General features: G+C 40.0%; 105 protein-coding genes and 1 other RNA gene (1 of these 106 only partly in view). 39 read left to right on the forward strand and 67 right to left on the reverse strand.

What is annotated here, in order from left to right; all coding sequences use genetic code 11:
- Positions 1-19: 19 nt before the first annotated feature.
- The 3 genes from csrA to QQK02_RS04510 form a co-directional block, all read right to left on the reverse strand.
- Positions 20-214, reverse strand: a complete 195-nt coding sequence (gene csrA, locus QQK02_RS04500) for a carbon storage regulator CsrA (protein ID WP_284206763.1) — start codon at positions 212-214, stop codon at positions 20-22.
- Between the two features lie 259 nt (positions 215-473).
- Positions 474-3,098, reverse strand: coding sequence for an alanine--tRNA ligase (gene alaS, locus QQK02_RS04505; RefSeq protein ID WP_284206764.1), 2,625 nt, complete (start codon positions 3,096-3,098; stop codon positions 474-476).
- A 20-nt stretch (positions 3,099-3,118) separates the two neighbouring features.
- Positions 3,119-3,556 (reverse strand): regulatory protein RecX, encoded by a 438-nt coding sequence (locus tag QQK02_RS04510; protein ID WP_284206765.1) that lies wholly within the window; start codon positions 3,554-3,556, stop codon positions 3,119-3,121.
- A gap of 189 nt (positions 3,557-3,745) precedes the next feature.
- Here QQK02_RS04510 and QQK02_RS04515 point away from each other — a divergent pair, with 189 nt between their 5' ends.
- Positions 3,746-5,728 carry a hypothetical protein gene (locus QQK02_RS04515; protein WP_284206766.1) on the forward strand — a complete coding sequence of 661 codons (1,983 nt, stop codon included), beginning with the start codon at positions 3,746-3,748 and terminating at the stop codon, positions 5,726-5,728.
- A gap of 491 nt (positions 5,729-6,219) precedes the next feature.
- Positions 6,220-6,936 carry a DUF642 domain-containing protein gene (locus QQK02_RS04520; protein ID WP_284206767.1) on the forward strand — a complete coding sequence of 239 codons (717 nt, stop codon included), beginning with the start codon at positions 6,220-6,222 and terminating at the stop codon, positions 6,934-6,936.
- A 41-nt stretch (positions 6,937-6,977) separates the two neighbouring features.
- On the opposite strand, the gene QQK02_RS04525 is transcribed toward QQK02_RS04520, so the two are convergent.
- A complete protein-coding gene (locus QQK02_RS04525; protein ID WP_284206768.1) occupies positions 6,978-8,129 on the reverse strand; it encodes a helix-turn-helix domain-containing protein in 1,152 nt (383 codons plus the stop codon).
- 72 nt (positions 8,130-8,201) lie between these two features.
- A complete protein-coding gene (gene ccoG, locus QQK02_RS04530) occupies positions 8,202-9,548 on the reverse strand; it encodes a cytochrome c oxidase accessory protein CcoG (protein ID WP_284206769.1) in 1,347 nt (448 codons plus the stop codon).
- A gap of 120 nt (positions 9,549-9,668) precedes the next feature.
- On the opposite strand from ccoG, the gene QQK02_RS04535 reads away from it, so the two are divergent.
- Positions 9,669-11,078, forward strand: coding sequence for an aminotransferase-like domain-containing protein (locus QQK02_RS04535; protein ID WP_284206770.1), 1,410 nt, complete (start codon positions 9,669-9,671; stop codon positions 11,076-11,078).
- Here QQK02_RS04535 and QQK02_RS04540 read toward each other — a convergent pair.
- A complete protein-coding gene (locus QQK02_RS04540) occupies positions 11,062-11,850 on the reverse strand; it encodes a hypothetical protein (RefSeq protein ID WP_284206771.1) in 789 nt (262 codons plus the stop codon). The two genes, QQK02_RS04535 and QQK02_RS04540, sit on opposite strands and share 17 nt — an antisense overlap.
- A gap of 209 nt (positions 11,851-12,059) precedes the next feature.
- Between QQK02_RS04540 and rsgA the strand changes: the two genes are divergently transcribed.
- A complete protein-coding gene (rsgA, locus tag QQK02_RS04545; protein ID WP_284206772.1) occupies positions 12,060-13,106 on the forward strand; it encodes a ribosome small subunit-dependent GTPase A in 1,047 nt (348 codons plus the stop codon).
- On the opposite strand, the gene fghA is transcribed toward rsgA, so the two are convergent.
- The 4 genes from fghA to QQK02_RS04565 all read right to left on the reverse strand — a co-directional run bounded on the left by fghA (position 13,103) and on the right by QQK02_RS04565 (position 16,935).
- Complete coding sequence (gene fghA / locus QQK02_RS04550; protein WP_284206773.1) at positions 13,103-13,939, reverse strand: S-formylglutathione hydrolase; 837 nt, start codon at positions 13,937-13,939, stop codon at positions 13,103-13,105. The two genes, rsgA and fghA, sit on opposite strands and share 4 nt — an antisense overlap.
- Complete coding sequence (locus tag QQK02_RS04555; RefSeq protein ID WP_284206774.1) at positions 13,940-15,049, reverse strand: S-(hydroxymethyl)glutathione dehydrogenase/class III alcohol dehydrogenase; 1,110 nt, start codon at positions 15,047-15,049, stop codon at positions 13,940-13,942.
- Between the two features lie 195 nt (positions 15,050-15,244).
- Positions 15,245-16,021, reverse strand: a complete 777-nt coding sequence (locus tag QQK02_RS04560) for a DUF417 family protein (protein ID WP_284206775.1) — start codon at positions 16,019-16,021, stop codon at positions 15,245-15,247.
- Positions 16,022-16,194: 173 nt separating this feature from the next.
- Complete coding sequence (locus QQK02_RS04565; protein WP_284206776.1) at positions 16,195-16,935, reverse strand: substrate-binding periplasmic protein; 741 nt, start codon at positions 16,933-16,935, stop codon at positions 16,195-16,197.
- A gap of 174 nt (positions 16,936-17,109) precedes the next feature.
- Between QQK02_RS04565 and QQK02_RS04570 the strand changes: the two genes are divergently transcribed.
- Entirely contained in the window at positions 17,110-17,796 is a 687-nt protein-coding gene (locus QQK02_RS04570) for a cupin domain-containing protein (protein WP_284206777.1), read from the forward strand.
- A gap of 14 nt (positions 17,797-17,810) precedes the next feature.
- Here the strand turns inward: QQK02_RS04570 and QQK02_RS04575 are convergent, their stop codons facing one another.
- Positions 17,811-18,152, reverse strand: coding sequence for a zinc ribbon domain-containing protein YjdM (locus QQK02_RS04575; RefSeq protein ID WP_284206778.1), 342 nt, complete (start codon positions 18,150-18,152; stop codon positions 17,811-17,813).
- Between the two features lie 383 nt (positions 18,153-18,535).
- Here QQK02_RS04575 and QQK02_RS04580 point away from each other — a divergent pair, with 383 nt between their 5' ends.
- Positions 18,536-19,840, forward strand: coding sequence for an inosine/guanosine kinase (locus tag QQK02_RS04580; RefSeq protein WP_284206780.1), 1,305 nt, complete (start codon positions 18,536-18,538; stop codon positions 19,838-19,840).
- A gap of 430 nt (positions 19,841-20,270) precedes the next feature.
- Here the strand turns inward: QQK02_RS04580 and QQK02_RS04585 are convergent, their stop codons facing one another.
- Positions 20,271-21,932: an HAD family acid phosphatase gene (locus QQK02_RS04585; protein WP_284206781.1), complete on the reverse strand. Its 1,662-nt coding sequence runs from the start codon at positions 21,930-21,932 to the stop codon at positions 20,271-20,273.
- Positions 21,933-22,223: 291 nt separating this feature from the next.
- Here QQK02_RS04585 and QQK02_RS04590 point away from each other — a divergent pair, with 291 nt between their 5' ends.
- The gene (locus tag QQK02_RS04590) at positions 22,224-22,769 is read left to right on the forward strand and encodes a YaeQ family protein (protein ID WP_284206782.1); all 546 of its coding nucleotides are present in this window, start codon (positions 22,224-22,226) and stop codon (positions 22,767-22,769) included.
- 609 nt (positions 22,770-23,378) lie between these two features.
- Positions 23,379-23,852 (forward strand): hypothetical protein, encoded by a 474-nt coding sequence (locus tag QQK02_RS04595; RefSeq protein ID WP_284206783.1) that lies wholly within the window; start codon positions 23,379-23,381, stop codon positions 23,850-23,852.
- A gap of 290 nt (positions 23,853-24,142) precedes the next feature.
- Here QQK02_RS04595 and QQK02_RS04600 read toward each other — a convergent pair whose 3' ends face one another.
- The 10 genes from QQK02_RS04600 to QQK02_RS04645 form a co-directional block, all read right to left on the reverse strand.
- Positions 24,143-24,664: a type II secretion system protein gene (locus QQK02_RS04600; RefSeq protein ID WP_284206784.1), complete on the reverse strand. Its 522-nt coding sequence runs from the start codon at positions 24,662-24,664 to the stop codon at positions 24,143-24,145.
- 743 nt (positions 24,665-25,407) lie between these two features.
- The gene (locus QQK02_RS04605) at positions 25,408-26,610 is read right to left on the reverse strand and encodes an MFS transporter (RefSeq protein ID WP_284206785.1); all 1,203 of its coding nucleotides are present in this window, start codon (positions 26,608-26,610) and stop codon (positions 25,408-25,410) included.
- A 9-nt stretch (positions 26,611-26,619) separates the two neighbouring features.
- A complete protein-coding gene (locus tag QQK02_RS04610; protein ID WP_284206786.1) occupies positions 26,620-28,314 on the reverse strand; it encodes a serine hydrolase in 1,695 nt (564 codons plus the stop codon).
- Entirely contained in the window at positions 28,305-29,918 is a 1,614-nt protein-coding gene (locus QQK02_RS04615) for a tetratricopeptide repeat-containing sulfotransferase family protein (RefSeq protein WP_284206787.1), read from the reverse strand. Before QQK02_RS04615 ends, QQK02_RS04610 begins: the two co-directional genes overlap by 10 nt.
- A gap of 112 nt (positions 29,919-30,030) precedes the next feature.
- On the reverse strand, positions 30,031-32,526 hold the full coding sequence (locus tag QQK02_RS04620; RefSeq protein ID WP_284206788.1) for a TonB-dependent receptor: 2,496 nt from the start codon (positions 32,524-32,526) through the stop codon (positions 30,031-30,033).
- Between the two features lie 111 nt (positions 32,527-32,637).
- Complete coding sequence (locus tag QQK02_RS04625; protein ID WP_284206789.1) at positions 32,638-33,495, reverse strand: carbon-nitrogen hydrolase family protein; 858 nt, start codon at positions 33,493-33,495, stop codon at positions 32,638-32,640.
- Between the two features lie 144 nt (positions 33,496-33,639).
- Positions 33,640-35,442: a MocR-like pyridoxine biosynthesis transcription factor PdxR gene (pdxR, locus tag QQK02_RS04630; RefSeq protein ID WP_284206790.1), complete on the reverse strand. Its 1,803-nt coding sequence runs from the start codon at positions 35,440-35,442 to the stop codon at positions 33,640-33,642.
- A gap of 116 nt (positions 35,443-35,558) precedes the next feature.
- Positions 35,559-35,720 carry a hypothetical protein gene (locus tag QQK02_RS04635; RefSeq protein WP_284206791.1) on the reverse strand — a complete coding sequence of 54 codons (162 nt, stop codon included), beginning with the start codon at positions 35,718-35,720 and terminating at the stop codon, positions 35,559-35,561.
- Positions 35,721-35,840: 120 nt separating this feature from the next.
- Positions 35,841-37,121 carry a 4-aminobutyrate--2-oxoglutarate transaminase gene (gene gabT / locus QQK02_RS04640; RefSeq protein ID WP_407705008.1) on the reverse strand — a complete coding sequence of 427 codons (1,281 nt, stop codon included), beginning with the start codon at positions 37,119-37,121 and terminating at the stop codon, positions 35,841-35,843.
- 61 nt (positions 37,122-37,182) lie between these two features.
- Positions 37,183-38,634 (reverse strand): NAD-dependent succinate-semialdehyde dehydrogenase, encoded by a 1,452-nt coding sequence (locus tag QQK02_RS04645; protein ID WP_284206793.1) that lies wholly within the window; start codon positions 38,632-38,634, stop codon positions 37,183-37,185.
- A gap of 107 nt (positions 38,635-38,741) precedes the next feature.
- Here QQK02_RS04645 and QQK02_RS04650 point away from each other — a divergent pair, with 107 nt between their 5' ends.
- From QQK02_RS04650 to QQK02_RS04660, 3 genes are all read left to right on the forward strand, one after another.
- Positions 38,742-39,644 (forward strand): LysR family transcriptional regulator, encoded by a 903-nt coding sequence (locus QQK02_RS04650; protein ID WP_284206794.1) that lies wholly within the window; start codon positions 38,742-38,744, stop codon positions 39,642-39,644.
- A gap of 464 nt (positions 39,645-40,108) precedes the next feature.
- Positions 40,109-40,783 (forward strand): Ig-like domain-containing protein, encoded by a 675-nt coding sequence (locus QQK02_RS04655; protein WP_284206795.1) that lies wholly within the window; start codon positions 40,109-40,111, stop codon positions 40,781-40,783.
- A gap of 48 nt (positions 40,784-40,831) precedes the next feature.
- Complete coding sequence (locus tag QQK02_RS04660; RefSeq protein ID WP_284206796.1) at positions 40,832-42,082, forward strand: hypothetical protein; 1,251 nt, start codon at positions 40,832-40,834, stop codon at positions 42,080-42,082.
- Between the two features lie 611 nt (positions 42,083-42,693).
- On the opposite strand, the gene QQK02_RS04665 is transcribed toward QQK02_RS04660, so the two are convergent.
- From QQK02_RS04665 to QQK02_RS04725, 13 genes are all read right to left on the reverse strand, one after another.
- The gene (locus QQK02_RS04665; RefSeq protein ID WP_284206797.1) at positions 42,694-43,359 is read right to left on the reverse strand and encodes a response regulator; all 666 of its coding nucleotides are present in this window, start codon (positions 43,357-43,359) and stop codon (positions 42,694-42,696) included.
- Between the two features lie 20 nt (positions 43,360-43,379).
- Positions 43,380-44,771: an ATP-binding protein gene (locus tag QQK02_RS04670; protein WP_284206798.1), complete on the reverse strand. Its 1,392-nt coding sequence runs from the start codon at positions 44,769-44,771 to the stop codon at positions 43,380-43,382.
- A gap of 36 nt (positions 44,772-44,807) precedes the next feature.
- A complete protein-coding gene (locus QQK02_RS04675; RefSeq protein WP_284206799.1) occupies positions 44,808-45,233 on the reverse strand; it encodes a Spy/CpxP family protein refolding chaperone in 426 nt (141 codons plus the stop codon).
- 326 nt (positions 45,234-45,559) lie between these two features.
- Positions 45,560-48,031 (reverse strand): TonB-dependent receptor, encoded by a 2,472-nt coding sequence (locus QQK02_RS04680; RefSeq protein WP_284206800.1) that lies wholly within the window; start codon positions 48,029-48,031, stop codon positions 45,560-45,562.
- Positions 48,032-48,197: 166 nt separating this feature from the next.
- Positions 48,198-48,608, reverse strand: coding sequence for a Spy/CpxP family protein refolding chaperone (locus QQK02_RS04685; protein ID WP_284206801.1), 411 nt, complete (start codon positions 48,606-48,608; stop codon positions 48,198-48,200).
- A gap of 490 nt (positions 48,609-49,098) precedes the next feature.
- Entirely contained in the window at positions 49,099-51,426 is a 2,328-nt protein-coding gene (locus QQK02_RS04690; protein WP_284206802.1) for an immunoglobulin-like domain-containing protein, read from the reverse strand.
- A gap of 420 nt (positions 51,427-51,846) precedes the next feature.
- Positions 51,847-52,797: an ion transporter gene (locus tag QQK02_RS04695; RefSeq protein ID WP_284206803.1), complete on the reverse strand. Its 951-nt coding sequence runs from the start codon at positions 52,795-52,797 to the stop codon at positions 51,847-51,849.
- Between the two features lie 46 nt (positions 52,798-52,843).
- On the reverse strand, positions 52,844-54,052 hold the full coding sequence (locus tag QQK02_RS04700; RefSeq protein ID WP_284206804.1) for a low temperature requirement protein A: 1,209 nt from the start codon (positions 54,050-54,052) through the stop codon (positions 52,844-52,846).
- A 1-nt stretch (position 54,053) separates the two neighbouring features.
- Entirely contained in the window at positions 54,054-54,608 is a 555-nt protein-coding gene (locus tag QQK02_RS04705) for a carboxymuconolactone decarboxylase family protein (protein WP_284206805.1), read from the reverse strand.
- Positions 54,609-54,619: 11 nt separating this feature from the next.
- The gene (locus tag QQK02_RS04710; protein ID WP_284206806.1) at positions 54,620-55,258 is read right to left on the reverse strand and encodes a DsbA family oxidoreductase; all 639 of its coding nucleotides are present in this window, start codon (positions 55,256-55,258) and stop codon (positions 54,620-54,622) included.
- 1 nt (position 55,259) lies between these two features.
- Entirely contained in the window at positions 55,260-55,631 is a 372-nt protein-coding gene (locus tag QQK02_RS04715; protein WP_284206807.1) for a cupin domain-containing protein, read from the reverse strand.
- Between the two features lie 26 nt (positions 55,632-55,657).
- Positions 55,658-56,200, reverse strand: coding sequence for a redoxin domain-containing protein (locus tag QQK02_RS04720; RefSeq protein WP_284206808.1), 543 nt, complete (start codon positions 56,198-56,200; stop codon positions 55,658-55,660).
- A gap of 12 nt (positions 56,201-56,212) precedes the next feature.
- Positions 56,213-56,809, reverse strand: coding sequence for an NAD(P)H-dependent oxidoreductase (locus QQK02_RS04725; RefSeq protein ID WP_284206809.1), 597 nt, complete (start codon positions 56,807-56,809; stop codon positions 56,213-56,215).
- 143 nt (positions 56,810-56,952) lie between these two features.
- On the opposite strand from QQK02_RS04725, the gene QQK02_RS04730 reads away from it, so the two are divergent.
- Positions 56,953-57,324 carry a winged helix-turn-helix transcriptional regulator gene (locus QQK02_RS04730; protein ID WP_284206810.1) on the forward strand — a complete coding sequence of 124 codons (372 nt, stop codon included), beginning with the start codon at positions 56,953-56,955 and terminating at the stop codon, positions 57,322-57,324.
- Here the strand turns inward: QQK02_RS04730 and QQK02_RS04735 are convergent.
- The 7 genes from QQK02_RS04735 to QQK02_RS04765 all read right to left on the reverse strand — a co-directional run bounded on the left by QQK02_RS04735 (position 57,316) and on the right by QQK02_RS04765 (position 64,799).
- Positions 57,316-57,738 carry a hypothetical protein gene (locus tag QQK02_RS04735; RefSeq protein WP_284206811.1) on the reverse strand — a complete coding sequence of 141 codons (423 nt, stop codon included), beginning with the start codon at positions 57,736-57,738 and terminating at the stop codon, positions 57,316-57,318. The two genes, QQK02_RS04730 and QQK02_RS04735, sit on opposite strands and share 9 nt — an antisense overlap.
- A gap of 167 nt (positions 57,739-57,905) precedes the next feature.
- Positions 57,906-58,589 carry a hypothetical protein gene (locus tag QQK02_RS04740; RefSeq protein ID WP_284206812.1) on the reverse strand — a complete coding sequence of 228 codons (684 nt, stop codon included), beginning with the start codon at positions 58,587-58,589 and terminating at the stop codon, positions 57,906-57,908.
- 11 nt (positions 58,590-58,600) lie between these two features.
- A complete protein-coding gene (locus tag QQK02_RS04745; RefSeq protein WP_284206813.1) occupies positions 58,601-60,904 on the reverse strand; it encodes a xanthine dehydrogenase family protein molybdopterin-binding subunit in 2,304 nt (767 codons plus the stop codon).
- A gap of 2 nt (positions 60,905-60,906) precedes the next feature.
- Complete coding sequence (locus QQK02_RS04750; RefSeq protein WP_284206814.1) at positions 60,907-61,398, reverse strand: (2Fe-2S)-binding protein; 492 nt, start codon at positions 61,396-61,398, stop codon at positions 60,907-60,909.
- A 4-nt stretch (positions 61,399-61,402) separates the two neighbouring features.
- Positions 61,403-62,428, reverse strand: a complete 1,026-nt coding sequence (locus QQK02_RS04755) for an XdhC family protein (RefSeq protein WP_284206815.1) — start codon at positions 62,426-62,428, stop codon at positions 61,403-61,405.
- 271 nt (positions 62,429-62,699) lie between these two features.
- Positions 62,700-63,470, reverse strand: coding sequence for a prolyl hydroxylase family protein (locus tag QQK02_RS04760; protein ID WP_284206816.1), 771 nt, complete (start codon positions 63,468-63,470; stop codon positions 62,700-62,702).
- 3 nt (positions 63,471-63,473) lie between these two features.
- Entirely contained in the window at positions 63,474-64,799 is a 1,326-nt protein-coding gene (locus tag QQK02_RS04765; protein ID WP_284206817.1) for an aldehyde dehydrogenase family protein, read from the reverse strand.
- A 124-nt stretch (positions 64,800-64,923) separates the two neighbouring features.
- Here QQK02_RS04765 and QQK02_RS04770 point away from each other — a divergent pair, with 124 nt between their 5' ends.
- Positions 64,924-65,805 (forward strand): LysR family transcriptional regulator, encoded by an 882-nt coding sequence (locus QQK02_RS04770; protein WP_284206818.1) that lies wholly within the window; start codon positions 64,924-64,926, stop codon positions 65,803-65,805.
- A 167-nt stretch (positions 65,806-65,972) separates the two neighbouring features.
- On the opposite strand, the gene gcvP is transcribed toward QQK02_RS04770, so the two are convergent.
- The 7 genes from gcvP to QQK02_RS04805 all read right to left on the reverse strand — a co-directional run bounded on the left by gcvP (position 65,973) and on the right by QQK02_RS04805 (position 75,420).
- On the reverse strand, positions 65,973-68,873 hold the full coding sequence (gene gcvP, locus QQK02_RS04775) for an aminomethyl-transferring glycine dehydrogenase (RefSeq protein ID WP_284206819.1): 2,901 nt from the start codon (positions 68,871-68,873) through the stop codon (positions 65,973-65,975).
- Positions 68,874-69,051: 178 nt separating this feature from the next.
- Positions 69,052-69,441, reverse strand: a complete 390-nt coding sequence (gene gcvH, locus QQK02_RS04780; RefSeq protein WP_284206820.1) for a glycine cleavage system protein GcvH — start codon at positions 69,439-69,441, stop codon at positions 69,052-69,054.
- A 270-nt stretch (positions 69,442-69,711) separates the two neighbouring features.
- Positions 69,712-70,800: a glycine cleavage system aminomethyltransferase GcvT gene (gcvT, locus tag QQK02_RS04785; RefSeq protein ID WP_284206821.1), complete on the reverse strand. Its 1,089-nt coding sequence runs from the start codon at positions 70,798-70,800 to the stop codon at positions 69,712-69,714.
- 251 nt (positions 70,801-71,051) lie between these two features.
- Complete coding sequence (locus QQK02_RS04790; protein ID WP_284206822.1) at positions 71,052-72,281, reverse strand: FAD-dependent monooxygenase; 1,230 nt, start codon at positions 72,279-72,281, stop codon at positions 71,052-71,054.
- 31 nt (positions 72,282-72,312) lie between these two features.
- Positions 72,313-73,512, reverse strand: coding sequence for a 2-octaprenyl-6-methoxyphenyl hydroxylase (gene ubiH / locus QQK02_RS04795; protein ID WP_284206823.1), 1,200 nt, complete (start codon positions 73,510-73,512; stop codon positions 72,313-72,315).
- A 3-nt stretch (positions 73,513-73,515) separates the two neighbouring features.
- Positions 73,516-74,838, reverse strand: coding sequence for a Xaa-Pro aminopeptidase (pepP, locus tag QQK02_RS04800; protein WP_284206824.1), 1,323 nt, complete (start codon positions 74,836-74,838; stop codon positions 73,516-73,518).
- Positions 74,839-74,850: 12 nt separating this feature from the next.
- Positions 74,851-75,420, reverse strand: a complete 570-nt coding sequence (locus tag QQK02_RS04805) for a UPF0149 family protein (RefSeq protein ID WP_284206825.1) — start codon at positions 75,418-75,420, stop codon at positions 74,851-74,853.
- 215 nt (positions 75,421-75,635) lie between these two features.
- On the opposite strand from QQK02_RS04805, the gene QQK02_RS04810 reads away from it, so the two are divergent.
- Positions 75,636-75,947 (forward strand): cell division protein ZapA, encoded by a 312-nt coding sequence (locus tag QQK02_RS04810; RefSeq protein ID WP_284206826.1) that lies wholly within the window; start codon positions 75,636-75,638, stop codon positions 75,945-75,947.
- A gap of 15 nt (positions 75,948-75,962) precedes the next feature.
- Here the strand turns inward: QQK02_RS04810 and QQK02_RS04815 are convergent, their stop codons facing one another.
- A complete protein-coding gene (locus QQK02_RS04815) occupies positions 75,963-76,442 on the reverse strand; it encodes a hypothetical protein (protein ID WP_284206827.1) in 480 nt (159 codons plus the stop codon).
- Between the two features lie 185 nt (positions 76,443-76,627).
- Between QQK02_RS04815 and ssrS the strand changes: the two genes are divergently transcribed.
- Positions 76,628-76,809, forward strand: a non-coding RNA gene (gene ssrS / locus QQK02_RS04820) — 6S RNA.
- A 96-nt stretch (positions 76,810-76,905) separates the two neighbouring features.
- Positions 76,906-77,730, forward strand: coding sequence for a glutamate racemase (murI, locus tag QQK02_RS04825; RefSeq protein WP_284206829.1), 825 nt, complete (start codon positions 76,906-76,908; stop codon positions 77,728-77,730).
- Here the strand turns inward: murI and QQK02_RS04830 are convergent.
- The gene (locus QQK02_RS04830; protein WP_284206830.1) at positions 77,725-78,822 is read right to left on the reverse strand and encodes a porin; all 1,098 of its coding nucleotides are present in this window, start codon (positions 78,820-78,822) and stop codon (positions 77,725-77,727) included. The genes murI and QQK02_RS04830 overlap by 6 nt on opposite strands.
- A 266-nt stretch (positions 78,823-79,088) precedes the next feature.
- Between QQK02_RS04830 and metK the strand changes: the two genes are divergently transcribed.
- Complete coding sequence (metK, locus tag QQK02_RS04835; protein WP_284206831.1) at positions 79,089-80,276, forward strand: methionine adenosyltransferase; 1,188 nt, start codon at positions 79,089-79,091, stop codon at positions 80,274-80,276.
- A 55-nt stretch (positions 80,277-80,331) separates the two neighbouring features.
- On the opposite strand, the gene QQK02_RS04840 is transcribed toward metK, so the two are convergent.
- The 3 genes from QQK02_RS04840 to QQK02_RS04850 form a co-directional block, all read right to left on the reverse strand.
- Positions 80,332-80,559 carry a hypothetical protein gene (locus QQK02_RS04840; protein ID WP_284206832.1) on the reverse strand — a complete coding sequence of 76 codons (228 nt, stop codon included), beginning with the start codon at positions 80,557-80,559 and terminating at the stop codon, positions 80,332-80,334.
- A 262-nt stretch (positions 80,560-80,821) separates the two neighbouring features.
- Positions 80,822-83,935 carry an efflux RND transporter permease subunit gene (locus QQK02_RS04845; RefSeq protein WP_284206833.1) on the reverse strand — a complete coding sequence of 1,038 codons (3,114 nt, stop codon included), beginning with the start codon at positions 83,933-83,935 and terminating at the stop codon, positions 80,822-80,824.
- 10 nt (positions 83,936-83,945) lie between these two features.
- Positions 83,946-85,142, reverse strand: a complete 1,197-nt coding sequence (locus QQK02_RS04850; RefSeq protein ID WP_284206834.1) for an efflux RND transporter periplasmic adaptor subunit — start codon at positions 85,140-85,142, stop codon at positions 83,946-83,948.
- 227 nt (positions 85,143-85,369) lie between these two features.
- Between QQK02_RS04850 and rsmE the strand changes: the two genes are divergently transcribed.
- The 5 genes from rsmE to QQK02_RS04875 are packed head-to-tail and all read left to right on the forward strand — an operon-like array spanning position 85,370 to position 89,033.
- Positions 85,370-86,104: a 16S rRNA (uracil(1498)-N(3))-methyltransferase gene (gene rsmE / locus QQK02_RS04855; RefSeq protein WP_284206835.1), complete on the forward strand. Its 735-nt coding sequence runs from the start codon at positions 85,370-85,372 to the stop codon at positions 86,102-86,104.
- 16 nt (positions 86,105-86,120) lie between these two features.
- Positions 86,121-87,074 (forward strand): glutathione synthase, encoded by a 954-nt coding sequence (gene gshB, locus QQK02_RS04860; protein WP_284206836.1) that lies wholly within the window; start codon positions 86,121-86,123, stop codon positions 87,072-87,074.
- Positions 87,075-87,089: 15 nt separating this feature from the next.
- On the forward strand, positions 87,090-87,644 hold the full coding sequence (locus QQK02_RS04865) for a YqgE/AlgH family protein (protein WP_284206837.1): 555 nt from the start codon (positions 87,090-87,092) through the stop codon (positions 87,642-87,644).
- The gene (ruvX, locus tag QQK02_RS04870) at positions 87,644-88,075 is read left to right on the forward strand and encodes a Holliday junction resolvase RuvX (RefSeq protein ID WP_284206838.1); all 432 of its coding nucleotides are present in this window, start codon (positions 87,644-87,646) and stop codon (positions 88,073-88,075) included. The genes QQK02_RS04865 and ruvX overlap by 1 nt, the downstream gene beginning before the upstream one ends.
- Positions 88,076-88,100: 25 nt before the next feature.
- Positions 88,101-89,033, forward strand: coding sequence for an AEC family transporter (locus tag QQK02_RS04875; protein ID WP_284206839.1), 933 nt, complete (start codon positions 88,101-88,103; stop codon positions 89,031-89,033).
- Positions 89,034-89,108: 75 nt separating this feature from the next.
- On the opposite strand, the gene QQK02_RS04880 is transcribed toward QQK02_RS04875, so the two are convergent.
- Positions 89,109-90,023: a permease gene (locus QQK02_RS04880; RefSeq protein ID WP_407705009.1), complete on the reverse strand. Its 915-nt coding sequence runs from the start codon at positions 90,021-90,023 to the stop codon at positions 89,109-89,111.
- A 116-nt stretch (positions 90,024-90,139) separates the two neighbouring features.
- Between QQK02_RS04880 and QQK02_RS04885 the strand changes: the two genes are divergently transcribed.
- A complete protein-coding gene (locus QQK02_RS04885; RefSeq protein WP_284206841.1) occupies positions 90,140-90,436 on the forward strand; it encodes an ArsR/SmtB family transcription factor in 297 nt (98 codons plus the stop codon).
- 135 nt (positions 90,437-90,571) lie between these two features.
- Positions 90,572-91,258: a helix-turn-helix domain-containing protein gene (locus tag QQK02_RS04890; protein WP_284206842.1), complete on the forward strand. Its 687-nt coding sequence runs from the start codon at positions 90,572-90,574 to the stop codon at positions 91,256-91,258.
- 60 nt (positions 91,259-91,318) lie between these two features.
- On the opposite strand, the gene QQK02_RS04895 is transcribed toward QQK02_RS04890, so the two are convergent.
- Positions 91,319-91,804, reverse strand: coding sequence for a VOC family protein (locus QQK02_RS04895; RefSeq protein ID WP_284206843.1), 486 nt, complete (start codon positions 91,802-91,804; stop codon positions 91,319-91,321).
- 131 nt (positions 91,805-91,935) lie between these two features.
- On the opposite strand from QQK02_RS04895, the gene QQK02_RS04900 reads away from it, so the two are divergent.
- A complete protein-coding gene (locus QQK02_RS04900; protein WP_284206844.1) occupies positions 91,936-92,820 on the forward strand; it encodes a LysR family transcriptional regulator in 885 nt (294 codons plus the stop codon).
- Positions 92,821-92,839: 19 nt separating this feature from the next.
- On the opposite strand, the gene QQK02_RS04905 is transcribed toward QQK02_RS04900, so the two are convergent.
- From QQK02_RS04905 to QQK02_RS04915, 3 genes are all read right to left on the reverse strand, one after another.
- Entirely contained in the window at positions 92,840-93,391 is a 552-nt protein-coding gene (locus QQK02_RS04905) for a sugar O-acetyltransferase (protein ID WP_284206845.1), read from the reverse strand.
- 68 nt (positions 93,392-93,459) lie between these two features.
- Entirely contained in the window at positions 93,460-94,593 is a 1,134-nt protein-coding gene (locus tag QQK02_RS04910; protein ID WP_284206846.1) for a PilT/PilU family type 4a pilus ATPase, read from the reverse strand.
- 9 nt (positions 94,594-94,602) lie between these two features.
- A complete protein-coding gene (locus QQK02_RS04915) occupies positions 94,603-95,646 on the reverse strand; it encodes a type IV pilus twitching motility protein PilT (RefSeq protein ID WP_284206847.1) in 1,044 nt (347 codons plus the stop codon).
- 33 nt (positions 95,647-95,679) lie between these two features.
- On the opposite strand from QQK02_RS04915, the gene QQK02_RS04920 reads away from it, so the two are divergent.
- From QQK02_RS04920 to QQK02_RS04935, 4 genes are read left to right on the forward strand one after another with little or no spacing between them, the layout of a single operon-like run.
- Positions 95,680-96,354, forward strand: a complete 675-nt coding sequence (locus QQK02_RS04920; RefSeq protein ID WP_284206848.1) for a YggS family pyridoxal phosphate-dependent enzyme — start codon at positions 95,680-95,682, stop codon at positions 96,352-96,354.
- A gap of 23 nt (positions 96,355-96,377) precedes the next feature.
- Positions 96,378-97,190, forward strand: a complete 813-nt coding sequence (gene proC / locus QQK02_RS04925; protein ID WP_284206849.1) for a pyrroline-5-carboxylate reductase — start codon at positions 96,378-96,380, stop codon at positions 97,188-97,190.
- A gap of 46 nt (positions 97,191-97,236) precedes the next feature.
- On the forward strand, positions 97,237-97,785 hold the full coding sequence (locus tag QQK02_RS04930; RefSeq protein ID WP_284206850.1) for a YggT family protein: 549 nt from the start codon (positions 97,237-97,239) through the stop codon (positions 97,783-97,785).
- 17 nt (positions 97,786-97,802) lie between these two features.
- Complete coding sequence (locus QQK02_RS04935) at positions 97,803-98,243, forward strand: DUF4426 domain-containing protein (RefSeq protein ID WP_284206851.1); 441 nt, start codon at positions 97,803-97,805, stop codon at positions 98,241-98,243.
- 36 nt (positions 98,244-98,279) lie between these two features.
- On the opposite strand, the gene QQK02_RS04940 is transcribed toward QQK02_RS04935, so the two are convergent.
- The gene (locus QQK02_RS04940; RefSeq protein WP_284206852.1) at positions 98,280-98,528 is read right to left on the reverse strand and encodes a hypothetical protein; all 249 of its coding nucleotides are present in this window, start codon (positions 98,526-98,528) and stop codon (positions 98,280-98,282) included.
- Positions 98,529-98,673: 145 nt separating this feature from the next.
- Between QQK02_RS04940 and QQK02_RS04945 the strand changes: the two genes are divergently transcribed.
- From QQK02_RS04945 to tadA, 3 genes are read left to right on the forward strand one after another with little or no spacing between them, the layout of a single operon-like run.
- Complete coding sequence (locus QQK02_RS04945; RefSeq protein WP_284206853.1) at positions 98,674-99,273, forward strand: XTP/dITP diphosphatase; 600 nt, start codon at positions 98,674-98,676, stop codon at positions 99,271-99,273.
- Positions 99,274-99,277: 4 nt separating this feature from the next.
- Positions 99,278-100,432 carry a radical SAM family heme chaperone HemW gene (gene hemW, locus QQK02_RS04950; protein ID WP_284206854.1) on the forward strand — a complete coding sequence of 385 codons (1,155 nt, stop codon included), beginning with the start codon at positions 99,278-99,280 and terminating at the stop codon, positions 100,430-100,432.
- On the forward strand, positions 100,429-100,950 hold the full coding sequence (gene tadA, locus QQK02_RS04955; RefSeq protein WP_284206855.1) for a tRNA adenosine(34) deaminase TadA: 522 nt from the start codon (positions 100,429-100,431) through the stop codon (positions 100,948-100,950). Before hemW ends, tadA begins: the two co-directional genes overlap by 4 nt.
- On the opposite strand, the gene QQK02_RS04960 is transcribed toward tadA, so the two are convergent.
- The gene (locus QQK02_RS04960) at positions 100,943-101,089 is read right to left on the reverse strand and encodes a hypothetical protein (RefSeq protein ID WP_284206856.1); all 147 of its coding nucleotides are present in this window, start codon (positions 101,087-101,089) and stop codon (positions 100,943-100,945) included. The two genes, tadA and QQK02_RS04960, sit on opposite strands and share 8 nt — an antisense overlap.
- A 104-nt stretch (positions 101,090-101,193) precedes the next feature.
- A complete protein-coding gene (mltF, locus tag QQK02_RS04965; protein ID WP_284206857.1) occupies positions 101,194-102,624 on the reverse strand; it encodes a membrane-bound lytic murein transglycosylase MltF in 1,431 nt (476 codons plus the stop codon).
- A 389-nt stretch (positions 102,625-103,013) separates the two neighbouring features.
- Here mltF and purL point away from each other — a divergent pair, with 389 nt between their 5' ends.
- From purL to QQK02_RS04980, 3 genes are all read left to right on the forward strand, one after another.
- Positions 103,014-106,940 carry a phosphoribosylformylglycinamidine synthase gene (purL, locus tag QQK02_RS04970; RefSeq protein WP_407705010.1) on the forward strand — a complete coding sequence of 1,309 codons (3,927 nt, stop codon included), beginning with the start codon at positions 103,014-103,016 and terminating at the stop codon, positions 106,938-106,940.
- 526 nt (positions 106,941-107,466) lie between these two features.
- Complete coding sequence (locus QQK02_RS04975) at positions 107,467-108,012, forward strand: hypothetical protein (protein ID WP_284206858.1); 546 nt, start codon at positions 107,467-107,469, stop codon at positions 108,010-108,012.
- 93 nt (positions 108,013-108,105) lie between these two features.
- Complete coding sequence (locus QQK02_RS04980; protein ID WP_284206859.1) at positions 108,106-108,780, forward strand: nitroreductase family protein; 675 nt, start codon at positions 108,106-108,108, stop codon at positions 108,778-108,780.
- A gap of 49 nt (positions 108,781-108,829) precedes the next feature.
- Here the strand turns inward: QQK02_RS04980 and QQK02_RS04985 are convergent, their stop codons facing one another.
- Both QQK02_RS04985 and QQK02_RS04990 read right to left on the reverse strand, forming a co-directional pair.
- Entirely contained in the window at positions 108,830-109,042 is a 213-nt protein-coding gene (locus QQK02_RS04985; RefSeq protein ID WP_284206860.1) for a hypothetical protein, read from the reverse strand.
- 12 nt (positions 109,043-109,054) lie between these two features.
- Positions 109,055-109,411, reverse strand: coding sequence for a ribonuclease E inhibitor RraB (locus QQK02_RS04990; protein WP_284206861.1), 357 nt, complete (start codon positions 109,409-109,411; stop codon positions 109,055-109,057).
- A 115-nt stretch (positions 109,412-109,526) separates the two neighbouring features.
- Here QQK02_RS04990 and QQK02_RS04995 point away from each other — a divergent pair, with 115 nt between their 5' ends.
- Entirely contained in the window at positions 109,527-110,369 is an 843-nt protein-coding gene (locus tag QQK02_RS04995) for an RluA family pseudouridine synthase (RefSeq protein ID WP_284206862.1), read from the forward strand.
- 181 nt (positions 110,370-110,550) lie between these two features.
- On the forward strand, positions 110,551-111,216 hold the full coding sequence (locus tag QQK02_RS05000) for a GAF domain-containing protein (RefSeq protein ID WP_284206863.1): 666 nt from the start codon (positions 110,551-110,553) through the stop codon (positions 111,214-111,216).
- Between the two features lie 113 nt (positions 111,217-111,329).
- On the opposite strand, the gene dapA is transcribed toward QQK02_RS05000, so the two are convergent.
- The 3 genes from dapA to QQK02_RS05015 are packed head-to-tail and all read right to left on the reverse strand — an operon-like array spanning position 111,330 to position 113,367.
- Complete coding sequence (gene dapA, locus QQK02_RS05005; RefSeq protein ID WP_284206864.1) at positions 111,330-112,241, reverse strand: 4-hydroxy-tetrahydrodipicolinate synthase; 912 nt, start codon at positions 112,239-112,241, stop codon at positions 111,330-111,332.
- Positions 112,242-112,261: 20 nt separating this feature from the next.
- Positions 112,262-112,654 (reverse strand): hypothetical protein, encoded by a 393-nt coding sequence (locus tag QQK02_RS05010; protein ID WP_284206865.1) that lies wholly within the window; start codon positions 112,652-112,654, stop codon positions 112,262-112,264.
- Positions 112,642-113,367 (reverse strand): type 2 periplasmic-binding domain-containing protein, encoded by a 726-nt coding sequence (locus tag QQK02_RS05015; protein WP_284206866.1) that lies wholly within the window; start codon positions 113,365-113,367, stop codon positions 112,642-112,644. The genes QQK02_RS05010 and QQK02_RS05015 overlap by 13 nt, the downstream gene beginning before the upstream one ends.
- 213 nt (positions 113,368-113,580) lie before the next feature.
- Here QQK02_RS05015 and QQK02_RS05020 point away from each other — a divergent pair, with 213 nt between their 5' ends.
- Positions 113,581-114,882, forward strand: a complete 1,302-nt coding sequence (locus QQK02_RS05020) for a CinA family nicotinamide mononucleotide deamidase-related protein (protein WP_284206867.1) — start codon at positions 113,581-113,583, stop codon at positions 114,880-114,882.
- Between the two features lie 182 nt (positions 114,883-115,064).
- A protein-coding gene (locus tag QQK02_RS05025) for a hypothetical protein (protein ID WP_284206868.1) crosses the window boundary here: on the forward strand, positions 115,065-115,343 show its 5' portion. It continues 48 nt past the right edge of the window; 279 of the gene's 327 nt are visible here — the first part of the coding sequence; it begins with the start codon at positions 115,065-115,067; its stop codon lies beyond the right edge, outside the window.

Below are 115,343 nucleotides of genomic sequence, written 5' to 3' on the forward strand. Positions count from 1 at the left end.
GCCTCTTTCGAAAAAGCATTTAGAAGTTACCAGATGGCTCGCCTTCACCTTTTTCAGATTGTATGCGCATATAAATTTCTTCACGATGTACAGAAACTTCTTTAGGTGCATTTACACCAATTCGCACTTGATTTCCCTTTACACCCAAAACAGTAACGGTAACTTCGTCACCTATCATCAGGGTTTCGCCTACGCGTCTAGTAAGTATTAACATTATTGGTTCCTTTAACTAATGAGGTCCACAGATTTCTAAGCTAGATATAATATCCATTTTCATACTTCACTATAATTAATAGCCAAGATTATGAAATTAGTCTAAATTTTCTTTAAATTAACGCAAAATCATTTAACTTTTGCACAAGTATAACAAGCTAAATTGTAATGCTTAGTATTTAAAGTGATCTTAGTTGTAACCGACCTTAACAAAACAAGAGACATTTAAAGTAATGCCTCAAAGTAATGATAAGACCGACTTAACTAAGCTTTTCTTGCAACCATGGCTGCACTGTTGCCATAGCTGCAGGAATATTTTCAGGCTGGCTTCCGCCGGCTTGTGCCATATCAGGCCTACCACCGCCTTTACCACCAACTTGCTGAGCAACGAAGTTTACTAACTCCCCAGCTTTAACTTGGCCTGTTAAATCCTTTGTTACACCAGCAATCAAACTCACTTTGTTGTCGTTTGCCGTTGCTAACATAATAATAGCAGAGCCCATCTTATTTTTAAGATCGTCAACCATGCCACGTAACGCTTTAGCTTCAACACCATCGATATTGGCTATCAACGCTTTGATACCATTAATATCAATAGCTTGACTAACTAAATCAGCACCAGCTTGGGAAGCCATCGATTGTTTCAACTGATTCACTTCTTTTTCTAGTACTTTGTTTTTAGCAAGTAGCTGCTCAACTTTTTCTTGAACGTTAGCCGTATCACCTTTAACTAACGAAGAAAGTGCGGCAATTAGATCACTTTGCTGCTCTGTGTAAGTAAGAGCGGCCTCGCCTGTTACAGCTTCGATACGTCGAATACCTGCAGCAATACCTTGTTCCGTAACAATCTTAAACAAGCCAATATTACCGGTACTTTCAACATGTACGCCGCCACATAGCTCTGTTGAGAAATCGCCAAGTGTAACTACACGCACTTCGTCATCATATTTCTCTCCGAACAATGCCATAGCTCCTTTAGCTTTGGCATCTTCAATGTCCATAAGTTCCGTATCACGGGTATGATTTTTTCGAATTTCTTCGTTTACAAGACGCTCTATAGTGCGCACTTCATCTTTAGTTAACGCTTCAAAATGTGAAAAGTCAAAACGAAGCTTTTCCTCATCACATAATGAACCTTTCTGAGTTACGTGCTCACCAAGTACGTTTCTTAACGCAGCATGTAACAAGTGAGTTGCGGTGTGATTCTTAACAATTTTTTCACGGCGCGCTACATTAATCACAGTATTAACACGATCATTTAACTGGATAGTTGCTTTAGCTACACCTTGATGAGCAAATGCTTCACCAATTTTAACCGTATCATTTACGACAAATTCACCGTCATTTACGCTGATAACGCCACTGTCACCAACTTGGCCACCAGACTCGGCATAGAATGTCGTATGATCTAATACAACAACACCTTTTTGTCCTGATGCTAGCGAACTTACACTTTCACCGTCAACAAATAACTCGACCACTGTCGCGTGGGTTTCATTCTTTGTATAGCCTTTAAAGTCAGTTACATGTTCAGACTTTAACTGTTCATTATAATCAGTACCAAATTGACTTGCTTGCTGAGCACGTTCACGTTGAAGCCCCATCGCAACATCAAAACCGTTATGATCGATATATAAAGCACGTTCACGAGCTATATCTGCCGTTAAATCAGCCGGGAATCCGTAAGTGTCGTACAACTTAAATACGTCTTCACCGCTTACTGTATCGCCATCTAAGTTCGTTAAAATATCTTCAAGCAGTGCCATACCGCGATCAAGGGTACGACCAAATTGTTCTTCTTCAATACGAAGCATTTTTTCAATAATAGCTTGGTGCTTGATCAGTTCAGGGTAGGCTTGCCCCATTGTTTCAACAAGTGCCGATACAAGCTTATGAAAAAAGTGAGATTTCGCTTCAAGCTTATGACCGTGGCGAACCGCACGTCGAATAATACGACGCAATACGTAACCTCGACCTTCATTTGATGGCATTACACCGTCTGCAATTAAGAAACTACAAGAACGAATATGATCGGCAATGACACGTAAAGATTTATGTTCAAAATCATTACACTCTAATAATTTGGCTGCAGCTTGAATAAGATGCACAAAGGTGTCTGTTTCATAGTTGCTATGCACACCTTGCATAATAGCGGCAATACGCTCTAATCCCATACCGGTATCAACCGACGGCTTCGGTAATGGCTCCATCGTACCGTCAGCTTGACGGTTATATTGCATGAATACTAAATTCCAAATCTCGATGAATCGATCACCATCTTCTTCTGGAGAGCCTGGAGGACCACCCCAAATATGTTCACCGTGATCATAGAAGATTTCAGTACACGGACCACAAGGACCAGTATCACCCATCGACCAGAAATTATCAGACTCAAATTTTTTGCTTGGCGATTTATCCCCAATGCGAATAATTTTATCTTTCGGCACACCAATTTTATTCGCCCAAAAATCAAAAGCCTCTTGGTCTGTTTCATAGGTTGTTACTAAGAGTTTCTCTTCAGGCAAGCCTAAAACTTTCGTCAAAAACTCCCAAGCAAAAGTAATAGCATCTTCTTTAAAGTAGTCACCAAAACTAAAGTTACCCAGCATCTCGAAAAATGTATGGTGACGTGCGGTATAACCTACGTTTTCTAAATCGTTATGTTTACCACCAGCACGAACGCAGCGCTGTGATGATGTAGCACGTGTATAGCTTCTTTTCTCTGCACCAAGGAATACGTCCTTAAACGGAACCATACCGGCGTTTGTGAAAAGTAACGTTGCATCATTACCAGGAACCAGAGAGCTACTCTCAACGATTTGGTGTTGCTTTGATGCAAAAAATTCTAAAAATGCCTGTCTAATTTCGGCACTTGTTTTGATCATGGTGATACCCACTTCTTGTATTAACTTAATGACAATACTGAGGCAATTTCATCATATGAAAAGCCACGTGACTGTAAAAATCGAATTCTTTTCGCTTTGTCTTTGGGATCTGTTATTGCGGTTTCGCCATACTTTTTCAAGTACGTTTGCTCAACAAGTTCAAACCAATCAACGGCTTCATCTTGATACGCTAAACGCTCAATATCGCTTGTAATCCCTTTTTGTTTTAGTTCATTTTGAATATAGAACTGGCCATATCCTCTTGCCACACGATTACGAATAATACTTTGCGCAGCCCGAAATTGACTTTGGTAGTTATTTTCGCTTAAAAAGCACAAAACTTCATCAATTTCTTCCTTGATAAAGCCTTTATTTTTTAACTTTTGTATTAGCTCTTTTTGCGTATGTTCACGTCGAGCTAAATAAGTAATCGCCTGATGTAGAGTTTCTTTATTCAAAAATCAATAAAACAAATAAAAACTTGATAGTTTATTGTACCTATAAATACCCCCAAAATAACAGCTTTAAAGCACAAGAATATAATTTCCAAAATTTAGGTTAGATTCCCTTTTACTTTGCGTTAACAATCACGCAATATTAGGAGATAATGAAGAAAAAATAATACTAATATTTGCACAAGGATGAATATGAAAGTTCAACATAACCCTTTGGCTTCATCTTTTATCGTTTTACTGCTATCAAGTTTGCTCTTTGCTTGTGGTGGTTCATCTAGCGATAGTGGCTCGAATTATAGCGTAAGTGTTGATCAGTCGAGTATCGAATTTATCAATGAAGCGGGCGCTGAGTCAGACGAAATAATTTCCGTTAATGTTTCCTACTCGGGTGAAGGCTTACTTGTCGGTATTCCAAATGATGGTACAGTCCCCGCTTGGCTAAATTATCGAGTGGCCGAGCTGACCGACTCGACAGCAGTGCTTGAGTTCTCCCTTGATCAAGAAGATCTTATTGCACCTGACACTTACACAACCCAAGTACGTGTAACCAGTGGCGACGTTGAAAATAACCAATTCGTTCATCGTGATATTACCATCAGCCTAAATATCTGGCAGTTAACGATAGACGATACAGCAGTATCACTTGAAGCGACTAAAGGCGATAGTGACATCGATGAGTTTGATATTCGTATCATTGCAGGTAACACCAACTACACTATTTCAAGTGATTTACCTTGGTTGTCATTTGAGTCAACTGAAGGTGAAGGCACAGGTGAATTAGAAACAATCGTCGCAACTGCCGATTATTCATCAATTGAAGAAGCTGGAGTTATTGAAGGTACAGTAACTATTACCGAAAGCACAACGGAAAGTGAACTGACTATCCCTGTATCGTTAGCATTAGATGAAGTTTACTTATATAGCAACCAAACAGCGGTTAGCTTTGTGAAAACGGCCAATACCGAATATCTTAGCCAAACAATTGATATTAGTGCAAATGCAGAAACGCCACTGACATGGGAAGCATCAACAACAGCTGACTTTTTAACACTTACACCGTCATCCGATGGCACAGCACTAACTATTACTGCAGACCCGACAAATATTACTGCTGAAACCATAGCGTCAGCGCAAGTTAATATTGCTTCATCGGGCAGCTTGTCTGCGCAATCTGGCGTAATCGAGGTAGCAGTTTATCATAGTGCTGCAACTCTCCCTGATGCAGAAACAATTGATAGCATCACAGTGAATGAAGATGGTTTAGCAATAAACCCACTATCACCATATTTATATGCAGCCGTAGGCAACACAGTTCGTGTATATCATCAATACACCCTCGCCTTGATGGAAACGATATCTGTGACCAGTGATAGTCTAGACGTTGAAAACTTAACGATCACCAAAGATGGTAAATATCTATTTGCGTTGACCAGTGAAACAGTCAATGACGCAGAAGGTAACCCAACAACCTTTACAAATCATTACCGAGTTAATTTAACAACAAGTGAAGTTGATGCTTTAGTTGATGCAGACATTGCTGGATTACCTGTAGAACATTTAATTATCGATGGTCGTCAATATGTAATAACAGATAGCCTTGAATTTGCTTCTTTAGATTTAACTATTGCGTATAGTTACCCAGGAAATTTCAGTGTTGATCAAGTTGAATACGTTGATTCGTCAAACGCGCTGTATATTACAACTGGTGGCGCTGATGTCTATCGATTTACAACGTCAGTGAATGAATTTGCATCAGAAACGATTAACGCAACCTTTGATCAAAGTTACCGACCAGAAAATGGTAACAACGCAGGTATTTTTGATATTGTTATCAACAACACGGATGAAAGTCAGATTTACTTATTAAACTCGGGGACTGATTGGTTAAGCTTTACTGATGAAAGTTTTACAGACAATGGTCGACTGATTGCCGATGACACATCGACGTCATTAGGACTAGTGAGCAATCAAAGTAAAACGCCATTCTATTTAAGGTTTGACACTGTTTCTCGTGTATACGTTGAAAGCTTTGATGCCACACAAACCAAGGTTAGCGATACAACGTTACTTACGCTGCTGCCAGATCTCATTGAAATTGATGCAAGTGGTACGCGATTTATTAGCTACGCCTCAGGCTTAACGTCAATCATTTTCAATCCAATCAAATCGCTATAGAAAGATAGCGAAGTAAAAAAGCCTAACGTTCGTGTTAGGCTTTTTACGTTTAGCCACTAATGGTTTCAACTTCACTTGCCTTGCTCGTTTTAGCATTAACAAGCAGGTGAATCTCGTCTAGCGATAAACCTACTTCTTTATAGCGCGCGATTTTATCCATTTTTTCAATGTCATCGTTAGCATATTACCGATAGTAGCTCTTGAGCGAGCAGACGGTGATATAAGCCCTACTTTGTCGTCATAATATAAGGCACTTCGAGACAGTTTATATTTTTTGGCAAACTGATTAATTGTTAACATATCGATGGTTTGCTTATTAAAGGTTATCTAACCGTAAACTATCAAGTAGTAGCCAAGTATAGAGTTGATTTCGCCGAAAACCAGATGTTAATAAAATATTGAATTTTCTTTAAATTGGACAGTTTAGCCATATTTATCAGATTCAACGTCCACTATCATAGCCATATTGATCAATTTGTAGGTAGGTGATTATGGGTGCATTCATTAAACGCGTAGCAATTTTGGCTGCCTTTATCGGTATGTCTAGTGTTGCTCAAGCATCATTAATTGTTAATGGTAGTTTTGAACAAGTTATTTTCGAAGACGGTTCGCTATCTCATGGGCAAGTTAAAAACACAAACCTAGCAGATTTCCAACAAAAAAATCGTGGCTGGGATATTTTTGAAGTGATTCCGGGTTGGTTCACAAGTGTTGGTAACGGTATTGAAATTCATAAAAATATCGTCACTAGTTCACAAGATGGCAATCAGCACGTTGAGCTTGATTCTCACCGTCGCAGTGGTTCAAACTCTATGATGACGCAAACGCTAACTTCGCTAATCATTGGTAATGAATATCAATTAGAGTATTACTACAAACCAAGAACAAACAACCAGAATGATAATGGCATCAACGTTTATTGGTTTGAAACAGGTACCGTATTTGATAACAGCATTTCTGCAATGCATACATCCGACGGCACAAGAAAACAACAACCTAACTGGCAATTGCAAACAATGTCATTTACTGCGCAAGCAACCTCGATGGATTTAAGCTTTGCTGCAACAGGCACGCAAAATACACTAGGTGGTTTAATCGATAATGTTTCGTTAGTAAACGTAACGCAGGTACCAGAGCCATCAACATTAATGATGTTTTTACTACCAATAGGCTTGATGGTCGCTAGGTCAAAACGTCAAGCTAAATAGCAAAAAAACTCACCAAAAGAGAGCACAAAGCTGCTCTCTTCTTATTTGAAAATCTTTTTCACCCCTTCAATATCCTTTATTCCTATTAATGTTGCCTGCTGCAAAAACGCTTCGTCAAATGGGTGTAAAGCTGCGCAGCGATACAGACAATCGATAATAAAGTGAATGGTTTTCACTCTATGTGGTAATTTTTTCGCTGACGTATTTTGCTTTGATAATAGGTTTAGTACCTTGAGTACAAGTGCGTCAAAATGCCATTGAGACAATAATAACGTAGAGCCTGCATAAACATTAATACCGTGTGTTTCAGCCATATGCCTGTTTAAAGAACTGAGCTCATCAATACCACGTAAAGCGTGCAGTATTAATTCTGGCCGTTCTATATCTCTATGGTTTAATAAAAAAACACCAATAAGGCCAAATACTACAACTTGCTCTATGAGCTGATGATCCGTCTTTTTAATTAAAACACCTTGTTGATAAAACCAATTAAGAAACTTGGGTGCCAACAAGAATGCTTGTTGATAACGTGCGATTAATTGCGCATCGACAACAGACTCTAACGCATCACAAACTGCATACAAAGAAGCAAAATTAACAACATTATCTACGCCCAAATTTCGACTAATTGCTTCAGTTAATGTGTCAGGCGTTTTTCCATAAATAGCCCGACTAGCCTGCCCAAGAATTCTGCCACTAAAAATAGGATCCTGCTCGACAATCGCCACAACCTTTGGCAGGTCAAGTTGACTGCTATCTCGCAACCTTATTAGCTCTTTACAGCTTTGTGGCATCGGCGGCAGAGCCTCTATAATTTGTTTAAGCGACAAAGTTTGCTTGGTTGTATCAGTAAGTGTTGCTAAGTCCCGATATTGAGAAGGCGTTATGCCAAATTTTTGCTTAAAAGCACGCTCAAAGGTTGCTCGCTCTGAATAACCAAGTTTACATGCTAATACGTCTACCTTAATTTCATTACTTGTTAGCTCACTTAAGCATAATTCATTTAAATACTTTCCTTGAATCAACTTATAGCTAGTATCTTCATTGGCTAACTTTCGTCTAAAGGAAGTCATACTCATTGCCAGAGCCTGAGCACATTGCTCAATCGTCAACGTGGCAGGTAAAGGAGTTTTAGACAATAACTCATACACCTGCTTAGTGACCAATAATGACTCCATGTTCATCTTTCTCATTCCTTGCTAACAAAAGTAGATTAATCGATAGATTATGAAGTCATTCTTACAAGACAACAAGTGACAGAACAATTACCTGTGGTGAAACATCGAGTCCACCGTAATTAAACTGTCTTTTGCAGTTAATTCAAAGGTTACCGGCGTGAACTGACTATCAAAATCAATTGGTGCCCTAACATTAACCATCACAATCTGACTCTCAAACCCTGCCAACTCAATAACTGGCGCACTAATAATCTCAAGTTGTTCGTTATTTTGAATAGCTAAGTTAAACGCTACTGATTTAGGTGTTTTATTTAGAATTTTAAATTGATAAATGTTTTCAATTCGTCCATCTATCGCTTCACGGAACAGCACATTGCGGTCTTTTATCACACTAACTTCAAATAACGGACGACTTGCAAACCAAATAGCAAAAAGCACAATAAAAATCGCGACAACACCGACATAAGCAATTGTTCTAACGTGACTAGATTCCTTCTCAGCATGATTTTTAATTAAACCTTGAGGATAATTAAAGCGCTTCATCACTTGATTGCATGCATCAATACATAAACCACAACTAATACATTGGTATTGAAAGCCTTTTCGTATATCTATACCAACAGGACATACTTGAACACATAAGTTGCAATCAACACAATCGCCTAATAAAGCAGGTTGCTCTTGGTTAATTTTTCTTGGAGCTCTTGGTTCACCGCGCTGTGCAATGTAGCTAACAACTTTTGTATCTTCACTGATCATCGCTGATTGAAAACGCGAGTATGGGCACATATGCTCACACATTTTTTCTTTTACCCAACCGGCATTGATATAGGTTGCTAACATAAAAAATAATATCCAGCCCCAATACAAGCCAGTTAATTTACCTGAAAACAAATCGACGTATAGCGCTTTAACAGGTGTGAAATATGACATGAAAGTGATCGATGTTAACAAAGCGATACCTAACCAACTTACATGCTTTAACGATTTAACAACGATAGTTTCAGCGCTTAGCATGCCATTTAGGCGCTTCTTTTGTGTCTGGTAATTGCCTTCTATCCTAAATTGCGTCCAGAAAAACAAAAGGCTCCATATGGTTTGAGGGCACATAAAACCACACCACAAACGACCGTATCTCGCTGATACGTAAAACAGCAAAAAGGCTGCGATAACAAATAGGTAAAAAAATACCAATAAATCTTGGGGGTATAACACCGTTGAAAATAACCGCAGTTGTTGCGCGCCGATATCAAATAAAACAGCTTGTTCACCTTGAAAGTAAATAAACGGCGTGCCGATAAACACCAACATTAAAACCGTTGCTAACCAACGCCTTGTTCGTTGCCATGCCCCTTTTTGTTCCTTAATGATGATTTTGTCATCAATATCAGCCGTTTGAAAAATAACCGCTTGTGTTTTTTGATTAGCCTGCATAAGTTCACCACGAATTTTCAACTATTGAAAAGCGGCGACATTCTAGTGCGCAACCACAAAAGGTTACAGGGGCAGTTTTTTATATTAAAATGGGTACAGTTTACCTAGGGTATCTATGAAATGACTAAGCTTTATCTTCAACTAAGTTATCAAATTGAACAGCAAATCGATGAAAATCTCATACTGCCCAGTGAGAAACTGCCTTCTATTAGAACCATCATGGCATCACATGGTGTTGCTAAGAATACGGTAATTTCAGCCTTAAATGATTTAGAAAAGAAAGGGATCATTTTTGCCAAAGCCAAGGTCGGCTTTTTTGTCTCACCTCGAAGAAACACGCAGCACCAACTCCCAAACCAACACTTCCCAAATTTAGAATCTCAGGCCGTTTCATTAACGGATATTTTTTATGACGTGATGAACAAAGAAGCAGCGTTTGATATTGTGCCCAATGATAGTACGGCACTACCTTCGCAACACTTAATCAGTTTAAATAAGCATATTCGCCGAGCTTATCGTCAGCAAATTCCTTTCAGATCGAGCCATTACGATACACCTAAGGGTCATGTCACATTAAGAGAGCAGCTGAGTCATCGATATCGTTTAAGGGGCATTAACATTGACGTCGAGTCATTTTGTATAACGTCTGGCTGCCAGCACTCGTTAATGCTCGCACTTATGGCAACTTGCAAGCAAGGTGACACCGTTGCCGTTGAAACCCCTACTTTTTATGGCTCACTTTTATTGTTAGAGCAACTAAAGCTTAATGTTGTTGAAGTATCTAGCCACCCGGTGACTGGACTTGATATAGAACATTTAACCCAAGCATTAGAAAAAACCCAAATAACAGCTTGTATCGTCACACCTAATTTCGCAACGCCAACGGGTAGCTTGATGCCAGAGGATAATAAAAATCGACTGCTTTCATTAGCTAACGATTGCGACTTTGCCGTCATTGAAGACGATATTTATGGTGAAATTTCATTTGCCGATCCAACAAGCAGTTTATTATCTTTTGATACACAAGAGCGGGTGATCGTTTGCTCATCAATGTCGAAAGCACTTTCAAAAGATATTCGAATTGGCTGGATCATCGGAAGTCGATGGCAAAAACAAATAGAACAATTAAAGCTGACCAGTATTCTCGCGTGCAGCAGTTCAATTCAATCAGGTGTCGCTGAATTTATGGCATCTGGCGATTATCGAAAGCATATCAATTACACGCAACATACTCTTCAACAACAAATGTTGACCCTCACGCAACTTTTAACCGATTACTGGCCTTCTTGTACCCGCTTTACAAAACCCTTGGGTGGCATTTCGCTATGGGTTGAATTAGCCCACCCGATAAATAGTTTAGCGATCTATCACAAATTATTAAAAGACAATATTGTGATCACACCGGGTTTATTATTTTCTCATCGAAGCAATTACCAACATTGCATTAGACTTAGCTTTCAACACGCATTTAATAAAAAGCGTGTTGAAGCAATTAAAACCATAGGTAAAACAATTACTGCTTCCCTTTAGATCGTAAATCATACTGTACCTGTGCTTTTTCATTATATTTATTGAGCAAGGTTTTTGATTTTTGTTGTTGGTTAGCGAGCGCTACCAAATCAATTTTAAGATGACCATGACGATCAAATTGGCTAGCAAATGTACCCATCATTGGCATATCAACATGCCAATCATAGAGTAAACCAATCACATGATTACCAAATTGAAAGGCCTCATATTCATTGAGTAACGTTAGAAAATCACTAAAAGAAAGCCCTGATAACGTTGATTGAGCTGTAAACGCCGACTTATACCCTTTAGCAAGCAACGACTGAGCATCAAATGCCAACTGAAATTGATAGGCATGTCGTGTTTCATGAATTAAAAAAGCAAGTGGCGCGTAAGGCTCCATCGCTTTTAATTTATCTGGATTTAAATAAACTAAACCCGAGCCTGGGTTGTTCATATCAAAAACAAAATTCACTGGCCGTGTTGGGTACAAAGTATTGTTAATGACTAACTCGGGGCACTCCATATCAAGTACTTGGCACTCAACCTCAAACACAGCTGGTAGTAATTTCATACGATCATCAAACGACAGTTTCGACCATTGACTTAATTGCTTGGAAAGCTCAGGAATAGCACGAAGTGCATCAACAAAGCGTTGTGCATCTTGCTCTCTTTGTTGATGTGCTTTAACTAACCAGGCTTGGTTACTTTCAGTCAACGCAAAAGCACTGCCTGATTTACTTTGTAATTCATGGTTAGCAAAGAATTTAGCAGGATCAGCGTTAACTGCCATACTGCAAATCATTAACAGAAAAATTGCTAGTTGCTTAACTAGGGGACTTGATAAAGAGTGAGGGTAAAACATTGAAACGTTATACATATTATTACAAATAAAAGACTTAATATGCGCTAAATTCTACTATAGATTAATGGACGTGTTTTAGAAATCAGATATATTTTTGAGCATATGCCTACAAACTCCCACACACTTTTTGAGATAGCATGAGTGACATAACATTAAGCCAACATCAGCTTGGATGGAAACCGTATTTTCAGCAACAATTAACCATAGACGAGCTAACCGACTATGCTGTTGCACGCGTTATCGAGCAGCATCGAAGTCATCTGATTGTGATGTCTGATTTAGGCTATCAACAAATCAGCTATACGCCCAATGTAGAGCGCATTTGCGTAGGTGACTGGCTACTAATTGATGAAAATTCACGAGTGGTAAGAGTGTTAGAGCGTCAATCGTTGTTTGAGCGAAAAGCACCTGGAACAAAAGTAGATACACAACTTATCGCAGCTAATATTGATACAGTAATGATAGTTTGTTCACTTAATCACGATTTTAAATTAAGTCGTATTGAGCGCTATATGGTCATTGCCAATGAAGCAGAAGTAGAGCCTGTTATTGTCTTAACCAAGGCCGATTTATGTGAGGACGTCACACAGTATCAAACACAAGTTCAAGCGTTAGACCCTTTGTTAATGGTGATCGTCGTTAACGCGACCGATCCACAAAGTGTTCAACAGTTAGCCCCTTTTTGCCAAACAGGTAAAACAGTCGCTTTTATGGGGTCATCAGGTGTAGGTAAATCTACGCTTGTTAACTCACTACTCGGTAGCCAGGCAATGGCAACGGGAGCAATTCGAGAAGACGACAGTAAAGGTAAGCACACCACAACGCATCGCGCTATTAAGCTTTTGCCGCAAGGTGGTATTTTAATGGATACTCCGGGTATGCGAGAACTTCAACTTAGTAGCAGTGAACACGGGGTCAATGAAACCTTCAATGAAATATCAACATTAGCCTCTCAATGTCGATTTAATAATTGCTCCCACCAGTCAGAGCCAGGCTGTGCAGTGCTTGCCGCCATCGATTCAGGTGAATTATCTCAACGACGTATGGACAGCTATAAAAAGCTGATGCGCGAGCAAGCGTTTAATAGCGCGACCTTAGCTGAAAAACGCTCTAAAGACAAAGCATTAGGCAAGATGATAAACACCACACAACTTGCCTCAAGACGCTTTAAAAAAGGTAGTTAACTTTCTTTAAGTTGACGCACATGCCAAGCAATATGTTCTTCCATAAAACTGGCAACAAAGTAATAAGAATGATCATAACCAGCTTGCAGACGATACATAACAGCTTGATCGTGCTCGTTCGCCGCTGCCAAAAAATCCTCTTTTGGTAATTGAGTCGATAAAAACTGATCCTCACTGCCTTGATCGATTAATATTTCTTGCTCCGATTGATGTGACTTTACAAGTTGCGTTGCATCATAGGCTTGCCAAGTATCTTTATTACTACCTAAATAGGCTTGAAATGCTTTTTGTCCCCACGGCACATCACTAGGTGACAAAATAGGAGAAAACGCAGAGCAACTTTTATAAAGTTTGGCGTGTTTTAAAAACAAAGTAATAGCACCGTGCCCGCCCATTGAATGCCCTAACACACCTTGTTTTTCATCATCAACAGGAAAGTTATTGATGATAAGTTGTTGAAGCTCTCCAGTAATATAGGTGTCCATCTGGTAATGTTCTGCCCAAGGCTGTTCGGTTGCTGATAGATAAAATCCAGCCCCCTGCCCTAAATCATATTGCTCATTATCCGGTATATTTTCACCACGAGGACTGGTATCAGGCGCAACGACAATAACGCCGTGTTTTGCGGCATAAGCTTGTATGCCCGACTTTTCCATAACATTTGCCCAAGTGCAGGTAAGCCCAGATAAATACCACAACACCGGTACAGGTTTTTCTTTAGCTTGGGGCGGAATAAAAACAGCAAAAGTCATAACTGACTGGGTGGTTTTAGCATCATGTTCAAAAACAACTAAATCGCCACCAAAGTTTTTCCAACGTGAAATTTCTTTCATTTAAAACACCACTACACTGCGAATACTTTCGCCGGCATGCATCAAATCAAATGCTTTGTTTATATCTTCTAACCCCATGGTATGGGTGATCATCGGATCAATCTCAATTTTTCCATCAACATACCAGTCAACAATTTTAGGTACATCTGTTCTCCCCTTCGCACCACCAAACGCTGAGCCTCGCCAATTTCTGCCGGTTACAAGTTGAAAAGGTCGTGTCGCAATTTCTTTGCCCGCTTCAGCAACACCAATGACAACAGAGGTTCCCCAGCCGCGATGACAACATTCAAGTGCGTCACGCATCACATTTACATTGCCTGTACAATCGAAACTGAAATCAGCACCACCATCTGTTAGTGCAACCAAGTGCTCAACAACTGAGGTTGATAATTGGGTTGGGTTAACAAAGTCAGTCATGCCAAACTTTCTTCCCCATGCTTCCTTTGTCGGGTTAATATCAACACCAATAATTTTATCCGCGCCTACCATTCTTGCGCCTTGAATAACGTTAAGGCCAATACCACCTAAACCAAAGACAACAACATTATCTCCTACTTGAACATTAGCCGTTTTAGTAACTGCGCCAACGCCCGTCGTTACACCGCAACCGATGTAACAGGCTTTATCAAACGGTGCATCTTTACGAATTTTTGCCAAAGCTATTTCAGGCATAACTACAAAATTTGAAAAGGTAGAGCAGCCCATATAGTGATATATTTTTTGCCCTTTATAAGAAAAACGAGAAGTGCCATCAGGCATTACCCCTTTGCCTTGAGTAGCACGAATAGAAGTACATAAATTAGTTTTGCCCGACAAACAACTTTTACACTGTCTGCATTCAGGTGTATATAAAGGAATAACATGATCATCAAGTGCAACGCTGGTTACGCCAGGACCTAATTCTCTAACAATGCCAGCACCTTCATGGCCCAGTACCGCAGGGAATATGCCTTCAGAATCTAAACCATCAAGCGTATACGCATCGGTATGACAAATACCGGTAGCCATGATTTCAACTAATACTTCACCTTCTTTCGGCCCTTCCAAATCAAGCTCTACAATTTCTAAAGGCTGTTTTGCTTCAAAGGCTACCGCCGCTCTTGTTTTCATAAGGAGAATCCTTGCTATTGAATAGTGATAGGTGACGTACCTATATCTTGATTTAAGATAGTTAATCGGCGCATATAATGCCACTAAGTAGAATGCTCAATTAGGGCTATCTCTTTTTATAATTGAGCATTAAAACAGATTACAGCAAACTTATATATTCTTAATCGCAGATAAGCCTTTAATAATAATAGTAAATTATGAAGGTGCTTGGTCAGTAGAGTGCATTGAATTATTAAACAAGTGCCAAAACACAATTAAATTTGCGATAAACCACAAGTCCTTTATCAAGAAGTGTCCACCCGTTGAAAGCAAGGTCTCAGCTGATATTGCCGCGTCCCAACTAAATAAAAAAGTTTGCGTAACAACAAATACTGCGCCGGATAGGACAATTACAGGCAGTAATAACTGTCGATAAAAAACACAAGCAACTAACAGCGCAGCGGCAAGTAAATCATAGACACCAATAAGATTAGAAGTTGTTTGCAAATCCCAAACATCGTACATCCATGACATCAACGGCGATGTTTTAACAAGTACCTCAATGCCTTGTGCTTCAAATAAGGTAAACTTCATGCCACCAATCCAAACGAGCACCAAGAACACGGGAAATACATTTGCCCATAATTTGAGTGACGCAGCGCCTGTAGGTTTAGCTAAGAACAAACCAAGCCCCATCAAGGCAAAGTATTTAATAACGCCTTGGCCAGAACCTATAGCTGGAAAGCCGCCAAGTTGAGCTAGCCACATATTTTCATCAAAAAGCGCCACTAACGGTACTAAGCTAATAGCAATTAACAACCAACCTAAAACGGCGCGAGCTTTCTCAACCTTAATTGACACAATCGCCAAGATAGCGGCACTCACTAGTGCTAATAGTGCAATCGAATTGTAAATATTGCCGGCAAGCCAACTTGAAATACCGTAGAAGTCAGTAATAAGCTCGATGTTTTTATGGTGCCCCATAAGGCTCATCGAAACGCCCAGCAAACCGGTTGAAAGGGCTATGAGAATAAAAAGGGGTGTTGAGTAAGCTTGTTTCATAGTGCAAAAAATCTGTTTTTCTTAAGGGACAATTAAGACCTAAACCCCACGTAATAAATTTCAAAAAATATAACACCAAAGTAAAAAAACTAATTTTCAAATACTTACTGTGTGTAATTAGCTTGTTTTTCTAGATAAAGCTTTTTTGCTTGCTCTGATGATAGGAGCTCATCAAGCAATGCAATAAGTTCTTCAGGTGCTGAATGATTGGGAGAAATAGCCGTATAAAAAGGAATTTTTTCAAAACAGTCGAGTTGATGAATATCCATTTCATGCTCCATCAATTGATAATGCCCCATCACCATACTGTCTTCAACGAACAGATCTACGCGCCTAACTTTTGCAAGGTTAACTAGCTGTTTAAGTGGCGTACTGCTGGCTACCGAAAGAATATATTCATCAGTTTTAGGCTGGTTAATCACGCTATCTAATGGCTCACCATAGCCATAATCTTTAACTACGCCTAACGTCATTCCTTTTAAAGAGCTTCTTTCTTTGTAATTGAAAACACGTTGATTAGCACTAAAAAAACACATTTGATAGGTGCCCGTTGCTTGATTGGGAAAGTGAAATGCAGGCGCTTCAACCGGCGTTGAAGTTAACAGCCCATCATATTGACCATTACGCGCTGCCATAATCGCTCTTGACCAAGGCAAGACATCAACCGTTAATTCGATATTTTTAGTGATAAGTAACTCAGTTAAATAATCAACGACAAAGCCTTTTTTATCTGGTGACTGACAAATAAACGGACACCAATTAGTAGCCGCTAACGTTAACTTTTTGGGCACTGGTTCGGCAGTCACCGACGCAGCTACACTCAAAACAACTAACAAAGTGAGCATTTGAATAACTCTTTTCAACATGCAAGCAACATATAAACTAAACCATAGTGTTAGCATAACGAACAAAATAGAATACCTCGACCAATTGATAGAATTAATAACTCAGCTAGTTAATGGCAATCTTATTGGCTATTCGCTAAAGTAGCGCTATTCAACCAGTATCGTGAGCGAGCAATGACAATTATCCAAAATTTACATATGGATTTTACAAAACGAGTTGTCATCAATACAGAGCAGCAGCCTTGGTTGCCCAGCCCTAAAACAGGTGTCTGGCGAAAACCGTTAGCACGAGAAGAAGCTGAGCAGGGTCATGCTACGAGTATTGTAAAGTATGATGCAGGAGCCTCTTTTTCAGAGCATAATCACCCATTAGGTGAAGAAATCTTTGTACTTGACGGTGTCTTCTCAGATCAAACAGGTGATTATCCCGCAGGTACATATATTCGCAACCCCAAAGGCTTCGTGCATGCGCCTTATTCAACCCATGGTTGCACGCTCTTTGTAAAGTTGCACCAATTTCAAACAAGCGATACTGAGCAAGTAAGAGTTAACACCGAAATACAGCCTTGGTTACCCGGTCAAGGAGGGCTTGAAGTCATGCCGTTACATGAACATCAAGGTGAACATGTTGCACTTGTGAAATGGCCGGCCAATGAACGTTTTCTGCCACACCGCCACTTTGGTGGTGAAGAAGTACTTGTCTTAACTGGCGAATTTAAAGACGAGCATGGCTCATACCCGAAAGGCACTTGGCTACGCAGCCCCCATATGAGTGAACATCACCCATTTGTTAGTGAGCAAACCATAATATGGGTTAAGACTGGGCACCTACCATTCGATCCCCATCAGCACTATGAGTAATAACGAGTAAATCGTTATGCTTTTTTAACAAACTTAGCAGTAACCATCATTTCACCAACGCCATCGACCTTACAATCTAATTCGTGATCTTTGGCATCTTTAATCCGCCTTACCACAGCTTTTGTGCCAATTTTAATGACTTGCGAACTGCCTTTAATTTTTAAATCTTTTACAACGGTGACTTTGTCACCTTCAGCTAATAACGCCCCGTTGGCATCTTTAACATTAACCGTTTCTTCAGCTTCAACTTCAGCAGGATCCCACTCGTGCGCACATTCAGGGCAAATAAATAGATTCTGGTCTTGGTAAACATATTCAGACTGACAAGCCGGACAATTAGGGATAGTTTCACTCATGGGGAATTTCTTCGATGTTAAAAAGGGAATTTTACCAAGATTTCAGTCAAAATTAAGCACTAAATTTTGTTATTTATCCAAAAGAAATAACTTATTCATGCTCAAGCTCTATAGAGCCTAAACAGTTTTTTAGCGCCTAAACATTTGATTTTTTCTGTGAGAAACTAAACTATCAGTAGAAAAAGCACTCAACACTTTTCAAAATAATCATGTTCTTCTTCGCTTTGATTACAGGGTAATAAAGTAAGGTTAGCAAAACTGTTTGATTTAAAAACAATATCTCGGCAGCCTATTTAAAAATCAAGGCTAGCGGCATTTTAAGACTATAGATTTATATTAATTCACTTATAATACGCCTAATTTAAAATTTACATGTACTATCTATGCGATTTCCAGGCCGAAGAAAACACCGCCATTATTTTCCAATTGATAAGAAAGATCCTCTTACTCATAAACTGACCAACACCGTTCAACTTGAACACCCTTATGTTGTTGGTTTAGACCAAACGATTGTTGATATCGAAGCAAATGTTTGTAGTTCAGTACTTGAGCAATTCAATCTAAAAAAAGGCCTTTCACAATTAGTTGATTCGGCTACCGCTGAATCTTTATACAATTATTTGGTTGAACACGATTTAATTAATGTTCAATATGCTGGTGGTACGATCGGTAATACAATGCACAATTACTCGGTATTGGCAGATGATCGTTCAGTACTTTATGGTGTAATGAGTCAAAATATTAGTGTCGGCAACTATGCCTATCAATACTTGTGTAACACCTCTTCAAAAGTTGACTTGCAACATCTACAACCTGTAGATGGTCCAATCGGCCGAGGTTTTACTTTAATCACTGAAGAAGGTGAACGTACCTTTGCGATTGACTCAGGCATGATGAATAGATTGTCACCTGATTTTATTAATGAAGACATGATCAAAAATGCCTCTGCCTTTGTACTTAGTGCTTACTTTACTCGTTGCTCTGGTGAAGACACCTTAGATAAAGCCTCACTAAAAGCCATAGAATATGCCAATAAACATGGCGTCCCTGTTGTTCTTACGTTAGGTACTCGGTTCATGATTGACGAACGTCCACAATGGTGGCGTGAGTTTATTCAAGAGCACGTACAAATTCTTGCCATGAACGAAGAAGAAGCCGATGCGCTAGTTGGCACAAAAGATCCATTAATTGCCGCAGATAAAGCGTTAGAGCTAGTTGATATGGTGTTATGTACTGCTGGCCCTGAAGGCTTGTACATGGCGGGCTATACTGATGAAAAGTTTAAGCGTAAAAGCGAACGTGAATATTTACCAGGCTCTATCCCTGAATTTAATAAATACGAGTTTTCACGCCCTTTAAGAAAAGCTGAGTGTGAAGAGCCAATTAAAATATACTCACACATTGCACCTTATTTAGGTGGTCCTGAAACCATCAAAAATACCAACGGTGCAGGCGACGGTGCATTAGCAGCGCTATTACATGATATCTCTTCAAACGACTTTCATAAGCTCAATGTGAAAGGCTCAAGTAAGCACCTACTACCCGCTTTGACCTATTCATCACTGTCACAAATTTGCAAATACGCAAACCGAGTAAGCTTTGAAGTTCTCACGCAAAACTCCCCTCGCCTGTCGAAAGGGTTACCAGAAAGAGAAGATAGTTTAGAACATGCTTACTGGGAAAAGTAAGTGATGAAAAAGGCTTAACCAAAACGTTAAGCCTTTTTTGTATCTATTCTCATTCAACTGCATCATTGAATGTTCAATCAGCAAAGCAGCTTAGTATCGCTGTACACAATTAAACGAACATCCTTCATTGTGTAACTATAACTTATTCAATTATTCTTGTTTATTGAATCTAACCGAGGTTGCTGGCATATCATCAGACAGCGCCAAGTTTTGCTCTTTTATAATGACTATCTCTTTCTTGAACTTTTCGATCTCATTTTTGTTATTAAATATCATATTATTACTCTGAAAAACTCGACGCTTTTGTATAACAAATCACAATACGCGAATTGTAAAATTTGAATGAATAAAGCGTTAAAAGTGACATTTTCTTTGATGATACTATTTCACTCGTTATTCTCGTCTATTGTCACTTTCCTTATTTATACCTTTACCACGACCCATACATAGGGTTAGGTAACAAGAATAATTCATTGTCATTGGTTTTTAGTAGTTCCATGGGATCGACATGTTCTTGGGTAACACCACTAAAGTCTTCAATGTTATCGCCAATTTGCATGATGATTTCCAATTTAGGAAAGTCACTATGCCTTTTCGAGCCTGACACGTAACAGCTGATCTCACCTTGTTGAAGCTGGCGACGTCTTAAGTCTTTATCGTTTTTGATTGCGCCACCATCAATGGCCATTTTGTCTTGAGCTACTCGGCCAACTAAACACGTATTTTCAACAGAAATGGGTAAACCGAGCTCAAGCATGTTTTGCCACGTATATTTATCTAGCTCTCTATTTCGGTTCGTAATAAGAGCTAACTTACCGCCACTTTCAATAACCGTTTCAATAAAAGATTTAGCACCCGGGACTAGGCCAGCTTGTTTTGATTCAACCCAATCGTTCCACGTATCAGTTTGGTAGGTTAAACCTTGCTTATCGATACCTACTTGATAACCACTGTTGTCTAATACCGTTTCATCAATATCCATTACCACAACCCAAGGGGACGTAAAGTTAGCTTCAGCGACAACATTGGCAGCTTCTTGGTAGGTTGATTGAGTAAGGTATTTATATTCAGCACTCGTTCTTTGCCATTTAACCGCATTGGATAATGGCAATGCATCAGCGCTTATTTCTATAGACACAGCGCAATGATCACTGAGCATTTCATTGGGTTCCATCTTGTCAAAATAGTGCGCTTTTATTTGTTTATTCATGCTTAAGCTATTCATATGTCCTACTAAAATGTGGTCAATCGGTGCAGGGTAATATGGATGACAACCGATAAGGTCTTTGGTAGTAACGTCTAAACTCGATGCAGACTGATCACTATTATTTTTTAGTAACCTCGTTAAGTGATTGTATGGCGCAGATAATCGATGATTAAAGTCACCAAGCACCACATAAGGTTCGCCCTGCTTTTCACGTGTTTCTATCCAGCTATCTAATACTGGCGCCTGTTTAGCTAATGTCGCACACGATTTTTTATCCGTAGCCCGAGAGTAGTTATCGACAAAACAACCACTTTTCATATGTACGTTAAGCAAAGTAACCTGGCCAAAATCCGTACTAACGGTGAGCTCTAAACCATAGCGTAAGCTGGGGTTATCTAGCGCAAGCTCGGCAAGCGAGTGTACTTGTTTAACATCCAATCCCTTACGCACAGCAAATGCAACTTTTTGCTGTGTTGACATAAAGCCTGATTTACGACATTCATACGTCTCACTATCGGCGCGCTCTGAGATAAATATTTGCCAAGAATTGGCAGGAAAAACACTTTCTACCGCTTGATAAGAAGCCACTTCTTGCAAAGCAACAATATCAGCGGATAAATTTGCAGCGTAACTCTTCAGCTTAATTATCTCTGCGCTATCACGAGGCTTACAACCTTGTGCAGCCGGATATGCAAGATGCTCTACATTCCAAGTTGCCACTTTAAGCGATTTAACTTCACTTAACACAGCACGGTTATTGTCTGATTGCACACTGTTTGCCGTCACGTTTTTATTAACCGGAACTTGGGAGGATTTATTACTCTGACACCCTAAAAGTGCCAGTGATGCCATCAATAGAGTTAAACCAAACTTAATATTTTTCATAGGTATATTTCGCAATTTATGTTAATTGGTGATGAACAATCTCAGAAAAGCTCAAACCGATAGAGAAAACGTTTTGAGCAACATTGTATGAATGACTAACGCAGTAAAGCAATACTTTTCTATCCATTTGGTCAATATTCATTACGTAATTTTAACGTTCTCTAGACCACTCCTATAAACCATGAAGCTGAGTGAATTTAAATAGTGCCTTGGTTGAATTACCTGATTATTACAACCTAGCTTTTTCGATTGCTGTTATAATACCAACAACTTATTTGTGAAGTACCTACTATGGCTCTTAAAGCGACAATTTTTAAAGTTGAATTATCTATATCAAACATGGATAAAAACTATTACGCCGACCACTCTCTCACGATCGCAAGGCACCCGTCAGAAAGTGACAAACGCATGTTACTTAGGCTTGTCGCATTTGCTTTTAACGCTCACGAACAACTTGAGTTTACCAAGGGGTTAAGTGACGTAGATACGCCTGACTTATGGCAAAAAAGCTACAGTGATGAAATTGAGTTATGGATAGAGCTTGGTCAACCATCTGAGCAGCGCATTAAAAAAGGCTGTAATCAGTCACAACAGATGATTGTTTATAGTTACGACAACAATGCCTTTGACGAGTGGTGGAAGAAAGAGCAAAACGCGCTAAATACCCGTAAGAATCTGACAATTGCTACCGTTAATGAAACAACCATTGAGCAATTAGCAGAATTAGTGACACGGCAAATGCACATTCAAGTCACCATTCAAGACGGTCAAGCGTGGTTTAGCCTAAACGACGAAACACAAGAATTGAGCTTAACAACGATAAAAGAAGGCGAATAAATTAATTGAATGGCTCTATTAGCATTTATTACTATTGAGTATTTTAAGCCTATTAAATTTGGGTATTTATTATATTGAAAGCCTCTACTCGTTGTTTTAACTTAAGCTAGATAGACATTAATGGTTTACTTTTTAGTCATCGACCTATATAGTTGCCGCGTTATTTATTCTCCTCTCGTTTATTTAACTGATTATTCTCTGTAATAATCCGTGTTTTGTCTTTCCCTTTCACAGTCAGTCATCACTCAAACTATTAAGCTAACATTGTTGTTTGGTCTATCGAGATACACTCTCGTAATAAATTGATATTGATAATATATCTAAAAGGTTTTCACACAATAATACGGCTTTTCATATTTATGTGCTTTAGCACAAATTAAAAGAGTTTTATTATGTCTTATACATACAAAGGCAGGGTTTATTCGATTAAATCACCTGTTAAGTCCATTTCTGTTAACAAGCAAAATATAGTGGTTAACGATCAAAATGGAACTAAATTAATCAAGTTTACGAATGTAAACGATTCTAAAAATTTTTTAGACTGGATTTACCAAGTTTAACTAGCGCGGGGCTGTTGCTGAAACAGCCCTTTTTTAAGAGAGAGTTCTATTGCCAAAGTTAACCGATAATCCCGCCGTACTCAGTGAATTAAGTGACATTAATAACGAACTTAAGCCACTAAAGGAAATAGCTGATCGAGAACTGGCTTCTATTTCAGGGCTAACCGGCGTAGTTTACACACCCCACCTCGATGCTTACATGATCAAGTGCATTAAGAAGGCTGAAATATTATCATCTTTGAAAGCACAGAATATACTTCCGTTGTCAGATGTTGAAATAATTAGTGCTGCCCTCGATAAGCTATATAAAAGTACAAGAAACAATGCTGTAGTTGAATACGAAGATGCAAACTACATACGTAGATTTTTACCGCTGAAATTAACAAAATCAGGTAAAAATGTGCAACGATGGGCTAAGATTTGGCTGTTACAACTTCCTAATGGAGATATTGATCCTCACTGGGAAAGTATAGTTCGCGAGATTTGGCCTCGATATTTTTTGATTAGAACAATCAATTTTTAAGAGGGATTTAAAAAAGTTCTTTAAAATATACAGCGCAAGAACAAAACCTACCGTTGTTACCTTTGCTGCACAGCACCTAACTCTTTATACCAATTATTCCATGAAATACATCTGCCAGGAAATAAAATTTAATGAACGCTATATCCGAGTAGAAGCAGTCTAAATCAAAAAACCGACTCTACAAAAAAATTAACGGTAAGTCATTTAACGTAGAAGGCGAATCATCTCTGATTCGCCTTCTAAAATTATTCATCATTTATAGACGGTTTACTAATATTAAACATTACTCATCAGCAATCCTCTGATACAACCGTAATCGTACAGTCAGGATCACCAAACGAATCATAAATAACATAACAGCCTTGATCGGTTACTGGAGAGCTATTACTCGGTATATTGTAACCAATAAATGTATATTGGTTAGTTGTCACGGTAGGTTCGAAATCTTCTGAATCAATTTCCAAAAAGTCTTCCATATCTAGCTGTGAGCCAAGCTCTGCACTACTTTCTGGGCATAAATTCCTAAAATCAATCTCTGCAGTTCCAAAGCCAAAATCTACAATATACTCTGATTGACCACTACCTGGATTAGATGACACAGGGCTAAGGCCTTTTATTCTTGCCTTAGCTTTCACCATATCAATGGTAGATTTCATCGAGCCTTTAAGTGACGTTAAAGTAGCTATTTTTGCGTCAGTTGTAACATCAATAAACTTGGGAGCTGCTGTTGCAGCCAATATACCCAATATTACAATAACTACGACTAATTCAATCAAGGTAAAACCTCGATTTTTATGAAGAGAAGTTTGCATTAAGTTAGTTAGCATTCGTTAATTTAGACAAAAGAATAATCTAAACAGAATGTTACTTCAACTTGAAGTCTAATATGAGTAATAAGGGGAAACTTTACGCCTTAATTATCACTTAACTTTTTGTGAAATTATGTCTGCATAGAGACAGGTTATAGGGCGTACTTTTTGGCAGGCAGTGTAAGGATTGACGTATTTATCGTTAGTGCGTTTCTTAATGATTAAGTCTGCTATACCGAAAAAGCAGTCGTAGACGCTAAAACGCTGGTGTGGCTGAGAGTTTCCTGCAAGTTATTAAACGTAAAAAGGCGAACCATTATATGGCTCGCCTTTTACTTTCAAACTTGTTTTTGTTGTTTCAAACTTAATTACTCGTAATATCCCATACAACCAGATTTGGATTATCTCTTCTTTTTGCCAACAACTGCCTATCTGAATTAATAGAGTACAGGACTGAATTTGTGCAAAAAGCAGAGCTTGCTGAATTTACTGATGAAAGGGAATTCATCAAGCTAGGACGTTCACATATGCGTTAACTTTTGGTGCTACAGCAACCTAACAAATAAACTGTATCTGTATTAGGGGCTGTTGATCTTTCATTTTAGCCAAAGCCCTTTGGGTTGACTTGAAAAAGCGATATTCTTTGTTGCTTCAAGTGTATTTGGAACAACCAAACATTACTTTAAGCGCCGCGAATCTCATCTTTTTCAAGGCAACAGAGTGACAAACTGAAAGATCAACAGCCCCTAATGAGCGTCCAATTTTTTAGCTGGTATAAACGCAATAACTGCACAAGCGATTAACGCGATAGTGGCAACATTTATCATTGGTTCATACACTTCATTCGATAAGACAAGCGCGCCAGCCATCGGGCCTGATGCTAAGCCCATTTTAGAAGCAAAACCACCCATAGCTGCGTACTGCCCGGCTTTACCAAGTTCTGCGCAAATACCAAATAAATATGGCAACACGAATGCCCAACCAACGCCAACCATAATATTAGCGTATAAGTAAACATTTGCGTTATCACTATAATGTAAAATCCAAGTACAAAAAGCTGTTGATGCAATACCAATCATTAACGGTATTACTCGACCAAATTTGGTACCTACTAACATCACTAAAAATGCACCAATTAACGCCACCCAACTGGCTATTCCTAGAGAGGTGCTCATAAAGCTAGTTGATAATCCAGCTGCTTTACCAAGCGCTATCATATATGCAAATAAGCCCATATTTGCCCCTTGAAAAAGAAAAATAGCAGTTAAAGTCATCATTAACGGTTTTAATTCTGTTTTAGTATTCTTAGTACTTAATTGCCGCTGTTCTTCAACGGGATACTGAGGTAAAAACACCAGCATCACTAAGGTTAATAATGAAAAAGCGATCAAGGCACTAAAAAGCACTGTCGTACCGTAAATAGTTACTAAACTTGGTAGGTACATTAAACCTAAACCTCCCAGCCCCCATTGAATAAATAATAAGTAACCAAAGGTTTTATCAGGATCTTGTGTTCTTGAAATTATGCAAAAACCAATACCAACCAAGAGACCACCTGTAACGCCATGTAATGCTCTGAACACAATCATGATATCAGCTGAGGTAATATAAATTGAGTATAAATCTATGAGCAATATGCTTACTAAAAGACAATAAGCCCAGCGCTGCCAACGAATCTTTTTAATAATAAATACGGCTAGTAAAGCGCCAAATGACGCTCCATATAAGTTAGCTGAACTGACAAATCCAGCCTGTTGGCTTGTAAACCCTAATCCATCTTTTAAGCCACTCAGTAAGGCCGGCATAATATTTATATAAAAAATACCTGCCGTGGTTAAAAAAGCTAACATAACCTGTGCCAGTATACCGTTAGGTTGAACTTTTAATTGGGCAAACTTATTAATTAACACATTTTCACATGTCGTTGATTGAGCCGAGTAATTAGACATAAGTATCCTTTAGTTTGCACAAATTGATGTCAGCTTATTAAACTCAATTAGTGAGTTTTGCCAAGCATGGTGGTTGCTATCACTGACATAAAAAAATTGAAGTTCTGGGCTAACAATAGCTAACGCTATACCGCCGTAACCTGACATATAGGGAATAAAAGTTGATCTTTTACAGTTCACTTTCACTGAAGCGTCATATAACCAAAAGCTATTGAGATATCGAATACTCGCTAGCGGGGTTTTCATGCTGTGTTTGATATTTTTATAGATTAAATCTGCTGTCTGTAAAGAGACATAATGACTTAATTTTGCCAAGTCATCCGCGGTAAAAAATAAGCCGTAACCAGTAAACGCTTGCCCAATATCTGTGGTTTTAAGAGTACTTGATGCGATTTCGCTTAAGCCTAGCGGTAAAAATATCTTATCTACTAAAAAGTCATCAAAGAGTTTCTTATCATGACCATAATGGTGTTGATAAAAGCGATTAAGCGCTACCCCTAACAGGTAAGTATCTGAAGTATGGTAAATAAACTTATTACCCGCTGATGATTTTTTCGGATAGTGATTGCAAGCAAATTTAACTTTATCTTGATGACTTTCAGCCAAAAAAAATTTAAGTGTGTCGCTACTGCCTTCATCAACGCCATGCTTCTCCGAAGCATAAAAGCCCGTGGTCATATTGAGTAAATGCTTAAACCTCACTCCTTGCCATTGATTTTGACTGCACTCAGTTATCCAGTCAGTGACTTCTTCTTCAAGTAAGTTAGGGTGACGTGACCTTAAAGCGTCGCTAGTTAAACCTGCAAATACTGACTTTGCTAATGAATATGAGGGTAATACCATTTGCTGGCAAAAAGGATACTTACCCGTTCTGGTTTGACATTGACCATAGTAATGAATGCCTTTAAAAACGACTCCTAGCTGACTCATATCATGCTCAATAAATTCTTTAAGCTTTATGTTATCGAGGATTACATCATTATTGTAATTTAGTAGCTCTGTCAGTGGGCGACGAGGGAGTAAGGTTTGCTGTTCTATTTTTAACTGTTCGAGTATTGGCTCTGCTTTAATATCATTGAAAGTAGCAAATTTAGTTTGGCCAACACCCCACAAATTCACTTTGAAATACAAACAGGTTTCGCTCGTAAATTGGTAATAGTACTGAGAGGCTGTTCCCTGTTTATCAATTAAAAAGGTTAGCACCCCGTTATGGGTGCAGTTTTGATTTCGCTCCACTAACGTCAATGGCACAGTAAGTTGGTATGTGCCTGTTTGTTCAGTCTTTTCAACTAGGCCAACTCCTACAAAATAATCCCAATAGGCATGAGATGATGACTGCAAGCGACGCTCAACAGGAATTACGTTACCGTCAAGCGTAAAAAATTGAAACTTAATATCGGGTAACAATTCTCTGTCTAAGTGTGTATACCCTTGCTCTGCAACCGATTGTTTTTTGTCAATATAAGTAAGATAGCTTTGCTCAACATTCACTTTTAGTCTTATTTCGCCAGAGAGCTTTAAGGTGCCGCTTACAGGACTAGTATTTGGATCAACTATGTGGCTATAGTTCAATGGCACAAGTGGTGGATTTCCTTTTTGTAATACCATCGAGACAAAATCGTTAGTACCAGCGGTAACTTGCCAGTTAAATGAAGACAATAAAGTGATTAACCAAAAGCTTGTTACAGCTTTGCTTAATCGCACGGTATTCCCGCTTCGGCTAAAACATTAATCATAGGTGCTAATTGAGCTTGGTAGTGTCGCCACTTTTCAACAGAATTTTTGTATATAGGCTCTGACACTTGACTCGCGCTGGCGGTTATTACGCTATTGCCTTGTAGCCTTGTATCCAAATACTTATGCTGCCAGTTGAGCTGGCAATAGTTAAATAGCTCACGGCAAACCTGATCTGGTTCGATAACCAACTGCTCATAATCAACATCATAAAAAAGCTGACTGTCGAGCGATTGCCAATGAGACATTAATTTCTGATAAGAAAGAAAATACTGTGCGGTTTCCGTTTGTACATAAGAAAACGGATAAACCTGCTGAAATAAGGTTTTAAAGACGGCATAGCAGGTATCGATAGGTTCGCGTTTTACATGAATAATTTTGGCGGAAGGCAACGCTTTTTTAATTAGCCCGAGATATAAAAAGTTTAAGGGTAACTTATCAGTGATGTATTTAACTGAATTAGCTTTTTCTTCTGGTATTCTTTGCTTAATGGTTTTCAAGTAAGCCGCGCCAAGCTGCTTATAGTCAAGTTGAGCTGAATGTTGAATTAATGCCTGTTGCGATCTTGGCGTGCCAAATTTTTTGGTGACTTGATCAATCAGTAAGGTTGAAAATTCATTCAACTCTCCTGCTGCAAAAACACTTTGATCTGCCGCTAAGAGTTGCTCTACTAGGGTAGAGCCTGTTCTAGGCATACCAACAATAAATATTGGAGTGAGCGCTAAGCTTTCTTGGGTTGTTTCTTGGGTAGTCTCTTGCGTGGTTTGCCACCAATGATTATTTAACTCTTGCTCAATTAACGTCATCGCTTCCTGATCTTGCTTAATATCATAATGAAGGTGTTGCCGCCGCAATGCTGTCGCTTGATTTAAATAGTCAAAGGCATCGTGATATTGCGTTAAATCTTCATAGCACTTGGCTAAACTAAACAGTACTTGTATTTTTTGTTTTGGTGCTAGCGATTTCGATAATAAACTTTCAAGATGTGATATATGATTATGCTCTGCAGTCTGCTGAGTTACATCCGTTATCAGAGCGTGAGAGTCAACATCTAACGAATTAATTTCTAATGCTTTTTCTAATGCGCTACGCGCTAACTTTTTATCGCCGCGGTAACGTAATTCGGTCGCTAAATTATAGTAATAGTCGCCATTGTTAGGGGCCTTATCTATAGCCTGATAGTAATGATGCAAGGCTTTATCAGATAAGCCAAGTTGAGAGTATATCTGAGCAAGTTGCTGTTCTTGATTATCATTTAAAGCACTTGAAGTAATATCAAGAAGAAGCTCTTTTGCTAGCTGATATTGTTTTAATTGAATATGAATATTAGCCTGAGTTAATTGCCAACCAATATTGTTTGGCGATAGCTTATTGGCATTTTGAATACTTTGCAGGGCGGCTTTAGAGTTATTGATACCTAGCGCTGTTTGGCTCGTAAAGTACCAACCATTAGCATAATTAGGAAATTGCTGATTGAGCTGTTGGCTTACTTTAATAGCTTGATTGAAATCTTGGCTTTTGAGGCTTTCAATACCTTGCTTAAGTAATTGCTCATGACCTTGTAACATATTCATCTATAAGGACTTATGTTGTTTACTTTCGTTATACATCAATATATTCGAGATTGGTTTTAAAAACAAAAGTTAAGTTATCATCCTTAATAACTTAACTTTTTGTTCAGCGCTACTAGAATTGATAAGACACTGATATACCCAATGTTCTAGGACGGGCAATCATATCTTTTTGGTTATTACCATAGTAGTTTTCAAACACCCCTGTATCTGTGCTCCAGTATGTGGCCGGATAACTTGCAGTAACCCCTTCTTCATTGGTTAGGTTTTTCGCATAAAGCGCTAGCACCCAGTTTTCAAGGTAAAACTGAACGTTTGCATTGACGATAGTGAAACCATCAAATTCATCATAAACAGCACTGTCAGGCACAACAGAGTTAACTGTATCAGACTGATAATAAGCCGATAAGTTAGTGCTCATATCAATTTCATTGGTTAATGACATGGTATGACTTAATGCAATCGAGAAAGTATGCTCTGCAACTCCTGGTAAGCGAGCGCCAGCGGGAGCTATTTCTGACTCTGACTGGGGCTGAATTAAGGCTTCAGTTAACTCCGAACGGGTATAGGCATAGCCGACATTCATATTCAGTGAATCTGTCAAGGTAATACTGGCTTCAAATTCAGCACCTTTACTTTCTGCAGCGCCGCCGTTTTGTGCAATAAAAAAGCCCCACCAAGCTGTGCCGGTATTTAGTTGAGGATTTTCCCAGTCAACCATGTAAATATCTGCAGAGTATATGACATTTTCAGTCCAGCCTTTAATACCTAACTCATAGTTAGTTACAGTATCTTTGCCATAGGTCTCTACAGTTTCGGGGTTGAGCTCAGTAAATGGCCCGCTGGTTGGCACTGCGTTAGAGCCACCTCGTCTAAAACCTTCTGAATAAGTCGCATAGGCTGTCATATTATCTGCCAAGTCATAAGACAAGTTAAACTTAAACAAAGTATCGCTTTCGCTTTGAGTTTCAAATGGTACAAAAGGGATATCTTCGGGCTGTAAATATGCAAAAAAGGTAGATGTTTCATTGGTTAATTCGTTATCAAACCAACGAATACCAGCCGTGCTTCTAAAACTATCACTAAAGTGATAAGTAAATTCACCGAATATCGCTAAGTCGGTAAAATTTTCATTTCGAATATATGAAAAATCCATATCATTAATTGCGGGTACTCCTGCCCACCAACTGCCATTAGCGGCGCAAGCATCGCCAACATCAACACAGGCAAAGCCATATTCACCCAATCCGCGTAAATGCGAGAAGTTAGTCGTTTTACGATCTTGATCCGTATAAAAAGCACCAATTAACCAATCAATGCTGTCATTGTCATCCGTATTTGATACTAAGCGAAACTCTTGAATTACTGCCTCATCTTCAAAGCCTGCTTCAACATGCGCCGCTGGACGAGGGTTGCCAGTATATAAAATATCAAACCAGTTAGTAAAACCAACACCACCGGTGCGGTCAGTTACCCATAAACTGGTATTATCACGCCAACCACTACCTTCATGGGTATAAGAAGAGGTATTTGAAGTCAATGTAGCAAAGCCTAAGTCAGCAACTATTTCTAAACTGACTAAGTCAACATCTCGTTCAGATTGCTCTAAGAATGTTGAGCCATTTTCATAATCACCATACTCATTACCCAAGTAATCAGCGCCGCGAGTAACCGCACGGCGACCACCAATTTCATCACTTTGATTATGGTAGGTAAGAAGTAAATCTACGTTATCTGTAAGCTCGGAACCTAGCGCAATCTTTACATAAGTTTGTTCGACAGTATCAACATCTTTTTTGCTGCGATAACAAGAACCATTAAATGTTAACTCTTCAGCGGTAAGCTGGCCATTAACAGGCACACAGTCGCCATTATCAGCTTTAACTACAGGCACCCCACCATTATCTACTTGGTATAAGTTAACTTGATCGATAATACCGTCATTATCCACTTGACTGACAACGACACGAACCGCTGTTTTATCTGAAAGAGGCAGGTTAAACATACCATCAAAAGACATATTATTACCGTCGGAGCCATCTGTTTGACCAAAGTCCAATTTTACACTGCCTTCGGTAAGATCTGCATCGGGTTTATTCATGATATAGCGCACGGTACCACCCAATGCACCAGAACCATAAAGTGTACCTTGAGGGCCACGCAATAACTCAACACGTTCAATATCTTTTAATAAGAAGTTGGCAAATACAGGTGTGCTATCAACATAAGTAGAAACAGTTGGTACCGTCGATTGGCCAACATCTGCCCCTGAAAATCCACCTTCAACATTGATACCTCTAATAATCATGCTATTTGCAGTACCGCCATTTCTCGGACCTTTATCAATTAACGTAATACCGGCAAAATTTCTCACCAATTCAGAGTTATCTAACACATTGCGTGATTCAAGCTCCTCTCCAGACATTGCGGAAATATTAAATGGCAATTCATCAATAGTTGAAGTTCTGTGAGTTGCAGTAACTTGAATACGCTCCACTTCAGATTCTTGCTGATTTTGTTCAGCTTGAGCTACCAATGAGGTTAACGATAAGAGTAATGCTGAGGTGACAGCATTTGCGACTAACGACTTGTTGAAGGTTTGTGCTTTCATGTTTTGCTTCCAGTTTCTGTTGTTTTTTTTTTCGCCTAACTTCAGACTAATCCATGATTGACCACGTTTTATAGCGCCAGTTAGGAACAATCTATAGTTCCAGAATTATTTCTAGCTATTTTTTTTTGATGCTGGCAATTTAAGCTCACCAAGCTTACTTAACTCATTGTCATTGTTTATTATTTTTGAAACCTGTTGAATTATCCGACGGTTATCCCGAAAGCTCTTTAACGGCTGACCAAGATTAAATAGACCGTTTTCTCGATTTCGCCTGACATTAGAAAAATCAACTTCTATAGGGATAACTTCTTCATCTGAGCCTGCTTGGTAAATCAGGTTACCATCTGGCCCTACCATTATTGATTGACCATTTCCCAGTGGACTAGAAGCATTGAGACCAAAAACATAACACTGGTTTTGTATGGCCGTAGCTTGGCTTAGTATTAATTCTTTCTGGCGATCAATGGTTCCAGTTAAGGTAGGGTAAATAAGCACTTCTGCACCTAAGCAAGTCAAGGAGCGAGCAACCTCAGGAATCCAGAGGTCGTAGCAAATAGCAATGCCAATACGCCCTTGCGGGACATCAAACACAACAAAGTCTTGACCTGCTTCTACGCCACTCTCATATGGATAAAATGGATATATTTTACGATACCGTTCAATCACCTCTCCTTGATTATTAATGACAGGCGCAGTGTTATAGACTTTGTCATCTACTTGCTCAAAAAAGGAGCCAGGTATTAGCCAAATATCATTTTCTTTAGCCAATTGACAATATAACTTTTCAGCTTTACTTGGCAGGGGGCTCGCAAATTTTTTATCAACACCAAAACTTGCTAATTCACTGATGACTATCATATCTAGCCATGGAAAACGTTTTTTAGTGTGAACTATTTTCTCACTAATAAGATCTGTCGAATCGCCTGACGACAACTTTAACTGGAGACCAGCAATGGAAAAATGACTCATAAATAATTACACCCAACTAAGAGAGCTACCTAAAATATGATTTGATGTAATCACTTTATAAAATGAACGACGCCAACATTAGTACCAGTATCAGCAAAAAAATGGTACCAGTTAGTTTTTTTAAGAAATATTTAATTAAGTTAGCTAGAGTATCGTTAAGTGACGAACAAAAGCGTAATGATGATCAAACCATTTCATTTTATTACCGTCAGTAACTACATAAAATCCTTTAACTTCACCATAGCCCCAGAGTTTCCATTGACGACAATACATGCCGTTTTCGATCCACCATCGCCCAGTATCTGTCTCATTATCAATCCCCCCCGTATAGCCAAACATCTTTCCGTCAGGTAGTAATTCAATTACACACGGGACACCATAGACCATTTGGCATTCGAGTTTACTTCCGGAAAGCACACTATCTAGTGTGGAATTATCGAGTAATTGCCCTTTACTATTTGAGAAACTTTCTTCGTCATCAGATAATTTATGAATGAGCTCTGCCAGCTTACTGACACCTGTCCTGATCCGTTCGTTACTGATACTGGTAATGCCCATACGAAAACAGTTTTCTGGTGATTCTACCGTTGCAAAGTAACGCTTTACCGGTTCAATCAAAATGCCAATTTCAGCTGCCTCTTCTCGTAACCGTTGACCATCAAGGTTTTTAGGTCCAGTTATCCAATAAGCAGTTCCGCCTTGTATAGGGCCAGTATTTATGCAGTTAGGGAGGTAAATATTAAGTGCTTCTCTTAATGTAAGCCAACGTTCAAAAAAGATTTTGTGTAAGTGCATCATATAAGAGTCGTAATAACCCAAGGCTAGAAAGTGTGCAACCGCTCTTTGGTTATTTAACGGTGGAGTTCGGGTAGTTACTTTTCTTAGCTTTCGTAACTCATGAATAACCCCTGAATCAGCAACAATAAAAGCGATTTGAATACCCGATGCTAAAACCTTTGATAAGCAAGAAACATAAACAACGCGATTTTCTTTGTCTAAACTTTTTAACGCTGGGTGAGGTTGGCCTAAGAAGTTACTTTCAAACTCAAAGTCATCTTCAATCACCAATAAGTCTTGTTGATGAGCCTTTTCAAGTAACTGTTTTCTTCTTTCCATCGACATAGTGACACTTGTCGGTGTTTGATGACTCGGAGTCGTATAAAGCAAATCGCAAACATCTAGCTGACTGCAAACAGTTATGCCTTGGTTGTCAACAGGTTGATGAACAATAGAGGCTCCTTTATGCATCAACAACTCTCGCATTTCAGGATAGCCAGGCTCTTCAACAGCAACAGTGACCGTATTGTCAACAAATAAGTCGGTGATTAGGCTTAACGCCTGCTGGCTTCCGATGGTGATGATTATTTCATCTCTATCTGCAACGATACCGCGTCTTGGTAATATCTTACTTCTAATCTCTTCAATAAGCTTAGGATCATCATCAATGCCTTGTAACTTTGACCATTGATAGATTTCTCTTGGCGCATTGGCCTTTCTATTCGCTTCACGCCATTGGGTAACAGGGTATAAGGATGAGTCATATTTACCATCAATAAATGGAAATTGGTAATCCTGCCAATTTTTAGGACTGGATGAGGCATTAGTGGAATGCCATGCTCCCTTATACCTATGATGATTATCTATCGGTTGCCGTTTGAATTGTAACTCTCGATTCTTATTAGCAACTTTTCCTTGCGCTATTTCATCACAAACATATATCCCACTCCGTTGCTTGCTTATAATATAACCTTCATCAAGTAATGCTTGATAAACAAGGGTAACGGTATTTCGAGAAACATTGAGTTGCTTGGCTAGTTTCCTAGAGGAAGGCAATTTACTTCCTGGTAAAAAGGAGCCCCGCAAAATGCCTTCAACCAATTGCTGTCGAATTTGACTCTGCAGGCTGTCTTCTTTATCGAAATCAATATGGATAAGAGTTGTGTTCATTGTTCAACATTATCTTAGTATTGAGTAAGTTAGCAACCCTTTTGATATTTATCCGTAATCAACTTCAGGCTTTATGCTGACTAGTGGTAGTGATATCAATGTTGCTTATATCAACGTTAGTTATAACCTAAGATAAAGCTTTTTTCGTCCTGCTCTATTTGTCTGTCAAAATCTTGAATAGCTTCATTTTCAGTTTGTTTGGGGTCATTATTACTTACTAAAGTTTGCATTTCTGCAAATAGGCAGGTTTCTAATAAATCTTTTGATATATTTCTCATAGCTAAACTCCGGTAATGAAGCAAAGCCAACAAAGCTTTGCCTTATTTACAGCTCTTATATTCCTCTGTTGAATATTCGCTAACATCGAGCACTTCAAAGCATTATCAATAGATAGATGATTATGCTAATTGCTCGAATAAGGCTTCAAAGTTATCTAATGCTTCTGTCATTATGTCATCAGGCATGGTTAAAGCGGGTAAAAAGCGAATAACATTGCCATAGAACCCACAAGCTAACAGAATTAATCCTGCTTTTTTAGCCCCTGCGATAATCGCTTGAGTTAACGCTGTATTTGGTTGCTCTGCATCTCCATTTTCAATAAGCTCTAAAGCAATCATTGCTCCTTGATTTCTTACATTGAGAATAAGTGCAGGGTATTTTTCTTTTAACTTACTTAAGCGTTGATTAAACCTTTGGCCAATAATGTTTGCACGTGCGATTAAATTATCGCTCTCAATCACGTCCAATACAGCAAGTGCCGCAGAACAAGCCACAGGTGATCCACCATAGGTACCACCTAGTCCTCCAGGGTTAGGTGCATCCATAATTTCTGATTTGCCTACAACCGCAGCAATAGGGAAACCACCAGCTATACCTTTAGCCATAGTAATCAAGTCAGGCTCTACATGAGCATGCTCAAAACTAAACATTTTTCCCGTTCTGCCAAAACCCGTTTGAATTTCATCGGCAATTAACAATATGCCATGCTGATCACAAAGCTTGCGTAGTGCTTGTAGAAATTCAGCAGGTGCCTGATAAAAACCGCCTTCTCCTTGTACTGGCTCAACAATAATTGCAGCGGTATCTTCAGGGGCAATATCCACTTTAAAAAGGTTTTCTAATGCTTTTAACGATTGCTCAACGCTAATACCATGAACATCGATAGGAAAAGGAGCATGAAAAATATCACCAGGAAATGGGCCAAATAAGTTTTTATAAGGGGTAATTTTGCCCGTTAATGCCATTGCTAGATTAGTTCTCCCGTGAAAACCGCCATTAAACGCAATAACACCACGACGACCTGTTTTAGCGCGTGCTATTTTCACACAGTTCTCTACCGCTTCTGCACCTGTAGAAACAAAGATCGCTTTTTTTTCTGAGTTACCTGGGGCAATCGCTGTTAATTTTTCAGCTAATTCAACCCCCACTTCATAAGGGTTAACCATAATGCACGTGTGGCTAAACTTTTCCACTTGCTCTTTGACTGCGGCAATAACTTTTGGGTGGCTATGGCCAGTATTACAAACCGCAATACCTGTGCCTAAATCGATATAGCGATTTCCTTCGACATCCCATACTTCTGAATTCAATGCTTTTTCAACATACACTGGATACATATTGCCTTGACCACGCGCAATTACCTGAGTCTTTCTAGCTTGTAATGATTGATTTGTTGTCATTGTCATAATTCTATTTAATTAATTTGCTGCTTATCTTAGTTGTTTGTGTTGCAGGGCTAGTTTAGATGCCACCCATACATAGATATTTAAGTTCTAAATAATCATCTAAACCATATTTAGAACCTTCTCGTCCATTACCTGACTGCTTAACACCACCAAATGGAGCTGCAGCATTAGAAATAATGCCTTCATTAATGCCAACCATGCCATACTCAAGTTTTTCAGAGACTCGCCATACACGACCAATGTCTCTCGAATAAAAATAAGCGGCTAAACCATACTCGGTATTATTGGCCAGAGTGATCACCTGTTCTTCTGAGTCAAATGTAATGATTGGTGCCACGGGACCAAAAATTTCTTGCTGAGCAATCGGCATATCATTGGTAACATCGCTTAAGACAGTTGGAGGATAATAGTGTGAACCAGCTTCTAACAACTCTCCGCCGGTAACCACCTTAGCGCCTAATGAAACAGAGGCGGTTACCAATTCATGAACATTTGCAACGGCTTGTGGTGAGATCATAGGGCCAATATTCACCCCTTCGGTTAAACCATTACCTAGAGTAAGCTTGGCAACGGCTTGTTTATATTTTTCGGTAAACACTTGCGCGATACCTGACTGCACAAAAATACGATTAGTACAAACACATGTTTGACCTGCATTACGATATTTAGAAGCTATTGCTCCTTGAACAGCAGCATCAACGTCTGCATCATCAAAAACAATAAATGGGGCGTTGCCACCTAGTTCCATTGATACTTTTTTTATAGTGGAAGCACATTGAGCAATTAATTGGCGGCCAACTTGGGTAGAGCCGGTAAAGGTAAACTTTGCAATATCAGGGTGCTGCGTTAACACTTCACCAATGCCACGGGCATCATCACCAACGATAATATTAAAAACACCCGGCGGCATCCCAGAACGCTCAGCCAGCTCAGCCATAGCAAGCGCCGACAATGGCGTTTGAGAAGCTGGACGGCCAATAAAAGTACAACCGGCTGCAAGCGCAGCAGCAGCCTTACGAGCAATCATTGCATTAGGGAAATTCCATGGTGTCACTGAAGCAACAACCCCAACAGCTTGTTTGGTAATGACAATACGCTTATCACTTGATGGAGCTGGAATAGTATCTCCATAAACTCGCTTCCCTTCTTCTGCAAACCATTCAATATAAGCTGCACCATAAGTAATTTCGCCTCTGGCTTCAGCAAGAGGCTTACCTTGCTCTAAAGTTAATATGGTTGCGAGATCTTCTTGATGTTCAATTATTAAATCAAACCACTTTCGCATTAACTTAGCTCGTTCAGCTGCTGCTAGAGATGACCACAATGGCATTGCCTGTTTTGCGGCTTTTACTGCTAAGTCAACTTCACCAACCGCAGCATCAGATACTTGAGCGATCACTTCACCTGTTGCAGGATTAGTTACCATTAACTGGTTTTCACTAGCATGCCAGCTACCATTTATATAAGAATGATTTCTCAGTAATTGTGGGTCATTCAATGTCTGCATCTAGCTTACTCACATAAATATTTATAAAATTCTTTAGCCATTGAAACCGAAATATAACTCTGGTTAAATACCAAACTATCAACCTTTAGTTTGAGAAATATCAAACAATGATTAGAAAACCAGTAACCGAATATGATCTAAAATTATTAAAAGTATATCTTGCAGTGGTTGAACACGGCGGCTTTTCAAGCGCTGCCAGCGCACTTGGTCTTACTCGTTCTACCATCAGTATACATATGTCAAATCTCGAAACCCGATTAGGTTATAAGCTTTGTAATCGAGGGCGTGCTGGTTTTTCCTTGACCGAACAAGGCAGAGAGGTTTATAGCGCTTCGTTAAAGTTATTTGATTCTTTTGATGACTTTGGCAGGCTAATTGGTAGTTTAGGTCACCAACTTACTGGTGAATTAGTGATTTTATGCGCAGAGCAGCTTGATGCAGCAAAACAAAAAAAATTAGGGCAAGTCATCCAATTTATACATGATCAATTCCCTAATCTACATATAGTTCTTGATGGGGGATCAATCGAATTTATAGAAAAACAACTACTGAGTGAAAAAGCTCATGCAGGCTTATATCCGTGCTACCTACCTTTAGATGGCTTAGAATATAAAAAAGTGTTTTCTGAAACCATTTATTTATGCTGTAGTGAACAGCATCATTTTTTTCAGTTAACAGACACTCAACTAACCGAAAAAATGCTAGCAACAGCCTCAGCTATTCATCCCGGCATTGATATTGACGTAAAAGGTCGTGAGCAACTAAATAAACTCAATTTATCTGCTAAGTCTTATCAATTTGATACTCGAAAGGCGATGATAAACTCGGGCCGTTACTTAGGTTTTCTCCCACAAAGCTATATTCAGCAAGAGCTAAATAATGGTTCAATGCGGATCATCAAACCAAGTGAGTGTTTCTACGATTTTGAGCTGTCCTTAGTGAATAAAAAAATAACCAGGGAGCCTAAAAAGTTAGAACTTATTAATCTTGCGTTTAAACATGCTTTTTAGTAAAAATTAAACAAAATTGTATCTGCTTCCACTAAAGCTATGTTCTGAATTACACAAATCCAATAGAACCTGAAATATTCATACCTTCACCTTTTATTATTTACCTTCTGAATTTTTGAATATGTCGTCAAGTTGCCTCGAACTGGGCTATCTTCGGTAACAAAAGCATCCAGCGCTTCTGTAAATAGGGTAACTTGAGTACGGCTTTACCCCTTAATATGGCTTGACATAATCCGTCTATCCTCACCATTAATTTACTGATTATTATATCAATTATCCTACTCAATATTTAGGCTGATTGTTCATGAGTAGCAGGGCTTAGACCAAAAAGTAAACAGAGTTTTCACACAGCCGGAGCGAATAGGTGGCGTTATTGAGGAATGCTGGCAATTTTGGCAAGCTCGTCTAGTATTGGTAATTGAGCTAGCTCAGCATCGGCTTATTCCCAGAGAGGAGGTTTAACTATGGAGCGATTTAGCCTACAACACTTTTTCTTTATCTGTTTAATATCACTGATAACAGCTTGCGGCGGAAGTAGTAATGATGTTAATTCAGAGCCCCCCGTTAATGATGCTCCGGTAGCTAGTGCTCAATCAGTCTCTGTCAATGAAGACGAGTCGATTAGCATAACACTCACAGGTAGCGACAGCGATGGAACAATATCGAGCTATAACGTTGGCACACCTGCAAGTGGCACCATTACAGGTACAGCACCTGATTTGACGTACACGCCAAATACTGATTTTAACGGTAGCGATAGCTTCACTTATACGGTCACTGATGATGATGGCGCAACGTCAAGTGAGGCAATTGTTTCTATCACAGTAACCCCTGTTAATGATGATCCGATAGCTAGTGCTCAATCAGTCTCTGTCAATGAAAACGAGTCGATTAGCATAACACTCACAGGTAGCGATAGTGATGGAACTATAGCGAGTTATAACGTTGGCACACCTGCAAATGGCACCGTTACAGGTACTCCACCTAATTTAACGTACACGCCAAATACTGATTTTAATGGTAACGATAGCTTTGCTTATACGGTAACTGATGATGGTGGTGCGACGTCAAGTGAGGCTATTATATCAATTACCATAACCACCCAAGCGATTAGCATTAGTAGCCTCTACAACACCTGATCAGTAACCACACCAGAGCAACCCAAAACAGCCGCAGACACCAATAATGTGAGTAATTACGGTCAAGATACACCAATAGATTTTTATCCAAACACCAACGGTACTGTCGATATATTCTGGCAAGATCGGGGGGAAGCGGCATCTAGCTGGAATTTGACAACCCACACATCAATAACCGATGCCAGCATTAGCGCCACGATCAACTTACCCAGCAGTATAGAGCAATCAGGGCGCTTTTTAGGCGTGAGCAAAAAAGAATCGACCAACACCTACTTTTTAGCTTATAGCGCAGATAACGACTTTGCGGTGAGAGATAGCAATGGAAACTGTGAGCAAGTCAATGGTTCGAGTGACAATTGCAACGGCGCATTTTGGATTACAGGCTTTAGCACGGACGGTTTCAGCGATTTTGATACATTAATTTTCGGTAATGTTGACCTTACCGTTTCGGGAGTTCACGGCGAAACAACCAAAGGCAATCCTGGTCAGGCTTCAACTGGCGTGCTCAGCTACCACGAAACAACCGACAAAGTTGTGATTTACGCTGGTCACAAGCAGCGCTGGTCTGACGATGTCCGTCACCAAGCAGTCTGGCTAGGCACTATCGACAGCGTTGGCACACTAGATACAGCGATGAGTGGTTGGTACTCCTCACACAACTTTGATCAACGGATCCTTCTGGCTAGTGACGACTTCATTTACACACTGGCTCATGGCGATGCCTTTCCACGTTCTTTGCAACTGGGCCAATGGGATATTACCGCGCTTAGTCACAATTACACCCTCGAGTACTATGAAATAGAAAATGGTAGTACTGGTAGCAACACCACTTTAACAGACACAGGCACTTTGGCAGAGCTTGGCAGTGGCGTGTTTGCCGTTGCTTTCGCTACCGAGGACAATCGAGATTCGCGAGATGTTCGACTGCAAGTCATTTCCGGTGTAACAAGCAACACCACCAACATCGACACAGACGTATGGTTAACGGAATATAACAACCTTCGCATGGCCGCAAACGGTATAAAGGTTGCGTCCGCTGGAGATGAGCACATCATTGTGGCATGGAATGCATACCAAGGTTCGACTCCCGATAACAGCACCGCAACAGGGGATTACGTCAATACCACCATCGCGCTGTATGACCTGACGGGAGAACTGGTTGATTCGATGACGTTAGATGACCAGCTGTTGCCAACACAACCGTTCCGCCAATCTGCCGATGGCAATAGCGTTATTTGGGTTACCGCATCTGAAAATGCGGAGCTGATTATTCACAGCATAGATATCAGTGCGCTGTAGCAGATCTTTAGGTGGTTCGTTGGTAACTATTCAGCTTCAGTATTCTTAACAATATACGGCAACTCTTTTTTAAAGAGTCGCTCGACGAGTGTGATTGGCGTTACCAATATGCGAGTTTGGCATAGAGCCGAGCACAATCGTTAGAAGATTTATTAAGGGTTTTCTAGAATCGGAGAATGTCAACGACCGCTATAGAGCGTCAGTAGCCACTATCAGTCAAGCTTTGAACGACTAGCGAATGACCGCTCCTCGCTCATTTGAGACCTTAATTCAGAGCGGTCATATATGACTATTCGATATTAATAAACTCAGCCATCAGAATCGAAAAAGGCAAATCATTCATTGATTTGCCTTTTTCATATACCGTTAATTACTAAGTCACAAACTTAATTAAGCATCGACAATGATGTAGATCTTCAATTAACTTTGTGAACTGCCTTTTTTAAAAATCAAATACTTACAGTATAAATTTCTCAAATAAAATTGTGAATATAATCGACTTTTAACCCAACCCTTTAAACATTGATTCAATTAAAATTGTGAAGAGGTTTACTTTCTGATTACCAGGTAAAATTATTTACATAGTTTAAAGTTGTTGTAGCAGCGAAGCATTACGGCAGCAAAAACCGATAACCTACTCCATAAACCGAGCCGATGAAGTCATGTTGTAACGGGGCGGCGAGTAGTTTTTTGCGTAAATTAGCCACGTGGCTATCGACGGTTCTGTCGCTTACTTCTCGGTAATCGTCGTACATTTTGTTGAGTAGTTGTTCGCGGTTCCATACGTTGTCGGGTTTAGACGTAAATGCGTGTAAAATGCGGAATTCGACTGGGGTTAACGGCAGTTCTACATTTTGCAATTTGGCTCGTTGACTGGCGACATCAAGTTCAAACAATGTGTCGGATGCTTTGGTCGAAACTCGTCGTAATATAGTTTTGATCCGCGCCATGACTTCTTTCGGGCTAAATGGTTTGCAGATGTAGTCGTCTGCACCAATTTCTAAACCTAACAGGCGGTTGATTTCTTCTACTTTGGCGGTGATCATTAAAATTGGCACTTCGCTAAATTCTCTTATTTGTTTGCACAGTTCCGTGCCAGAGATATTCGGCAACATGATGTCTAACAATATGGCATCAGGCTCGTTTTCTTTGACCCAACTTATGACATCTGCACCGTCATTGATGATGTGATGATTGTAGCCAGAGCCTTGTGCGTATTTTGCCAATATCGTCGCAATCTTTTCGTCGTCTTCAACAATTAAAATTTTGTTTGTCATGTTCAAATGTACTCTCTGAATTAACTAATTGAACTTATACGGGTTGGTATTACAGGTAATGTCATCGAAACCGCCAAGCCATTAACGCCACCTTTGAGTGATGAACGGGCGGCGCTTATCTTACCGCCATGAGCTTCGACTATCGCAGCGCAAATCGCCAAACCAAGACCGCTGCCACCTGAGAATTTATTACGGGATTCATCAACGCGGTAAAGTCGGTCGAACAATTTAGGTAGAGATTGTTCAGATATTTCTGGCGCGGTATTTTCAATCACTAAGGTGACAAATTCATTATCTAGGCTTGATGATATTCGCACTTCACCTGCTTTGTCCGTATATCGTGCGCAATTTTCAAATAGGTTTATCAACACTTGTTGCAAGCGGGCTTTATCAACTTCAGCCATTAACGTATTTGGCAGTTGATTGCTCGCGGTTATGTTCTTTTCCGCAAAAATCGGTTGGTACTTTTGCAGGCATGCTTGAACCATTTCACTTATGTCATTGGGTTGGCACTCCAATCGCAATTCGCCCTGATCCGCTAGGGTTAATTGGTGTAAATCCTCCACCAGTTTATTAAGGCCTACAACTTCCTCTTTTAGCGAGGTTATTGCGTTGTTATCAAAAGGCGTGAGCCCATCTTCTAAACATTCTAGCTCTCCCCTCATTATGGTGATGGGTGTGCGTAATTCGTGGGATATATCCGCTATCCAACGTTGACGGGAATCTCGGTTTTGCTCAAGAGTATTGGCTAAAAAGTTAACATCGGATGATAACTGGCCAAGTTCATTGCCATGTTTATAGTCACTGCGGGCGGTAAGGTCGCCTTTGCGAAGATTGTTCAATACATTGGCGATATCAGAAATTGGTTTGGTGAGTCTACGGGAAAAGAAGTAAGCGGATAAAAACGCGGTCAGCAGGGTAAGTAACATGATGAAAATGAGACTTCTAACCTGTTGTTTCACAACCTGGCTATCAAGCTCCGCTTTGACCTCACTGTTATCTTTTACCGCAAGAAAGCCAACTTCTTTGTTTTGATGGTAAATCGCGGTTAATTTCATGTTTGATTCAAATTCGCCAATTAACGCGGCCTTGTTTGCGTCTAACAAGGCGACACCACGAGGAAAGTCTAATCTTACCATCCATTTGTTGAGTCGTTCTGAACCGTTTTTATCAGCTGTGCCCTTATCAGAATTTACTGTATCAAACTGATCCGTGAGAAACTGCCAGTTGCTGTTTTCTGCAAAACGGTCGGTTAACCTGAGTTGCAGTTTTTCAATTCGCTCTGTTCGACTTTTGCTGATGAACTCGTTAAACGCATAACTAAACCTAAGTTGTTGTAACAACAGCAGGAAAATAGTGCTGATCAAAGCAGTGGCAAAGATAGCGACAAATACCGAGTTTCGTAATTTCATAATTCAATGCTCTGTTGTTTATAGTGGGCGAGCATATTACCTAGATGCCCGAATACGGCTACGAATTTTGCTGGCGATTTCTTCTTGGATCTCTTGGTATTCCGCTAACTGCTCATCAGTAAGCACAGTTTCAAGTTCGGTTAACGTTTGCTCGCGCAGTTCTTCCATTTCGTTTTTCAGTTTTCGTGCTTTACGAAATCCTAACTTTTCACCTGATTTTATCTCATAACTGTCTAGGTCAATACCATAGTCACTGAGAATAGCTTGTCGTTTTGACATGCTATTTTCAAAAATGGGTGTTACTTGCTCTTTCTGTTTATCCGTTAAATTTAAACGTGTTTTTGTCTGTTCGACTTGCTGTTTAACTTTTGCGATTCCGTCTGAAATACCACTAGCGTTAACGGTGATCGCAAAGACGCTAAAAAAACAAGCCAGTAATACATTTAATGGGCGTTTAGTCATGTGTTTTTCCTTTTAGCCAAAGATCTGTTAATGAACACACCTTAAGGTTAATAGCATTTAGCAATGTTCAATACAAAGCGTTAAAAGTAAAAGAGTTTGTCATTCCGAGGGAGCTTTAGCGAGCCGAGGAATCTTATTTTGATTAAAGATCTCTCCACTCGGCTTTGGCATCCTCGGTTTTATCTCCAGAGTCACTCTAACTACGTGCATCCATGCACTAGTCGGTCGAGATAACTGCTATATATACTTCAATTGAACGTTTACTTTTTCTAATGCTCGTTTTGTATAAAAAGCGCTCATGTCCGATTTGATCATGAGCGATTTAATTAATTTAGGTTCCAACTTACAAAGATACTTGGTGTGAATCCACGGAAATTTACTTCTGTTTCAAGAATCTCACCTTCAATAATATCGTACTCTGTGTACCATTGGTTTTCACGGTTATAGGCGTTGAAAATCGACAAGCCCAACTCGCCATCACCACCAAACAACTCAAAGCTGTATGTCGCTGATAGGTCAAGTCGATGATAGGCATCATAACGCTCACCGTTCTTTTCACCCACTTCATAAGTTGCAGGTATTGTATCCTCAGCAACGCCTAACACTTCTGTGTAAGGACGACCTGTTGCAAAAACAAAGGTTGATGATAAATCCCAGTCACCTAATGAGTACATCAATACCACTTTGAACTCATGTGGAGTGTCTTGGTCGGCGTAATATGGCGAATCTGATACCGTTGGGAAATCGTACTCAACTTGGCTATAGGTATAACCTGCCCATCCAGTGAAATCACCAAATGATTTTTGCAAGAATAATTCAATACCTGAGGCTGTGCCGTCACCGGTATGAAACTCTTGCTCTAAGGTAAGCACTGCGCCACGTCCGTCTTCATTACGCATTGGTCGGATCTGCTCAGTGAACTCTGATAAGCCTTCGTATTGTTTGTGAAATAACTCGACGTGAGCTGTGTAGTCATTGCCTTCGTGACTTGCGCCTATAATGAAATGACGAGCTTTACTAACAGGAACGGTTTCGCCGTCTGCTAGCGTCCAGAAACTTCTTGGGCCTTCTTCGAGACTTTGACGCGCCACACTTAGAGCAAATTGATGGTAATCACCAAATGCACCACGTAATTGTGTTGAGTCATTTAAGTCGTACATCATAGACAGTCGCGGTTCGATATAAACTTCATCGTTGATGCTATAGTGACTTGCTCTAATGCCCGGTGTGACTATTAGCGTATCTAACGCAATTTCGTCTTCTAAATAAAGGGTTGTTGTGGTTGCTTCGTTATTTGTGTTGATGATGACTTCTTCATTTTGCATCAGGAAATAATCAATGTTTTGTTCGGTCAGTTGTAAACCAAAACCTAATTTGTGAGTCTGGTTTAAGAAAAAATCGTTTTCTATTTTCATGGTGACATCATTTAATAGGTTGTCTTCGTTACTGCTCGACTGGTTGCTTTGTGAATTGTCAGAACTGTCTGAATCATCTGAATCGTCATCAGTATTAAAAGTCACGTCGCTATTGATCTTACGGTCTCGGTTGCTGAAATACTCAGACGTAGATAAAACAAAGTTACTATTGAGTCTGTCGTTCCATTGATGAGTCAGCTTAGCGCTCATGCCCGTGTTGCCCCATTCGCTTAAATCAACCGTGCCGATATCGAAATTGAAGCCGTCACACAATCTACCAGCAAAAGGGCCGCTAGTTTCACCAGAACATCTATCTGTTAAGAAGTTGGATTGCCCTGAAATGTCACGAGAGTTATCTAACTCGTCGGCACCGCTGTAAAAACTAAGTGAGAACTTATCGCCATTATCCATTCGGTAGGTTAACTTGGCGTTCATATCGTAAAAGTAAGACTCTGGTTCCGTTTGGAATGAACCTAAACCAAACTGACTAGGGATAGCGCTTGTTGCTTGGTTATTTTCTTGTCCGGTTACTGAATCTAAAATTTCGTCATAAAGATCACTTTGGTAAGACTTACGTGCGGTCATTACAAAGGTGCCAGCACCGTCAGCAAAAGGCGTCTCAACAATGACATTTGAACTTAATAAACTGACGCTGCCACCTATGTTAAATTGTTCAGTGTTACCATCTTTACCCGTAATATCGATAACACTCGACATACGACCGCCGTATTTTGCGCCAAAACCACCTTTAGAAAGTTGCACGTCTTTAATGGCATTGCTATTAAATGCGCTAAAAAAACCAAATACGTGATCAACGTGGTAAACGGTATAGTCATCAAATAAGACCAAGTTTTGGTCAATAGTACCGCCACGCACCATAAGGCCTGACGAACTTTCGTTAGAGCCAGATACACCCGGTAAAAGCTGCATGGTTCTGAATATGTCTTGCTCGCCAAGGTTAGGTAACGACTTTGTGATATCAGATGTAATTGAATATTGGCTTGTTCCTGACTGTTCAAGCTTTTGTGAAGAAGCGCCAGATACAACTATCGTTTCGATAGAATTGTCCTTGTTACTGCCTGCTTTTAATAGCTCGATGGTCAGTCGCTCTGTGTCTGATTGGACAAGCACTTCATGGCTTTCAAAACCCATTTTAGTGATCACAAGAGTTGCACCTACTGGCACATCTAACACGGTGAATAAACCATCTTGGTTGGCAGTGGCAAGGCGATTTGTATCTTTAATTTGAATTTTAGCGTAAGGCAAGGTCTCCCCAGTATTGGAATCGCTTATTTTGCCTCCGACGACAGGCAATGTTTCGCTTGCAGATGTGAAACAAGCAAACATCATTAAAAAAGTTATTACTGCTGATTTGATATTCATAATACGGACTCTTGAATATTTAAGGTTAAACCTACTAACACTAGGGTCTAGCTGCTGGCTCTCGGTTTTTAGCTTTTAATTGATTTGTATTGTTGTAAAAGAGAGTTAGCTTCGGCAGCTCTCAACGTTGTCGAAAACACCGAAACTAACTAGACTCTGGATACATTTATTCACCGCTGTGTTTTTCGCTGATGAACTGTTTCATTCTTTGTTTTTTCTCTGCCATACGCTCACGAATGTCAGCTAATGTCGCCATTTGATCTTCCGTTAAAAACGTCGATAACTCTGTTTTTAATGCGTACATAGCACGAACTTTTTTCTCAGCTTGTTGGCCTGCTAAAATCGCTGCACCGTCAACATCACCCGAACTAGCAAGTGCTTTGATTTGTTCTCTAATTTTTAACGCATCTTCCATGTGAGCTTTGCGCTTAGATTGCACTTCTTGGAACTGAACGGTTTGCTCAGGCGTTAAATCAAGTTTGCTGGCAATTCTGTCACCAAAACCGGTTGCATAAGCGTGAGTTGCAGCTGCTACTGTGAATGTTAAGGCAACGATTGCACCTGTTAATTTTTTCATCTTGTTTCTCCTAATCGAAATAATATTGATTGCCCTTTGTGGGCATATCCTTAGTGGACAGTTGTAAGATTAAGGAGAAAATGTTCAGGAAGTATGGAGATTTTGCAGTATTTTCATTTTGTTGCAGAGAGCGTAATTCACGGGGTGCTCTCTAATAAGGAATAGATAAGGGGAAAATGTGCATAGGCGTACAGTGATCCGAGTTTAATTATCTCTTATCCGATATTTACTGAATTTGAAGAGTGGATATCCAGATTAAGATGAGCTTATTTAATAGTCACAGCATAAAGGTTATTGCTAAATTTTAGTTGGACAAAAACGTGTCAGCTATTACTTCTGTTTCAAATAATCTGCTTATACGGAGTCAAGTCTCAATTTAATAATGAATTTAGTTGATGGTTCAAATTTGAACCATCAACTTGATTTTTTATTCAATCATTAATTTTTCCATTCAGATCATAGCTTTCAAAAAAAGACCATATTTCTTCTGCTATATTAATATCGCTGTCTCCCGCAGACCCAGGCCATATATGCTGACACCTTCAATTCTTAAATGCTCAACAGATACACCGTTGGTTCCATTGTCGTACACATAACGCTGAACCGTGGTGCCATTCTCAGGGAATGTGTCCTCTAAATCAGTGATGACAGGTTCCAAATCCGTTTGATTAAAGTCAATCCACCACTGCAAGACAGTTTGAGCTTGTGCATAAGGAAGTTGCTCGTCTGCCGTGCCGTGAGTTTGCAGTATTGGGATTGGACGCTCTGGTGTGCAGTCGGAAGCCATATTTGGTGTCATCACACCGGATACTGGGGCGATTGCCGCGAATGTGTCGCTATATTGGCAAGCCAACTCAAATGAAAAGAAGCCGCCTAATGAAAAGCCCGCCGCATAAATTCGATTGGTATCGATGTTATACGTTGTTGATAGCTCGCCAATTAAGGCGTCGATGAAGCCCAGGTCATTGGCATCGCCACCTAGCGGGAATCCAGTCACATTCCAGCCATTAATCGCTTGCGGTGTGATTAATATGAAGTTCTCAGTTTCAGCAAGCTGGTTGAACTGACTATCACTATATTGCTGCTCTGCTGTGCCGTTTCCTCCGTGAAAATCAAACAATAAAGGTACAGCTGTATCGCCGGTATAATTGCTAGATACATTCAACAAATATTCGCGTTCTATACCTTCAAATAAGAAAGTCCTTAGGTTATCGGGCGCTTCAACATTCTCAGATTCTGGAACGTAAGTCACACGCATTGGATCATCTAAGGCAATAATCACTGGTTCAAGATCCCGTGGACCTGGGGATGTATAACTTACACCTTCAAAAGGGGTGCTACCTGGACCACCTGGGTTATAAAAGGCTGAATAACCTTCTTCTAAACTTGGGATTTCAAGTATGGTAATGTTTCTTGCAGCTTCTTCATCGCCAACCAAAATGATGTCGATATAGTTATCCCTATCTTCACTGTAACAAGCATCAAATGTAACTTCGCCACCTTCAGGCTGACCTAGATCAGACAAACCAACTACTTTAAGCGTGCCACCCTGCACAGCATATTCCTCCCCTACTTTGTCGATGATAACCGTGCTGCCGTCCACACCATTTGCGTGAATTCGAAAGAAACGTTCAAAATCGTTCGGTTTTAAACCACTTACGCCATCTGGAGAAAAACCACCCGTTGTTAACATTCTCAGCATGAAATCACCTTCATCGTATAAAACTGTGGCATCATTGGCTGGAATTATTGGTAGTAGCGTACTGATCCCTTCTCCATCCATTTGTCCTTCGATGTGATTTAACTTCGCGCCGACTAATCTAGGACCGTTATTCTCATCATACGGACTGGAATCGTTTTCCCAGGTAAGTCCTACGGCACTGACGACTTGCCCACCTGGGCCTACCATCATCAATGGGGTGTCATCTTCAACAATTTCAAGCTTTATCGGGAAACGAGCATCAGGATGGTCGCTTGTTAATCTGTTGCCAAACTCGCCAAAAGCAACCGGTGTATTTCGCTCATTGTCTTCAAAGTTGGGTAAGGGGCCTATCGCCAACGGCCTTACAATGTCACCAGTGTTTAATGTAAATTGAAAATCGGTCAGGCTTAGCGTACTGGTATCAATAGGCCAACTAAACACAATTGGCAAACCATCAAGACCGATAGCGCCGTCTTTTAGTTCCCCATAAGGCGTCTGATTAATATAAGCCCCAGCAATTTGATCGAGCGTTGAAGTTGAAGTGTAGTTTTGAGCGCCCGTTCCACAATTAATGTCTGATGACCAAGCTCCACCGGCTTCAAGAACAGAATCAAACGTTAATTCTGGAGCATCAATTCCGACAATGCCATCAAAGCCCATGCCCGCCGATAAAATTTGTGGCTCTTCAGACCAATAGTCTGCCCCTTTCAATACACCGTCATAGAATAATGAAAACGGCGCTTGTGGCGTGGTAATGATTGCGCTTTGCGAGGTATCCTCTAGCACCACTACTGTTCTAGTCGCTTGCGACGAGTTACCACTGGCATCTGTTGCAGTATAAGTTAGCTCATAAGTACCAGGCATGGTGGTATCAACGGCTCCTTGTGTTGATACGATGATTGCACCATCTGTATCATCATGAGCTTCTGCACCCAAGTCACCAAATACGGCGTTATACACAACTTCGATACTTTCGTTACCAACGAGAGTAATTACTGGTGGGGTATTGTCGGTTGGGGTACTGTTATCGTTATCACCATCGCTACCACAGCCAATAATTTGGCTTGCCAGGATAAGCGCAATACAGTTCAGGGGAAAAGTCACCTTGTTTATCATCTCTGTCACCTTGATTTGTTCATTTCAAATACGTCGAAATTCGGTTACCAATTCAAATTGGTATTAGATTAAGGAGCAAATGTTCAGGAAGTATGGAGATTATTCAGAGGGATGAATATTTTTTTAATATAGAAACGCAAAGTAATGAATGTCTATAGAAACTAAAAAGCGAGCCATCTGGCTCGCTTTTTTCAATAATCATTCACAATCTTAATTGTTTTCACAATTCTAATTGAATCGTTCACAATTTTATTTGCAGATCGACAAATGATGATCACTTCAATTAAAGTTGGAAACTATACCCATGATTTATAATGGGATATCTAAAAGAGATTATGCAATTATAGTTGGAAACATACCCACTTTAGCAGCAGGTAAAACACATAAAACAAGCAATTAAAGTCAGAAACACAATGTACATTAGCCCCCTTCACAGCTAGTTGTGGTATAGCGAGTTAACGCTCTGCTGTTTAACAGCTTCTCGAGGCTATCTTGAGAAATATTGAGTTCTTCGGCTAGTTTATCCAAAACAGCCCTTTCTGAAACGGTCACTACACCATCTTCAAGTGCGTTAGCAACCTCGGCCTCCAAATGCTTTTTTCTATCACTAAGTTCTTCACCAAATTTGGCAGCAAGCATAGCAGCAGGCAAAGCAACTACGCCTACACCGAGTAACATAATGAACGTGGCAACAAATTTACCCAAAAACGTAATCGGAGTTACGTCACCGTACCCCACGGTTGTCATAGTGACTACTGACCACCATATTGCACTTGGAATGCTGTCGAATACTTCAGGTTGTGCCGTATGTTCAAGGCTATACATAACACTCCCTGACAGAGTGACCAACACAATCATAATGAAGATAGCAGCTCCAATTGTTGGCAGTTCTTGCTTCAATACATTAATGAATAACCTAAGCCCTTTAAAATAATGGGTTAACTTTAACAAACGAAGCATGCGCAGCATCCTGAGATAGCGTAGATCTATCGCAACAATAAAAGAAAGGAAAAATGGCGCTATAGCCATTAGATCGATTAGAGCAACAGAGGAAAAAATATACTTAACTCTTGTTCGAAGTGGTTTCGATGCATCAGCTTCCGGAGCTTCCGTGCTAACCCATATCCGAGCTATATATTCTAATGTGAAAATAGCTACAGATATGAGGTTAAACAAATGAAATTCGTCATGATACTTTTGACCAATGGGCGCATATGACTCAACAATGACGGCAATAACATTAGCGATGATGAGAATGACAATAAAACCACTTAGTAATTTGTTGTAAATTGAACCTTCAAACCCGCTTTCTAATAGCTCAAAAACTTTACGTTTCAACATAATAAAATCGCCATTGCTTGCTATATTCATAAAAAATCACTGCTCTAAAAGAGGAGAACGAACGGTGCTACAAATGCTAAGATGTTTTGGCTTGCTCTTCTTCTGACAAAGTGAAATACGCCTTTGTCACCGGTAAAGCAATTTGAGAAATTAACGCCGTTCCCCACAGTAAATTACCAATGATTGCTGGAACATGAGGCAATATTGGTAATGTCACTAATGCCAGTACCACACCAAATACTCTTATTTTTACCGTCGCAAAGCGATGAGCAACGCGCTTTTCAATATTGAACTGAATCCACAGAAGCGAAAGTAAATATATTGCTAACCCCGTACAACCGATAGCGCCATACTTCAGAGGATAGGGCTCCAAAAAACCAACTTTAACCTCACCCGCTAACGCGACACCAATCATTACCGCTGACATCATCAGTACTAAGTGAGCCAACCACCAACTGACTAGCGTCCACTTCTTATTGTCTTTAGGTTTGCCATTGCCGACAAAATCAAAATAGATCCAGCAAAGAACAAAGATAGCAATGCCACCAAATATGAAGTTCACAATGACACTAGGACTTGCTTTGTAGATACCTTTTTCAGATAAGGTGATAACAAGCTTAAAGAACCCTTCACCAGACACAATGAGTAGTAACAATGCAAAACGCTCTGACATATGCCCTAGGCGAGGTAAAAATCGTTGATTTTCAAGTACGCCTACTTTGGGCATCATATACAGCATCTGTATTGAAAATATGCCTAGTCCAAACAATAAATAACTGTATGGCGCTGACAGAAATGCACTTGCGGCAAATAACACTGAGAGCACTAAAAAGTTTCTACTGACATGTGTTGCAAGCTTTGACTCTTCGACACCTAGTCGGTTCGTCCTATGATAGAGATACGCGATTATTAACCTATTGATGGCAAATGCTATGGCGAAGAACATCCACCCTTTATCATGAACATGCGGAATTGAAGCTGCCATGACCATGGCAGTCACGATTTGACTACACATAATCATTCTGTGTTTTATATCAGTACTGACATAGAGTGAGTTAAAAACACTAGAGTCTGCCCACGCAAACCAAACGGCAATAAATAAGCCAGCAAATACTAGAAAGCCACTGAAAGATAAATGATCGCTCAAGTAGTTTCCCAATAAAAAGATAATCACAACGTGAATTAAGTCGTAAAACAACTCAACCCAGTGCACATGATCGTGCGCATCTTCCGTATCTAAATGGTGCCTTGGAAGACGCCACATTGGATGGTTTTCTAATGCCATGTTACTTCTCCGGCTTTTCCCAAGCGAAAGGTTTCATCGCATCATCAACTTCCGTATGCGTTAATGCATTGGTGAAGTTAGAAATCAGTTTGGCGGCTAACCCTGTTAGTACCTCTAAGGCTTGGCGCTTTGTATATCCAGCATTAAGAAACTCAGCTAATTTGTCATCGCCTATATGGCCTCTGTTATCTAATAACGCTTTAGTGAAATCATGCAGTGCTTGAAGCTTTACATCTGGCAGTTTTGTGCCATTTCGTAGTGCTTCAATAACATCGTCAGGCATTTTGGCTGATTTCATCATCCACGTATGACCTGGAACACAGTAGTGGCAATTATTCTCGAAGTTTGACGTCATAAACACAACTTGCTGTTCAAGCGGACTGAACGTTGTGTTTTTCATAAATGCCGTAAATGTTTCGTTGTAAGCCTTATAGGTTGCTGGAGCTTCAGCCAATATTTTATGAAGGTTTGGAATCATCCCAAAGCCCGCTAGCGATTGCTCCATTAATGTTTTTGATTCTTCAGGTGCCGTATCAGGCTCGTAATAAGTAAACATAGTTATACTCTCTAATTTAAATATTGTTGTATTGCACGTTCGAAGGTTGCGACGTCTTGCGCACCAGATAAGGCACGTTCCCCGTTAAAAATAAAAAGAGGCACTCCATGGATACCTTGTTGATGCCATTGGCTCTCGATCTCTTTAACCTCTTCAGAAAACGCCTGTTGCTCTAATATTCGCTTGGCTTCTGTTTTATCTAACCCAACCTTTTCAGCAATAGATATAAGTGCTGTATGATCAAATTCGCCCTGTGCTGTAAAGTATTGTTCGAATAGCGCTTCAACCAACGCCGTTTGGCGCTCTGTACTACTAGCCCAAAGAATAAGTTGGTGACAGTCGTGCGTATTTAGCATTTTCATCTCATCAAAATAATTAAATGAAAAACCGACTTTTTTCCCTTCTTCTGTCAGCATGGCTCGAGCCTTAATGCTGCCTTCTAACGTCGTGCCATATTTAGCAGCCAAGTGGCTTCGTAGATTCTCACCCTCAATAGCCATATTTGGATTCAATTCAAATAGGTGCCAATGAATATCAACTACAATTTGGTTATCAAATTTGTTAAGCGCATGCTTCAAGCGACCATAGCCAATGACGCACCAAGGGCATACTACGTCGGAGATAACATCTATTCGTAAAGCCTCTGACATATTATTTAGCCTCCACAATAATGGCGACGATAGTCGTGGTGCCGACGTTAGAAACTTGATGTTCCCAAGCGTCGTGCCACATAGTGAAACCATCAGGAATTTCAAGTGTATTTGCTCCCTCAGCGGTCGTAATAGTTGCCTTACCACCTGATTGAAAATACACTGTTTCAGCATTGTGTTTGTGCCAGTTATCACTTTCGCCTGGAGCTAAAGTCATTTTAAGTACAAGCACCTTGTCATTTTCCAGTAACACTTGGTAATGGTGAGGAGAAGTAACATGAGCACTGCTAAACTCTTGTGCATTGCTTACTTGGGTACTTAGCACTACTGCTACTAACGTCAAAAAAGTCCAAATGAATTGGGTCATCTTCATATCAACTCCTGATGGTCTCATTTAATTTAGCGGTGCATACCACGTATAGGGTAGTTATTGTCTGGGTTTCTTATCCAAGCTAAGCCATTTACTAATGCACCTAATTCAGGTCTAACAAATGGATTATTTGATAGATCTGCCACCTGTACAGTGCCCTGTTCATTGATCACAAATAAACCTGGTTCTGCAAAAGGATGATCCGTTTCTTGAGGTGATCTAGGATCTGAAATGTACACACCCAATTCTTCCATTTGCTCTACTGTTAACCCGTATGCCAGCGGAAAGCTTACGTTGAGTTGTTCTAAATGACTTTCTAACTGCTCCTTGCTATCTCCCGAAACTGCGATTAAATCGACACCGATTTCCCTTAAGGCTGAAGTCATGTCTTGCAAATGATTTAAGTATCTAGTGCATAGCGGGCAATGACGGCCGCGATAAACCACAACCATCTTCCAGTCCATGCCATTGTCTGGTGTTGCTAGCCTTTTCACTTCTCCATTTAAAAGTGTCACATCCATTTCGGGGAATTTTGCACCCGCGTGTAGCTTTTTGGTGTAATCAGTTTTCATACATCACCTCGATTAAAAATGCTTGTTTAAGTGTGCTTCAAAGCGTTTGAAGTCATTTTCAACATCTGCATTTTTCATCACATCAAAACATGCAAAGGTTTCCATTGGCTTCATACCAAAGAATTTAAAGTTCATATGCATAGGGAACATTAAATCGTCGATTGATTTACCATCAAAGAATTCACTTTCATCGTTAAATGCTTCTTCTGGCGCGTTAAAGGTAAGAGACATCATGTATTTGGTATTGGTTAAAGTGCCGCCCATACCATAGTTTTTCTTTGGTGCTTCTTCTGTGCGGCCATCACCAACACACAAAGCCCCCCCCATTCCTGCGGTATACACTTCATCCATATACTTTTTAAATGACCAAGGAACTCCCATCCAGTTACTTGGTGATTGTAAAAAGACAATATCCGCCCATTGATGATGCGCTAATTGCTCTTCTACATCGTATTCTTCACTCATTGTTACTACGCGAGTGCTATATCCTTTACCCTCAAGCAAGGTGATCGCTTTATCAATAAGGGCTGCATTTAGCTTGCCCTCAGAAAACGGGTAATACTGATGTGCATTAATGATAAGTACATTCTTTGAATCGTTAGTGCTCATTAAGTTGCTCCTAAATTACATAAGTAGAATTTATTTAAGAAAGAACATTCTCTATCTCAATCTCATGTGGTATATTTTAGGTACCTTTTATCCATAATCAATTAGTATACTTTTAGTAACCTACAATAAATAAGTGAGTTAAAATGAAAAGTTCAATAAAAACAGATAGTAAAGGAAGAAAAAAAGTTTACGACGCTTGTTTAGAGCCTTGTGCGATTGAAAAAGGCATGCGCTTGATTGGTGGAAAGTGGAAAGGCTCTATTATTTATCATTTAAAAGATGAGCCTGTAAGGTTTAACGATCTAGCGCGGATGTTAGGCGGTGCAACAAAGAAAATGGTTGATCAACGCTTAAAAGAGTTAGAAGACGAAGGCATGGTAATACGGAAAGTTATTAGCGATAGACCAATAGCGGTGACGTATGAATTAACTCATTTTGGGAAGTCAGCATTACATATATTGGAAGAATTAAGAGTTTGGTCTGAATCTAATGACCTACAAATAAATTCACAGTAGACGAGCAATTAATCTATCTTCTAGAGTTATCTGATGCTCATTTAGCCACGATTTAGCTTGCTCAATATCGTTAAAACACTTAAAGCTTAGGTTTAAACCTTTATAAACCTCGTGTATTTGATGCTTAAATAGGTTTGGACAAGCGGATTTTGTTAAACAGAAAGCGACGTTTTCAAGCCCTTTCGCTATGCGTTGTGCCACTGTCATTTTAAAAATTTCAGATACTTCTGGGATCATTAAGCTGTCACCTTCTAGCGTAGCAAATACGGAATACGATGAGCATATATTAGCGTTCAAATGTTCATTGAAATCACGATTATAGTGCTCAAACGTTTCTAAATTCCAAGGTCCAAGTATCTTTATATAAAACACATCATTTGAAAATGTTATATGAAAATCACCGTGCTCATTCATAAGCTCATACTCCAAAGTATAAATCCTTCACTACTACTTAAATATGTAAAGTTATTTTTTTAGGGTAATGAGAAAGACTGCCGCCTTTCTCATTATCAATTTTATAGCCTTTAAAATTTACGATGAAGCAAACACAAGCCTCATACTCGATACAATCACCTTATAAATCAAATTGGGCACGGTGCTTTTGCGGATATCCAAATATCTAATGCTTTCAAGAAGTCTTTATTTGTACCTGGCGCTGGTTCTCTTCCTAAACCCGGATCCCATGCCCATAAAATGAGCGGATCCACTTTTGCGTGATGGTCCAAAAACTCAGCTCTAAAAGTTTTTAAATCATCTCTACCACCACGAAACACTAAATGGGAGTTTCGAGCAGGGTCTAACCATTGCTCGCACAGCGCTTTTGCTGTGATATCTCTGGGCACAGCCATTGTTGCTGGTGGCATATGCCAGACAAAACCTGGCATCTTGTCATTAGCTGCACCCGGCGGCATTCCAGGCTCTTTTTGATTATCATCCTGATGACAGCTGCGACAATTCATTGCAGCATTAGGCACCTCAACAAAATGATGATCTTTAACGGTTAACACCAAATTATTAGCCGCTGTTATATTCATCGGATGGTTTATTCTAAATTCTCCAACGGTTGGTTTGTGTATTCCATTCTCAACTACGCCATGACAGTTCGCGCAACGTGGGTGCTTAGCAACTTCAAATATGTAAGAAAAAGCATTTTCTGCCGACGGGTTTTTCTTAAATCTATCAAGCGATTCATTAGCCGATGATGCTAGTGATATGAATGAAGATAGCCAAGTAGCCATTAAACATAATTTTATTAACTTATTCATAATCTTTACCTCTATGCTTGCTTCGATTGCTGACGAATATGTTCAGGCTTCATTGGCAATTCTCGCAGGCGGATACCCGTTGCATGAAAAACCGCGTTTGCAATCGCAGGGGCAACCGCAATCACCCCTGGCTCGCCTAACCCGACCGGAAATTCTTTGCTCTCTACAAAATTAATTTCCATTTCAGGCATGTTATTCATGCGCAATGGCGTGTAATTATGAAAGTTTGTCGCTATATAATTTCCGTTACTCACTTCAGTACCCTCGTGAAGCGCTAAACTGACCCCCCATAAAATAGAACCTTCAATTTGGGCTAACGCGCTATCAGGGTGCACGACAGTACCGCAATCAATCGTCATGAAAATCTTTTTAATCGTAATTTCACCGCTAGTTGGATTAACTGCAACATGTGCAGCACAAGCTATCCAAGTGGGCATTTCTCTTTCTTGACCAAAGCTCGTAGCAATCCCTAAGCCTTCGTTTTTAGGTAGTTTTTGCCCCCAATTCGCGGCTTTTTTACAATTCTCCAACACAAATTTTAATCGCTTGGCACCATGAACACTTTGCGGGTGATGCCCCCTATTCTTGCCTTTGCCATCTAACATGGCTAAACGCATTTCAACAGGGTCTTTTTTTAATTCATGTGCAACTTCATCAATGAATGATTCCGCCCCAAAACTTATCCATCCTGGCCCTACAGAGCGAAGCCAACCAGGCGTAAATGTCTTTTGAGCAAGCGGGTTGTTTATCGTTCTAACTCTATTATTTGCAATCGTGTACCAATGATCGGAACCTGAGGTTGAGAAGGGATCGAAATTACCGGTATTGTCGATTCCTTTGGGCATAAAGCCAGGTGCCATTGATAGCGTTGGCCAACCGGCTGAAATATTATGCTCGTAACCGACGAGTTCATTTTTATCATTGATAGCCGCAGACACTTTTTGGACCGAGGCAGAGCGAGCCTGATCGAATTTAGCATCATCTGGGCGAGTAAAAATCAGTTTTACGGGTTTTCCATATTGCTTTGCAGTAAGAGCTGCTGGAATAGCGTAATCGCCGTATGCTCTACGGCCAAAACCGCCACCTAGATAATACTGATGAACAATTACACTATCATCACTAACCCCTAACGCTTTAGCTACAGCTGGTAAAGTTAATGAATGAGACTGGTTACCACAGTGAATGTGCCAAACACCATCTTTGAACTCAGCTAGTGCATTTAATGGTTCCATCTGGAAGTGCATCGCGGTGTGGGTAATGTAAGTCGCGTCCAATGTGCTGGCTGCTGAATCAAATGCTTTATCCATATCGCCATCGTTAACAAACAACACGCCAGCAGATTTTGTGTTGACCAGCTTCCTTCCTTCGTCAATGATGTCTTGTTCACTAACATTAGTTGTATCACCTGACTTGTAGCTTACCTTTATTGCGTCTGCTGCTTTTATGGCACTGTGATATGATTCAGCAATTACACTTACCCAACCTTCTATCCAATTAGATTGATCCTTTAGTATTTCATAGCCTAAATAACCTTTTATCTTTTTGGCATTTGAATCATCTACACCTAGTACTTTACTTCCATAGCGGGTTGGCGGAATGACTGGGCGAGTATAAACCATGCCCTCTAACTCGACATCAATCCCATAGACAGCTTTGCCATTTGTTTTTGGCGGAACATCTAGCGCTAATCGGTCGAAACCAATCGTGTGTCTTTTATCAGGTGACTTGATAGGTAATTTGTTCATCTCTTCTGGTGTAAAAGTTCTGTCAAATTTACCTTGCTTGATAATCTCAGCAAAGGTGACCGATTTAGAACCCGAAATGACCTTACTGTCTTTTACATCACAGCTCTTAGGAGCAACGCCAAGCAGTTTTGCGCCAGCTTCTATCAAAGTTATTCTTCCCGCAGCCCCAGCTTGCGATAGTGGCTTGTACATTTGAAAAACTGACCATGATCCACCAGTCATGACAAAGCCCCACTTAGGATCTGAACTAGCATGCTCTACACGTATATCATCCCAATTTGCGCCAAGCTCTTCTGCAACAATTTGCGCTAACGCAGTACCAACATGCTGTCCCATTTCACATCGTGCAACATGAACGGTAATCTCACCTAGAGTACTAATTTCAAACCAAATACTTGGTGAAAAACCGTTTTGTTTGATGATCTCTGAAGCACTTGCAGTCAAAGACATTGTCAATGGTGCAAATGCCATAACCAAAGCTGAATTTACCGCACTTATTAAGAATTTTCGTCTCGATAGCTGTAATGAGTCTTCTGTTTTGTTCTTTGAAAAGTTATTGAGTAAATTCATTGTTAGCCCTCCACTGAACTTGCTAGATCATATACGTTGACGGCTGAATTGCTTTTTTCTGCGGCACTTTTGATGGCCTTTTTTATGCGAGGATAAGCCATACAGCGACAAATATTTGCACTCATATGCGCAGAAATTTCTTCATCTGTTGGAGAGCCATTTTGCTCTAATAACGTGGCAGCCTGCATGATTTGACCTGACTGACAATACCCACACTGAGGTACTTGTTCTTCAATCCAGGCTTCTTGCAAAGGGTGCTTACCTTCGAAACCTTCAATGGTGCTTACCTTTTTGCCTTGAGCCATAGAGATCGGCATAGAGCAAGACCTTACAGCGGCGCCATCCAAATGGACAGTGCAAGCTCCACACATTGCGATACCACAACCAAATTTTGTGCCCTTGAGACCAAACTCATCTCTTATAACCCATAGTAGTGGTGTATCGTCAGGGACATCTGTACGTACTGTTTTTCCGTTTAAATTAAATTCAATCATGGACTTAGTCCTCGCTCATTGTTAGTACATTACTAATTGATTTTGCAGTTCTTTTAAAAAGTGCTGCATGACATTCTGCGAGAACAGACAGCGCTATCTGCTCAGGCAAATCTCCACCTATATCTAGCCCAACAGGTCCTGCAATCCTTTTCGATTGTTCATTTATCTCAACCTTGGCGCTTGCTAAAACTTCTTCTTTCCTGTGCTTAGGACCAAGCATGCCTATATACCTAACAGGCGTTGAATAGACGTAACTTAACGCCTTTGCGTCTATTGTTTTGCTGTGTGACATAAAGATCACAGCATCAACATTGTGCTTGGTAATAAAGAGCGCTAGGTATTCAGGCGACTTTTCTGATATCACTTCATCCACAAATGGGAAGTCGCTTCGCCTTGCTTGAGCAGGTCGTGGATCCCAGATAGAAACCTGCCAGCCTGTTTGAGATGCTAGCCTGGTGACATGAAATGCATCTAAGCCACCGCCAACAACCAAAAGGTGCGGAGGAGCGGTAATAGGTACGTTAAGCGTTACTTTATCATTGTTATATTCAAGCGAAGCTTTTGAGTTGGGCTGTTCAGCATGTTGGTGAGTTGACAGGTTTGTATACGTATTAAGTTGTTCTGCAATTTCTTGTTGCCACGTACAACTCTTTCCAGCTTCTAGAGCGCTTAATAATTGGTCCAAAAGTAGATAATTGTTACTTTTGGTCACTGGTAGTAAAACTAAATGAACAACGCCGCCACAACCTACGCCTAATTTAAATGAAATATCATCTTCATCACTATCATCATAGGTTAAGCATCGAGGTTTTGACTCTTGCATTACCTTTTGGCTATTGAGCTTTATATCTGATTCAAGACAACCACCACTTAACAGTCCTAGTTGCTGACCTAAGCTATTAAACATAACCATAGCGCCTGCTTTTCTATAACAAGAACCTTCTGTTTTATAGATAACGCCGAGCACCCATTGTGCACTGTCTTTGTGTGGTTCCCATTTTCGCAGGATATGAATTACGTGATTTTGCAAAGCTGCCCCTTACTGGTGGACCTCACCTTTTTTTAAAATTATTACAAGCCAATTTGGCTACTTCAATTAGTTCCCAAAAGGATACCAGGTGACTTTTTTAGTGATTCTGATGTATTGAAAAGTTGCAGAGCTACAGTGGCTGCGCCTCTCAAGCAATTGCACTTTGTTAAAACAATTGCCAAAATTATTCATGCTCACTCTTTACAAAATCTCTAAGCAACTGCCTCCCTCTAATTACATTTGGATTAATAACTAGAGGAAGTTCCTATGATCAATTTAATGGAAATAATAAATCGGTTCGGATTATGTATTTCACGCCGTTCGTGACTGTTTCCGAGCTGTGCAAACAATGGAGTGGATGGCTGCCATGTGGGAAACATAAGACGCTTCCAGCAGGTGTTCTTACATTGACTAACTTTGCATTTTCAGGCCTATTAGCAGGTTTAGTTGGATCATTTTTGTTAACCCAAAATTGAGTCTCGCCACCTTCGAAATCGTCAGACAAGAGTATAAGAAATGTCATTTGGCTCCATCTATCACCATATGAGTCATGTTCATTTTTTCCGTTTATTATTCGGCTTCCAGGCCATGAACCATCGATATGCGGCTTAAAGAAGTCACCTTCTTGATATTTATAAAATCTAAACCTAGCGTTAATCCCCACTGGCACCATGTTTGAAATATCTTCAATACCGCCAGCTAATAATTGCTTGCTTCTATCCCAAATAGTTGCGTTAGTTTCTTCATCGACAACCCAAGTTAAACTATCGTTATGACGTATATGTCTTGGCAATGAGACAGCTGCATCTTTATTGAAGCTAAGTGTCTCAGCAATGTTAATAAGTGATTTGCACTCTTCTTGAGTTAAAATGTTTAACAGCTGGAAAGCCCCCGGCACATCATCTATTTTCTTTAGTTCAGGTTTAACTGGGTGCTTTTCAGCCAAGCTTGCTGGATTATTTATTTTATTCGCCCACAAAGGGATATTATTACTCTCAGCACCGGCTTCGTTTTCTACAACATAAAAGCTCTCTATATTCATGTCTTACTCCACCACCGTCACTTGCGCAAATTGGCGATGACCATCTTTACTGCCATGAAATCCATAACCACTTTGTTTCGCGCCGACCCACGGACTATCACCACTACCGCCAGGTCCCTTATTAATACCAATCATTCCCGAGTCAATTTCTGAGACGACTTCTCTCACGTCTTGTTGCCCAAAAATCGACGCACCTAGTCCGTATGGAGAGTTATTGGCTCGTGTAATTGCTTCTTCTTTATTTTCGACAATAGATATGGCTACCACAGGTCCGAAAGTTTCGTCCTTCTCTAATGCCATATCCGGACGAATATCAGTGATAACCGTTGGCTGGAAGTATCTGTTTTCTATAATACCGCCACCAACACGTAGCTTCGCACCTTTGCTAAGTGCATCATCAATTTGAGCCTTTATTTTGAATAATTGCTTTTGATTAATAATTGGGCCTAGTTGAGATTCTGATTCATTCCAAGGTCCAACGTTGTACGCAGCTGCAACCTCTGTTACTTTCTTAATGAATTTATCTGCAACACCTGAAAGTACGTAGACTCTCTCTGTTGAAGTACACATTTGCCCAGAGTTTTCGAAACTACTAGCAACCGCAAAATGTGCGGCGGCGTCTATATTCGCATCATCTAAAACAATCATCGGATCGTTACCACCAAGCTCCATAATTAAGCGTTTTAGATTCTTTGCTGATCTTTTCATGATGTCTTTACCTACCGCTAAAGAACCTGTAAAAGCGATTAAATTAATACCGTCACTTTCTACTAAGTACCTTCCTACTATTCCATCTCCGTGTACTATATTTAACACGCCGTTGGGAAGGCTTTCATTCAACAGAGTAACCATCATCTGGGCAACTAAAGGTGTTTCTTCCGATGGTTTAAAAACCACAGTATTTCCCGCTATCAGCGCTGGGACAATTAAGTTGACGGCCATTGCCATAGGATAATTCCAAGGGGAAATGACTGCGCATACACCTAACGAACGATACTCAATGTTTCGAGGCTTATCGGTTGTCAGCGCATTTTTTGCCTCTGTCGCATAATGCGACCCAGCAAAAAGACTGCCCCTGACTTCACTAATACCTCTGTCATATTTTTTGCCCATTTCTTGGCATAACAGTTGTGCTAACTTTTCTTGGTGCGGTACTAATGATTTGAAGGCTTTGCTTACTATTTTCGCTCGTTCTTCAATAGGAAGTGAACGCCAACTTGCGTAAGCAGTTTTTGCTAAAGTGATAGAGTCTTCAATAACGTTTGGAGACGAAACTTCTAACTCCCCCAAGAGGTTTCCATTACTAGGATCAAATGATTGCAATAACATATGAGTTCCTTTTATATCGATTTAAGTAACGATCGAATAACTGTTCAAAGATGTACAGATATTAAAACCCTAGTGATACAATTAGAAACAACATAAACATGTAAAAGATACAATTATAATTGGTATGAATGATTTAGATATAAAGCAACTCAAAGTATTACACTTACTCTTGAGAGAAAGTAATGTCTCTAAAGTCGCCCATATATTGGGGATCAGTCAGCAAGCGGTTAGCGAACATCTACGGAAGCTCAGAAACACATTTGGCGACCAACTATTCATCAGAAAGAGTAACGGTCTGATAGCAACTCCCTTTGCTGAATCATTAGCGCCTGAAGTAGGGAGAATAATCAACAGTATCGAGAAGCTAGTAGAACCCAAAGAATTTAATCCTACGACGGTAAAGAGTATTTTCCGAATTTGTGCAACCGACTATGCCCAGGCAGTTGTATTACCTAAATTTTTAGCTTCAATTAGAAGCCAGGCACCAAATCTAAAAGTTATTGTACAAGACATAGAAATAGATAATTTAAGTAACTTAATGGATCGAGGTGATATAGATCTTGTTATTTCTTTCCCACGCTTTCTCCCCCAAAAATATCCAATGGCGACTTTATTTACAGAGAACCATAAGTGTGTTGTGAATAAGAAGCATCCAAGAGCAAATGAAATATGGTCAATTGAAGATGTTGCAAAGCATCCTCAACTTATTGTGTCGCCCAAAAGGGCAAATTTAGTTGGCTCAGCTGATGACTATTTCGAAGAACGAGGCTACAAAAGAAATATTGTTATGACCCTGCCGTTTTTCTCCTCAACTGCTGATTGTGTCGCTTCTACTGATTTACTTGCTTTTTTACCGTCTAAGTTATTGAATCACTCGAATCTTCACAAGGTTAAATGCGATATCAACCTGCCAAGTTTTGATGTGGTTATTGCATGGCATCAGAGGTCCGACAAAGACCAATTAAATAAATGGGTTAGAGATAAGATAATGGAGATTGTTTACTAGTTTCTTGAACAGCTATAACTAAATTGAAAACGAGTCACACGTATTTTAAGAACAAAAAAGCGAGCTTCATAGAGCTCGCTTTTCATTTGAGAGTTTCCAACTAGATTTGCAGTTTCCAACTACAATTACCTAGTTTCCAACTTCAATTGTCGTGATCAAATGATTTTTTAGTCTTTGTACGTATCCACACTTGGACATGAACAAATGAGGTTGCGGTCGCCGTATACATCATCAATACGGTTTACCGTTGGCCAGAATTTGTTAGCCGCAGCAGCAGGCACTGGGAATACCGCTTCAGCTACTGTATAGCCACGTGACCACTCTTCAGTAATGTCCGCTAAGGTATGAGGAGCATGGCTTAATGGGTTGTCTTCTAAAGTCCATTGGCCTTGTTCTACTTTACGAATTTCTTCACGAATACATACCATTGCTTCAATGAAACGGTCGATTTCAACTTTAGATTCAGACTCTGTTGGCTCAATCATTAATGTGCCAGCAACAGGGAATGACATGGTTGGCGCATGGAAACCGTAGTCCATTAATCGCTTAGCTACGTCCATTTCAGTAATGCCTGACGCTTCTTTTAACGGGCGTAAATCAACAATACATTCGTGAGCAACGCGGCCATTGTTACCTGTATATAAAATTGGGTAATGTTGGCTTAGCTTGTGCGCTAAATAGTTGGCGTTCGTAATTGCGTACTTCGTTGAGTCTGTTACACCTTGCTTGCCTAACATTGCGATGTATAGGTAAGAGATACATAAAATGCCTGCACTACCCCAAGGAGCAGCAGAAACCGCATCGTTACCTTGTGTTGAGTCATCAACAGTAATCAATGGATGATCAGGTAAGAAAGGCGCTAAGTGTGCTTTAACACCAATTGGTCCCATACCTGGGCCACCACCACCGTGCGGAATAGCAAAAGTTTTATGTAAGTTTAAGTGAGATACGTCTGCACCAATGTAACCTGGTGATGTAATACCTACTTGTGCGTTCATGTTGGCGCCGTCTAAGTATACTTGACCGCCATTTTCATGAACAATGTCACAAATATCTTTGATTGTTTCTTCGTAAACACCGTGGGTAGATGGGTATGTGATCATGATACAAGATAAGTTCTCACGTAACTCTTGTGCTTTCGCCTTTAAGTCAACCATGTCAACGTTACCGCTCTTATCACAGTCTACAACCACAACTTTCATACCAACCATTTGCGCTGACGCAGGGTTAGTACCGTGTGCAGAAGAAGGAATTAAACAAATGTTACGATGCGCATCACCGCGGCTCTCGTGGTACTTATGAATAGCGATTAAACCAGCATACTCACCTTGTGCACCTGAATTAGGTTGCATTGAGATGTTATCGTAGCCTGTCAATTCAACTAACCATTTGCCAAGCTCATCAATCATCTGCTTGTAACCTTGTGCTTGGTTAATTGGTGCAAATGGGTGCATGTGAGCAAATTCAGGCCATGAAACTGGAATCATTTGTGCTGTAGCGTTTAATTTCATCGTACATGAGCCCAATGAAATCATTGAGTGATTTAACGCTAAATCTTTGTTTTCTAATTTCTTAATATAACGAAGCATTTCTGTTTCGCTATGGTACGAGTTAAATACTTCGTGCGTTAAGAATGTTGATTGACGTTGTAACTCAGCTGGAATTGATGAATGACCACACTCAACAATCTTGGTATCTAACGCCGCTACATCTAAACCATGACCTTCGCCAAGTAACACATCAAATAGTACTGCGATGTCTTCACGTGTTGTTGTTTCGTCAATTGAAACACTTATCTGGCCTTCAACATCGCTACGTAAATTCATGTCGCTTGCTAATGCACGAGCAACAATTTCATCTTTGTTATCTACGTTAAATGTTAGCGTATCAAAGTAGTTAGCATGAATAGCTGTTAGGCCTTTCGTTGCTGTACCTAAACATAAAATGTCAGCTAAACGGTGAATACGATTAGCAATGGTTTTTAAACCATCTGGGCCATGGTAAACCGCATAAAATGCAGCCATGTTCGCTAATAAAACCTGTGCAGTACAAATGTTTGAATTAGCTTTTTCACGACGAATGTGTTGCTCACGTGTTTGCATTGCCATACGCATCGCGTTGTTACCGCGTGTATCTTTTGACACACCAATAATACGGCCTGGCATTGAACGTTTGTATTTGTCAGATGTAGTAAAGAATGCAGCGTGAGGACCACCGTAACCCATTGGTACACCAAAACGTTGTGATGAACCAATCACTACGTCAGCACCTAACTTACCTGGCGCTTCTAAAAGCACTAAGCTCATAATGTCGGCCGCTACCGCAATAATGCCTTTTTTGCTGTGCACTGTTGCAATAGTTTCACGAATATCTACCACTTCACCTGTTGCGCTTGGGTATTGAACTAAAGCACCGAACACATCGTGTTCAGCAATTTCGCTTACTGGCGCAACGACAACGTCAAAACCAAAGAATTCTGCACGGTTTTTAACAACTGAAATCGTTTGTGGGTATACATCGTCAGCGATGAAGTAAGTATTACACTTCTTGTTTTTTGATACACGTTTAGCTAATGCCATAGCTTCTGCAGCCGCTGTACCTTCATCAAGTAATGATGCTGACGCTAAGTCTAAACCTGTTAAGTCTAAACACATTTGTTGGTAGTTTAATAACGACTCTAAACGACCTTGCGCAATTTCTGGTTGGTAAGGCGTATAAGCCGTGTACCAACCTGGATTTTCTAACACATTACGTAAAATTACGTTCGGTGTTAATGTGCCGTAATAACCTAAACCAATGAACGATTTATTTACTTTATTTAGGCTTGCTACTGCTTTTAAATCAGTTAGTGCTTTAACTTCTGTTTTACTTTCTTCGATCGCAGGTAGTTGCGATAAACGAATATTTTGAGGCACAATTTCATCAATTAATGCGTCAACAGATTCTGCGCCAATGTCAGCTAACATGGCTTTTGTTTGTGCTTCATCTGGGCCGATGTGGCGACGAATAAAATCTTGTGTTTGCTCTAACTGCGCTAGAGACAATGAGCTATGCGATTGAGTAGTCATAAAACAACAATACCTAAAAAATGGCTAATTTGTGTCATAGAACACCTAATTATAGATGACTATTAACTTTCACTTTTTAGTTTGAGGAAAGAGTAGATTGCTAACCTAAAACTAAAGCCTGATTTAAAAAAAGAAGCCCCGTAAGAATACTTACGAGGCCTTTAAATTTTGTTGACGATTAGTCTTCGTCAATTGAGTTTGCGTAACCTTCAGCGTCAAGCAAGCCGTCTAACTCACTTGCGTCTTCAAGTTTTACTTTGAACATCCAACCGTCACCGAAAGCGTCAGAGTTAACTAACTCAGGTGAGTCTTCTAAGTCTTCGTTCACTTCAACAACTTCACCTGTAATTGGTGCGTAAATATCTGAAGCCGCTTTTACTGATTCTGCAACTGCAACATCGTCGCCAGTGCTAACAGTTTCACCAACTTCTGGTAACTCAACAAATACCATGTCACCTAAAAGCTCTTGTGCATGCTCTGTAATACCTACAGTTACGATGCCGTCACCTTCGTTACGTACCCACTCGTGTGACGTTGCGTATTTTAACTCTGAAGGAATGTTACTCATTTTTATGTTCCTAATTATTAAGTGTTTTAAATCTTTTTCTGAGCTTTTTGCTCTCGTTAGCAATCTACTTTCTGAATATAGAGCATCTGCCAACTTTATCAATAATCTTTTTTATAAAGTTCGAGATTGCGGCCTTCGCCACAATGACGACTGTTCGAGATTGCGGCCTTCGCCACAATGACGACTGTTCGAGATTGCGGCCTTCGCCACAATGACGACTATTCGTTTCTACGAACGTCATTCCTGCGAAGGCAGGAATCTCTTAGCTAATTAAAGTACAGACTTACCGTTACGAACGAAGCTAGGCTTCACTACGGCAACTTTCACTAGCTTTTTACGCATTTCAACTTCTACTGTGTCACCTACTTTAACCGCGCGTGGTACACGAGCCATAGCAACTGAATGGCCTAACGTTGGTGAGAATGTACCTGAAGTAATAACACCTTCGCCTTCAGCCGTTACCACTTTTAAACCGCCACGTAAAACGCCTTTTTCTTCTAATACTAGGCCAACTAACTTAGGTTGGTCGCCCGCAGCGCGTTGCTCAGCTAAAACCGTTTTACCATTGAAGTCACGTGCTTCATCATCCCAGCTAATTGTCCAAGCCATATTCGCAGCTAATGGCGAAACAGACTCATCCATATCTTGGCCATATAAGTTCATGCCAGCTTCTAAACGCAATGTGTCACGCGCCCCTAAACCACAAGGTTTAACACCTGCGTCTACTAGTTGTTGCCATAAATCTTCAGCTTCATCTTGTGGTACAACAATTTCATAACCGGCTTCACCAGTATAACCTGTTGTAGCAATGAATAAGCTACCAGCTTGAGCACCAAAGAATGGCTTCATACCATCTACAGCTTGTGTTTGCTCTGCATTTAATAAGGTTGCTACTTTTGCTTTTGCTTGCGGGCCTTGTACAGCGATCATGCCAAATTCTGGGCGTTCAGTAATTGTCACTGAAAACTCTTGTGCTTGTTCTGCAATCCACGCTAAATCTTTTACACGTGTTGCTGAGTTAACCACTAAGCGATATTGCGTTTCGGTAAAGAAGTAAATAATAAGGTCATCAATTACACCACCTTCAAGGTTACACATACCTGTATAAAGTGCTTTACCTGCAACATTTAATTTGTCTACGTCGTTGATCACAAGTTTACGTAAGAATGCCTTCGCATCATCGCCTTCAACATCAACAATTGTCATGTGTGAAACGTCAAACATACCCGCGTCTTGGCGAACGGCGTGATGCTCTTCTATTTGAGAACCATAGTTAATTGGCATTTCCCAGCCGTGAAAATCAACCATTTTAGCGCCAGATTCTAGGTGCTTTGCATGTAATACGGTTTTATTCGACATCGTATTGTTCCACTTATGTTGTAGTTTATTTTGTGATTCAAGATTAACGCTTGTAGAAGAATTTTAGTCAAAAACTGCTATTTGCGTGTACTTTTTATTAATTGCGCAAGATTATAGCGACGCAACCAACCGTGATCAATAAAATACCAGCAAAATACAAATAAAAAACCACTTAATTAAATAGTTCCGAAGAATATTTAATATAATCAACCTTTATGAAATTTAATTCTTATTTTTACCTACGTTTTACGTTAGGTTATCGACCAGTTTTCTTTTTGCTTAGATAAACTCGGTAAATGTGATTTTTCACCAAGTGCTTGCTTGATCATTAACTGCTTGGCAGGCTTAACTTTATTGATAAGATCTAACCCGAAACCTCGAAGTGTCTGCAGAGGTAAAGGCAATGGCGCAAAAATTTGTTTAATTGCTTCCATCGCACTGATCATTTCTATCGCGTCGTTTTTACGCCAGCGGGCAAAGGCTTTTAATGCCACTGTCGAATTTATATCGGTGAACTGATTTTGCTTACTTAATTGTGCAAAACAATCAGCGAGTGCCGCTGCATCGACTAAACCTAAATTAACGCCTTGTCCTGCCAACGGGTGAATTGTATGAGCTGCGTCACCAATTAAAATAGCCCGCTCTTTCATAAAGTCTCTGGCCAAACGCATTTTTAATGGGTACGTATAACGTTCACTCGCCAGTTCAAGTTGTCCTAATTTACCGTCACTTGCCGAGGTAAGCTGCTTTGCAAACTCCTCAGGTGAAAGTGCAGCTAAGTCATTTGCCTGTTCAGGTGATGTAGACCAAACAATTGAATAGCTGCCTGGCTCGTATAAAGGAAGAAACGCTAAAGGACCAGAAGGTAAAAATACTTGCCAAGCCGTCGGTGTTAGATGTTGCTTAGTGTTAACCGTAGCCACTAGTGCATGATGATCATAGTCTCGAAAGGTCATTGGCATATCAATTTGACTACGTAGCCATGAATTAGCGCCATCTGCGCCAACAACATAGCTTGCCATTATTGGCATTTGGCCGTCGATACTGGCAAATACTTCGCTGTCACCCATTCCTAAACTAGCAATTTTTTGATCAATAATGGTAATCCCACTATCTGCTTGTACTTTCTGCCATAACGCTGTTCGTATGACATTGTTTTCAATAATTGATCCTAGGTTTTCTTTATCAACATCTTGTGCTGAAAAATTGAGAGAGCCACCTGCATCTTTATCCCATATATGCATGCCTTGATAAGGCTGATAACGCATATTAGTGATCAACGGCCATACATCAAGGTTCTTAAATACTTGTTCACTGGCTTGATTTATCGCACTGACACGTACTTCAGGATCTTTGGTGAGTTCACAGGGGCTTGTATTATCAACAACGGCTACGGTTAAAGAAGAAAGCTTACGCACAGCTAACGCGAGCGTTAACCCAACCATGCCACCGCCAATAATAAGTAAATCGTATTTTTGCATGTTAAAACTCTTTTCAGTAAGCCTTTATACGTTAGTAGCCCATTGTTTTGGCAACGAACGGATGCTTAATGCACGCCAGATAATTGAGTGCTTTTAAGCCGATATTTCTGCCAATAACCAGTGGTGGTAAATCGTTTGAAAATAATGTTACTAGCGAATCTGTTAAGCCGATCACTTGTTGATGATCTTGTTTTCTCATCATTTGATAGTGTTGTAACAAATTCAGGCCACCAATATCTTGATCATCATCAAGCGCCTGCTGTAATACCTTGGCTAAATCACGAGTATCTCGTAATCCCAAATTAAAACCCTGACCAGCTATCGGATGAATAGTATGTGAGGCATTACCAATTAAAATAGTACGGTGATAAACCTGCTCATTGGCTTGAATTAAGTTTAATGGAAATACAGCGCGCTCGCCGACATGAGTAATATCACCTAACCAACCGCCAAATGCTGTATATAAGGCTTGTTTAAATTTATCATCACTTAACGACGATACTTGATGAGCTTGCTCTGGCGACAACGTCCATACTAAAGAGCACCGGTCTTTTGACAACGGCAACATTGCCAGCGGACCCGATTTTGTAAATCGCTCAAAAGCCACATTATTGTGCTTTACCGCGGTGCTCACGTTGGCAATAACCGCAGACTGTTGATAAAGCTTAGTCGTTACGTCGATACCTGCGCTTTTACGCACAACGGAATGACCGCCATCACAGCCTAATAACAACGTAGCGCTAAGCTTTTGTTCGTCATCTAACTCAAGGTCAACACTATCGGCATGATAATCAACCGATGCAATGGTGTTGGGGCAATACCAAGTAATATTTTTAACGTTTTCTAAACATTGATAAATGGCTTTACCAATTAATGCCATTTCGATGACGACACCCAATGCCGAAACATGATGATCTTTGGCATAAACACGGGCTTTACCGTAATAGCCTTGATCTGAAATATGAATCGTCTCTATGCCTGTTGCCGCTTGTCGCATGTGCTGCCAGACACCCAAGTCGGCCAAATAACTGACACTTTGATGTGAAAGAGCAAGCACGCGATCATCAAAATTTAAGCTTGGATTTTGATTTATTGGTGCATTTTCTACAATAGCGATCGACAAAGGCGCTTTATTGCCCCTATTTAACAACGATAAGCTCAAGGCGGTTAAAGCCCCGGAGAGCCCGCCGCCTGATATAACAATGTCGAACTTTGTATTGATTGCTGTCACGGATTAGCCTGCCATTAGCGCTTCAATTTCTTCAATCGTTTTAACGACACCCAATGAAAAGTTCTCATAGCCAGTTTCAGTGACTACGATGTTATCTTCAATGCGCACACCTATACCTTTGTATTTATCTTCAACGTCAGCATCAAGTGGAATATATAGCCCTGGTTCAATGGTCATGACCATACCCGGCTCGAACATACGGTTTTGACGTTTATTAGCATCAACACGGTAATCACCGACATCATGCACATCTAAGCCAAGCCAATGACCGAGGCCATGTATAAAGTATTTTTTGCAGGCTTTTTCTTCAATCAAGGTGTTTTCATCACCCGATAAAATGCCTAAAGCCAATAACCCTTTAGTAAATACTTGATGAACAATGTCATTAAGCTCTGCAAAGCTAGCGCCAGGTTTAATGGCTTCAATTGCTGCTATTTGCGCATCTAATACCAGTTGATAAATGTCTTTTTGTGCTGGTGTAAATTGACCATTGATAGGAAAGGTACGCGTAATATCTGCGGCATAACCTTCTAGTTCACCGCCGGCATCAATTAACAATAACTCGTTGTCTCTTAACACATCGTTATTGTCAGTGTAATGAAGAATATTGGCATTATCGCCACCAGCGACAATTGAACCATAAGCAGGGTTACGCGCGCCATTAAAGGCAAACTCATGAAGTACTTCTGATTCAATCTGATATTCAAACATACCTACTTTAGACGCTTTCATTGCGCGAGTATGAGCATTCGATGAAATTTCATTAGCTTTGCGCATGACATCAAGTTCAGCAGATGATTTGATTAAGCGCATTTCAGCGATAATATTTGAACAGTCAATGAGTTGAGTTGGAGCACGTGTGCCTGATTTTACTTTTGCTTTAACTTGCCCAAGCCATTCGAACATTTGTGCGTCAAATAACTCATTTTCATTTTGGCAGGTATAAAGGTTCGTTCTATTTTTTAACAACTCAACGATTTCATCGTCGGCATTATCAATGGTGTCTGTTTGATCAAACACGAAATTTTCTTGAGCATTCTCTGGCCCTATACGTCGACCATGCCAAATTTCTTGTAATGGATCTTTATCACGACAAAACAGCACACTATGCGCTTCACCTTGCGCACTTTTTACTAAGACAAGGTAAGCTTGTGGCTCAGGGAAGCCCGTTAAATAAAAGAAATTTTTATTCTGGCAAAATGGGAATTCTGTATCGTTACTGCGGGTGATTTCGTCAGCAGCACAAAATACAGCAATGGAGTTAAGCTCCATTTGATCAATAAAACAAGCACGACGAGCGACATACTCTTGAACATCTATTAACATAACAAACTCTTCTTAATGTAACGTCTTATTTGGGCTTTTTTGCTCAGGCGCGCTACCCAATTCAGTAAATATAAGTAACGACGATATACGTACATACTCTTCAATTTCAAAAAAGGCTTGCTCGCCTTCTTCATCTTCATCAACTTCTGTTGATAAATTGGCAATTTCGGCGAAATCAGCAATCACTTCTTTTACTTCATCTGAGGCTATGTCTGTTTTTTGATGTTGCATGCCAAAGCCAAGATTAAAACCTTGCACCCAATGACCTAAACCAGCACTGCGCTGTGCCAAACTTTCATCATCTTCTGGCAATAGCAATGCAAAGCCATATGAGTCATCCAATAACTTTTGCCAAATATCACTATATAGTGATTGCAAACTCGTTGTTAACGTAGCACTAAATGCTTGGCCATTATTAAAGGCATCTGACAATAGAGATAAATAGGTTGATTGCTCAAAATCATAACCAGCAGAAATTAGGCCTGTTAAAAAACCATGTATATCACTAGCGTGTGCAATAACATCTTGGGTTGAAATAACCGATTGAAGTGTTGAAAAATCAATTGCGTGTGCAGAACTCATAAGTGACGTCTTTATTACAATAAAATTGGCTATATCCTATCATTTCTTATCTGCTTGGGGCTAGGGATTTACTGCGTCAATTAACCTTCAATTAGCGAGTATAACGGTTGCATAGTTAATGTCGCCTCGTTATAGTGCAATATTAGCGATAACTTTCCGTTTTTCTTCATTTATTTCGCTATATTTAACGGATTTAGTACAAAGAACAATCAATAATGAAACCTCAGTGCTTAGAAATTGAAATTGCTGGTAAAAGTTTAAAAATTGCTTGCCCTGAAGGTGAGGAATCTGCGTTATTGAAATCAGCGCAAGAGCTAAGCGCGCGTATTGAAAAAGCTAATCAACTCAATCCTATAGCCAAGCCTGAAAGTACTTTGTTAATGATTGCCCTTAATTTAACCAATGAACTGATCGCTCTAAAGGCCGATGTAGTGCAAGAGCGGGTTGAAACACAAGAAAAAATTGCCTTGTTACAAAGCACTATTGAACAAGCGATTATGGATACCCGTAATAAAAAAGCGGGTTAACTCTCGCCTTTTTACTTACATCGCTTCTAAAATTTCATCGACTGTTGGCACTTTCATGCCACAAACTTTATCTGCTTCACTTGATGCAAGCTCCCCAGATAACGCTAGGTTCAACTCGTCTAATTCTTGCATGGTGACGCAAGCATCATGAATGTCCATCGCTGTTACCGCAACAACCGTTGCCACACCTAAAATAGGCACGGCTTCAGCAGGTAAAGACGCTAAATTAACGGCCGCCCCTCTGGCCAATCTCGTTGAAATTTTTGATGACGTTTTTTTTACTTTGGCGATATGCGAGGCCTGTTTTTTCAGTTTTTGATTGAGTTGCTTATTCTTATTCGTTGGGCTGGATTGTCGATATTGAGCATACGGCAATTTATCTATCGCCGAATACAAAAAATCGTGAAATTTCGCATGAGTTAATGTCAGTACATTGGTGACAATTAATCCTAAAAATGAAAGGACTTTAAATAGCCCCCAAACTTTTGCTAGCATATATTCCTCATACTCTTCTCAAGAAAAACAATCACCTTAACCCTATCGTTATCGACTGCATATCGCTAGCTTTTTGATAGTAAAAGACTGTTTGCTCAGTTCTTAGATAATTTTTGTCTAGCGAATAATCGATTGATAACAATTATTAGTATCTCTTCATTTCACTTCGGCTATAATAGGCAAAGAGTCTCTCGAAATTCTCGTGTGTTAACTATGTCCCCGAGCCGATAAGTTTTACCTAAGGGATTTCAGCTTTTACTATTGAGCATGCTCGACTCGTATCGAGAAGCCTACGGTAGAAGTGCAAGTTCCGCCTTGAACCACGGTGTTCAAGGGCTAACGTTAGCTGCGGTGTTTTGGGAGTGCTCAACAACTTCTCTTAAGTTTTAATACCAAGCTTTGCTTTACATCTTCAGTAAAAAAACCTATAAAACCAATTGCCTCACTCTTAAAAAATAGCTGTATGTCAGATATATCAACCACGTCATTACCTAAAAGTGCATTACCCATTGGTATTTTTGATTCTGGTATTGGTGGTTTATCAATTGCACAAAATATTAAGAAGCAACTACCGACAGAATCACTGATTTATATCGCCGATAATTTACATGCGCCATATGGTGAAAAAAGTGATGAATTTATTAGTGAGCGCGTCATTGCATTGGGCGAGTATTTAGCAAGTCAGCCTGTAAAGGCCATTGTGGTTGCTTGTAATACGGCAACAGTTACCGCTATTAAAACATTACGTGAAAAGTTAGCTATTCCTATTATTGGTGTTGAACCGGCAATCAAACCGGCAGCGTTAAATAGCCAAAATAAAAAAGTAGGTGTACTGGTTACTCAGGCAACGGCCAGTAATCAAAGGTTACATGAACTTATTCATACCTATGCCTCTGGTGCTGATGTTTTCATTCAACCGTGTCCCGGTTTAGCAGAACTTATCGAGATGCAAGGCAATAACCAACAAGCGATCAACACGCTTCTCAATGACTTTTTATCACCGCTACTTATCGAGCAAATAGATACACTAGTGCTCGGTTGTACCCATTACCCACTTGTAAAAAACGCGATTTCAGAAAAAGTTGGCGATTTAGTACAAATTATTGATACTGCAGCGCCGGTAACCGCCCAGCTAAAACGTAAACTATCTGAAAAAGACTTACTTGCGGGCGCCGAAGGCAATAAAAAAGGGGATGTCTTTTATACCACCTCATGCAATCAAGCGTTATCAACGACACTACAGCAATTGTGGTTGCAGCCTGTTGACGTAAAAAGTCTTGAGTTATAAATAAAATCTAAAACCAAATCCCACAATGTCTAAATCTGGTTTTGAGCCATCAACATAGGTTGTATCGTCAAATTTAGCATCAGCATACACTACAAAGTTTTCAGTCCACTCGTAGGTTATACCTACCGTATAAAATGACATGTTATATTGGCTATTACCTGAATCATCGGTTAAATCATTATAACCAGCAATCGCTGTGATACGGTTATCAAATTTATAAGCAACCACCGCTTCGATACCTGTGGACTTCGTCATTATTGCATTTTGATCATTAATCTCGTGATTTTCCATATCGGAATATAGAGCGGCCATGTAAAGGCCTGGCTTGTTAAATTGCCCATAAGTAATATGGTAAGTAGCAATTTGATCATCTGCTGTAAATTGTTGGCTAGCGTCTTCTAGACTGACTTCGCCAGTATTAAAACCAGCACCAATACCTACTTTATAAGGAAATTGGTAGGTAAGTGCTAAACCGTAATTCGTATCGAAGGCTAAATTTACACTATCCTTGAAAGTCTCATTTTGCCCTAAGTTAATTGACTCTTCTGTAGACTGAACTTGTGCACTAACAAAAAAATTTCCAATTTGATTATTGTACTGTAATGCTCGTTCAGCACGACCGGTGCCAGACAAAGCTCCATCTGTACCAAAGTTGTATGTACCCGACGCGTTACCACCATACATAGGTAATACATCTGTCACGCTAGCAATATGATAAAGACTACCCCACTGCTTGCCCATCGAAATACTACCGTAGTTATCGTGTTTTAAGCCAACATAACTCTGGCGTAACCAAATACTATCACCTTGAACACCTTGAGAGCGCAGTTGATCGCCACTAATAATTAAACTACTTGCAGGATCACTGGTTGAGGTAATACCCCACTCTATTTTGGCAAAGGCTTCCCAGTCATTGGTTAGTTTTTGATTAAAGCCAAAATTAATACGTGAAATACCATCTGTAATTTCATCCTTGGTATCGCTTTTTACGTAACGTACGTCAAAGTAGCCGCCGACAGATGCTGATGTTGAACCGTTATCGTAAATATCAATAGCGTAAGCGTTAGCCGTTATTAGTAACGGTATTAACAAGCCAAGTTTCGTTTTAATGGTATTAATATTGAGAACCTCATAAAAGTTGTACTCAATATAAACAAAAAGGAAATCTTTTAGCGTAAAGGCTTGTTACAGAAATATCACAAGTTGTTATCAAGACATTAAACCGATAAAATCATTTAGCCATCTAGACGTAAAAAAGCTAGTAAAAATCGATTTTAAGCGTTAGAATTGCAAAAAAAATTGACCATAAATAGACATCTGCACGTATGAAAGTGCTATTTGTTAATGAATGAGGCTTTATGACAACTCACTTATTTACTTCAGAATCAGTTTCTGAAGGTCACCCAGATAAAATTGCTGATCAAATTTCTGATGCGGTGTTAGATGCAATTATTGCTGAAGATAAATACGCCCGTGTAGCCTGTGAAACCATGGTAAAAACAGGGGTTGCAATAATTTCAGGTGAAATTACGACAGAAGCGTGGGTAGATTTAGAATCAATCACACGTAAGGTGATAACTGACATCGGCTATACATCTTCAGAAGTAGGTTTTGATGGTGATACCTGTGGCATCATGAACTTGATTGGCCAACAATCGCCAGAAATTGCACAAGGCGTTGACCGTGCAAAACCTGAAGAACAAGGCGCTGGCGATCAGGGCTTGATGTTTGGTTACGCAACCAATGAAACACCATCGTTGATGCCTGCACCACTTTATTATTCTCACCGTTTAGTAGAGCGCCAAGCCGAAATGCGTAAGCAAGGTATTTTACCTTGGTTACGTCCAGATGCTAAATCTCAAGTAACATTTGTTTATGAAGATAACAAGCCAGTAGCGATTGATGCTGTTGTGTTATCAACACAACATAATCCAGATATTTCTCAAGAAATGCTTCACGAAGCGGTAATGGAAAACATCATTAAGCACGTTTTACCTGCTGAGTTACTGACTGATTCAACGAAGTACTTCATTAATCCAACAGGCAAGTTCGTCATTGGCGGCCCAGTCGGCGATTGTGGTTTAACTGGTCGTAAAATTATTGTTGATACCTACGGTGGTATGGCTCGTCATGGTGGTGGGGCATTCTCTGGTAAAGATCCATCAAAAGTAGATCGCAGTGCAGCCTATGCGGGTCGTTACGTAGCGAAAAACATCGTAGCTGCTGGTCTAGCTGATCGTTGTGAGATTCAAGTTTCTTATGCTATTGGTGTAGCTGAGCCAACGTCAATTTCAGTTGAAACGTTTGGCACGGGTAAAGTGTCGGATGAAAAACTCGTAGAGCTAGTACGCGAACACTTTGATTTACGCCCATACGGCATTACTAAAATGCTTGATCTATTACACCCAATGTATAGAGAAACAGCTGCTTACGGACACTTTGGGCGTGAGCCTTATGAAATGACTGTTGGCAATGATACGTTTACTGCGTTTTCATGGGAAAAAACAGACAAAGCAGATGCATTAAGAGCAGCTGCTGGCTTGTAAAGCCCACATAAATAAAGAAAGGGAGCGATATGCTCCCTTTTTTGTTACCTGCTTATTATCTAGAAAGTCGGCTATCGTCCCATATACTTAGCGATAAAGCGCTCCATATCACCTGCTCTAATATTTGACGGATATGGACATCAAGCATCTGTTTTTCTTTTACCAACAACTTTCGCAATATAATACTTAATGGCACAGCGGTAATAGGCTCTTCAGATGGAAAAAATTTTTCGTCTGTACAGAAGGAAGAGTTCATTAAATTGGCAACATTATATTCATTCATCACAACAAGCTCACAGCAATCTTTAAATAGCATTCACAATATAGATAAATGATTAGATGAATCTACTCGTATAAGTCATTTGCTATCAATATGAACTTGTAAATTAGGGTAGACATATCCTTGCCACGTGCACAGTCGCTCACGTTTTGATGATTCGCTTAATGAAAGATTGGCAGGAAATGGGTGTGATGTATAACGCTTAATGATAAAAAAGGAATGCCGTAGCATTCCTTTTAAATCCATTTAACGATTAACACTCAGCTTATTGCGTTTGTGAAGTGCCTTTAACTTTCTCTCTCATGGTTTGCACGACAAGGTAAAAATATGGAATGAGTAACGTGCCAAATATTGTCGCAGCTGTCATACCTGCAAGAACAGTTAAGCCTAAAGATACGCGACTACCAGCGCCAGCGCCTGTTGCGAATACCAGAGGCAACACCCCTAAAATAAATGAAAATGCAGTCATTAATACCGCTCTAAAACGAAGCTGAGCTGCATTCAATGCCGCTTCTACAATACTTTGTCCTTGAGCACGTAATTCCATAGCAAATTCAACAATCAAGATAGCGGTTTTTGTTGATAAACCAATCAAGAGTACCAACCCCACTTGTGCATAAATATTGTTTGCCATACCCACGGTATAAAGAGCTAACATTGCACCAAATATAGCAAGTGGTACGGCCGCAATAACCGAGAATGGAATCGTCCAGCTCTCATATTGGGCGACTAAGAAGAGATAAACAAAAATAATCGCTAAACCAAATAACACGGGTGCTAAATTTCCGGCTTCAATTTCTTGTTTAGACTGACCAGCCCACTCAAATATATAACCTTGTGGTAGTTGACTCGCTAACTCTTCCATAGCGGCAATAGCATCACCTGAAGCATAACCTGGTGCTGACTGCCCTGTAATACTAGCGCTTCGATATAAGTTGAAGTGATTAATCGTTGTAGGACCTAAGATAGGCTTCAAGCTTGCCAACGTTGTTAAAGGCACCATTTCACCATCAGCATTACGCACATAGTAGTAACGCAAATCACCAGGCTCCTGCCTAAACTCAGTTTCAGCCTGAATACTTACTTTGTAGGTACGACCAAATTGGCTAAAGTCATTAATATATAAAGAACCTAACTGAGCTTGTAAGGTTAAGAAAATATCAGACAAAGCCACACCTTGCGCTTTGGCTTTATTGCGATCAACTTCTAAGAAATATTGCGGCACATTTGCACGAAAAGTACTAAAAACTTGAGATAATTCAGTGCGCTTATTGGCGTCATAAATTAACCCATTCATCACCTGTGCTAAATCTGCAGGATTTCGCCCTTCACTATCTTGCAACTTAAACTCAAAGCCTGAGCTATTGCCTAATCCCGGAATTGGTGGAGGGTTAAACACCATGATTTGAGCATCAGGTAAAGACCATAACTGCCCCATTAAACGCGGGATAATTTGGCGCAAGCCTAGTTCTGGTTCTGTTCTATCTTCCCAATCCTTTAATAAGATAATTGCTAGCGCATTATTCGAACCTGCACCACCAAGCAATGATGAACCTGCAACGGTAATAACGTCATCTACCGCAGGATCGTTTTTAATAATCGGGGTGATTTTCTCAAGTACAGCTTCAGTTCTGTTTTTAGAGGCCGCATCTGGCAGTTGCACATCGACAAATAAGTAGCCTTGATCTTCGCCAGGCACAAATGCTGTAGGTACCGATTTAGATAACCAGCCAGTAGCAAAAAATATCACAACAACCACGACGCCGACACCGGCAGTTCGTTTTAAGAAAAAGCCTACCACTTTGGTATATTTGCCTGTTGCCGTATTAAGTAAACGTTCGAAAGGTTGTAGCCATGAAATAGGCTTCATGTGCTTTTCACTCAACAATACCGAGCAAAGCGCAGGGCTTAAGGTTAACGCGTTAATAGACGAGATAAGAACAGCGAATGAAATAGTGACTGAAAATTGCTTGTACAATTCACCCGTGATCCCCGGCATAAAACCAACGGGTACAAATACTGCTAGCAAAACTAAGGTTGTTGCTACGATAGGACCACCTACCTGCTTCATTGCCTTGCTAACTGCCTCCTTAATTGGCAGCTTCTCTTCCTTAAGAATACGTTCAACGTTTTCTATGACGATAATCGCATCATCAACGACGATACCAATAGCCAAAACAAGACCAAATAACGTAATAGTGTTGATGGTATAACCCATAAGTAACATGAAGGCGAAGGTACCGATTAACGATACCGGAATCGCAAGTGATGGAATAATGGTTGCGCGCCAATTTTGTAAGAAGAGAAAAACAACCAAAATAACTAAAGCAACGGCTTGAAATAGCGTGACTTTTACTTCATCGATAGAGCGAATAATAAATTCAGTAGTATCAAAAGGTACTACGTAATTGACACCTTCAGGAAAACGCTCAGATAGCTTTTCCATCTCTAGTTTTACCAATCGAGCAACTTCTGTCGCATTAGCACCCGGTAATTGGTAGATAACTAGGAATGCTGTTTCTTGATCATTTAACTTAGCACTGATCGAGTAATTTTCTGACCCTAGCTCAATACGACCAATGTCCGATAAACGAACAAAGCTACCGTTTTGACGAGCACGAATAACGGCATCACCAAACTCTTCAGGGGTTTTTAAACGCCCTTTCGCTTGAATGGTGTATTCAAATTGCTGGTTCGCTTGCGCAGGTGATGAGCCTAATTTACCCGCGGCAACAATTAAGTTCTGCTCTTGTAAGGCTTGTTGAACTTCAGAAATCGTAACACCAAGTGACGTCATTCGTCTTGGGTTTAACCAAACACGCATGCTGTAAGTCATTTCTCCCATAACTTCCGCACTTGCAACACCTTTAATACGTCCTAACGGCTCAACTAAATAGTTAGTTGCATAGTTACTCAAAAATAGCTGATCAATGCCGTCTTGTTCACTGAACAAGTTAACGCCAAGTAACATAGAGCTCGATTTTTTCTTAACGTTAACGCCTTGTCGTGTGACTTCAGCAGGTAATGAACTATTGGCAAGTGCAACACGGTTTTGCACGTTAACTTGCGCAATATCGTCATCAGTTCCCACTTTAAAATAGACCGTGATATTGGCTGAGCCATTATTACTGGCGGAAGACTCGATATACATCATGTCTTCAACACCGTTAACCTGCTCCTCTATGGGTCGAATGACAGACTCTTCAACAACCTGAGCACTTGCCCCCGGGTATACAGCTGTAATTTGTACTTGTGGCGGAGATATTTCAGGGTACATATTTACTGGCAACATAAACATCGCAAGTAAGCCTGCAATTGAAATTACAATCGATATAACGAAGGCAAACTTTGGCCTTTGAATAAACGTTTCGCTGATCATATTGCCACCGTTACTTAGTTACGATATCTGAAATGGTACCGGTAGTAATATCTACAGACTTTCCGATAGGGTTCACTTCCGTGCCTGGTCTCACTTTTTGTAAACCTTCAATAATAACGCTTTCTCCGGGCTTTAAACCGGAATTAACCACCCACATCGCATTCACACGTCGACCTAAGTCAACAATACGTTGAGCAACTTTATTACTCTCATCAACAACTAAAACAAATTTACCTTGCTGGTTTTCTTGTACTGCCGATTGCGGCACGTAAGCCATTTGTTCTTTATTAACACTTTCAACAACTAAATTAACGAATAAACCTGGCAAAATAACAGCATTAGGGTTTGGAAATCTCGCTCTTAGGGCGACAGTGCCTGTACCTTCATCGGTTTTAATATCTGCATAATCAAGTTGGCCTTTCTCAGGGTAAATTGTGTTGTTTGGTAGCATCAACGAAATATCAATTTTTCCCTCTTCTCGCCCTTCACTGCGGGCTTGCATATGGGTAACGTATTCGCTTTCTTTCACTTGGAAGTTTACATAAATAGGATCGGTAACGGTTAACGTTGCCAAGCTACTGCTTTGTGGTCCTACTACATTGCCGACATCGTAGTTTGATTGACCAATTCGCCCATCGAACGGTGCTATAATTTTCGTATAACTCAAGTCAAGCTCTGCTTTTTCTAAGGCGGCTTGGGCAACTGATACTGCAGCTTTGGCTTGTGACTCTTCTGTGGTGAGCTTGTCGTAATCTGACTGAGAAATATAGCCATCACCGATAAGATCGTTCGCGCGTTTTAAGTTTCTAACGGCGTTATCGAACCCTGACTTACGGCTATCTAGATCAGCCTTAGCTTGTTCAAAGGAAGCTTGATAAGCACTTGGATCAATCTTTAATAAAACATCACCTTTCGATACTCGCCCGCCTTCTCTAAAAGACCTTTCAATGAGCTCACCTTCAACGCGAGCCGTTAAATTAGCCTGTTTAAAGGCCTCAGTACGAGCAACAAATTCATAATGTTCACCGACCGCCATTTGGTCAACGGTATAAACGGATACTGCAGGCGGTGGCGCAACAGTTTTTTGTTCTGTATTGTCACTGCAAGCTGACAGTAAAGCGATTAAGCTTATTGAAAACAATGCAGTAGTAATTTTTTTGCGACGTTCAGTGACGTTGCTTTGTTCTGAGAATGCGGTATTTAACATCAAATTGTGCCTTATAGAACCATGAAGTGAATAATTATCTATGTCATAATTAAATTATGTCATAGATAAATGCCGTTACTATCATTCTCATATTAAACTTTAGTAACATTTACGCAACATTTACACGACAAATACAATTAATTACATATTGATATTTTATCTTTTAGCTACAATATCTTAGTTTAGTTAACAATTTCCATTTAGCTTAGCTTGGTACCTTAGGCCGCATGACAAACCCAAGAATTTATCAAAACACCGCATTTTCTCTCGAACAAGAGTTCGAACTAGATGACAATGCATTTGGCCACACAGTGCGTGTCTTACGCCTATCTGAAGGCGAACAGGTACGTTTTTTCAATGGTCAAGACGGTATTGAATATCAAGCAAAGCTAATACAGGTAAAGAAAAAGACGGCATTTGCTAAAATCATTTCAGCTAATGTTATTGAAAATGAATCGCCGTTAAAAATAGAGCTTGGCCAAGGTATTTCACGTGGTGATCGGATGGACTTTACATTACAAAAGTCTGTTGAGTTGGGTGTTAATGAAATAACACCGCTATTTACTGAGCGCTGTGGCGTTAAACTCTCGGGAGAACGCCTTGCTAAAAAACGTGAACAATGGCAAAAAATTGTCGTTAGCGCCTGCGAGCAAAGCGGCAGAGTATTTGTACCTCAAGTTAACGAGCCTCAACTCTTAGATGATTGGTTGGCCATAAATAACAACACCTTGAATATCAACTTACACCCAAGAGCTAAACATAGCATTATGTCGCTACCTCACGACTCTCAAAACATTCGATTATTGATAGGACCTGAAGGTGGGTTAAGTGAAGAAGAAATCAATAAAGCCAGCGATGCCAATTTTAAAGAAGTATTGCTAGGCCCTCGTGTTCTGCGCACTGAAACCGCAGCACTAACCGCAATTACCGCGTTGCAATGTCGCTACGGCGATCTTGCTTAACGAAAAGGAATATAGAATGACCATTAAACTCGGCGTTGTTATGGACCCGATTGAAAACATTAATGTAAAGAAAGATTCGTCATTAGCGATGATGCTAGAAGCGCAAAAGCGCGGCTACGAGCTCTATTACATGCAAATGGAAGACTTATACTTATTTGAAGGTGAGGCGCGAGCCAGTGTTCAGATTGTTACCGTTGCCGATGATGTTGAACAATGGTACCAAGTTGTCGACCAACGAGACATTGCCTTAAGTGAACTTGATGCTATTTTAATGCGAAAAGATCCGCCGTTTGATACAGAATATATTTACGCAACCTATATGTTAGAACGCGCAGAACTAGCGGGTACCTTAATCGTTAACAAACCTCAAAGTTTGCGTGACTGTAATGAAAAACTATTTACCGCATGGTTCCCTGAACTTAGCGCGAAAACATTGGTGACAAGAAAATCAGATCAGATCAGAGCTTTTCATCAACAAGAAAAAGACGTCATTATTAAACCGCTTGATGGTATGGGTGGTTCATCTATCTTCCGAATTAAAGAAGGTGATGCAAACGTTGGCGTAATTATTGAAACATTGACTAACCATGGTAGCCAGTACGCGATGGTTCAAGAATATATGCCAGAAATTAAAGACGGTGATAAACGTATTTTGATTGTTAACGGTGAACCCATGCCTTATTGCTTAGCACGTATCCCCGCTGAAGGTGAAACACGTGGCAACTTAGCGGCCGGTGGTAGCGGTGTCGCTCGCCCGTTAAGTGCAAGTGACAAGCAAATTGCTGAAACAATTGCACCTGAATTGAAAAAACGCGGTCTATACTTTGTAGGACTTGATGTTATTGGCGATAAAGTAACTGAAATCAATGTTACTAGCCCTACATGTATCAAAGAAATCGAAGCAGCCTACCCAATTAATATTAGCGGTAAATTAATGGATGCGATTGAGCACGCCCTAAAAAGCGCTTAACGGCGGGAGAAATTGATGGATAGTTTAGAAAATCAATTATTGATAGCGATGCCCTCACTAAATGATCCGTATTTCAATAAAACGGTGACCTATATTTGTGAACATAATGATGACGGCGCGATGGGGCTTATCATCAATTTACCCGTTAATATCACACTTAACGAATTGCTTGAGCAGATCGACGCCGACAATAAAGAGTGCGATTCGCTTGAGCAACCCGTTCTTACAGGCGGCCCTGTGTCACCTCAAAGGGGGTTTGTCTTGCATAGTCCTCAAGAAGGTTGGACAAGTTCATTGTCGCTTAGCCAAGAGGTGATGATAACAACGTCTAAAGATATCTTAATGGCACTAGGTACTGATGATGCGCCCGAAGCCTATGTAGTCACCTTAGGTTACGCTGGATGGGGGCCTGGACAGTTGGAAAAAGAAATCCTTGAAAACTCTTGGTTAACAACGCCAGCCGATGCCGATATTATATTTAAAACACCGATAGAAATGCGTTGGAAAAAAGCCACTGAGAAACTCGGTATCGATTTGGCTCACTTATCAACTGACATAGGGCACGCTTAATGTCAGAGCTAGGACAACGTACTATTTTAGGGTTTGATTTTGGTAAAAAATCCATTGGCTGTGCTGTTGGCCAAGAAGTCACGGGGACTGCAAATCCACTTGCTGCAATCAAAGCCAAAGAAGGCATTCCTAATTGGCAAGACATTGAAAAGCTTTTAAAGGAATGGCAACCACAATTAGTTGTTGTTGGTTTACCGCTAAATATGGACGGTAGTGAACAACAGTTGACTAAAGACGCAAGAAAGTTTGGCAATAGAATTCATGGGCGCTTCGGTGTACAAGTTGATTTTCAAGATGAGCGCCTGACTACGGCAGATGCAAAAGAGCAACTGTTTGCCGCTGGCGGTTATCGCAACTTAAGCAAAGGCAATGTTGACTCTAAGTCAGCGGTGTTAATCATCGAGAGCTTCTTCGAAGCGAGCTACCAATAAACTTTCATATAAGCACTAAAAAACCATGAATATCATTCATATCATTGCGCCACTTGTGCTCGTTGGACTTGCTGGTTTTATTGCCACTAAAAGCCAATGGCTAACTCGCACACAACTTGATGCTTTAAGTAAGTTTACTTTTCATTTAGCTATTCCTGCCTTTTTATTTTTACAAATGGCACAAGCTGATATCAAAAGTCATTTAGATTTAGCTATTTACGGTGCTTTTTATATTCCTGTTATTATCGTATTTTTTATAGCGTACGTAAGTAATTACTACTTCCACAGCAACTATAGAAAAGAGGATGATGCTTCTGCCGCCTATGCACTAGCGGCAAGCTATTCAAATAACATTATTGTTGGTTTACCCGTGATATTACTTGCCCTAGGCGAACATTACTTGGCGATAGTATTTATGATCGTCGTGTTTCACTCAGCCATGTTATTTACATTAACCAGTGCTCTGGCCGCTAGAAAACAAAAAACCAGTGTAATGAGTACACTGAAAAGTACCTTATTGAATCCTTTGATCCTTGCTATTATTGCCGGTGCGATGACAAATATCCTACTAACGAAAACAGGTAATAAATTACCGATGATACTCGTTGATAGTTTGACATTACTTGGCAAACCAGCCATTTCATTGGCTCTATTTTCGCTTGGTGGCTCAATGACCTACTACCAAGTTAAAAGTGAAAAATACTTTATTGGTTTTGCCTGTCTCTTAAAATTAGCGATACTGCCGAGTTTAGTCTTTTTAACGGCAACCTATGGCTTTGCCTTAGCCCAAGACGTAACGTTAGTTTTAGTTATCATGAGTGCGTGCCCAACTGGCGTAAACGCTTATTTGATTGCTAAAAATTACGAAAATCATCAAGAAACTGTTGCGGGCACCGTCGTTGTTACCACCGTACTTAGTGTACTTACTACTCCTATCTGGCTTATGTTGTTATCTTAAAATTAGCAACAGACCCTAATACAAATTCATTGAGGCTAGAATAAGTAAAATTACTAGCCTCAACTATCGCTTTCCTTAAAAGATCAGTCCGTAACCATAACCTGCTACAACAGTCATAGAGATAACAACACTTACAAAGGCAATAACTAGGGGGGGCTTGAAAATTGACTTTAATAAAATAACTTCCGTTAAACTTGCACCAGCACTACCTATAATCAAAGACATTACCGCCCCTAAACTCATGCCTTTAGCAACAAGCGCTGCAGACAAAGGAATAACAGCCTCTGCACGAATATATAGTGGAACGCCAATAACAGCAGCAGCTGGCACGGCCCAAGGGTTATTATCGCTAGCAACTTGCGCGATATATTCTGACGGCATAAAGCCATAAATTATCGAACCTATCGCAATACCAGCAATCAAATAAGGCAATACACTTTTGAAGTCTTTCCATGTTGCGTGCCATATCTTGCGCCATGGTGTTACTGTCTTACCTGCGCTGCATGTACTGCCACAGTTTCTATCTGCTGGAGCTTGATAGGCTTGGCGTTTAATGTACTTTTCAAAACCGAACTTTTCTAATGTGAAGCCAGCAACTACAGACACCAGCATGGCAACGACAAAGTAAAATAACGTAACTTGCCAACCAAATGTAAAGAAGAACAAGCCAATAATAATTGGGTTTAGTAATGGGCTGGCAAATAGGAAAACCATCATCGTACCAAATCCCGCTTTGGCTCTCAGTAACCCCTTTAAAAAAGGAATAGTGGAACAGGAACAAAATGGCGTAATGGCCCCTAATAATGCGGCAATAACATATCCCTTACCTTGCTTGTCGCTTAAAATCTGCGGAATTTTAGCCGGCGGAATATAATGTTGTAGCACGCCAACTAGGTAGCTAATTGCTAAGAATAATGCTGTTAGTTCAACAGCGAAAAAAACAAACATATTTAACGTTTGCGTTAATGCTTGCGGTGTTAATTCAATCACCACTCAAAACCTATATTTCTAGAAAATTCGAAATACAAAGAATACCATTAGCAAAAGCAAGATGTTTCTAGTAATATCGAAATAAAATTTGTAACGAATAGGATGAAATGTTGTTTATGAATATTGAAATGGTTGCAAAAGCCTTAAAAGAACTTGGCCATAAAACACGTTTGTCTATATACAAACAAGTTGTCAAAGCTGGTCAACAAGGTATTAGTGTTGGGGATATTCAAGAGGAACTATCTATTCCAGGCTCAACACTTTCTCACCATATATCAGGACTAAGCCAAGCCGATCTTATTCACCAACGCCGTGAAGGTAGGACGTTATTCTGTATAGCTAACTATCAACATCTAGAAGATGTTATCGACTTTTTAAAAGATGAATGCTGTGTAGGTGATTCAATTAATTAATCATCTCGACTATAACCAATTGAATTTATTGAACTGTCAGGGGTTGTCGTGTAATTGTCGTGGCAAATTTATCGTATCCTAAAACGATATAGTCATAATGCTCATCGTTGTCATTAAATTACTAAGGAGCGTCCTTTGTTTTTATCTGTAGAAAAACTAAAGAGACTAAGAAAAGAGAAAGGTTGGTCCCAAGAAGTCTTAGCAAAAGCAAGCGGTTTGTCTGTTCGAACGATTCAGCGTATTGAATCAAACGGTAAAGCTTCTGCTGAGTCATCGTTAGCTATTGCCGCTGTTTTCGATCTATCTCCTAAGTTATTAATAGCAACTTCCAATGAAATAGAAGTTAACTGGACGAAGGAGATAATGATGAAAAATGGATTGGCACTTGCCATAATAACAGGTGTTATTTGGATGCTGGTGATATTGGCTGGTAGTGCAAATTTATATATAGATATTGCATCGGCTTTATTTTTAGTACTGTTTTTATATGGTGCAACGATTGTGACATTTGGCACTGAGGGGCTATTTAAATCAGTAGTTGGTTTAAAATACTTATTTACTGACGAACTGGTTGGCGGTACAAAAGCGAAATACCTTGGCCAAGTCTATAGTGCGCAAGTTAAGTTTTTATATGGTGGCGCATTAATCGGGTTAGTCATCGGTGCAATTGCTATTTTGGGCAATATTGATACTTACGAAGGCTTTGTTTTTCAGCGCGCCTCTGCAGTGAATTTAATTGTCTTATTCTATGCTGCAATTTTGAGTGAAGGTCTAATAAGGCCATTAAGTATAAAATTAAAAACCTGCGATATAGCAACGTAATATTGAAGTTGGGTCAGCACAATATTAATGTGCTGACCCTTCATGATATTGAGCGTTTACTTATTCGTAATCTGAAGCGTAAGTTTCTTCATAAGTATGAGAATAAAGTTCAAATAGGTTACCAAATGGGTCTTCTAGATAAACCATTTTAGCAGGCTTGTTATCATCTTCTGGGTGATAACGCATAATGTCCATACGCACTTTACCGCCGTACTCTTCGGTTTTTCTCATCACCGTTTCAAAATCATCTGTTTGTAAACAAAAATGGAAAATACCTAATCGTGAGAAATCGACTTCGTGGCGTTCTTGACGCTCTTTCATTTCAAATAGCTCAACACCAATACCGTCTGTTGTGACAAGGTGTGCAATATTAAACCCCTTAAAACCTTCACCAAATACAGCAATACACATTCTACCAATAGCTGTTTCGCGTTCTTCGATTACTTTGGTGTTGTTCATCACAATTTTTAAGCCTAGAACTTTTGTGTAAAATTCTACCGCTTTGTCCATATCACCTACCATAATGCCGACATGATTCATTTTCATAATTTTGTACTCCAATCTGTGATTGATAATTGCTTAACTTGTCTTGATGAGCACAGTATAGGAAAGACCCTTTATTATTTGAAATTATGATTTATAATCAAAACAATAATATTTTATTATGACCATAAATTATGTTGAATCCTGTATGGCTACAGACCTTTGTCACCTTGATTGACACAGGACATTTCACTAAAACCGCAGAAAAACTTTTCATGACGCAACCTGGGGTTAGTCAACACATAAGTAAGTTAGAGCATAATTGTGGCCACCCATTAATAAACAGAGATAAAAAGAGCTTTGAATTAACAGAGCAAGGACGACTCGTTTATCAATATGCTCAATCGTTAAAACAAAATGAACACGCATTGCTAGAACAGTTGTCCTTTGATGACCCAAATAACGGGCAATGTAATATCTCATGCTCAGGTGCGTTAGCATTGGTTTTATACCCTAAATTAACGTCATTACAAGTGGAACACCCAGGTATCGTCCTAAAGCTAAAAGCAGCACCTAATCATCAAATAATTCAAGAAGTTCAATATGGTCATACCGATATAGGGCTTGTTACACATATTCCGAACACAAGCTTGTTTGACGTGGTTAAGTTGGGTGAAGAAGAGCTTTGTTTAACCTTTGCTAAACAAAACATAGCGCAAGATATCTTAACGTTAATAAAAAACGATGGATTAATTGATCACCCTGATGCAGAGCATTATTTATCGCTGTTCATTGAGCATAGTCACGACAATCAATTAAGTAAGTTAACGATAAAAGAAATTAAGACGGCCGGTTTTATCAATCAAATTAGTCAGATTCTTGAGCCTGTAGCAAAAGGCTTAGGCTTTACTGTCTTGCCTAAAAGCGCAATCGATAGCTTTGCCCAGTCAAACCAACTCAGCTGCTACCAGTCGACACGAAAGGTGATGGAGACAATTTATTTAATCACCAGAAAAAATCGACAATTACCAGCTAGGTTCCAACAAATAAATAGCATACTTGCCGAGCATTTCACGTAATGAACCAAGCGTTTAAGTGCTAGGTATTAAGCTTTTTTATGAGCTTAGCAGGCGTTCCGCCAACCATAGAGTCTGGTGGCACATCATGATTAACAACAGCATTAGCGGCAACAATAGAACGAGCGCCAATAGTAACGCCTTGATTGATAACCGCGTTACCACCGATCCAAACATCATCTTCAATAACAATTGGCAAACAATAGGTTTCCCATTCGCGTCTTGCTTTAAAATCAATCGGGTGAGTTGCTGTATAGAGCTGCACTGAAGGCCCTATCATGACATGATCACCAATAGTGATAGGTGCGCCATCAAGCATGGTTACCCCAATATTGATTAAGCTATTGTTGCCGATAGATATTTGACGACCAAATTCACAATAAAATGGCGGATTGATAATCGAACTCTCGCCAACATGGTTTAATAGAGCAGTGAGTTTTTTTTGCGCAACAGCATGACTATTAGCGTTATTAATCTCGTTCAAGCGTGAAAACGCATTCGCGCGACCTGCATTTATTTCAGGATCAGCGCCTTCAAAACGCTGTCCTTCTTTCATTTTTTCGTATTCTGTCATATGGCTACTATCGGTAGTTTAACGAGTAAAAACAAAAGACACGCTAATGCGTGTCTTTTTTAGTCACGTTACATGTCGTCTTTATCAGGCTCTAACCCTGATAACGTTACGCCAGACAATGCACCTGTACCACCTTGATCATTGGTTCTTAGTTTGATCATTAAACGCAGATCATTTGGTGAATCAGCATGATGTAAGGCATCAGCGTAATTAATCATGCCTCGTTGGTAAAGGGTAAACAGTGCCTGATCGAAGGTTTGCATACCTTGCTCTGTCGACTTCTCCATCACTTCTTTAATTTCACCAACCTGCCCTTTCTTAATCAGCTCAGCGATATATGGCGAATTTAAAAGAATTTCAATTGCCGCTACTCGACCATTGCCATCTTTTGTTGGAATTAATTGTTGAGCAATAATACCACGCAAGTTTAATGCTAAATCAAACAATAACTTACCGTGTTGCTCTGCTGGAACTAAGTGCATAATACGGTCAATGGCTTGGTTTGCATTGTTTGCATGTAAGGTTGCAATACACAAGTGACCTGTTTCAGCGAAACTTAACGCATGCTCCATAATCTCTTGGCTACGAATTTCACCAATAAGAATGACATCTGGTGCTTGTCGAAGAGAGCTTTTTAGGGCGGCATCAAAGCTTTCTGTATCTAAACCTACCTCACGTTGAGTAATCATACTTTTTTGATGTTCATGAACAAATTCTACAGGGTCTTCAATCGTTAAAATATGACCACGTGAGTTTTTGTTACGATAGCCAATAAGCGCCGCCATCGAGGTTGATTTACCAGTACCGGTACCACCAACGAATAGCACCAAGCCACGTTTTGACATAACAACGTCTTTTAGCACTGACGGTAAGCCTAGCTCATCGGCATCGGGAATTTCAGTCACAATACGTCGAATAACCATACCGGCCATATCACGTTGCCAAAAAGCAGAAACACGGAATCGGCCAATATCATCTATTGAAATAGCAAAGTTACATTCTTTTTCTAAATCAAATTGCTCTTTTTGTTTAGCATTCATTGCGCTGTGAACAAGGTTTAACGCATCGTCTGAGCTTAATACATGCATATCTATCGGTTGAAGTTCACCGTTAATTTTTGCACTAACTGGTAGCTTAGCCGTCACGAACATATCGGAGGCTTTTTCGTCTACCATTTTTTTCAATAAATCATGAAAAATCATATAACTACCTTAAAATCCAGCAAACTGATTTTTATCGTGAGCTTTCGCAGCGGCGTCTTGACGAGTAATCAATCCGCGATTAACCAGGTTTAATAAACACTGATCCATGGTCTGCATACCGTGCGCCATACCCGTTTGGATAGAGCTATACATTTGCGCAATTTTATCTTCTCGAATTAAGTTGCGGATAGCGGGTACACCAATCATGATTTCATGTGCAGCCACACGTCCGCCACCTACTTTCTTAACTAATGTTTGCGAGATAACTGCACGCAATGATTCAGATAACATAGAACGCACCATCGACTTTTCTTCGGCAGGGAATACATCAATAATACGGTCAATCGTTTTAGGTGCAGACGTTGTATGCAAGGTACCAAAAACCAAGTGACCTGTTTCTGCGGCTGTCATGGCTAAGCGAATGGTTTCTAAGTCACGCATCTCACCAACAAGTATGACATCAGGATCTTCACGCAACGCGCTACGCAATGCGTTACTAAAACTTAAGGTGTCTCGATGTACTTCACGTTGGTTAATCAAACATGCTTTGTTTTCATGAACAAATTCGATTGGATCTTCAATCGTTAGGATGTGATCGTGTTTATAACTATTAATGTAATCAATCATCGCAGCAAGCGTTGTAGATTTACCAGAACCCGTAGGACCGGTCACCAGCACTAAGCCACGAGGGTTCTCTGAAATGTCGCGAAAAATATCAGGACAACCTAAGTCTTCCAACGTTAATACTTTGCTAGGGATGGTACGAAATACTGCCGCAGGACCACGGTTTTGATTAAAGGCGTTTACCCTGAAACGGGCTAAATTTGGTACTTCAAATGAAAAATCGGCTTCGAGGTTTTCTTCATATTCTTTACGTTGTCGATCTGTCATAATATCGTAGACGAGTGCATTAACATCTTTGGCATCAAACGCAGGGATATTAAGTTTACGCACATCACCATCAACACGAATAGACGGTGGCGTACCAGTAGACAAATGTAAATCAGATGCATTGTGCTCAACGCTGAACGCTAACAGTTCGGTGATATCCATACGGACCTCTTTTTAAAATAGTTATAAAGCAACATGAGTAATATTAAAGATAACCTTGGCAAAGTTGAACAGCAAATTAAAAATGCATGTCTAAAAAGTAATATTTGCCCTTCAAGCGTCGATCTTTTAGCCGTAAGTAAAACCAAACCCGCCTCAGATGTCGAGTTAGCCTATCAAGCAGGGCAACGACTGTTTGGTGAAAACTATGTGCAAGAAGCGGTAGAAAAAATTTCAACGCTAAATTCTCTTACCGACATAGCATGGCATTTTATTGGTCCGATACAGTCTAATAAAACAAAATTAATTGCTGAACACTTTCATTGGGTGCAAAGTGTTGACCGCATTAAAATCATGCAACGACTTAACGAACAGCGTCCGCCAGAATTGGGTAAACTCAATATTTGCTTACAAATCAATATTAGTGGAGAAGAAAGCAAATCAGGCGCTGCGCTAAACCAGCTCCCTGCCTTAATTCAAGCCAGCAAAGCGTGTTCTAATTTAGTGTTAAGGGGCTTTATGGCAATTCCTGAAAAAGGTGATGCGAACTTGAGTTTCGAGAAAATGCACCAATTATTTAAACAATACCAACTTGAAATACCAACCATAGATACCTTATCTATGGGCATGTCGGCAGACATGGAACAGGCGATACATCATGGCTCAACCATGGTACGCATTGGCACAGCCGTATTTGGTTCAAGAAATTAATCGAAAAGAACACAGAGAACGACATGACAAAAGTTGCATTTATTGGCGCAGGTAATATGAATAGCGCGGTAATTTTAGGTTTAATCAATGCAGGTGTTTCGCCTTCAAATATCATGGTGACTAACCCCTCACCTGAAAAGCGTGAAAAATTAGCTCAAGCACACGGAATTTTGCACACGGCAAATAATGTCGAAGCGGCTGAATTTGCTGACTTCATTGTACTTGGCGTAAAGCCTCACCTTATCACGCAGGTGACAAACGACATTGCAAATCAAATAGACGTTAGCCAGAAATGTTTTATTTCAGTAGCGGCAGGTACCACAATGGCGCAAATTCAACAGTCACTCTCTGGCAAAGGCTCAGTGATTCGCGTTATGCCAAATACCCCCTCTCAACTTGGTCTTGGTGTATCGGGTATGTATGCCTGTTCACAAACAACAGAACAACAAAAGCAAGTTGCACAAGAAATCATGCAAGCGGTAGGCATTATTAAATGGTTAGACGCTGAAGCTCAAATCGATGATATCATTGCGGTTTCTGGATCGGGTCCGGCTTATTTTTTCTTGTTTATGGAAGCAATGGAAACAAAGGCCAAAGCCCTAGGCTTTAGTGACAACGAAGCTAGAGCCTTAGTACAACAAACGGCGTTAGGTGCGGCACAAATGGTTGTTGAAAATGACATTTCAATCGCGCAATTACGTGAAAATGTCACGTCGAAAGGCGGTACAACCCAAGCAGCGCTCAACACTTTTCGCGAAGGTGGTTTACCTGAGCTGGTAAGTAACGCGATGGACAGTGCTATTGCACGTGCAAAAGAAATGGCACAAGATAGCTAAAATTTTGCAGTTTTTTATTTTCTCATTTGTATTTACGGAGTAATTCATGGAAGCGATAAACTTTCTTTTACGCTTTGCTTTTGACGCTATTATTATGGTGTTAATTTTACGTGTGTGGCTACAGCTAGTGCGCGCAGACTTTTATAACCCTCTTAGTCAATTTATCGTTAAGGTTTCAAACCCGTTAGTCATTCCGGTTCGTCGTATCATTCCTGGCTTTGCTGGTTTAGATGTCGGCACGTTATTGGTCGCGTTTATATTTTCAGCCTTAAAGTTCATTGTTATCCCATTGATTAACGGTGGACCGTTCGACCCGTTATCGGCTACCTATTTCGGTTTTCTCGCGTTGATAAAACAAACCGGCGTGTTGCTATTTATGATCATGTTGGTAATGGCTATTATGAGTTGGGTGATCCAAGGTTATAACCCAACTTTAGCTGTTTTTGCTCAGTTGACCGAACCATTTTTAAAACCAATTCGCCGCATTATTCCATCAATTGGTGGTTTAGATTTATCAGTACTGGCAGCGTTTTTAATCCTAAATGTTATTAATATCTTGCTTTCGGGCTGGATTCCATATTGGGCGATGCTTTAAGCAAAGGGTCATTGAAAATGTTAACTCACTTAATAAAATCATTGTTAGCGCTGTCGGCTGTTTTATTGCTGTCTGCACCTGTACAAGCTGAGCAAAAGCAAGTAATGGGGGATATCGATGTCCATTACATAGCACTAAACTCAACATTAATACCGGCGAAAGTTGCCACGAATTACGGTATTACACGCAGTAAAATTAATGCATTAATTAATATTTCTGTGCTTGATAATACAACCCCAAATAAACCAGCTAAAAGCGTCGGGATATCAGGTGTTGCAAAAAACTTACTAGGCCACAAAAAAGATCTGGAATTTATTGAAGTTGTTGAAGGCGATGCGATTTATTATCTCGCACAGTTGCGCTTTACCAATGAAGAGCAATTTACTTTTACGATTACCTTATTAGATCAAGGCAAAGAACACACCTTAACCTTTAAGCAAAAACTTTACGCTGATTAATCAAAAAAGCCACCTTAATTAAGGTGGCTTTTTCTTTTAGTCTTTGTCTTTCTTTCGAAACAATTCAAAAAACGATACAACCATTGGTCCAAAGTCATCAGCCTCATTTCGCTTTTGTTTCGCTAAGTTATGCTCTTCTACTGCGACACCTGGCTGACCTATAGATTCATAATAGTCACTGGCTTTATCATGTATCGCTGCTTGCTTTTCTATGCTTTGCGTTGATGCACAACTACTGACGAATAAAACAAAACCTATTACGGTGAAAATTCTAAATGGTTTCAAGGGAACTCCATTAATCCTTAAATAGTTATTGAACCATACACTAACGGCTTAATTAACGCTATTTCAGCGTAAAGCAAATGGCTTTTATGCTAACTTTGCGTCATAATTCGCCGGTAAAATTTTCTTCCCAAACTAGGTAATACCGATGAAAAAAATCGTTTTAGCAACAGGCAACAAAGGCAAAGTCAAAGAGCTCGGTGAGTTATTGGCAAGCTATCAGATGGAGGTTTTGCCGCAAAACGAATTTAACGTTGGTGATGTAGCAGAAACCGGTACAACCTTTGTTGAAAATGCCATTATTAAAGCGCGACACGCGGCAAAAATTACCGGCCTACCTGCCATTGCAGATGATTCAGGTTTAGAAGTTGATGCGTTAGACGGAGCGCCCGGCGTATATTCAGCCCGCTATGCTGGCGAGCATGCTACCGATAGCGATAATAACGAAAAATTACTCAAAGCATTGGATGGCGTTGAGCAATCAAAACGTACTGCACGTTTTCATTGTGTGTTGGTATATATGGCGCATGAGAATGATCCTACCCCAGTTATTTGTCATGGTAGCTGGGAAGGTGAAATACTAACAAGCGCTATGGGTGAGCAAGGCTTTGGCTACGACCCGTTATTTTGGGTAGCACAAGAACAAAAGTCTTCGGCGCAGTTAGATAGAGATATTAAAAATAGCCTAAGCCATCGTGGTAAAGCGCTTGCTAAGCTAGCGACTCACTTTAGCCAATTGAAGGGTTAAGGTTTTGCCATTAACTCCTCAGCCGTTATCGCTCTATATCCATATTCCTTGGTGTGTGCAAAAGTGCCCTTATTGTGATTTTAATTCTCATGCACTCAAACATGACATTCCTAAACAAGATTATATAAATGCTCTGATTAAAGATTTAGACGACGATATCGCTCGATTTAAGCTACAAAACAGACAACTCCACACCATTTTTATTGGCGGTGGCACGCCGAGTTTGTTTTCAGCAAAAGGTATTGGCGAAATATTGTCTCAAGTAAAAGCACGTTTCAATATTGACGAAGACCAATTTGAAGTCACTTTAGAGGCAAATCCAGGCACTGTTGAAGCAGACAAATTTGTTGGTTTTGCTAAAGCAGGCGTTACGCGTTTATCTATTGGTGTACAAAGCTTTGAGTCCGACAAGCTAATCAAACTCGGCCGAATCCACGACAGCGATCAAGCCAAAAAAGCGGCAAGGCTTGCTAAAACAGCGGGTATAAAAAGTTTTAATCTGGATCTGATGCATGGCTTACCAGAGCAAAACCTTGAGCATGCGCTTGATGATTTAAAAACGGCAATCGCATTAGAGCCTGATCATATTTCTTGGTATCAACTAACCATAGAGCCAAATACGGCATTTTATTCCAAGCCACCAGAATTACCACAAGACGAAACCCTATGGTCTATCCAAGAACAAGGTGTTGAATTATTAGAAGCGGCAGGTTACCACCAATACGAGATCTCTGCTTATGCCAAAGACGGTAAAAAATGCCAGCATAACTTAAATTATTGGCGTTTTGGTGATTATCTAGGTATTGGCTGTGGTGCACACGGAAAGGTAACAGACATAGCCTCTGGAAAACTCATCAGAACGGTAAAAATCAAACATCCTAAAGGCTACCTAACGCCAGGAAGAGCTGCCCTCGATCAACTCGTAGAAGTAGAGCAAGATGATTTAACCTTTGAGTTCTTAATGAATCAATTAAGATTAAAAGAAGCCTTTAGCACAACACATTTTTCTCAGTGTACTGGCTTAGATAAAAATGAGTTGGAAATTCAGCTAACACTTGCCAAAACCAAAGGCCTAATGGCCAACCAAGATCAGTTATGGCAGGTAACAGAGAAAGGCCATCGTTATTTAAATGAGTTGTTGAGTCAATTTTTGTCATGAATTCAGCTAACCAACACGTATTTAGCCTTGACGATCACCTGTTTATGCAGCGAGCCATTGAACTTGCTAAAAAAGCAGAAGCGATAGATGAAATTCCTGTCGGGGCTGTGGTAGTGCATCAGGGAAAAATTATCGGTGAAGGGTATAACCAATCGATAACCCTCAATGATCCTTCAGCGCATGCTGAAATGCTTGCTATTAGACAAGCAGGTGAGTCACTCAGTAACTATCGATTATTAGACTGCACGTTGTACGTCACGTTAGAGCCCTGCCCGATGTGTGCCGGTTTGCTGGTGCATAGTAGAATTAACAAAGTAATTTATGCGAGCCCTGATTTAAAAACAGGTAGTGCGGGTAGTGTGTTTAATTTGATTGCTCACGAAAAATTAAATCACCAAATTTCACATTGCTCTGGGCTTTATCAAGAGCAATGTTCAAGTTTGTTATCTAACTTTTTCAAGCGTAGAAGAAAAGAAAAAAAGGCGCTTAAGAAAGCATTAAAGGGTAATGCTACTTAAACGGCACGGATGCGTCATCTTCAACAGTTAGTTGAAAAAAGACTGCTCGTCTGTCGACTATTTTTTTACGGCGATCATGAACGAGGCGTTTACGTCGAGTTGCTACGACTTGTCGATGACTGTTGTTTGATCTTCTCATTTTGCCTCCATAGTAATGTTAATATTAAAAACCTGACCAATTTATCAGGTTTTTAATATTATCGCTATGTTTTATGACGGTTTGATGACAAGGTTTACCTTTTTTTAATCAGCGCTCACCTGCGTTGGTGAAGTTAATGCTTGGGTTTTCTGCTTTTCATCAAACCACTGTAGCGTATCGTAGTAACGCCTGATGTTTTCAACATAATTAACCGGCTCATCACCTCGAGCGTAACCATATTTAGTTTTTTTGTAGTATTTCTTTTGTTTCAATAACGGTAAACGAGATTTTACTTCAACCCAGCGATCAGGGTCGCCACCTTGTTGTTGAGTAATGATCCTCGCATCATTGAGATGTCCAAAGCCAACATTATATGAAGCTAGCGCGAACCAAATTTTATCTGGCATTGGAATTCTATCGGGCATCCGGTTAATCAGCTGCAAGATATATTTCGACCCGCCACGGATACTTTGCTCAGCGTCTAATCGACTTTTCACCCCCATTTGACGAGCTGTCGGCAGGGTTAGCATCATCATGCCACGCACGCCAGTATAGCTGCGCGCTTTAGGGTTCCAGTGAGATTCTTGATAACTGATCGCTGCAAGCAAACGCCAATCTATGTTCTCACCATATTTTTCAAATAATGGGCGGTATTTAGGTAATGTTTTCTCAATAGCTTTGATAAAGGTGCGCGTATCGACGTAATTGAAACTTTCAATATGACCGTAATATTTATCATCTAACGCTAATAATGTACCGTCATGATGAACTTCCCCAAAAAACTCAACCAAGCTTGTCAGCAACGAATGATCACCCTGCTTTTTAACAGCCCATGCTAATGGCTCAGGCTTTTTAATGGTGAAGCCTATGCTGATTTCAGGATAATAACGGCGATTAATGGCGAGGGTATTACTATCGATGACAGTGTAATCAATATTGTCATCAAGTATTTCCAACAATAGCTCTTGAGCATCTAATTCACTGTTTTCTTGCCAGCTAAGTTCTGGGTGCTCAACCTGCAATTTCTGTAAGTTTTCGACATGACTAGAAAGTGCTGTTACCACCAAGTTACCGTCAAGATCTTGAAGTTTTCGGGGGCGCTTTTTCCCCTGCTTAAAAACGAGCTTTTGACTAATATTGTCGTAGCTTGGTGCAAAACTATATTTTTCTAGTCGTTTGGGTGTAACGGCGAGGCCTGCCGCGAGAAAGTCTACCTCTCCCTTTTCTAGCATCGGGAATAATGCCTCAAGATTATAGCTAGGCACAATCTGCAGGTTAACGCCTAAATGGTCGGCATACTTTTTAGCAAGTTCATACTCAAAACCTGCTGGACCTTCTGCGTCGATGTAATAGGTATTAGGACCAAATAACGTACCAACGGTAATTGAACCTTTTTCATGAATACGTTCAAGTTGGCTAGTTTGTTTTTCTTGATAACATCCTGAGAGCACAGCAAACAACACGACAAGACAACATAGTCGCCACAACGCCTGCTTTGTATCAAAAAAACTGTCTTCTAATAACCGAGTAACCATACTTATTATCAATAAACCTATAAATAATTTCGGTTTTTTATAATAATCACCGACTTACCTTAAGTATACCCAAAACCGTGTGATTTTAATTAACAAAATTTTAAACTTTTAAAAACATTGCTAAAACTAACCGTTATATAGGTGTTCAATGAGATAAGAGCCAACAAAGTTTTCTTGTACAAATATAAGCTAAACACATGTAATTATTGTGAAAATACACCTCACACAAATAACTAACCAAACGGTCAACTTAATAAGTATCGAAGCCATTGTTTTATCAGCAAAAAGTAAAGATATTTAATTGCCGTTAGGTTCTATATTTTAGCTAGTCAACCATATATAATACGCGCGATTTTTTCCTAATAAATCCAACCTTGGTGACAAAGCATATGGCAATGTTAATAAAAACCCTTCGTGGTGCGCCTGCACTTTCTGATTTCCGTGTAAAAAAGCTACTTGCGCAGTGTGAAGAATTAAATCTTCCTGTTCGTGGTATTTATGCTGAATTTACACACTTTGCACACTTAAATGATGAATTATCAGCTGATGAATCTCAGGTGTTAGCAAAATTATTAACATATGGTCCAACAATTGAAGAACACGAACCTTCAGGCTCACTATTATTAGTAACGCCTCGCCCAGGTACTATTTCTCCTTGGTCTTCAAAGTCTACTGACATTGCTCATAACTGTGGTTTAAGCAAAGTAGAACGCTTAGAGCGCGGCATCGCATACTATGTAGAAGGCGACACGCTTAATGAAAGCCAAGAAAAAGCCTTAAATAATTTAATTCATGATCGCATGATGGAGTCAATTTTCGCTGACTTTAATGATGCAAGCGCATTATTTGCCACAGCAGAGCCAGGTGAATTTGGTTCAGTCGATGTAATAAATGGCGGTCGTGAAGCACTTGCTAAAGCAAACGTTGAACTAGGTTTAGCCTTAGCAGAAGATGAAATTACCTACCTAGCTGACAACTTCGCAAAACTAGGCCGTAACCCACACGACATAGAACTTTACATGTTTGCCCAAGCAAACTCAGAGCACTGTCGTCATAAAATTTTCAACGCCGACTGGACAATTGACGGTGTTAAGCAAGAAAAATCATTATTTAAAATGATTCGTAACACCCACGAAGTGAACCCTGGTTACGTATTATCTGCTTACAAAGATAACGCAGCTGTAATGGTAGGCTCTGAAGGTGGTCGCTTTTATGCAGAACCAGACACATTAGAGTACGGTTATCATCACGAAGACATTCAAATTTTAATGAAGGTTGAAACCCACAACCACCCTACCGCTATTTCACCTTACCCAGGTGCAGCCACAGGTTCTGGTGGCGAAATTCGTGATGAAGGCGCAACAGGTGTTGGTTCTAAACCAAAAGCGGGTTTAGTTGGTTTCTCAGTATCAAATTTACGTATTCCTGGTTTTGAGCAACCTTGGGAAACGGATTTCGGCAAACCTGATCGCATTGTTACCGCATTAGATATTATGCTTGAAGGCCCATTAGGTGGCGCGGCATTTAACAACGAATTTGGTCGCCCTGCAATCAACGGCTACTTCCGTACATACGAAGAAGAAGTTAACTCTTTTAACGGCGTCGAAGTACGTGGTTACCATAAGCCAATTATGCTAGCTGGTGGTTACGGTAACATTCGCGACGAGCACGTTCAAAAAGGTGAAATCAATGTTGGCGCTAATTTAATTGTATTAGGTGGCCCTGCAATGAACATCGGCCTTGGTGGCGGTGCCGCTTCTTCAATGGCTTCAGGCCAGTCTGCTGAAAACCTAGACTTTGCCTCAGTACAACGTGAAAACCCAGAAATGGAGCGTCGTTGTCAGGAAGTTATCGACCGTTGTTGGCAGCTAGGTGAAGACAACCCAATTTTATTTATTCACGATGTTGGCGCTGGTGGTTTATCAAATGCTTTCCCTGAGCTTGTCTCTGACGGCGGCCGTGGCGGTAACTTTGAACTACGTAATGTACCGAACGACGAACGCAGCATGGCACCACATGAAATTTGGTGTAACGAGTCACAAGAACGCTACGTAATGGCGGTTTCTGACGAACAACTCCCAGTGTTTGAAGCAATTTGTCATCGTGAGCGTGCGCCTTTCGCTGTTGTTGGTAAAGCAACTGAAGAAGAGCACTTAACGGTAACCGACTCTCATTTTGAAGGCACTGACAAAGACACACCAATTGATTTACCACTAGATGTTCTTTTAGGTAAAACACCTAAAATTATTAAAGATGTTAAATCTGTAGCGACACAAGGTAATGAATTAGACTTTAGCAATGTAGACGTTAAAGAAGCGGCAGACCGCTTATTACGTTTACCAGCCATTGCGGAGAAAACATTCCTTATCACCATTGGTGACCGCTCGGTAACTGGTATGGTTAATCGCGACCAAATGGTTGGCCCTTGGCAAGTACCTGTAGCTGACTGTGGTGTAACTGCAGCCGCTCTTGATTCTTATCACGGTGAAGCAATGGCAATGGGTGAACGTACACCTGTAGCCTTACTTAACTTTGGCGCATCAGCACGTTTAGCTGTAGCCGAGTCACTTACTAACATCGCCGGTACAGATATTGGTGATTTAAACCGTATTAAACTTTCTGCAAACTGGATGTCGCCAGCAGGTCACCCAGGTGAAGACGCAGGTCTTTATGAAGCAGTAAAAGCTGTCGGTGAAGAACTTTGTCCTGCATTAGGTTTAACGATTCCGGTTGGTAAAGACTCTATGTCGATGAAAACTAAGTGGCAAGATAACGGCGCAGAGAAGTCTGTAACTTCACCAATGTCACTTGTTATTACCTCATTTGGTCGTGTAGAAGACATTCGTAAAACCGTAACGCCAGAGCTTCGCACCGATAAAGGTGACACTCGTATAGTGGCGATTGATCTATCAAAAGGTAAAAACCGTTTAGGTGGTTCTTGTTTAGCACAGGTTTACAAACAACTTGGTAAAGAAACGCCAGATGTTGATAATGCTGAAACCTTGAAAGGTTTCTTCAACGCAATGCAAACACTTGTCCGTAAAGAAATGCTAGTCGCTTACCATGACCGTTCAGACGGTGGTTTATTTACGACAGTAGCGGAAATGGCGTTCGCTGGTCACACAGGTGTAACCGTTGATATCGACAAGCTTGCTGGTAGCGACTTAGAAGTATTATTCTCTGAAGAGCTTGGCGCTGTGATTCAAATAAAAGAATCAGACGTTGATGCAATTCATGCAATATTTGAAGAGCACGGAATCTTAGATTGTTGTGCTGATGTTGGTCGCTTAAATGACGTTGATATGATCACATTTAAACGTGGTGACAATGTTGTGCTTGAAAACTCACGCACATACTTCCGTACCGTGTGGGCTGAAACGACATTGAAGATGCAATCTCTTCGTGACAACTCTGAATGTGCTCAAGAAGAATTCGACGTTAAATTTGATACTGAAGATCCAGGCTTAAACGCTCACCTTACTTTTGACATTAACGAAGATATTGTTGCTGACCACATTGTTAAAGACGCTGAAGATTACGCTAACCCGCGTGTTGCAATTTTACGTGAGCAAGGTGTTAACTCACACGTTGAAATGGCGGCAGCATTTGACCGTGCTGGTTTTATCACGATTGATGTTCACATGTCAGACATTTTAGAAGGCCGTGCTGATTTAGCAGACTTCCAAGGCTTAGTAGCTTGTGGTGGTTTCTCATACGGGGACGTACTAGGTGCTGGTGAAGGTTGGGCGAAATCAATTCTATTTAATCCAAAAGCACGTGAAATGTTCAAAACATTCTTCCACCGAGAAGATACCTTCTCTTTGGGTGTATGTAACGGTTGTCAGATGCTTTCTAACTTAAAAGAAATTATCCCAGGTTCAAAAGCATGGCCACGTTTCGTTCAAAATGAATCAGAACGCTTTGAAGCCCGTTTCTCATTAGTAGAAATTCAAGAGAGCCCGTCAATCTTCTTCAAAGGTATGGAAGGTTCACGCATGCCAATCGCTGTATCTCACGGTGAAGGTCGCACAGAATTCGTTTCTGATGAAGCGATTGATGTTGCCAATAATTCAGGCACGGTTTCTATGCGCTATGTAAACAACTACGGTGACGTGACAGAAACTTACCCTGCTAACCCGAATGGCTCGCCAGATGGTATTACAGCATTAACAACGACTGACGGTCGTGTAACGATTATGATGCCTCACCCAGAGCGTGTATTTAGAACAGTTGCTAACTCTTGGCACCCAGACGAGTGGCAAGAAGATTCGCCATGGGTACGCATGTTCCGCAACGCACGTAAGTTTATCGGCTAAATTCTGTTATCAGAAGCTGAGATTTCTGCGTTGGTTAAGCTTACATAGGTGCCTATGCATCGCTTAATCGGCCTTGAACTATCAGCTTTGATTTATGAATTACTACGAATGATTAAGCCCGCTTTTTAGCGGGCTTTTGTTTACATGATTATTGAGAATAGATACCGTTCTTCAACGGTATGACAGTCTGAGAAAAGGTATAAAGGTCTGACTAAGCCGTCATTGCGGCGAAGGCCGTAATCTCTTATCAATATGTAACCTTTCGCTATTTATGGGAGTGAGATACCGTTCTTCAACGGTATGACAGCCGAAGAAAAGGTATGAAGGCCTGAGAAAAGGTATGAAGGCCTGAGAAAAGGTTTGAAGGCCTGAGAAAAGGTATAAAGGTCTGACTAAATCCGTCATTGCGGCGAAGGCCGTAATCTCTTGTCAACGTTTAAGCTTTCGCTATTTATGGGAGTGAGATACCGTTCTTCAACAGTATGACAGCCGAAGAAAAGGTATGACAGCCTAATAAAGGAATGATATGAAAACAATTATTGCGTCAGATATCTTTGGGGTAACACCACAACTCAAAGAGTTTGCTAATTCTATCAGCCAAGTCCATGTCCTTGTTTCGCCTTACGAAGACCAAGAACACTGCTTTAACAACGAAGCAATCGCTTACCAACATTTTAATCATCATGTGGGTGTTGAAACCTACACGGAAAAACTAATGACCATTATTAGTCAACAACAACAACCGATCAAACTGATTGGTTTTAGCGCCGGCGCCAGTGCTGTTTGGTTATCATTAAGTGAAAAACATTTGCCGATTAAAACGGCTTGGTGCTTTTATTCAAGTCAAATAAGACATTACCTAACTTGTAAGCCAAACTACCCAACCACCATCATATTTCCGCAATCAGAACCGCACTTTTGTGTCGATGAAGCGATTAACGTACTCAAACACTACAACGAGTTAACCTTAGTTAAAGAATTGAATTTGCATGGTTTTATGAACCCGTTATCAATTAACTATGACCCAAAGCTTGATAACAAATATCAAGGTTTACTAAAGGCGGAAATTTAACCTGACAAAAATTCTATTGTGAATAATATTTTGCCCTTGCCGGTCTTATGAAAATCAAGATAAGCTAAAACAAAAAAGAAGGAAGATTGTTTTATGCAAGAGCACGATAGTTATCCATTGTCGGATTTTATTGAATACCCTCAAGATGAAATGTTAGCGCGTTCAAAGGCATTGCTCGATGACATGTCTCGTCGTCACTCTGTTCGAAGCTTTAGCGACAAAAATGTCCCACAAGAAATCATTGAAAACTGTATTAGAACAGCCGGTCGTGCGCCAAGTGGTGCTAACCATCAACCTTGGCATTTTGTCGCTATTTCTGATCCTGAAATCAAAAAACAGGTGCGTGAGCAAGCTGAACTTCATGAACGTGGCTTTTATGAAGGTCGAGCGGGTGAAGAATGGCTTGAAGCTTTAAAGCCATTGGGTACCGACGCTCAAAAACCATATTTAGAAAAAGCGCCTTGGTTAATTGCTATTTTTAGTGAGAAAAAAGGTGGGATAAATGCCGAAGATAAAAACACAAACTATTACGTACATGAGTCGGTGGGTATTGCGACAGGCTTTTTAATTACCGCTTTACATAACGCTGGATTAGCAACCTTAACCCATACCCCAAAACCAATGTCATTTCTTAATAAGATTTGTCAGCGAAGCGATAATGAGCGAGCTTATATGCTATTGATCGCTGGTTACCCTAATGATGACGCAACCATTCCTCATCATTCAACGGTAAAGAAATCGATTGATGAGATCGCCACGTTTAAATAAAGTCAAAAAGCAGAGTAAACAAATTGCTCTGCTTTTTATTGGCGCATCGTTAGCTCATATCTAATTCAATATCGGTGCAACCTTTCTTACAACGAACCACACCTGTTTTATCCTTTTTAGGAGGTTCAAACACGATGACTTGATGGCAGATTCGGCAATTAACATGTTTGCCTGCCAGCACCTGCTTGATTAAGTTTTTCTGTTTGAAGAATGAATCTTTTGTTGCTTTTTCTAACGACTTAAAGCTAGCTTTATCTATCACATTCAGTCCTTGCTATTGAGATAAAACCTGTTGCGCAGGTGTATACCAACCATCAAACTCACCATCAAAACCACTGGCATTATCAATAAGTAACTGGCTATAGCCTGCTAAATTTTGCACGGTCAAAGGCATCGCTGGGTATGCGGTAATCTCCCATGGGTGTGTTTCGCTTGCCGGATATGGCGTAAAAGAAAGCTTCTGATTATTCTCTAGTAACAATTGCCCAAAGCCCAATGCTTGTTCTTCAGTTTTAAAAATTACTGAAAACTCCACTTCGTGCTCTTGTCCTAAATCAATACCAGCATTGAGTAATTGCCATAGTAAATCACCCGTTTCGTTGCTCGGGTATATTGCTAAATTTCTTTCCATTTTATTCTCTATTACCAACCTCAATAAACATGAGATTATTTATTTTCATTTATCATACCAAGTTAGGCTAGAATGCCCAATGCAAAAACAGTAAAACACCTAAGTTGAGCAGACATTGGATAAATTTGAATTACACCTGCCCGTTGAGTCGGAACAACAAAACGCGATTAGCTTGCTAAAAGATAATTGCAACTTGTCGATCGCTGAACTAAAAACAGCAATCAATAAAGGTGCTTTATGGCTAACAACCGGTAAAACAACCAAGCGCTTTAGACGTGTAAAAAAAGCACTTAAACCATCAGACACAATCCATTTTTACTACGATAAAGACGTACTCCAGCAAACGACTGATGATGCAATACTTTTAGCTGATTATCACGATTTTAGTCTGTGGTTTAAACCTTTTGGCATGCTATCTCAAGGCTCTAAGTGGAGCGAGCATACAACGATTACCCGATTTGTTAGCCAATATTTTGAGAATCAACGTAGCGTATTTCTGGTTCATCGCCTTGATAGAGCAACAACGGGGATTATGGTGGTTACCCATAGTAAGGCCGCCACTCGATTATTTGGCCAGCTATTTGAAAAACATGACTTAATAAAAACCTATCATGCTCTTTGTCATCACAATACCCTTGAACTAGAAAAGGAAATTGTCATCGATAGTCCCATTGATGATAAAGCAGCAACATCTAAAGTAGCCCTACTCGCTTATGACAAAGAGTCTGATTATGCCTTGGTTGAAGTGACCATTGAAACAGGGCGGAAGCATCAAATTCGTAAACATTTAGCGAGTATCGGCATGCCCATCGTTGGTGATAGGCTGCATGGCATTGCGACTAACAACACTGAGCAAGATTTACAGTTATGCGCCGTTAGATTAGCGTTTACTAGCCCTATCGACGAACAGCTTGTCGACATCAACCTACCTGGCAACCTAAAGCCGACGATAATATAAAGAAACGGTAAAAAACCTTCCACCTAAACGTTAATAAATGATTACATAACAATTTTTTTTGAGTTAGCGTTAAATGCTCTAACACCTTGTCGAAGGATTCAGTTAGAATTAATCAACTTTGCCGATTTACTCTCGGTAGCTATATTTCCGCCTAAACAGCTTATTCCGGATACCAGAACTTATGCGTTTATTTGATATTTTATCAGTGCTTTATGAACCAGTTAATCAATTGGATAATCACGAGCATTTGTTGTCATATATTCAACCAAAGCTCAATGAAGATGGCACTTGCCCGATCTTTAAAGAAGCAGGTGACAGATATGACCTACGCCAATATGCGGATTCGCCTGAGCAACTTGAGAACTTGCTTGATCTAGTGACTCGACTCAATCGACTAGTGCGTTGGATTCATAAAAAAACAGACGTTATGTGGTTTGGTATTTATTTGTCTCATGGCGATAAATTAGTGAAATATGTTTATAACGGTGAAATGTCAAAAGCGGAATTCCCGATTGCTCCTGAATACCTTGATAAATCTATCAATACTCGAGTTATCATGGAGAAACAGCATTATTATATTCCAAATGTCGATGAACACGATGGTCCATACTATCGTTGTGATGCAAAGGTAAAATCTGAGCTATGTTGCCCTATTTTCGATCCTGATGGCGACGTAATTGGAATTTTTGATTGTGAAGATCACCGTGTAAATTTCTTTGATGAAAAAATTGACTTTATCCGTACCAAAGTGAAAAAAGCGATTGAAATTTTTCTTGAAGATCATCCTTATATTACACACTTGGGTTATAAGCATTTTAACCCTGATGCATACAACCCACCTGCTTAGTTAACTTTGAATAGAGTGATTACAGCTAGTTGCAGCATGTTGCCAAATCACATTCAATAAAAAAGCCCGCTATTTGCGGGCTTTTTATTGTATTTTTTTGCTTTAGCCTAAGATTAAGCTAAATAAGTAAAGTCTTCATCAGCTAACTGAGTTAACTCGTTTCCAACAAGGTCTTGCATGTCAAAGCCACTCAACAGGTCAACACCTTGTTTACGTTGCTCCGCTGTCAATGAGACATAAGGCAACCTAAAGATAGGTGCGACAGCGCCAGTCATCGCTAGTGCTGTATTAATCGCAATAGGATTTGGCTCGCAGAATAACCAAGACATTAGCGGCTGTATTTTCTCATTCAAAGCCCCAGCATTCTCATCATCCATTAGTTTACGCATAAGACCTGGAGCAATATTAGCAGTAACCGACATTACGCCATGAGACTTAGCTTTATGACGGCCCTCAAATGCTTCGTCGTCATTACCCGACCAACAAGCAATACCTTTAGCTTCATAGGCTGCAATTCGGTCGTTGCCACCGCATTCTTTCATGCCAATAAAGTTTGGGTGATCAGCTATTTTCTCTATCATTTGCGGTGTAACGTCCTGGCCTGTTCTCCCTTCTACGTTATAGATATAAACAGGACCTAGTGGCAATACTTTCTTAAAGTGCTCAATGACACCTTGATCTGACGTGCGACCGTAATATGGGTTAATTTGCAACGCTGCATCCATACCGCTAGCAAAACCGTATTCTGTCGCTTTAATCGCTTCTCTTGTATTATTACTGCCCGTGTTACCAATAATTATCAGTTTATCACCAAATTTATTCGCACTATGTGCGATTAACATCAGGTGCTCTTCCCAATTCATTAATTGGCCTTCGCCAGTCGTACCACCAACGATAATGCCTTCAACACCGCCAGCAATCTGCTGCTCAACTAACATATCGTATGTTGCTAAATCAATTTCACCTTCAAGGTTGTAGGGTGTTTTTATTGCAGTAATTAAACTTGCTGCCTTTAAGCGCTTCATCTTGTTCTCATTTTTTTGAATTAACAAATCCCAACGTTTTGACTTAAACGTCGTAATACATATTCTTCTTTCGTCTCAACATGCTGATAAACAAATGCATGACTATCGAGAGATTTTACTTGGTAGGCATGATAATTGTTTTCGTCATTAAGATCAGCCGCAAAATGCTCATTTTCAATAAATTCACTTTTGGTTATTGTAAAGTGAATATTACCAACAAGGCCCCAATCGCCATATTCGATGATTTCTTCAATCACTTCGCCCTGGGAGTTTTGTCTAACAAATTTAAACTCAAAGCTACCATCTGCTGCTAAATGTGCAAACTCGCTCATGCTATCGCCCCGTTCATCAATGCCTGTGGAAAACCACTCACCAATAAGCAAATCGCGACTATATTTTTCTACTGTTCCCACGGTTCTTTTATCTCGTATTTCTGTTTTAACATTTGAATCAACTGCTTTTCTTGTTTCACAAATTCATTAAACTCACGAATAATTTCAGGGTAAGTATTCGTTGAAAGATGGTAGGTATATTGCTCGTGAAAGATATTTTTTGCTAGTACAATTTCGCCTGACTTATTCAATTTTTTAAGCTGATACCGAATCACGTTTTCATCAATATTCGTTGCTTGGACATTTTTAACTAAAAGATGGCGAACAATACTCACTGGCGTTGGCTCTTCATGCAGCTCCACTTTCTTCTCAGCGATTAAATCGAGCCATAAGGTTGGATAAAAATCTCTAATTGTCATTAACGTTTTAACCTCTAAACGTGTTAGATCCTTTTTAGATTTATGGACATAAGTTCCTGCTAACAACCTAAGAACAGGTTCACTAAAGGTTAAATCAAGAGACTTTCCGCCGTCTGCTCGCCAGCGCATATTATCAGGAAATTTAAAATCAATATTATGATCAATAAACCATTTATCAAATCGCTTTATTGGCAGCGGAACAAATCGATACTTATATTGTTTATATTCAAAAAATGCCGTTAGCAGATCAAATGCAAAACTCGGTTGATTGGGGTGCTTAGAGTTAAAATTGAATAAGGGAAAATAATTAACATCCTCTACGCCAATCACATATTCAATGTGCTTATTTGCATTAGCAAGGGCAGGAAAAATCATGCACATAACACTTATGCCTATCAACAGCAAAGCACATAGTTTTTTCCTTAAAAGCATCCGCATAAAGTCTTCCAAACGAGTGAAATAAACCGTTTAAATAGTAGCATTAAGGTGAGACAGTCAGCAAAATTAATCGATGAAATTCAATTGCTAAATATGGTTATTTAAGTGCTAATCACCTAAAGTAGCACCAACGAGAAATAAGGATACGTAATGACCAAGTTAAATGTACAACTGTTGATGACTGGCAATGAGCTAATGACAGGCGATATTGTTGACAGCAACTCAGCCTTTATCGCAAACGAGTTTAAAAACATTGGCGTCACTATTACACGAAAAATTACTGTTGCTGATGATTTAGCCATACTTACAGCTGAAATTTCACAGATATCACAACAAAGCGATTTACTTATTATTAATGGTGGTTTAGGTCCCACGACCGATGACCTTACCGCTCAAGCCCTAGCTAGCGCAGCAAACTTGCCAATTGAAGAGCATCCTAACGCACTGGAACATTTAACCACTTGGTGTGCAAAAAGAAATGCAAAGTTATCTGCGGCCAACTTAAAGCAAGCATTGTTGCCAAAAGGTTGTGATATTGTCGCTAATAGCATCGGCTCTGCGGTCGGATTTTCTCTAACGATAAATAATTGCCTTATTATTTGTACACCAGGTGTGCCAAAAGAATTAAAACTGATGGTACGCGATGAAATAACACCTACGGTGAAAAACCTTATCGGTGACAGTAGTCAAATATTTACCAAGCGTATGCAAGTTTTTGGTTACGGTGAATCAGGCCTACAACAACTGATAAGTGATAAGCTACCTCAATGGCCCGAGCAACTTGAAATAGGTTTTCGTGCATCAATGCCGCTATTAGAATTAAAAGTAACCTATTCTAGTGCGTTCCCTTCAGACGAAAGAGATCTTTGGTTAGCGCAACTTGAGAGCTTGCTAGAGCATCATATTGTTCACCATATTACCAACCGACCAATATCGTTAGCTGAGCAAGTTAATCAGCTGTTGTCTTCAAATAACCTGACGTTAACGACGGCTGAATCCTGCACAGGCGGGCTGATTGCTAGCCAAATAACACAAGTATCAGGCGCATCTCAGAACTTCCACGCTGGTTTTGTCACCTATTCAAATGACATGAAAAGCAAATTGCTCAACGTCAACAAAACGACGTTAGAAGAGTATGGCGCCGTTAGCGAGCATACCGTGATTGAAATGCTTAAAGGTGCTTTAGCGATATCAGGTGCTGAATTAGGTATTGCGGTATCAGGCATTGCTGGGCCTACAGGCGGAACAGATGACAAACCAGTAGGAACCGTTTGGATTGCATGGGGAAATCACACTCATCTCAACACGGTGGAGTGCTTAATTCCTGGCACACGCTGGTATTTTCAGCAGGCAGTTTGTGCAATTACCCTTGATTTAATAAGAAGGTTTATCTTAAATATTAAAGATACACCGCGTTATTTAGTTGATAGGGCTCCAAAGCATATAAAATAACTGAGAAAATTTTATTAACGTTTCAACGTATTTTTAACGATATATAAGATTACTCATTGCTTAACACCTAATTTATTTATATATTCATAAAGTTAAGCAAGCCGGAGCTGTTAAATATATGTAACGAGGTTACAATGTAATTAGCCGCAATTAAGGCCCAAACTTTATCGTGGAGCACTATTTTGTTAGATAAAAACTTTATCACTAGTGGTCGAAACACCATTATCCATAAAATCAGAAAAATTGATTTAATCATTATCAATGGCAACCATAAGCCAGTTATCGTTACTCATACAGGCTTATCTGAATATACTGGTATTATTCCAGGAAAAAAATCTGAGGCTAAGAAGGCCTACCAAGAAGTCATTGATTTAACATCTATTGATATTTTTGGTGAAGAGAAAAAGCTTGTTTTTGTTCAAGCTCTCGACAATAAAGAATATAAAATTGATTACACCAAG

Origin of the sequence: Thalassotalea eurytherma (assembly GCF_030161415.1) — a bacterium.
Classification (GTDB): Bacteria; Pseudomonadota; Gammaproteobacteria; order Enterobacterales; family Alteromonadaceae; genus Thalassotalea_G; species Thalassotalea_G eurytherma.

Coding starts and splice junctions, on each gene's coding strand:
- QQK02_RS04600 (WP_284206784.1), bottom strand. CDS start 24,664: ATGCAAACTTCTCTTCATAAAAATCGAGGTTTTACCTTGATTGAATTA.
- QQK02_RS04805 (WP_284206825.1), bottom strand. CDS start 75,420: ATGAGTTCTGCACACGCAATTGATTTTTCAACACTTCAATCGGTTATT.
- QQK02_RS04665 (WP_284206797.1), bottom strand. CDS start 43,359: ATGACAAACAAAATTTTAATTGTTGAAGACGACGAAAAGATTGCGACG.
- QQK02_RS04625 (WP_284206789.1), bottom strand. CDS start 33,495: ATGAGTCATTTTTCCATTGCTGGTCTCCAGTTAAAGTTGTCGTCAGGC.
- QQK02_RS04900 (WP_284206844.1), top strand. CDS start 91,936: ATGTTGAATCCTGTATGGCTACAGACCTTTGTCACCTTGATTGACACA.
- QQK02_RS04635 (WP_284206791.1), bottom strand. CDS start 35,720: ATGAGAAATATATCAAAAGATTTATTAGAAACCTGCCTATTTGCAGAA.
- gshB (WP_284206836.1), top strand. CDS start 86,121: ATGACCATTAAACTCGGCGTTGTTATGGACCCGATTGAAAACATTAAT.
- QQK02_RS04930 (WP_284206850.1), top strand. CDS start 97,237: ATGGAAGCGATAAACTTTCTTTTACGCTTTGCTTTTGACGCTATTATT.
- QQK02_RS04875 (WP_284206839.1), top strand. CDS start 88,101: ATGAATATCATTCATATCATTGCGCCACTTGTGCTCGTTGGACTTGCT.
- QQK02_RS04645 (WP_284206793.1), bottom strand. CDS start 38,634: ATGCAGACATTGAATGACCCACAATTACTGAGAAATCATTCTTATATA.
- QQK02_RS04540 (WP_284206771.1), bottom strand. CDS start 11,850: ATGGCAGTTAACGCTGATCCTGCTAAATTCTTTGCTAACCATGAATTA.
- QQK02_RS04810 (WP_284206826.1), top strand. CDS start 75,636: ATGAAACCTCAGTGCTTAGAAATTGAAATTGCTGGTAAAAGTTTAAAA.
- QQK02_RS04730 (WP_284206810.1), top strand. CDS start 56,953: ATGAAAAGTTCAATAAAAACAGATAGTAAAGGAAGAAAAAAAGTTTAC.
- QQK02_RS04790 (WP_284206822.1), bottom strand. CDS start 72,281: ATGCAAAAATACGATTTACTTATTATTGGCGGTGGCATGGTTGGGTTA.
- QQK02_RS04865 (WP_284206837.1), top strand. CDS start 87,090: ATGGATAGTTTAGAAAATCAATTATTGATAGCGATGCCCTCACTAAAT.
- QQK02_RS04910 (WP_284206846.1), bottom strand. CDS start 94,593: ATGATTTTTCATGATTTATTGAAAAAAATGGTAGACGAAAAAGCCTCC.
- QQK02_RS04675 (WP_284206799.1), bottom strand. CDS start 45,233: ATGACTAAACGCCCATTAAATGTATTACTGGCTTGTTTTTTTAGCGTC.
- QQK02_RS04960 (WP_284206856.1), bottom strand. CDS start 101,089: ATGAGAAGATCAAACAACAGTCATCGACAAGTCGTAGCAACTCGACGT.
- QQK02_RS04570 (WP_284206777.1), top strand. CDS start 17,110: ATGACAATTATCCAAAATTTACATATGGATTTTACAAAACGAGTTGTC.
- proC (WP_284206849.1), top strand. CDS start 96,378: ATGACAAAAGTTGCATTTATTGGCGCAGGTAATATGAATAGCGCGGTA.
- QQK02_RS04735 (WP_284206811.1), bottom strand. CDS start 57,738: ATGAATGAGCACGGTGATTTTCATATAACATTTTCAAATGATGTGTTT.
- QQK02_RS04975 (WP_284206858.1), top strand. CDS start 107,467: ATGAAAACAATTATTGCGTCAGATATCTTTGGGGTAACACCACAACTC.
- mltF (WP_284206857.1), bottom strand. CDS start 102,624: ATGGTTACTCGGTTATTAGAAGACAGTTTTTTTGATACAAAGCAGGCG.
- QQK02_RS04905 (WP_284206845.1), bottom strand. CDS start 93,391: ATGACAGAATACGAAAAAATGAAAGAAGGACAGCGTTTTGAAGGCGCT.
- QQK02_RS04710 (WP_284206806.1), bottom strand. CDS start 55,258: ATGTCAGAGGCTTTACGAATAGATGTTATCTCCGACGTAGTATGCCCT.
- fghA (WP_284206773.1), bottom strand. CDS start 13,939: ATGAAAGAAATTTCACGTTGGAAAAACTTTGGTGGCGATTTAGTTGTT.
- purL (WP_407705010.1), top strand. CDS start 103,014: ATGGCAATGTTAATAAAAACCCTTCGTGGTGCGCCTGCACTTTCTGAT.
- gcvH (WP_284206820.1), bottom strand. CDS start 69,441: ATGAGTAACATTCCTTCAGAGTTAAAATACGCAACGTCACACGAGTGG.
- pepP (WP_284206824.1), bottom strand. CDS start 74,838: ATGTTAATAGATGTTCAAGAGTATGTCGCTCGTCGTGCTTGTTTTATT.
- QQK02_RS04740 (WP_284206812.1), bottom strand. CDS start 58,589: ATGAATAAGTTAATAAAATTATGTTTAATGGCTACTTGGCTATCTTCA.
- QQK02_RS04705 (WP_284206805.1), bottom strand. CDS start 54,608: ATGTTTACTTATTACGAGCCTGATACGGCACCTGAAGAATCAAAAACA.
- QQK02_RS04815 (WP_284206827.1), bottom strand. CDS start 76,442: ATGCTAGCAAAAGTTTGGGGGCTATTTAAAGTCCTTTCATTTTTAGGA.
- QQK02_RS04555 (WP_284206774.1), bottom strand. CDS start 15,049: ATGAAAACAAGAGCGGCGGTAGCCTTTGAAGCAAAACAGCCTTTAGAA.
- QQK02_RS04760 (WP_284206816.1), bottom strand. CDS start 63,470: ATGAATATAGAGAGCTTTTATGTTGTAGAAAACGAAGCCGGTGCTGAG.
- QQK02_RS04885 (WP_284206841.1), top strand. CDS start 90,140: ATGAATATTGAAATGGTTGCAAAAGCCTTAAAAGAACTTGGCCATAAA.
- QQK02_RS04980 (WP_284206859.1), top strand. CDS start 108,106: ATGCAAGAGCACGATAGTTATCCATTGTCGGATTTTATTGAATACCCT.
- QQK02_RS04605 (WP_284206785.1), bottom strand. CDS start 26,610: ATGTCTAATTACTCGGCTCAATCAACGACATGTGAAAATGTGTTAATT.
- QQK02_RS05020 (WP_284206867.1), top strand. CDS start 113,581: ATGACCAAGTTAAATGTACAACTGTTGATGACTGGCAATGAGCTAATG.
- rsgA (WP_284206772.1), top strand. CDS start 12,060: ATGAGTGACATAACATTAAGCCAACATCAGCTTGGATGGAAACCGTAT.
- QQK02_RS04670 (WP_284206798.1), bottom strand. CDS start 44,771: ATGAAATTACGAAACTCGGTATTTGTCGCTATCTTTGCCACTGCTTTG.
- QQK02_RS04690 (WP_284206802.1), bottom strand. CDS start 51,426: ATGATAAACAAGGTGACTTTTCCCCTGAACTGTATTGCGCTTATCCTG.
- QQK02_RS04850 (WP_284206834.1), bottom strand. CDS start 85,142: ATGTTAAATACCGCATTCTCAGAACAAAGCAACGTCACTGAACGTCGC.
- gcvT (WP_284206821.1), bottom strand. CDS start 70,800: ATGTCGAATAAAACCGTATTACATGCAAAGCACCTAGAATCTGGCGCT.
- QQK02_RS04695 (WP_284206803.1), bottom strand. CDS start 52,797: ATGAATATAGCAAGCAATGGCGATTTTATTATGTTGAAACGTAAAGTT.
- QQK02_RS04720 (WP_284206808.1), bottom strand. CDS start 56,200: ATGAAAACTGATTACACCAAAAAGCTACACGCGGGTGCAAAATTCCCC.
- QQK02_RS04680 (WP_284206800.1), bottom strand. CDS start 48,031: ATGAATATCAAATCAGCAGTAATAACTTTTTTAATGATGTTTGCTTGT.
- QQK02_RS04520 (WP_284206767.1), top strand. CDS start 6,220: ATGGGTGCATTCATTAAACGCGTAGCAATTTTGGCTGCCTTTATCGGT.
- ruvX (WP_284206838.1), top strand. CDS start 87,644: ATGTCAGAGCTAGGACAACGTACTATTTTAGGGTTTGATTTTGGTAAA.
- QQK02_RS04620 (WP_284206788.1), bottom strand. CDS start 32,526: ATGAAAGCACAAACCTTCAACAAGTCGTTAGTCGCAAATGCTGTCACC.
- QQK02_RS04685 (WP_284206801.1), bottom strand. CDS start 48,608: ATGAAAAAATTAACAGGTGCAATCGTTGCCTTAACATTCACAGTAGCA.
- gabT (WP_407705008.1), bottom strand. CDS start 37,121: ATGACAACAAATCAATCATTACAAGCTAGAAAGACTCAGGTAATTGCG.
- tadA (WP_284206855.1), top strand. CDS start 100,429: ATGAATTCAGCTAACCAACACGTATTTAGCCTTGACGATCACCTGTTT.
- QQK02_RS04575 (WP_284206778.1), bottom strand. CDS start 18,152: ATGAGTGAAACTATCCCTAATTGTCCGGCTTGTCAGTCTGAATATGTT.
- QQK02_RS04590 (WP_284206782.1), top strand. CDS start 22,224: ATGGCTCTTAAAGCGACAATTTTTAAAGTTGAATTATCTATATCAAAC.
- QQK02_RS04565 (WP_284206776.1), bottom strand. CDS start 16,935: ATGCTCACTTTGTTAGTTGTTTTGAGTGTAGCTGCGTCGGTGACTGCC.
- QQK02_RS04615 (WP_284206787.1), bottom strand. CDS start 29,918: ATGAATATGTTACAAGGTCATGAGCAATTACTTAAGCAAGGTATTGAA.
- QQK02_RS04700 (WP_284206804.1), bottom strand. CDS start 54,052: ATGGCATTAGAAAACCATCCAATGTGGCGTCTTCCAAGGCACCATTTA.
- metK (WP_284206831.1), top strand. CDS start 79,089: ATGACAACTCACTTATTTACTTCAGAATCAGTTTCTGAAGGTCACCCA.
- QQK02_RS04525 (WP_284206768.1), bottom strand. CDS start 8,129: ATGAGAAAGATGAACATGGAGTCATTATTGGTCACTAAGCAGGTGTAT.
- csrA (WP_284206763.1), bottom strand. CDS start 214: ATGTTAATACTTACTAGACGCGTAGGCGAAACCCTGATGATAGGTGAC.
- rsmE (WP_284206835.1), top strand. CDS start 85,370: ATGACAAACCCAAGAATTTATCAAAACACCGCATTTTCTCTCGAACAA.
- QQK02_RS04650 (WP_284206794.1), top strand. CDS start 38,742: ATGATTAGAAAACCAGTAACCGAATATGATCTAAAATTATTAAAAGTA.
- QQK02_RS05015 (WP_284206866.1), bottom strand. CDS start 113,367: ATGATTTTTCCTGCCCTTGCTAATGCAAATAAGCACATTGAATATGTG.
- QQK02_RS04895 (WP_284206843.1), bottom strand. CDS start 91,804: ATGAAAATGAATCATGTCGGCATTATGGTAGGTGATATGGACAAAGCG.
- murI (WP_284206829.1), top strand. CDS start 76,906: ATGTCAGATATATCAACCACGTCATTACCTAAAAGTGCATTACCCATT.
- QQK02_RS04585 (WP_284206781.1), bottom strand. CDS start 21,932: ATGAAAAATATTAAGTTTGGTTTAACTCTATTGATGGCATCACTGGCA.
- QQK02_RS04715 (WP_284206807.1), bottom strand. CDS start 55,631: ATGAAGATGACCCAATTCATTTGGACTTTTTTGACGTTAGTAGCAGTA.
- QQK02_RS04765 (WP_284206817.1), bottom strand. CDS start 64,799: ATGTTATTGCAATCATTTGATCCTAGTAATGGAAACCTCTTGGGGGAG.
- QQK02_RS04725 (WP_284206809.1), bottom strand. CDS start 56,809: ATGAGCACTAACGATTCAAAGAATGTACTTATCATTAATGCACATCAG.
- QQK02_RS04580 (WP_284206780.1), top strand. CDS start 18,536: ATGCGATTTCCAGGCCGAAGAAAACACCGCCATTATTTTCCAATTGAT.
- QQK02_RS04745 (WP_284206813.1), bottom strand. CDS start 60,904: ATGAATTTACTCAATAACTTTTCAAAGAACAAAACAGAAGACTCATTA.
- pdxR (WP_284206790.1), bottom strand. CDS start 35,442: ATGAACACAACTCTTATCCATATTGATTTCGATAAAGAAGACAGCCTG.
- QQK02_RS04750 (WP_284206814.1), bottom strand. CDS start 61,398: ATGATTGAATTTAATTTAAACGGAAAAACAGTACGTACAGATGTCCCT.
- alaS (WP_284206764.1), bottom strand. CDS start 3,098: ATGATCAAAACAAGTGCCGAAATTAGACAGGCATTTTTAGAATTTTTT.
- QQK02_RS05000 (WP_284206863.1), top strand. CDS start 110,551: ATGCGTTTATTTGATATTTTATCAGTGCTTTATGAACCAGTTAATCAA.
- QQK02_RS04845 (WP_284206833.1), bottom strand. CDS start 83,935: ATGATCAGCGAAACGTTTATTCAAAGGCCAAAGTTTGCCTTCGTTATA.
- QQK02_RS04990 (WP_284206861.1), bottom strand. CDS start 109,411: ATGGAAAGAAATTTAGCAATATACCCGAGCAACGAAACGGGTGATTTA.
- QQK02_RS04915 (WP_284206847.1), bottom strand. CDS start 95,646: ATGGATATCACCGAACTGTTAGCGTTCAGCGTTGAGCACAATGCATCT.
- QQK02_RS04840 (WP_284206832.1), bottom strand. CDS start 80,559: ATGAATGAATATAATGTTGCCAATTTAATGAACTCTTCCTTCTGTACA.
- QQK02_RS04560 (WP_284206775.1), bottom strand. CDS start 16,021: ATGAGCCTTATGGGGCACCATAAAAACATCGAGCTTATTACTGACTTC.
- dapA (WP_284206864.1), bottom strand. CDS start 112,241: ATGAAGCGCTTAAAGGCAGCAAGTTTAATTACTGCAATAAAAACACCC.
- QQK02_RS04535 (WP_284206770.1), top strand. CDS start 9,669: ATGACTAAGCTTTATCTTCAACTAAGTTATCAAATTGAACAGCAAATC.
- QQK02_RS04655 (WP_284206795.1), top strand. CDS start 40,109: ATGGAGCGATTTAGCCTACAACACTTTTTCTTTATCTGTTTAATATCA.
- QQK02_RS04935 (WP_284206851.1), top strand. CDS start 97,803: ATGTTAACTCACTTAATAAAATCATTGTTAGCGCTGTCGGCTGTTTTA.
- ccoG (WP_284206769.1), bottom strand. CDS start 9,548: ATGCAGGCTAATCAAAAAACACAAGCGGTTATTTTTCAAACGGCTGAT.
- QQK02_RS04770 (WP_284206818.1), top strand. CDS start 64,924: ATGAATGATTTAGATATAAAGCAACTCAAAGTATTACACTTACTCTTG.
- gcvP (WP_284206819.1), bottom strand. CDS start 68,873: ATGACTACTCAATCGCATAGCTCATTGTCTCTAGCGCAGTTAGAGCAA.
- QQK02_RS04945 (WP_284206853.1), top strand. CDS start 98,674: ATGAAAAAAATCGTTTTAGCAACAGGCAACAAAGGCAAAGTCAAAGAG.
- QQK02_RS04515 (WP_284206766.1), top strand. CDS start 3,746: ATGAAAGTTCAACATAACCCTTTGGCTTCATCTTTTATCGTTTTACTG.
- QQK02_RS04920 (WP_284206848.1), top strand. CDS start 95,680: ATGAGTAATATTAAAGATAACCTTGGCAAAGTTGAACAGCAAATTAAA.